104 protein-coding genes and 1 riboswitch (1 of these 105 running past the window's edge) are annotated in these 113,867 nt (G+C 57.7%); of the genes, 60 read left to right on the top strand and 44 right to left on the bottom strand.

Annotated elements, in window-relative coordinates:
- The 4 genes in view from ACR0NF_RS12895 to ACR0NF_RS12880 are tightly spaced (each overlapping or abutting the next) and all read left to right on the top strand, a layout consistent with a single transcriptional unit that may run on beyond the window.
- Window positions 1–608, top strand: the 3' portion of a protein-coding gene (locus ACR0NF_RS12895; protein ID WP_480472737.1) for a SapC family protein. 208 nt of this gene lie to the left of the window's left edge; only the last 608 of its 816 coding nucleotides appear in the window; its start codon lies beyond the left edge, outside the window; it ends in the stop codon at window positions 606–608.
- Complete coding sequence (locus ACR0NF_RS12890; RefSeq protein ID WP_480472735.1) at window positions 595–1,938, top strand: TolC family protein; 1,344 nt, start codon at window positions 595–597, stop codon at window positions 1,936–1,938. Before ACR0NF_RS12895 ends, ACR0NF_RS12890 begins: the two co-directional genes overlap by 14 nt.
- Complete coding sequence (locus ACR0NF_RS12885; RefSeq protein ID WP_480667364.1) at window positions 1,935–4,067, top strand: type I secretion system permease/ATPase; 2,133 nt, start codon at window positions 1,935–1,937, stop codon at window positions 4,065–4,067. The genes ACR0NF_RS12890 and ACR0NF_RS12885 overlap by 4 nt, the downstream gene beginning before the upstream one ends.
- Window positions 4,051–5,361 carry an HlyD family type I secretion periplasmic adaptor subunit gene (locus ACR0NF_RS12880; protein WP_480778369.1) on the top strand — a complete coding sequence of 437 codons (1,311 nt, stop codon included), beginning with the start codon at window positions 4,051–4,053 and terminating at the stop codon, window positions 5,359–5,361. Before ACR0NF_RS12885 ends, ACR0NF_RS12880 begins: the two co-directional genes overlap by 17 nt.
- 42 nt (window positions 5,362–5,403) lie before the next feature.
- On the opposite strand, the gene ACR0NF_RS12875 is transcribed toward ACR0NF_RS12880, so the two are convergent.
- The 11 genes from ACR0NF_RS12875 to ACR0NF_RS12825 all read right to left on the bottom strand — a co-directional run bounded on the left by ACR0NF_RS12875 (window position 5,404) and on the right by ACR0NF_RS12825 (window position 19,842).
- Window positions 5,404–6,105 carry a response regulator transcription factor gene (locus ACR0NF_RS12875; protein ID WP_480472729.1) on the bottom strand — a complete coding sequence of 234 codons (702 nt, stop codon included), beginning with the start codon at window positions 6,103–6,105 and terminating at the stop codon, window positions 5,404–5,406.
- Window positions 6,106–7,971 (bottom strand): PAS-domain containing protein, encoded by a 1,866-nt coding sequence (locus tag ACR0NF_RS12870; protein WP_480472914.1) that lies wholly within the window; start codon window positions 7,969–7,971, stop codon window positions 6,106–6,108.
- A gap of 89 nt (window positions 7,972–8,060) precedes the next feature.
- Window positions 8,061–9,677: a bifunctional aspartate transaminase/aspartate 4-decarboxylase gene (locus ACR0NF_RS12865; protein ID WP_480778368.1), complete on the bottom strand. Its 1,617-nt coding sequence runs from the start codon at window positions 9,675–9,677 to the stop codon at window positions 8,061–8,063.
- Window positions 9,678–9,695: 18 nt separating this feature from the next.
- Window positions 9,696–11,381, bottom strand: a complete 1,686-nt coding sequence (gene aspT, locus ACR0NF_RS12860) for an aspartate-alanine antiporter (RefSeq protein WP_480778367.1) — start codon at window positions 11,379–11,381, stop codon at window positions 9,696–9,698.
- 194 nt (window positions 11,382–11,575) lie between these two features.
- A complete protein-coding gene (locus ACR0NF_RS12855; RefSeq protein WP_480658706.1) occupies window positions 11,576–12,571 on the bottom strand; it encodes an ABC transporter ATP-binding protein in 996 nt (331 codons plus the stop codon).
- Complete coding sequence (locus ACR0NF_RS12850; RefSeq protein WP_480778366.1) at window positions 12,568–13,563, bottom strand: ABC transporter ATP-binding protein; 996 nt, start codon at window positions 13,561–13,563, stop codon at window positions 12,568–12,570. The genes ACR0NF_RS12855 and ACR0NF_RS12850 overlap by 4 nt, the downstream gene beginning before the upstream one ends.
- Window positions 13,560–14,687: an ABC transporter permease gene (locus ACR0NF_RS12845; protein ID WP_480472719.1), complete on the bottom strand. Its 1,128-nt coding sequence runs from the start codon at window positions 14,685–14,687 to the stop codon at window positions 13,560–13,562. Before ACR0NF_RS12845 ends, ACR0NF_RS12850 begins: the two co-directional genes overlap by 4 nt.
- A gap of 4 nt (window positions 14,688–14,691) precedes the next feature.
- Complete coding sequence (locus ACR0NF_RS12840) at window positions 14,692–15,696, bottom strand: ABC transporter permease (protein WP_480472717.1); 1,005 nt, start codon at window positions 15,694–15,696, stop codon at window positions 14,692–14,694.
- A 67-nt stretch (window positions 15,697–15,763) separates the two neighbouring features.
- Window positions 15,764–17,803, bottom strand: a complete 2,040-nt coding sequence (locus tag ACR0NF_RS12835; RefSeq protein WP_480778365.1) for an ABC transporter substrate-binding protein — start codon at window positions 17,801–17,803, stop codon at window positions 15,764–15,766.
- Window positions 17,800–18,027 carry a hypothetical protein gene (locus ACR0NF_RS12830; protein ID WP_480778364.1) on the bottom strand — a complete coding sequence of 76 codons (228 nt, stop codon included), beginning with the start codon at window positions 18,025–18,027 and terminating at the stop codon, window positions 17,800–17,802. Before ACR0NF_RS12830 ends, ACR0NF_RS12835 begins: the two co-directional genes overlap by 4 nt.
- 258 nt (window positions 18,028–18,285) lie before the next feature.
- The gene (locus ACR0NF_RS12825) at window positions 18,286–19,842 is read right to left on the bottom strand and encodes a sulfatase-like hydrolase/transferase (protein WP_480778363.1); all 1,557 of its coding nucleotides are present in this window, start codon (window positions 19,840–19,842) and stop codon (window positions 18,286–18,288) included.
- A gap of 164 nt (window positions 19,843–20,006) precedes the next feature.
- Between ACR0NF_RS12825 and ACR0NF_RS12820 the strand changes: the two genes are divergently transcribed.
- The 4 genes from ACR0NF_RS12820 to ACR0NF_RS12805 are packed head-to-tail and all read left to right on the top strand — an operon-like array spanning window position 20,007 to window position 23,923.
- Window positions 20,007–21,131: an ABC transporter permease gene (locus ACR0NF_RS12820; protein ID WP_480658713.1), complete on the top strand. Its 1,125-nt coding sequence runs from the start codon at window positions 20,007–20,009 to the stop codon at window positions 21,129–21,131.
- Between the two features lies 1 nt (window position 21,132).
- Window positions 21,133–21,939 carry an ABC transporter ATP-binding protein gene (locus tag ACR0NF_RS12815; protein ID WP_480778362.1) on the top strand — a complete coding sequence of 269 codons (807 nt, stop codon included), beginning with the start codon at window positions 21,133–21,135 and terminating at the stop codon, window positions 21,937–21,939.
- A 14-nt stretch (window positions 21,940–21,953) separates the two neighbouring features.
- Entirely contained in the window at window positions 21,954–23,270 is a 1,317-nt protein-coding gene (locus tag ACR0NF_RS12810; RefSeq protein ID WP_480778361.1) for an MlaD family protein, read from the top strand.
- Window positions 23,267–23,923 carry an ABC-type transport auxiliary lipoprotein family protein gene (locus tag ACR0NF_RS12805; RefSeq protein WP_480658718.1) on the top strand — a complete coding sequence of 219 codons (657 nt, stop codon included), beginning with the start codon at window positions 23,267–23,269 and terminating at the stop codon, window positions 23,921–23,923. Before ACR0NF_RS12810 ends, ACR0NF_RS12805 begins: the two co-directional genes overlap by 4 nt.
- A gap of 6 nt (window positions 23,924–23,929) precedes the next feature.
- On the opposite strand, the gene ACR0NF_RS12800 is transcribed toward ACR0NF_RS12805, so the two are convergent.
- Window positions 23,930–25,510, bottom strand: coding sequence for an FMN-binding glutamate synthase family protein (locus ACR0NF_RS12800; RefSeq protein ID WP_480778360.1), 1,581 nt, complete (start codon window positions 25,508–25,510; stop codon window positions 23,930–23,932).
- Between the two features lie 234 nt (window positions 25,511–25,744).
- Between ACR0NF_RS12800 and ACR0NF_RS12795 the strand changes: the two genes are divergently transcribed.
- Entirely contained in the window at window positions 25,745–26,113 is a 369-nt protein-coding gene (locus ACR0NF_RS12795) for a fluoride efflux transporter FluC (RefSeq protein ID WP_480472912.1), read from the top strand.
- Window positions 26,110–26,472 (top strand): fluoride efflux transporter CrcB, encoded by a 363-nt coding sequence (gene crcB / locus ACR0NF_RS12790; RefSeq protein ID WP_480472701.1) that lies wholly within the window; start codon window positions 26,110–26,112, stop codon window positions 26,470–26,472. The genes ACR0NF_RS12795 and crcB overlap by 4 nt, the downstream gene beginning before the upstream one ends.
- Here crcB and ACR0NF_RS12785 read toward each other — a convergent pair.
- From ACR0NF_RS12785 to ACR0NF_RS12760, 6 genes are read right to left on the bottom strand one after another with little or no spacing between them, the layout of a single operon-like run.
- On the bottom strand, window positions 26,469–27,986 hold the full coding sequence (locus tag ACR0NF_RS12785) for a DHA2 family efflux MFS transporter permease subunit (protein WP_480778359.1): 1,518 nt from the start codon (window positions 27,984–27,986) through the stop codon (window positions 26,469–26,471). The genes crcB and ACR0NF_RS12785 overlap by 4 nt on opposite strands.
- Window positions 27,983–28,960 carry an HlyD family secretion protein gene (locus ACR0NF_RS12780; RefSeq protein ID WP_480778358.1) on the bottom strand — a complete coding sequence of 326 codons (978 nt, stop codon included), beginning with the start codon at window positions 28,958–28,960 and terminating at the stop codon, window positions 27,983–27,985. Before ACR0NF_RS12780 ends, ACR0NF_RS12785 begins: the two co-directional genes overlap by 4 nt.
- A 20-nt stretch (window positions 28,961–28,980) precedes the next feature.
- On the bottom strand, window positions 28,981–29,301 hold the full coding sequence (locus tag ACR0NF_RS12775) for a cytochrome o ubiquinol oxidase subunit IV (protein ID WP_480658727.1): 321 nt from the start codon (window positions 29,299–29,301) through the stop codon (window positions 28,981–28,983).
- Window positions 29,294–29,926 (bottom strand): cytochrome c oxidase subunit 3, encoded by a 633-nt coding sequence (locus ACR0NF_RS12770; protein WP_480658729.1) that lies wholly within the window; start codon window positions 29,924–29,926, stop codon window positions 29,294–29,296. Before ACR0NF_RS12770 ends, ACR0NF_RS12775 begins: the two co-directional genes overlap by 8 nt.
- The gene (locus tag ACR0NF_RS12765; protein ID WP_480778357.1) at window positions 29,923–32,013 is read right to left on the bottom strand and encodes a cbb3-type cytochrome c oxidase subunit I; all 2,091 of its coding nucleotides are present in this window, start codon (window positions 32,011–32,013) and stop codon (window positions 29,923–29,925) included. The genes ACR0NF_RS12770 and ACR0NF_RS12765 overlap by 4 nt, the downstream gene beginning before the upstream one ends.
- Window positions 32,010–32,963 (bottom strand): cytochrome ubiquinol oxidase subunit II family protein, encoded by a 954-nt coding sequence (locus tag ACR0NF_RS12760; protein WP_480778356.1) that lies wholly within the window; start codon window positions 32,961–32,963, stop codon window positions 32,010–32,012. Before ACR0NF_RS12760 ends, ACR0NF_RS12765 begins: the two co-directional genes overlap by 4 nt.
- A gap of 130 nt (window positions 32,964–33,093) precedes the next feature.
- Between ACR0NF_RS12760 and ACR0NF_RS12755 the strand changes: the two genes are divergently transcribed.
- From ACR0NF_RS12755 to ACR0NF_RS12720, 8 genes are all read left to right on the top strand, one after another.
- A complete protein-coding gene (locus ACR0NF_RS12755; RefSeq protein ID WP_480658735.1) occupies window positions 33,094–34,323 on the top strand; it encodes a lytic murein transglycosylase in 1,230 nt (409 codons plus the stop codon).
- A 385-nt stretch (window positions 34,324–34,708) separates the two neighbouring features.
- The gene (locus ACR0NF_RS12750; RefSeq protein WP_480778355.1) at window positions 34,709–36,337 is read left to right on the top strand and encodes a peptide ABC transporter substrate-binding protein; all 1,629 of its coding nucleotides are present in this window, start codon (window positions 34,709–34,711) and stop codon (window positions 36,335–36,337) included.
- Between the two features lie 66 nt (window positions 36,338–36,403).
- A complete protein-coding gene (oppB, locus tag ACR0NF_RS12745) occupies window positions 36,404–37,327 on the top strand; it encodes an oligopeptide ABC transporter permease OppB (protein ID WP_480778354.1) in 924 nt (307 codons plus the stop codon).
- Between the two features lie 10 nt (window positions 37,328–37,337).
- Window positions 37,338–38,267, top strand: coding sequence for an ABC transporter permease subunit (locus ACR0NF_RS12740; protein WP_480778353.1), 930 nt, complete (start codon window positions 37,338–37,340; stop codon window positions 38,265–38,267).
- Between the two features lies 1 nt (window position 38,268).
- The gene (locus tag ACR0NF_RS12735) at window positions 38,269–40,074 is read left to right on the top strand and encodes an ABC transporter ATP-binding protein (protein ID WP_480778352.1); all 1,806 of its coding nucleotides are present in this window, start codon (window positions 38,269–38,271) and stop codon (window positions 40,072–40,074) included.
- A 213-nt stretch (window positions 40,075–40,287) separates the two neighbouring features.
- Window positions 40,288–41,181, top strand: coding sequence for a UTP--glucose-1-phosphate uridylyltransferase GalU (galU, locus tag ACR0NF_RS12730; RefSeq protein WP_480667376.1), 894 nt, complete (start codon window positions 40,288–40,290; stop codon window positions 41,179–41,181).
- Window positions 41,182–41,209: 28 nt separating this feature from the next.
- Window positions 41,210–42,646: a mannose-1-phosphate guanylyltransferase/mannose-6-phosphate isomerase gene (locus tag ACR0NF_RS12725; RefSeq protein WP_480778351.1), complete on the top strand. Its 1,437-nt coding sequence runs from the start codon at window positions 41,210–41,212 to the stop codon at window positions 42,644–42,646.
- A 119-nt stretch (window positions 42,647–42,765) separates the two neighbouring features.
- The gene (locus ACR0NF_RS12720; protein ID WP_480472672.1) at window positions 42,766–43,842 is read left to right on the top strand and encodes a DUF2793 domain-containing protein; all 1,077 of its coding nucleotides are present in this window, start codon (window positions 42,766–42,768) and stop codon (window positions 43,840–43,842) included.
- 34 nt (window positions 43,843–43,876) lie between these two features.
- On the opposite strand, the gene ACR0NF_RS12715 is transcribed toward ACR0NF_RS12720, so the two are convergent.
- From ACR0NF_RS12715 to ACR0NF_RS12705, 3 genes are read right to left on the bottom strand one after another with little or no spacing between them, the layout of a single operon-like run.
- Window positions 43,877–44,956, bottom strand: coding sequence for a helix-turn-helix domain-containing protein (locus ACR0NF_RS12715; protein ID WP_480778350.1), 1,080 nt, complete (start codon window positions 44,954–44,956; stop codon window positions 43,877–43,879).
- Between the two features lie 52 nt (window positions 44,957–45,008).
- A complete protein-coding gene (locus ACR0NF_RS12710) occupies window positions 45,009–45,746 on the bottom strand; it encodes a hypothetical protein (RefSeq protein WP_480658748.1) in 738 nt (245 codons plus the stop codon).
- Window positions 45,743–46,267 (bottom strand): RNA polymerase sigma factor, encoded by a 525-nt coding sequence (locus tag ACR0NF_RS12705; protein WP_480472666.1) that lies wholly within the window; start codon window positions 46,265–46,267, stop codon window positions 45,743–45,745. Before ACR0NF_RS12705 ends, ACR0NF_RS12710 begins: the two co-directional genes overlap by 4 nt.
- A gap of 98 nt (window positions 46,268–46,365) precedes the next feature.
- Here ACR0NF_RS12705 and ACR0NF_RS12700 point away from each other — a divergent pair, with 98 nt between their 5' ends.
- Window positions 46,366–46,947 (top strand): YceI family protein, encoded by a 582-nt coding sequence (locus tag ACR0NF_RS12700; protein WP_480472664.1) that lies wholly within the window; start codon window positions 46,366–46,368, stop codon window positions 46,945–46,947.
- On the opposite strand, the gene ACR0NF_RS12695 is transcribed toward ACR0NF_RS12700, so the two are convergent.
- From ACR0NF_RS12695 to ACR0NF_RS12665, 7 genes are all read right to left on the bottom strand, one after another.
- A complete protein-coding gene (locus tag ACR0NF_RS12695; protein WP_480472662.1) occupies window positions 46,935–47,621 on the bottom strand; it encodes a GntR family transcriptional regulator in 687 nt (228 codons plus the stop codon). The genes ACR0NF_RS12700 and ACR0NF_RS12695 overlap by 13 nt on opposite strands.
- A gap of 1 nt (window position 47,622) precedes the next feature.
- A complete protein-coding gene (locus ACR0NF_RS12690; RefSeq protein WP_480472660.1) occupies window positions 47,623–48,645 on the bottom strand; it encodes a trans-3-hydroxy-L-proline dehydratase in 1,023 nt (340 codons plus the stop codon).
- Window positions 48,646–48,655: 10 nt separating this feature from the next.
- On the bottom strand, window positions 48,656–49,891 hold the full coding sequence (locus tag ACR0NF_RS12685) for an NAD(P)/FAD-dependent oxidoreductase (RefSeq protein WP_480472658.1): 1,236 nt from the start codon (window positions 49,889–49,891) through the stop codon (window positions 48,656–48,658).
- Complete coding sequence (locus ACR0NF_RS12680) at window positions 49,888–50,817, bottom strand: 4-hydroxyproline epimerase (RefSeq protein ID WP_480667381.1); 930 nt, start codon at window positions 50,815–50,817, stop codon at window positions 49,888–49,890. The genes ACR0NF_RS12685 and ACR0NF_RS12680 overlap by 4 nt, the downstream gene beginning before the upstream one ends.
- Entirely contained in the window at window positions 50,808–51,767 is a 960-nt protein-coding gene (locus tag ACR0NF_RS12675; RefSeq protein WP_480472654.1) for a dihydrodipicolinate synthase family protein, read from the bottom strand. Before ACR0NF_RS12675 ends, ACR0NF_RS12680 begins: the two co-directional genes overlap by 10 nt.
- A gap of 162 nt (window positions 51,768–51,929) precedes the next feature.
- The gene (locus ACR0NF_RS12670; protein WP_480658760.1) at window positions 51,930–52,988 is read right to left on the bottom strand and encodes an ABC transporter ATP-binding protein; all 1,059 of its coding nucleotides are present in this window, start codon (window positions 52,986–52,988) and stop codon (window positions 51,930–51,932) included.
- The gene (locus ACR0NF_RS12665) at window positions 52,985–53,779 is read right to left on the bottom strand and encodes an IclR family transcriptional regulator (protein ID WP_480472910.1); all 795 of its coding nucleotides are present in this window, start codon (window positions 53,777–53,779) and stop codon (window positions 52,985–52,987) included. The genes ACR0NF_RS12670 and ACR0NF_RS12665 overlap by 4 nt, the downstream gene beginning before the upstream one ends.
- A 150-nt stretch (window positions 53,780–53,929) precedes the next feature.
- Between ACR0NF_RS12665 and ACR0NF_RS12660 the strand changes: the two genes are divergently transcribed.
- The 13 genes from ACR0NF_RS12660 (at window position 53,930) to ACR0NF_RS12600 (ending at window position 68,703) form a co-directional block, all read left to right on the top strand.
- On the top strand, window positions 53,930–55,189 hold the full coding sequence (locus ACR0NF_RS12660; RefSeq protein WP_480472650.1) for an ABC transporter substrate-binding protein: 1,260 nt from the start codon (window positions 53,930–53,932) through the stop codon (window positions 55,187–55,189).
- A 96-nt stretch (window positions 55,190–55,285) separates the two neighbouring features.
- A complete protein-coding gene (locus tag ACR0NF_RS12655; protein WP_480472648.1) occupies window positions 55,286–56,212 on the top strand; it encodes a carbohydrate ABC transporter permease in 927 nt (308 codons plus the stop codon).
- A 1-nt stretch (window position 56,213) separates the two neighbouring features.
- Window positions 56,214–57,062, top strand: a complete 849-nt coding sequence (locus tag ACR0NF_RS12650) for a carbohydrate ABC transporter permease (RefSeq protein WP_480472646.1) — start codon at window positions 56,214–56,216, stop codon at window positions 57,060–57,062.
- A gap of 22 nt (window positions 57,063–57,084) precedes the next feature.
- Window positions 57,085–58,425 carry an alpha-galactosidase gene (melA, locus tag ACR0NF_RS12645; protein WP_480658767.1) on the top strand — a complete coding sequence of 447 codons (1,341 nt, stop codon included), beginning with the start codon at window positions 57,085–57,087 and terminating at the stop codon, window positions 58,423–58,425.
- 11 nt (window positions 58,426–58,436) lie between these two features.
- The gene (locus ACR0NF_RS12640; protein ID WP_480778349.1) at window positions 58,437–60,146 is read left to right on the top strand and encodes an IlvD/Edd family dehydratase; all 1,710 of its coding nucleotides are present in this window, start codon (window positions 58,437–58,439) and stop codon (window positions 60,144–60,146) included.
- Window positions 60,146–60,913 (top strand): SDR family NAD(P)-dependent oxidoreductase, encoded by a 768-nt coding sequence (locus tag ACR0NF_RS12635; RefSeq protein ID WP_480658770.1) that lies wholly within the window; start codon window positions 60,146–60,148, stop codon window positions 60,911–60,913. Before ACR0NF_RS12640 ends, ACR0NF_RS12635 begins: the two co-directional genes overlap by 1 nt.
- Window positions 60,914–60,917: 4 nt before the next feature.
- Window positions 60,918–61,811 carry a 2-dehydro-3-deoxygalactonokinase gene (locus ACR0NF_RS12630; protein ID WP_480778348.1) on the top strand — a complete coding sequence of 298 codons (894 nt, stop codon included), beginning with the start codon at window positions 60,918–60,920 and terminating at the stop codon, window positions 61,809–61,811.
- Complete coding sequence (locus tag ACR0NF_RS12625) at window positions 61,808–62,413, top strand: 2-dehydro-3-deoxy-6-phosphogalactonate aldolase (protein ID WP_480485011.1); 606 nt, start codon at window positions 61,808–61,810, stop codon at window positions 62,411–62,413. Before ACR0NF_RS12630 ends, ACR0NF_RS12625 begins: the two co-directional genes overlap by 4 nt.
- Entirely contained in the window at window positions 62,410–63,270 is an 861-nt protein-coding gene (locus ACR0NF_RS12620) for an SMP-30/gluconolactonase/LRE family protein (RefSeq protein ID WP_480667385.1), read from the top strand. Before ACR0NF_RS12625 ends, ACR0NF_RS12620 begins: the two co-directional genes overlap by 4 nt.
- Window positions 63,267–65,174: a beta-galactosidase gene (locus ACR0NF_RS12615; RefSeq protein WP_480472632.1), complete on the top strand. Its 1,908-nt coding sequence runs from the start codon at window positions 63,267–63,269 to the stop codon at window positions 65,172–65,174. Before ACR0NF_RS12620 ends, ACR0NF_RS12615 begins: the two co-directional genes overlap by 4 nt.
- A 72-nt stretch (window positions 65,175–65,246) precedes the next feature.
- Entirely contained in the window at window positions 65,247–67,076 is a 1,830-nt protein-coding gene (locus tag ACR0NF_RS12610) for a family 1 glycosylhydrolase (protein WP_480667388.1), read from the top strand.
- Window positions 67,077–67,097: 21 nt separating this feature from the next.
- A complete protein-coding gene (locus ACR0NF_RS12605; protein WP_480472628.1) occupies window positions 67,098–68,024 on the top strand; it encodes a carbohydrate kinase family protein in 927 nt (308 codons plus the stop codon).
- A 13-nt stretch (window positions 68,025–68,037) separates the two neighbouring features.
- Window positions 68,038–68,703, top strand: coding sequence for a D-lyxose/D-mannose family sugar isomerase (locus ACR0NF_RS12600; protein ID WP_480472626.1), 666 nt, complete (start codon window positions 68,038–68,040; stop codon window positions 68,701–68,703).
- A gap of 49 nt (window positions 68,704–68,752) precedes the next feature.
- Here the strand turns inward: ACR0NF_RS12600 and ACR0NF_RS12595 are convergent, their stop codons facing one another.
- The 3 genes from ACR0NF_RS12595 to ACR0NF_RS12585 all read right to left on the bottom strand — a co-directional run bounded on the left by ACR0NF_RS12595 (window position 68,753) and on the right by ACR0NF_RS12585 (window position 71,891).
- The gene (locus tag ACR0NF_RS12595; RefSeq protein WP_480658782.1) at window positions 68,753–70,018 is read right to left on the bottom strand and encodes an ABC transporter permease; all 1,266 of its coding nucleotides are present in this window, start codon (window positions 70,016–70,018) and stop codon (window positions 68,753–68,755) included.
- Complete coding sequence (locus tag ACR0NF_RS12590) at window positions 70,015–70,821, bottom strand: taurine ABC transporter ATP-binding protein (protein WP_480472622.1); 807 nt, start codon at window positions 70,819–70,821, stop codon at window positions 70,015–70,017. Before ACR0NF_RS12590 ends, ACR0NF_RS12595 begins: the two co-directional genes overlap by 4 nt.
- 74 nt (window positions 70,822–70,895) lie before the next feature.
- Window positions 70,896–71,891 (bottom strand): taurine ABC transporter substrate-binding protein, encoded by a 996-nt coding sequence (locus ACR0NF_RS12585; protein WP_480472620.1) that lies wholly within the window; start codon window positions 71,889–71,891, stop codon window positions 70,896–70,898.
- A gap of 214 nt (window positions 71,892–72,105) precedes the next feature.
- Between ACR0NF_RS12585 and ACR0NF_RS12580 the strand changes: the two genes are divergently transcribed.
- The 5 genes from ACR0NF_RS12580 to ACR0NF_RS12560 all read left to right on the top strand — a co-directional run bounded on the left by ACR0NF_RS12580 (window position 72,106) and on the right by ACR0NF_RS12560 (window position 77,368).
- A complete protein-coding gene (locus ACR0NF_RS12580; RefSeq protein WP_480778347.1) occupies window positions 72,106–73,044 on the top strand; it encodes a LysR family transcriptional regulator in 939 nt (312 codons plus the stop codon).
- Window positions 73,045–73,253: 209 nt separating this feature from the next.
- Complete coding sequence (gene cuyA, locus ACR0NF_RS12575) at window positions 73,254–74,267, top strand: D-cysteate sulfo-lyase (protein WP_480472616.1); 1,014 nt, start codon at window positions 73,254–73,256, stop codon at window positions 74,265–74,267.
- 32 nt (window positions 74,268–74,299) lie between these two features.
- The gene (gene cuyB / locus ACR0NF_RS12570) at window positions 74,300–74,995 is read left to right on the top strand and encodes a cysteate racemase (protein ID WP_480472614.1); all 696 of its coding nucleotides are present in this window, start codon (window positions 74,300–74,302) and stop codon (window positions 74,993–74,995) included.
- A gap of 9 nt (window positions 74,996–75,004) precedes the next feature.
- Complete coding sequence (hisD, locus tag ACR0NF_RS12565) at window positions 75,005–76,300, top strand: histidinol dehydrogenase (RefSeq protein ID WP_480778346.1); 1,296 nt, start codon at window positions 75,005–75,007, stop codon at window positions 76,298–76,300.
- A 93-nt stretch (window positions 76,301–76,393) separates the two neighbouring features.
- Window positions 76,394–77,368, top strand: coding sequence for a LysR family transcriptional regulator (locus ACR0NF_RS12560; protein WP_480472610.1), 975 nt, complete (start codon window positions 76,394–76,396; stop codon window positions 77,366–77,368).
- Between the two features lie 11 nt (window positions 77,369–77,379).
- Here the strand turns inward: ACR0NF_RS12560 and ACR0NF_RS12555 are convergent, their stop codons facing one another.
- The gene (locus ACR0NF_RS12555) at window positions 77,380–78,897 is read right to left on the bottom strand and encodes a trimethylamine methyltransferase family protein (protein ID WP_480778345.1); all 1,518 of its coding nucleotides are present in this window, start codon (window positions 78,895–78,897) and stop codon (window positions 77,380–77,382) included.
- A gap of 186 nt (window positions 78,898–79,083) precedes the next feature.
- Between ACR0NF_RS12555 and ACR0NF_RS12550 the strand changes: the two genes are divergently transcribed.
- Window positions 79,084–81,519 carry a GcvT family protein gene (locus tag ACR0NF_RS12550; protein WP_480778344.1) on the top strand — a complete coding sequence of 812 codons (2,436 nt, stop codon included), beginning with the start codon at window positions 79,084–79,086 and terminating at the stop codon, window positions 81,517–81,519.
- On the opposite strand, the gene ACR0NF_RS12545 is transcribed toward ACR0NF_RS12550, so the two are convergent.
- On the bottom strand, window positions 81,486–82,439 hold the full coding sequence (locus ACR0NF_RS12545) for a GlxA family transcriptional regulator (RefSeq protein WP_480778343.1): 954 nt from the start codon (window positions 82,437–82,439) through the stop codon (window positions 81,486–81,488). The two genes, ACR0NF_RS12550 and ACR0NF_RS12545, sit on opposite strands and share 34 nt — an antisense overlap.
- Before the next feature lie 97 nt (window positions 82,440–82,536).
- Here ACR0NF_RS12545 and ACR0NF_RS12540 point away from each other — a divergent pair, with 97 nt between their 5' ends.
- From ACR0NF_RS12540 to ACR0NF_RS12530, 3 genes are read left to right on the top strand one after another with little or no spacing between them, the layout of a single operon-like run.
- The gene (locus ACR0NF_RS12540) at window positions 82,537–83,697 is read left to right on the top strand and encodes an acyl-CoA dehydrogenase family protein (protein WP_480667393.1); all 1,161 of its coding nucleotides are present in this window, start codon (window positions 82,537–82,539) and stop codon (window positions 83,695–83,697) included.
- Between the two features lie 2 nt (window positions 83,698–83,699).
- Window positions 83,700–85,715 carry an acetate--CoA ligase family protein gene (locus ACR0NF_RS12535; RefSeq protein ID WP_480778342.1) on the top strand — a complete coding sequence of 672 codons (2,016 nt, stop codon included), beginning with the start codon at window positions 83,700–83,702 and terminating at the stop codon, window positions 85,713–85,715.
- 3 nt (window positions 85,716–85,718) lie between these two features.
- Window positions 85,719–86,498 carry a carnitinyl-CoA dehydratase gene (locus tag ACR0NF_RS12530; RefSeq protein ID WP_480778341.1) on the top strand — a complete coding sequence of 260 codons (780 nt, stop codon included), beginning with the start codon at window positions 85,719–85,721 and terminating at the stop codon, window positions 86,496–86,498.
- Between the two features lie 6 nt (window positions 86,499–86,504).
- Here the strand turns inward: ACR0NF_RS12530 and ACR0NF_RS12525 are convergent, their stop codons facing one another.
- From ACR0NF_RS12525 to ACR0NF_RS12505, 5 genes are read right to left on the bottom strand one after another with little or no spacing between them, the layout of a single operon-like run.
- Complete coding sequence (locus tag ACR0NF_RS12525; RefSeq protein WP_480778340.1) at window positions 86,505–87,968, bottom strand: aldehyde dehydrogenase; 1,464 nt, start codon at window positions 87,966–87,968, stop codon at window positions 86,505–86,507.
- A gap of 20 nt (window positions 87,969–87,988) precedes the next feature.
- Window positions 87,989–89,026, bottom strand: a complete 1,038-nt coding sequence (locus tag ACR0NF_RS12520) for an LLM class flavin-dependent oxidoreductase (protein ID WP_480778339.1) — start codon at window positions 89,024–89,026, stop codon at window positions 87,989–87,991.
- Between the two features lie 3 nt (window positions 89,027–89,029).
- Complete coding sequence (locus ACR0NF_RS12515) at window positions 89,030–89,947, bottom strand: flavin reductase family protein (RefSeq protein WP_480778338.1); 918 nt, start codon at window positions 89,945–89,947, stop codon at window positions 89,030–89,032.
- A complete protein-coding gene (locus tag ACR0NF_RS12510; protein ID WP_480472590.1) occupies window positions 89,934–90,743 on the bottom strand; it encodes an alpha/beta fold hydrolase in 810 nt (269 codons plus the stop codon). The genes ACR0NF_RS12515 and ACR0NF_RS12510 overlap by 14 nt, the downstream gene beginning before the upstream one ends.
- Window positions 90,715–91,317, bottom strand: coding sequence for an amino acid synthesis family protein (locus ACR0NF_RS12505; protein WP_480472588.1), 603 nt, complete (start codon window positions 91,315–91,317; stop codon window positions 90,715–90,717). Before ACR0NF_RS12505 ends, ACR0NF_RS12510 begins: the two co-directional genes overlap by 29 nt.
- Before the next feature lie 103 nt (window positions 91,318–91,420).
- On the opposite strand from ACR0NF_RS12505, the gene ACR0NF_RS12500 reads away from it, so the two are divergent.
- The 4 genes from ACR0NF_RS12500 (at window position 91,421) to ACR0NF_RS12485 (ending at window position 96,392) form a co-directional block, all read left to right on the top strand.
- Window positions 91,421–92,101, top strand: a complete 681-nt coding sequence (locus tag ACR0NF_RS12500) for a GntR family transcriptional regulator (RefSeq protein ID WP_480778337.1) — start codon at window positions 91,421–91,423, stop codon at window positions 92,099–92,101.
- A gap of 57 nt (window positions 92,102–92,158) precedes the next feature.
- Window positions 92,159–93,736, top strand: coding sequence for a winged helix-turn-helix domain-containing tetratricopeptide repeat protein (locus ACR0NF_RS12495; RefSeq protein WP_480472584.1), 1,578 nt, complete (start codon window positions 92,159–92,161; stop codon window positions 93,734–93,736).
- Window positions 93,737–93,874: 138 nt separating this feature from the next.
- Entirely contained in the window at window positions 93,875–94,954 is a 1,080-nt protein-coding gene (gene cysK / locus ACR0NF_RS12490; protein WP_480778336.1) for a cysteine synthase A, read from the top strand.
- A gap of 1 nt (window position 94,955) precedes the next feature.
- Complete coding sequence (locus ACR0NF_RS12485) at window positions 94,956–96,392, top strand: pyridoxal phosphate-dependent decarboxylase family protein (RefSeq protein ID WP_480778335.1); 1,437 nt, start codon at window positions 94,956–94,958, stop codon at window positions 96,390–96,392.
- Between the two features lie 27 nt (window positions 96,393–96,419).
- On the opposite strand, the gene ACR0NF_RS12480 is transcribed toward ACR0NF_RS12485, so the two are convergent.
- Window positions 96,420–96,842: a VOC family protein gene (locus ACR0NF_RS12480; RefSeq protein WP_480778334.1), complete on the bottom strand. Its 423-nt coding sequence runs from the start codon at window positions 96,840–96,842 to the stop codon at window positions 96,420–96,422.
- Window positions 96,843–97,142: 300 nt separating this feature from the next.
- Between ACR0NF_RS12480 and ACR0NF_RS12475 the strand changes: the two genes are divergently transcribed.
- From ACR0NF_RS12475 to ACR0NF_RS12440, 8 genes are all read left to right on the top strand, one after another.
- Window positions 97,143–98,882 (top strand): ABC transporter substrate-binding protein, encoded by a 1,740-nt coding sequence (locus tag ACR0NF_RS12475; RefSeq protein WP_480778333.1) that lies wholly within the window; start codon window positions 97,143–97,145, stop codon window positions 98,880–98,882.
- 81 nt (window positions 98,883–98,963) lie between these two features.
- Window positions 98,964–100,013: an ABC transporter ATP-binding protein gene (locus ACR0NF_RS12470; protein ID WP_480658815.1), complete on the top strand. Its 1,050-nt coding sequence runs from the start codon at window positions 98,964–98,966 to the stop codon at window positions 100,011–100,013.
- A gap of 1 nt (window position 100,014) precedes the next feature.
- Window positions 100,015–101,091, top strand: coding sequence for an ABC transporter ATP-binding protein (locus tag ACR0NF_RS12465; RefSeq protein WP_480472572.1), 1,077 nt, complete (start codon window positions 100,015–100,017; stop codon window positions 101,089–101,091).
- On the top strand, window positions 101,088–101,951 hold the full coding sequence (locus ACR0NF_RS12460; RefSeq protein ID WP_480472570.1) for a carbohydrate ABC transporter permease: 864 nt from the start codon (window positions 101,088–101,090) through the stop codon (window positions 101,949–101,951). The genes ACR0NF_RS12465 and ACR0NF_RS12460 overlap by 4 nt, the downstream gene beginning before the upstream one ends.
- Window positions 101,948–102,745, top strand: coding sequence for a carbohydrate ABC transporter permease (locus ACR0NF_RS12455; protein ID WP_480778332.1), 798 nt, complete (start codon window positions 101,948–101,950; stop codon window positions 102,743–102,745). Before ACR0NF_RS12460 ends, ACR0NF_RS12455 begins: the two co-directional genes overlap by 4 nt.
- A gap of 8 nt (window positions 102,746–102,753) precedes the next feature.
- Entirely contained in the window at window positions 102,754–103,155 is a 402-nt protein-coding gene (locus ACR0NF_RS12450; RefSeq protein ID WP_480472566.1) for a DUF2160 domain-containing protein, read from the top strand.
- Window positions 103,156–103,221: 66 nt separating this feature from the next.
- Window positions 103,222–103,617, top strand: a complete 396-nt coding sequence (locus ACR0NF_RS12445; protein ID WP_480472564.1) for a BlaI/MecI/CopY family transcriptional regulator — start codon at window positions 103,222–103,224, stop codon at window positions 103,615–103,617.
- Complete coding sequence (locus tag ACR0NF_RS12440) at window positions 103,604–104,701, top strand: M56 family metallopeptidase (protein WP_480778331.1); 1,098 nt, start codon at window positions 103,604–103,606, stop codon at window positions 104,699–104,701. The genes ACR0NF_RS12445 and ACR0NF_RS12440 overlap by 14 nt, the downstream gene beginning before the upstream one ends.
- A 148-nt stretch (window positions 104,702–104,849) precedes the next feature.
- On the opposite strand, the gene ACR0NF_RS12435 is transcribed toward ACR0NF_RS12440, so the two are convergent.
- From ACR0NF_RS12435 to ACR0NF_RS12420, 4 genes are read right to left on the bottom strand one after another with little or no spacing between them, the layout of a single operon-like run.
- Window positions 104,850–105,863 (bottom strand): FecCD family ABC transporter permease, encoded by a 1,014-nt coding sequence (locus ACR0NF_RS12435; protein ID WP_480472560.1) that lies wholly within the window; start codon window positions 105,861–105,863, stop codon window positions 104,850–104,852.
- A 1-nt stretch (window position 105,864) separates the two neighbouring features.
- Window positions 105,865–106,812 carry an ABC transporter substrate-binding protein gene (locus ACR0NF_RS12430; protein WP_480658819.1) on the bottom strand — a complete coding sequence of 316 codons (948 nt, stop codon included), beginning with the start codon at window positions 106,810–106,812 and terminating at the stop codon, window positions 105,865–105,867.
- A gap of 16 nt (window positions 106,813–106,828) precedes the next feature.
- On the bottom strand, window positions 106,829–107,614 hold the full coding sequence (locus tag ACR0NF_RS12425; RefSeq protein ID WP_480658821.1) for an ABC transporter ATP-binding protein: 786 nt from the start codon (window positions 107,612–107,614) through the stop codon (window positions 106,829–106,831).
- Window positions 107,611–107,967: a DUF1636 family protein gene (locus ACR0NF_RS12420; protein WP_480658823.1), complete on the bottom strand. Its 357-nt coding sequence runs from the start codon at window positions 107,965–107,967 to the stop codon at window positions 107,611–107,613. The genes ACR0NF_RS12425 and ACR0NF_RS12420 overlap by 4 nt, the downstream gene beginning before the upstream one ends.
- 102 nt (window positions 107,968–108,069) lie before the next feature.
- Window positions 108,070–108,273: riboswitch (cobalamin riboswitch) on the bottom strand.
- A 167-nt stretch (window positions 108,274–108,440) separates the two neighbouring features.
- Here ACR0NF_RS12420 and ACR0NF_RS12415 point away from each other — a divergent pair.
- Genes ACR0NF_RS12415 through ACR0NF_RS12395 form a run of 5 tightly spaced genes read left to right on the top strand, consistent with a single transcriptional unit; the run spans window position 108,441 to window position 111,275 of the window.
- Entirely contained in the window at window positions 108,441–108,875 is a 435-nt protein-coding gene (locus tag ACR0NF_RS12415; protein ID WP_480472552.1) for a hypothetical protein, read from the top strand.
- Window positions 108,872–109,528, top strand: a complete 657-nt coding sequence (locus ACR0NF_RS12410) for a MotA/TolQ/ExbB proton channel family protein (protein WP_480472550.1) — start codon at window positions 108,872–108,874, stop codon at window positions 109,526–109,528. Before ACR0NF_RS12415 ends, ACR0NF_RS12410 begins: the two co-directional genes overlap by 4 nt.
- A gap of 31 nt (window positions 109,529–109,559) precedes the next feature.
- A complete protein-coding gene (locus ACR0NF_RS12405; RefSeq protein ID WP_480472548.1) occupies window positions 109,560–109,886 on the top strand; it encodes an ExbD/TolR family protein in 327 nt (108 codons plus the stop codon).
- A 4-nt stretch (window positions 109,887–109,890) separates the two neighbouring features.
- On the top strand, window positions 109,891–110,268 hold the full coding sequence (locus tag ACR0NF_RS12400; protein ID WP_480658824.1) for an ExbD/TolR family protein: 378 nt from the start codon (window positions 109,891–109,893) through the stop codon (window positions 110,266–110,268).
- On the top strand, window positions 110,265–111,275 hold the full coding sequence (locus ACR0NF_RS12395; RefSeq protein ID WP_480667401.1) for an energy transducer TonB family protein: 1,011 nt from the start codon (window positions 110,265–110,267) through the stop codon (window positions 111,273–111,275). Before ACR0NF_RS12400 ends, ACR0NF_RS12395 begins: the two co-directional genes overlap by 4 nt.
- A gap of 13 nt (window positions 111,276–111,288) precedes the next feature.
- Here the strand turns inward: ACR0NF_RS12395 and ACR0NF_RS12390 are convergent, their stop codons facing one another.
- Window positions 111,289–111,918 (bottom strand): LuxR C-terminal-related transcriptional regulator, encoded by a 630-nt coding sequence (locus tag ACR0NF_RS12390; RefSeq protein ID WP_480658827.1) that lies wholly within the window; start codon window positions 111,916–111,918, stop codon window positions 111,289–111,291.
- A gap of 217 nt (window positions 111,919–112,135) precedes the next feature.
- Between ACR0NF_RS12390 and ACR0NF_RS12385 the strand changes: the two genes are divergently transcribed.
- On the top strand, window positions 112,136–113,377 hold the full coding sequence (locus ACR0NF_RS12385; protein WP_480778330.1) for an aminotransferase class V-fold PLP-dependent enzyme: 1,242 nt from the start codon (window positions 112,136–112,138) through the stop codon (window positions 113,375–113,377).
- A 16-nt stretch (window positions 113,378–113,393) separates the two neighbouring features.
- The coding region (locus ACR0NF_RS12380; protein ID WP_480778329.1) for an ATP-grasp domain-containing protein at window positions 113,394–113,867 on the top strand (474 nt) is incomplete at its 3' end.

Raw genomic sequence — 113,867 nt, 5'->3', positions numbered from 1 at the left:
TCTCCATGACAGCAGGGCTCACGTCGCCGTTTGTCTCTGACGATGGTAAATGGCTCGCTTGCTACGTGCCGTCCGCCCTTCGGTGCTTTCCATTTCGAGCTGAGCGCTTGAGTGAAAAGCAATACCGACTTCTGGTCGATGAAGCATCGGGCCTTATTTCATCCGATCCAGAAGACATGCCTTTCTTCACGAGAGACGGGCGTGTTACGACCGAACTGCAGAGCGTTCTGGACTTCTTCCGAATGCGCGAAGCTGCGGTGCGAGAGACGCACAAAATATGCAAGCGAATTCAGTCTTTGGGCTTGTTTTCTCGGTTCGGGCCTGCTTCGGGGTCAAATTCTCTGCCTGAGCTGTTGATGGTCGACGAAGACGAGTTGGCTGAATACTTGGGCTCGGGTTCCAATGAACCCATCCCCGTCACCGCGTTGCGGATGATCCACGCACACCAGGTTTCGTTGTCACATTGCGAGTGGCTGTCAGAAGCACAAAGCCAGCGGCAGAAATACCGACCAAAGCCGAACTCCGGCTTATGCGGGTTCGTCTCAGCGTTGGGTCAAGACATGATCCGTTTGCAGCATGAAAATCGGGTGACCTATGCGCAGGGTTAGGTCTGGCTTGAGATGTTATTCTTCCCTCGTGTTCTTGGCTCTGACGTCGGCCTGCGCTCAAACTCCTGAATTAACGCAGGTTTCCATGTCCTTTGCCGACGGATCGACAGGCTCCGGTGCAATAAACCCTTCGACAACATTGATCCGAAGTGGGTTTGGACAACGCGTTCGCGCTGCAGTTCAAAACAGCCCTGCTCTGGCGCAGAGCGCATCACGGATGGGAATTGCAGAAGCCAATCGTGATGCCGCGAGAGGTGAATTTCTACCCCAGGTTTCACTGGGGCTCAATGCGCGTTCGGAACGAACGTATTCGGATCGGGAAGACCTCACCCCTTACGTGCGTGTATCACAGCTTGTCTATGACGGCGGAGCTGCCGCCAATTCGCTTACTGCCGCACGCGCGCGCGTGCTGGAAAGCCGTGGCGATCAACTGCAAACCGCTGCGGCGACTGCTCTGTCTGCGATAGAGGCATATGTCGTGGTTTTGGATCGCCGCAAAATCTATGACATATCGCAGCGCAATGTTGAGGTTCACCAAGAAATTGAGCAACAAATTTCTGAACGGGTGAACAGCGGCGTTGGATCTCGGGCCGATATTCTTATAGCACAATCTCGCGCCGCAGATGCGCGAACACGTTTTGCTGATGCAAGAACAAGGGTGGATCGTGCTGAGGCCCGGTTTCAGGAAGTGTTCGGAATACCTGCGGGAACTCTTCCTCCCGCAGTTCCTGCTCCTGAACTCAGTCGCAGCGACGAGCAGATCGTGCTTGATAGCCCTCAGATTAGACGTGCAGATGCCGCGTTGGTTGCTGCTCGTGCCGAGTGGGCTGCGGCTCAGGCCAGGCGTAAACCGGATGTGCGCCTCACCGCTTTTGCCAATCACGATGATTTCTCGGATACGGATTTCGGCGTCGATTTGTCGGTTAACTACGAACTCGACAGCACTGGTCAACGCCGTGCCGCAATCGCCGCAGCGCAGGAACAGGTCAAGCAGGTCGAGGCCGAGCGTGAGGTTTTGATCCGCGAAATCGGGCGTGAACTTGGGTTTATACGATCGGATCAGAAAGCGGGCGCGGATCGCTTGCGAGAAGCCCGGCTGGCGATGCAGGCCAATGCCGAAAGCGTCACTGCCGCCCGCGCACAATTTACCATCGGTCGACGCAGCCTGATCGAAATTCTGGACGCTCAACGAGACTACGTGAATGCGCAGGAAAGGTTAATCCTGGCGGAACAGAGTTACTTTCTGACCAATTACGCCGTTCTAAACCTGACCGGTGACATTCTTGATTTGCTCGAATTGAGTTTCACGAATTGGAACGGGACACCATGAGTTTTCAGGACAGCCCTATTACTGCGTTGGAAGCGTGTTTGCTGAATGTCGCCGTAACGCTCGATCGACCTGTGACGCTCGCATCAATACATGCTGCGCAATCAGGAAAGAGCGGTAATCTGACGATCCGCGACGCCATCGCTGCCGCTCAGCGGGCCGGATTGCAGGTGGGTTTTGGTTCAATGAAGTTGCCTGATTTCGATACGACCCTCTTCCCCGCCATCCTCTTGTTGGAAAACGAGCGGGCAGTGGTCTATCATGGCCGGTCTGACAACGGTGACTTTCTGATATTCGATCCCGATTTGGATGAAGGGATTGGGGAAATCCCCGAAAGCGCTCTGAAAGACAACTATACTGGTTACGCGTTGCTTTTTCGCAGAGCGTATCAGGATCGCGCGACAACGGGTCGGAACGTCCACGAAGGCCACTGGTTCTGGTCAGCGCTCGCCGCGAGCCGATGGACATATGCGCAGGTCGCGATGGCGGCTGCGTTGGCCAACATTCTCGGGTTATCTACTTCCGTTTTTATCATGGTCGTCTATGACCGCGTGCTGCCAAACGAAGCGACAGCATCCTTGGTGGCTTTGACCCTTGGTGTCGGCCTTGCGCTACTCTTCGATTTCTTACTGAAGATACTGCGTGCAGGATTTATTGATCGCGCGGGTGAGCGGGCGGATCTGGCGATGGGTCGACGCATTTTCGATCAGTTGATCAACATCGGCATGGCTGGGAAATCGGGGTCAACCGGTGCTACGAGCAATACCGTACGCGAATTTGAGACCCTTCGTGAATTTTTCACCTCGGCAACTCTGGTCGCTGTTGTCGACCTTCCCTTCATCGCTCTTTTTCTTTTTACGATCTATTTGGTTGGGGGGTCACTGGCGTTGATTCCTGCCTTGGCGATTCCAGTCGTCCTACTGACCGGTCTTGCGATACAACCGATGCTGTCCCGGTTGGCTGAGCAAAGCTTTTCGGATGGCCAATCAAAACAATCTGTTCTGGTTGAAGCCCTGACAGGCCTTGAAACGATCAAGACCACAGGAGCCTCGCGGTTGATGCGATCTCGATGGGAAGAGGCGATCAAACGGCAATCGAACCACGGATCACGCACCAGGGCGATTACACAATTCGCACTGAACCTGACCGGTTTTACGCAACAGGCGGCACAAGTCTTGGTCGTCTTCTATGGTGTATTTCTTATTACCGATGGGCAGACGAGCATGGGCGCGCTTGTCGCATCGGTGATGTTGACCGGGCGTGCTCTGGCACCGTTGGGGCAATTGGCTCAGACCTTGACGCGTGTCAATCAGGCGCGAAGCGCCTATCGCAATCTCGACACTTTGATGAATGTTGAAAGCGAAAGGCCCGATGGACGCCAATGGATAAGTCATCCCAAATTCAAAGGCCGAATTTCGTTCAACAATGTTTATTTCGCTTATCCAGACCAAGTGGATGATGCTTTGAATGGAGTATCATTTAACATTGAGCCAGGTGAAAAAGTTGCCATTCTCGGCCAGATCGGCTCAGGCAAAAGCACCATCACACGATTGATGCTGGGGCTTTATCACCCTCGGGTGGGTTCGGTGACGCTGGATGGGTTGGACATCCGTCAAATCGATCCGGGCGATCTGCGTCGCAATGTCGGGTCGGTATTGCAGGATGTCTGGCTGTTTTCAGGCACCGTGCGAGAGAACATCGCGAGTGGTGGGCTTCGGGTTCGGGATGAAGACTTGATCAGAGCGGGCCAGTTGGCTGGGGTTGAGGATTTTATCTCGCGGCATCCGCACGGATATGACCTGCGCGTGGCTGAACGTGGCGAAGGTTTGTCGGGCGGGCAGCGACAAGCAATTGCTTTGGCCCGGGCACTTGTTGGACGGCCGCCGGTTCTGCTGCTGGACGAACCCACCAGCGCGATGGACATCAAATCCGAAGCTGAGGTCATACGGCGTCTGAAATCAGCCACACAGCAGGAAACGGTAGTTGTTGTCACACATCGTTCGAGCCTGCTCGAACTTGTCGATCGGGTGATCGTGATTGAAAACGGGAAAGTTGGCATCGACGGGTCCAAGAGCCTGCTCACGCAACACGTGCGCAAGACCGGGAGGCATTTGAATGTCGCGGCATCCTGAGCTTGAAATTCTTGCCCGCGAAATGCGTGGACGCACATCGCTTCGGGGTTCGCTGCTGTTGATCATGATTTCCGTTTGCATGATCAGTGCGTTTATTTGGGCCTATTTCACGGAACTTGACGATGTGGTGCGCGCCGACGGTAGGATTGTGCCCTCGGGTGACGTGCAGGTGATTGAAGCCACCGAGGCGGGCGTATTGCGGGCTTTGCATGTCCGAGAAGGCCTGCTGGTTGATGCGGGCACCTTGCTGATGGAACTCGACACAAATCAGATTGCGCGCGAGCTGAGTCAGGAACAACAACGCGTCTATGGCTTGATGGCGCGGGCCCAGCGGCTACAAGCTGAAATCGATGGGACAGACCTGATATTCAGTGGTGAGTTGCTGAGTGGTGCTCCCGGCGTCGTCCGTTCTGAGACGGCGCTGTATCAGGGTCGACAAGCCGAACTGGCGGCTGAAATTGCCATCCTTCACAGACAGCGCGAGCAAAGACAGCGCGAATACGAAGAGGGGCTGGTCGATCAGGTGACAGCGGTCGAAACACTGAATGTTCTGGCGGAAGAACGCGCACTGATGGTGCCATTGGTAGAGCAACGTATGGAGCCCATGACGACTCTGTTGGCTTTGCGACGCAGCGAGGCGGAGTGGAAGGGGCGCAAGGTTCGTGCAGAAGCGGTAATCAGCAGATTGAAAACCGGCCTTGATGAGGTTGATGACAAAGTCCGCGCCACTCGCAACCGGTTCCGCAGTGCTGCCTTGACCGACTTGGCGCTGGTGACCGCAGAATTGGCTGCATTGCAACCCGCGCTACCCGCTTTGCGCGACCGCGTGTCGCGTGCGCAGATACGCGCGCCCATGCGGGGGGTCGTGAACCGCATCCATCGCACCACCATAGGCGGTCTGGCGCGCAGCGGTGAGGAATTGATCGAGCTTGTTCCGTTGGATGATCGATTGCTGGTTGAGGCTTATGTCAAACCTGGCGATATCGCCTTTTTGCATCCGGGCCAGCCGGTAAAGATCAAGATCACAGCCTACGATTTTTCGCGCTATGGAAGCCTGGATGGTGAAATTGTCCGCATCGGGGCCGACACGATTACGCGCTCAGAGCGCAATGACGAAGAGGTTTTTGTGGTCGAGATCCAGACCACAGGTACCATGCTGGATTCGGGTGGCTTGGCTGTTGAGATCATCCCTGGAATGATTGCGGAGGTTGATATCTTGTCGGGCAGGAAAACGGTGTTTGATTACCTCATCCAACCGGTTCTGAAGGTAAAAGATCAGGCTTTGCGTGAATAGCTTGGCCCGGTTCGGCGCCGCATCAAGCTGGCGCCGCAGTGTTCAATGCCAGCTTACATCGCCGAGGAAGATATAACCCGCACCGTATATTGTTTTGATAAGGCGTGGTTTTTTAGGGTCTTCGCCCAGCTTTGTCCGCAAGCGAGAGATACGGACATCCATCGCGCGGTCAAAACTGTCACCAGCACCTCCACCCAGCATATCCTGCATCCGCGCACGGCTGATCAGGCGTTTGGGGCTTTCCAGAAACAGACGCAGCACTTCACCTTCTGCATGACTGAACGGTGTTTCGATACCGTCGGCATCAATCAGAACATATCGATCGAACTGGGCTGTCCAACCATTGAATTCGGCCACATCCGAGCTTTGAACCGCAGGGCCAGACGACCGCAGACGGGCACGGATACGGGCAACCACTTCGGCGGGGTCAAAGGGTTTTGTGATGTAGTCATCGGCACCAAGCTCAAGTCCGGTGACACGATCCTGCACTTGCGCCCGGCCCGAGATGATGATCACCGCTGCACCTTGCTCCAGCGCCAATCGATGCACCAACGCCAAGCCGTCGGTATCGGGCAACGATAGATCCACTAGACAGACATCCGGGGTGACACGTTTGAGCGAGGCTTCAAATTCGCGGGCCCTGGCAAAGCTCTGGGTGCGAAATCCAGCCTCTTCCAGAGCATCGGTCAGAATACGCCGAATTTCGGGCTCATCATCAAGGATAGTGACCAAAGGATTTGTCATCTATGCGGCCTCGGTGCGGATCAGCGCCGACAATTGCGCCTGAGTAAACGGTTTGCGCAGGACCGGCGCACGGGTCAATGCCTGATTGTGCAGCGGATCGGAGTGAGGCAGGGATGTCATCATGATACAGGGCAGCGCACCGTTGATCTGGTCCACAAGGTCGATGCCAGTCCCCTCCCCCTCCAAACGGATGTCGGTCACGACTAGCGAGATGTCATCAATCTCTGCCGTCAACTCAAGCGCTTCATCAGCCGAGCTTGCCTCGATAACCGAGCAACCCAGCTCGACCAGCATGTCGCGAAACTGGTCACGCAGGTCATCGTTATCCTCAACCAGCAGGACAAGACCCGATCTCGCCGGCGGCGCAGGACGGTAGGGCAAGCGCATTACCACTGATGCCCCGGATGGAGTGTTGCGCAGACTCAGATCTCCTCCGGCAAGTTTTACAGTGTCGTAGACCATGGGCAGACCCAACCCCGAGCCATCGCTTCCCTTCGTCGTAAAAAACGGGTTCAGCGCCTTGTCGAGCGCCTCCGGCGAAAAGCCAGGGCCTGTGTCCGAGACCGTGACCTCGGCCCAGATCGTTCCGATCGCGTGGGCACTGATGGTTATCTGTCCCGAGCTGCCACAGGCGTCACGGGCATTGAGAACCAGATTCAGCAAAGCGTCCTGCACCATCCCCGGATCAAGCATCAAAGGCGCGTCAGGCAAAGTGTTCACGACAGACAACCCCATGCCGCGTGGCAGTGATGGAGTCGCCAGAACCCGTAAATCCTCAAGCAGCCCGCGCATATCCGTGGCTTTGGGCTGCGGCGTTCGGTTGCCGGTCATGTCGGCGATACGGTTCAGCAATTGACCACCACGGCGCGCAGTCGACTGAGTGGCCGCCACAAGTTTATCGGCCTCTTCTGGCAGCTCCATCTTGGCCAGTCGAGACTGCATCCCCAGGATAATGGTCAGAAGGTTTGAGAAGTCATGGGCCAACCCGCTTGTCATTTGCGCAGCCATGGCGCGGCGACGGGTCTGCTGCAGGGCAACGCGTGCCTGTGTTTCTTCGGTGATATCCACCGACATGACATAAACCCCGCCGACCTGATCTGGTGTAAAGGACACGCGAATGCGCCGGGCATCCTGATCTTCGGTGAATTCAAACACTGATGGTTGCCCGCCATAGGCCTGCTCCAGGTGCGGTTTGACCCGGTCATAGGCCGCCTTACCTAGAGCCTGAGATATATGGAGCCCCAGAATCTCTGACGGGCGACCCGGCATGACCGAACTGAGACGGCGGTTGGAATAGTCATACTGCTTGTTGGCATCGAGATGCGCGATATGCGCAGGCATCATCTCGGTCGTCATCCGCGTTCGGGCTTCGATCTCTGTCAACTGGCGTTTGGCCTCTTCCAACGCGGTGATGGTGGCAGCAAGTTTGCGGTTGGTGGCCGAAAGCTCTTCGGCGTGGCTCAGCAACTGCCCTGACAGTTCTTCGGACCGGGCGCGCAACAGATCCTCGACCTGTCGGGTTCGGGTGATGTCTGTATAAACGGCCACCCAGCCACCATTTGGCAGTGGTGCACCTTCGATGGAGATCACCTGACCATTGGGGCGAACACGCTCCATGTAATGAGGCTCAAAGGCCAGGGCCTGCGCGACACGGCTTTCGACCATATCCTCAACAGCGCCATCCGCGCCATATTCCCCGCGGCTGGCAAGAAAATGGATAGTGTCGCGGAACAATGCCCCCGGCTGGACGAGTTCTTCCGGCAGGTCAAACATCTCTTGAAAACGCAGATTGCTGAGCACGAGACGGAGCTTGCTGTCGTAGATCGACAGCGCCTGGCCGATGAGGTTCAAGCCAGAAGTGGTCATCGCCTTAATGCGCTGTTCGGTAATCTCCAATTCCGTCCTCCCCTGCGCCTATGGGTAACACCAGTTCGGGCGCAGGTGTAGGGCCTTGTCTAACCGTGTAGCGGTTGGTTGTTCGCAGCGCGATAGGCCTGCACATATCCTCGCGCGACCGAGCGGACTGCAGTTCCAATCTGTGAATAGGCTTCGTCCGGAAGATTGGCGAAAGAGACGCGGGCTGACCAGCTTGGGGCGTCAAACCCGCTGCCATTCAACAGGACGATGCCGTAGTCCTCGGCCAGTTTGAAGGCGATATCGAGCGGGTGGATATTCTTCTTGATCCAGGTGACCACATCCTCACCCACATACTTTCGCAGCCAGAATTCGAAGTCGATGATGCCGTAGTATGCATCATAGTGCTCGCCCGCCTGAACCTCGACCCCCAACGCCTCGGTCAGCAGTTTGAACCTGCGGTGGACCAGCTCCATGCAGGCGGTCTGATAGGCTTTTTTGGTATCTACGAGTTCACACAGTGAAAACAGCGTCATCATCACCTGTTGCGGTAGCGATAGTCCCGCCGTGTGGTTCAGCGCCACATCCCGGCTGTCGGCCACTAACCGGTCGATAAAGCGGATATCGCGCGGTGTCAGGCTGAGTGTGTCATAGCGCTTGTCCAACTTCTGTTTGATGTCTTCGGGATGCTCGGCGAGTTTCAGGTCAAATATGTTGTCTTGCGCGACGGCGATCACACCCAGACGCCAGCCGGTACAGCCGAAGTACTTTGAATAAGAATAAACTCCGATCGTATTACGCGGCAGATGGCCCATCACCGAGGTAAAGTCATGTACGAACGTGCCATAGACATCGTCGGTCAGCACGATCAGGTCGGGTCGGTGGTTTTCAACCAGATCAGCCAACTTGCGTAGTGATGCGGTGCTGAGCGCCACCGAGGAAGGATTGCCCGGATTGACCAGAAAGAACGCCTTTACCTTGGGGTCTTTCAGCTTCTCCACCGCGGCATCGGTCAGCTGAAATCCGTCTTCCTCATCCGTTTCCACATGCACGGATTCGAGGGCGTAGTCCTCAAGCTCGGGCATCTCAAGATAAGGCGTGAAGATCGGAGTGCAGAGCGCGATGGTGTCACCCGGACTCAGCAGCCGGTTCGCTTTCAGCGTTTTGAAGATATAGCACATCGCTGCTGTTCCACCTTCAACCGCGAACAGGTCGAATTGCGCGTCGGGACGGTGACCCGCACACATCGCCCACATCAGGTATTCATGCGCGATGGCTGCGTTGTGTTTCAGGATACGGTCCGGGACAGGATAATTATCACCAATGATGGAATCCGTCAGTTCATGGACAAACTCATCCGCGTTGAACGCGAAGGCCGAAATGGCGTGGGTCACAACTTCCAGCAGAATATCGACGCCCGGCATGTCGGCATTTGCCACGGCCCAGCTCTGCAACCGGTCATGGCAGCCCTTCATAGCAGGCATACCGCCCAACCCTGCCGGATGGTTCATTACGCGCTTGGACTCGGTCACTGCGAACTGACCCAGCGCAAAGAAAGCCTCGCGCGGGCGGGTGGCAACCCAATTGGGGTTGCCGCGACCTGCGTTCAGAAAGGCGCTGTTGGCCTTGCGCGCCTCGGCCGAGGCCAGTTGGATCAGCTCATCCTTGATCTGAAACGGGCTGAGCGCTTCGTAATCGTGCAGCGTGAGTCTATCCATGGATCGAACCTTTCGAAATCAGCTTAGGATCAAAACAACGACCATTCCGAAAATGGTCAGCAATGTGTTGCCAATGGCATAGGGCATCCCATAGCCAAGCGCCGGGATGCGGCTTTGGGCAGCCTCCTGGATCATGCCCAAGGCAGCCGTGGTCGTTCGCGCACCGGCACAGGCGCCGAACAAGATAGCGGGGTGGAACTTGAACACGTAGTGCCCGACATAAACCGCAAAGATCATCGGTAGCGAAGTGGCAACAATCCCCCAAAGAAGCAACGCAATCCCCGCTTGTTGCAGCCCGGCGACAAAGCCCGGCCCTGCAGTAATCCCGATCACCGCTATAAAGACATTCAGACCCAGCGTATTCATCAGCCATAGCGCAGGCCCCGGTATGCGGCCAAAGGTTGGGTGCACCGTCCGCAACCAACCCAGTACCAGACCGGCCAACAGTGCCCCTCCTGTAGTGGACAAGCTGATGGGAAATCCTCCCATCATGATCGCCAGCGTGCCGATCACACCGCCGATAAAAATACCCCAGCCGACAAACGCCAGATCGGTGGTGTCGACAGGCCGATCAGCATAGCCGATCTCGGCGATGGCGGCCTCAACGTGGCGTTTGGCACCTTGAAGGGTCAGAATGTCCCCGCGATGGACCACGGTGCCCGGCAGCAGCGGTAGATCCAGCATGTTGCGGGTCAGCTTCGAGACATAGACTCCGCGTGCAATCGACATTTTGCTGAGCTGTTCGAGGGTCTTGTTGTGGACCTCCTTACTGGTGATCAACACGTCCAGTTTTTCGGACGGGATGCTTAACAGATCGGGAGCATCAGCCTCTTTCAGATTGGTTTCCAGCAGGGTCACAAGATCGGCACGACGACCCGAGAACATGACGACATCTCCCGCCTCAAGCACAGTATTGTCGTCTACTTCGATCACCTGATCGCCGCGACGTAGTCGTTCGGCATAAATGCGTACACCCGGCATCAGATCCTTGACCGGCTGGCCCAGCAGGTCGCTACCCGCAGGGATTTCAAACGCCCGCGCTTCGATGGCGCGATAGGCCGAGACGATGCCTTCCCCGGTTTCCACCGATGCACCGCCACCCAGCTTGGCCTCGTATTCCTTACAGGCGGCGGGCAGATCAACACCGATCAGGCGCGGCCCGATCTTGGCCAGAATTATGGCCGAACCGATAGTGCCATAGATATAGGTGACCGCATACGCGACTGGGATCTGGTTGGCATAGGTCTTGGCCTGATCTGCCGAGAGGCCCAACTGGCCAATCTGATCGGTCGCAACCCCGATCGCCGCCGAGATCGTCTGCGAGCCAGCATAAAGTCCCGCTGCATACCCCAATTCCAGCCCTGCCACCTTCGCAGCCATGACAGGAATCACCAGACAGAGAGCAAGGACACTGAGCGCAAAGAAAACCTCGCGCGCGCCGTCTACCTTCAGGCCGCGCATGAACTGAGGTCCGACACCGTAACCCACAGCAAAGATAAACAGAATGAAGAAGGTCGATTTGACCGCTGAGTCGATGTCGATATGCGCCTGCCCGATCACCACCGCCGCCAGCAAGGTTGCAGTCACGGTGCCCAGACTGAACCCCATCAGCTTCCATGGGCCGACAAGGAAACCGATACCGATGGATAGAAATACCGCCAGTTCAGGATAGGTCTGAAGAATATTCACCAGCCAATCGAGCATACTCCACCTCACAATATCAGGTTCGGCAAAAGCCGGACGTGACAAAGATGGACCTCGGCACAATTCGCCAAAAATTCAGATCGGTCCGCAAACGTCCGACTAGTTGTCCGGCACGGGTGTGCCAGCGCGAGATTCTATGCGGTTACGATACTGTAAGTGCTCAGCATGTCTAGGTTTTTTACAGCCAGGACGCGTCAGGCCTCCATCAGCTCGCGCCATCGGTGGCAAAGAACCAAGTGGGTGGCGTCTTCATGTTCAAGCTGCGGCTCTTTCTGGCGGCAGATATCAATCGCATGAGGGCAGCGTGTGTTAAACTTGCACCCGGTCGGAGGGTTCGTCGGAGATGGTATTTCGCCCTCCAGCTTCTGCGCCTTGCCTTTCTCATCGGGATCAAGTGAGGGGATCGCCGAGAACAGAGCCTTTGTGTAGGGATGGCGCGGGGCTTCGAACAGCTGGCGTGTGGGGGCGCTTTCTACAATGCGGCCCAGATACATCACAGCGACATGATCGCAAGTATGGGCTACGACGCTCAGATCGTGGCTGATGAACATGAATGTCAGGCCCAGCTCTTCTTGCAGGCTTTTCAGCAGGTTCAGAATATCGGCCTGAATTGAGACATCGAGCGCGGCGACGGATTCGTCTGCCACAACAAAACTCGGCCCCGACACCAGAGCGCGCGCGATTGATATGCGCTGCCGCTGACCCCCAGAAAACGCATGTGGGAAGCGACGCAGATGCTCAAGGTTCAACCGGCATTTCGCGGCGATCTCGCGCACACGGGCGTCGGTTTCGTCGCGCGTTTTGGTCAGGCCCATGACCTCAAGCGGCTCGGCAATGATATCGCGCACGGTCATACGCGGGCTGAGCGCCGCATAAGGGTCCTGAAAGATCAGTTGCGCGCGGCGGCGATACTCTTTCAGGTCAGCGGGTTTCATCTCAGCGAGGTCGTATTGCACTTCACCATCGTCATAGGTGGCGTGGCCACCCGTGATGGGAACGGCATTCAGCAGGGCACGTCCCAGCGTTGTCTTGCCGGAACCCGATTCCCCAACGACGCCAAAGAACGTTCCCTTGGGGATATCGAGCGTGATGTGATCGACGGCCTTGAGGATCCTCTTATTGAAAATCTTACCGCCGATCTGGAACCCGACCGAAAGGTCCTGAGTGCTGATAAGGGGTTTATCGCTCATGCGGCGGATCCTTCAGTGCAGAGATGGCATGCGGCGCGGTGGTCGGGGCCGACATCGCTCCAATGTGGGGCCTGGTTTTTGCAGATGTCGCCGATGATCTTGCCGCAGCGCGTGTGGAATACGCAGCCGTCGGGCCGCTCAAGCGGCGACGGGATATCGCCAGGAACGGGCTTGAGCGGCTTGCCCAGATCGTCCAGCTGAGGCAGCGCATCGATCAGGCCCTGCGTATAAGGGTGGGTCGGCGCATGGATCACCTCGCGCACCGGACCCTGTTCGATGATGCGGCCCAGATACATCACAGCCACCTTGTCGGCGGTCTGGGCGACGACGCCCAGATCGTGAGTGATGAAGATGATCCCCATCCCAAATTCAGAAACCAGATCTTTCATCAGGTCGATGACCTGTGCCTGAATGGTGACGTCCAAAGCGGTCGTGGGTTCATCTGCAATCAGCAGCTTGGGTTTGGTCGACAACGCCATGGCGATCATCGCACGTTGGCGCATTCCCCCGGACAGCTCAAAGGCGAACTGTCCGAACCGCGTCGCAGCGTCCGATATGCCGACACGGTCCAGCATCTCGATCGAAAGCTCTTTGGCCTGTTTTTTGTTCATATCCGTGTGGATCAACAATTGCTCGACCATCTGGCTGCCAATGGTCATAGCAGGTGCAAAACTGGCCATCGGTTCCTGAAAGATCATGCTGATGGCACCGCCGCGCACAACCTCCATGTCACGCGGGCGCTTCAAGGACATCACATCCACCGGACCTGTCTCCAGATGCAGGTTAATCTTGGTCTCAGGCGCATAGACGGTGTTATTGGCATTCAGCTTCATCAGTGATTTGGCTGTCACCGACTTGCCTGATCCACTTTCACCGACCAGCCCCATCACCTCGCCGGGAGCGAGTGAAAAGGATACGTTGTCTACAGCGGTGATCAGACCCTCATCCGTCTTGAATTGAACGGTGAGGTTTTCAACATCGAGCAGGCTCATTTCTTGGACTCCGAATAGGGGTCCGCTGCATCGCGCAACCCGTCGCCTACAAATACAAATGCCATCACTAGCGCGATGAAGAACAATACCGGGATGAAATACCACTGATAATTCAGCAATACGTCGGCACTGGTCACATTCTGCAGCATCACGCCCAGACTGTTGACCGGGTCCTTCAGGCCGAGGCCAATAAAGCTGAGAGCGGTTTCGCTGAGCACCACATAAGGGAACGTGATCACCAGATCGACGATGATATAACTGGTGAAACTGGGCAGCAAGTGTTTGCGGATGATGTGACTGGGTGACGCTCCGCTGAGTTGCGCGGCCAAGACGTATTCCTGATTGCGTTCAGTCAACAGATGCGTACGCACGCGGCGGGCCAACGTGGGCCAGCCAACCAGACCCAGAATGGCTGTAATCACGAAAAATCGCGTCTCTGCCGACCACTCTGGCGGGATAAAGGCGGCGATGGCCATGAACAGTGGGATCGAGGGGATGGTACGCACCGCATCCGTGATCATCTGGATCAAACTGTCGATCATGCCACCGTAATACCCGGCGACCCCTCCGATCGCGAGGGCCAGAACAAATGAGATCAGAACCCCCAATGTCCCAACCTGAAGCGATGTCCAAACCGCGTGCAGAGTTCGGCTGAAAATATCCTTACCGGCAGCATCGGTGCCAAACAGGTGGACATAGCCGGTGTCCGTGCCAAACAAGTGGATGTCACCGGGGATGAAGCCAAACAGTTTGTAAGGGTCCCCCTTTACGAAGAACTGGACGTAACGCCGCTCGTCTTCGTTGACCTTCTCCACCCAGCGGAAATTCGTCGCCAAGGAGCGTTCACGCGTCACTTCATGCAAAAACGGGCGCAATGAACAGCCGTTCTTGTCGCAGAATTGCGGAATCTGCGGCGCGCCGTTTAGATAGTCCTTGTCACGCCCTGCGGCAGTGGGATCGTAAGGCGACAGAAATGGTGCAAAGATCCCAGACAGAATCAACACCATCAGCACCGTGGCGGCAATCATGGCCGAGCGTTGTTTCTTGAACCGCGCCCAGATCAGCTGTCGTTGAGATGCGGTGAAATAGGCTTCTTTTGCCTGTTGTTTTGTCATCGCAGTCATCGGCTTACCTCAGAATACTCTTGCGGACGCGCGGATCGAGAACCGCGAGCAGAATGTCGGTGGCAAAGTTCAGCGTCACGATGGAGGCCGTCAGTAGGAAGATGATCGCTCCTGCAAGCTGCTGGTCATTTGATCGGGCCAGCGCCTCCAGCAGCAGCGATCCCGCTTCTGTCAATGTCAGGATCAGGGCCACAATCGGCAATTCGTTGAAGATACGGTTCAGGTCAAACCCAAGCGAGTTCACAATCGGTCCCAGTGCATGACGAGCCGGATATCGCCATAGCAGGCGACGACCATAGATACCGCGTGCGGCGGCGGCAGTGACATAAAGTTTGCCGATCTCGTCAGACATCAATGCCCTTACGGTTTGCAACGCAAAGGCGGTGGCCGACCAGCCCAGGATAAACACTGGCAGCCAGGCATGCTTCATCAAGTCAACGAATTTCGCCCAGGACCAGGGCGCGTTTTTGTACTCGGGTGAAAATAGCCCCGTCAGCGTTTCACCGAAATAGATGGTCGAAAAAAGCATCACCATCAGCGCCAGCAAGAAGTTTGGCATCGCCAGACCCAGATAGCTGACGATGCGCAGCGTGTTGTTCAGAAAGGCATTGCGCGACGCGGCCGAGATGATGCCGACCGGGATGGCAATCGCGTAGGCAAGCGTCAGCGAGCCCAGGCAAATCCACAGGGACACCCAGAACTTGTCGCCCAGCAATTGTGCGATATCGACCCGAAGGATACAGCTGTCGCCAAAGTCACCGCGAAATGCTCCGGAAAGCCAGCTGACCCAGCGTTCCAGAAAGGGGCGATCCAGACCCAGACGAATACGCTCATTCTGAATATCTGTCAGCGTGATCGCCTGCCCTTGCGTGTTCTTGTAGGCAAGGTAGCGCTCGGCACAGTCACCTGGCACAAGCTCCATCAATGAGAACACGATTAGTGAAACGATCACCAACGTGATCAGTGCCATGACCGCCCGGGTCGCGGCAAATCGGGCGAACTGTAACATGGGTATCCTTCAATAAAGACGTGAAGACGGGCGTTGCCGCCCGTCCTCCGATTGTATCAATCCGCGATTATTCGCTCAGCGACCATTGATATGCGCGGTAAGGATAGGTGCGATAGAATTCATAAGATGCTGTTTTGAATTCAGGCACGTTGCTCAGCTTGTTGCTGACATATACCGGCGATGGGGCCGAGATGATGCCGATGAATGTCAGATTTCCTGTCATCGATTCAACCATGCTGTTGCCGATCTCACCTTGCTCTGCAGAGCCGGGAATTGCTGCCTGGAACGCGTTGATACCTGCAATCAGGTCTTTCGCGTATTGCGGCGGCTCAACACCGGCCGATCCATCCGAGTCGACCCATTCAGCCCAACCCATCGCAGGGCGCAAGCCGAAATAGTCCGAATACGGCGGCACCCACAGCTGATTGTCACCCAGATTTGTGCCGACAGGTGAACCCACGGTCCACGTCAGGACGTCCAAAGCGTTCGACGACTGGGCCGACCGATATTCGTCCGGCGTCACCTCTTTGATGGTGGTGTTGATCCCGATATCTTTCCAGTTCTGCGCGATCAGTTCGACCAAAGCCGCGGAAACCTCTTGCGATGAGAACTGCCAGTCCAGAACAAGCGGATCACCGTTGGGCATGTCGCGATTGCCGTCACCATCGGCATCCACCAGTCCAACCTCGTCCAGCAGAGCGCTGGCGCGATCCTGGTCGAACGAGGCTTCGTAGCTGACCCATTTCGGATCAACAAAATCCGGAACCGGAGAGAAGCCTACATATTGCTGCGGAGTACCCAGACCGAAATAGATTGTCTCGTTGATTTCGTCCCGGTTGATGGCGTTCGACATCGCGGCACGGAAGCGGAGGTCGTTGAACACCTCGCGAACTGCTTCATCTTCATGCGTCAGGTTGAAGGCAACCGCCGGCATCGCAATTGTCGGCCGCACGTCGATACGGTAATTGCCTGCTTCCTGCCCTTCCAGCAGCACCGGGGCATTTGGCAGAACAACCGATTGCGCCTTGTAATCCACCTCGCCATTCAGAAGTTTCAGCAAACGCACTTCCGAGTCACTGATGTAAACTTCGTCCTGCTCATTGATATAGGGCAATTGATTACCCGCCGTGTCGACGGCGAAGAAATATGGGTTCGCGACCAGGTGACGGCCTTCCGCAGTCTCCTCGACAAGGATGTGGCTCTCCAGTGTCGGGACCGCGTTTTTGGGCAGACCCGCCAACTTGTCCCCCGCGGTCAGCATGGGCGATGGCGTGTCGGTCCAGTCAGAGTTGCCGTAATAGGCTTTGATTGCATCATAGCCGTTTTCATAACCAAGGGCCTGCGCGTTTGCATCCGCGTCGGCATTGATTTCAGGGTGGAACTGACCCAGGAAATGCATCGGCTGATAGGGCTGTACATACTGGGACGCGAAGGTTTCGATCAGGCCAGCTTTGGGTGCTTTGAGGTTGAATTGAACGGTCTGTTCATCCAGCGCGACCACTTCAATGGGCTCACCACCGGCCAGGGCATAATCTTTGGCTTCGGGGATGACATTCGGGTCCATCATCAGGTTGTTGTACCAGAACACCACATCCGCCGACGTGAACGGTGCGCCATCCGACCACTTGTGGCCTTCGCGCAGAGTTACTGTCAACTGAGTGAAATCGTCATTCCATTCAAAAGATTTGGCGACATGAGGAACTATTGTCTGCAGATCGTCCGCATAGCGCACCAGGCTGGTATGCCGCACGGACAGGAAATCCGAAGTGCCGGATTCGGTTGCATTCGACAGTGCATCAAACTGACCGCCATACTGGCCGATCACGTCGTAGGGCACTACGATCAAAGGCTCGCTGGGAAGACGGTCTGCCACTGCGGGCAGATCGCCATTCCCTTTGATGCGGGCATTCAGATCGGCGATCGCCGGGTTTTCTGAAAAGCTCAGCTCGCAATTTGCAGCGGATTGGAATTCTGCCAGTTCGTATTGCTGCGGATGCTCACCGGCAGCGATGCCCTGCGAATCTGCCACGGTTATGGCCGGGCAGGCCGCAAACGCGGCGCCGGGCAGCACAACCGCCGCAACACCGGATAGGAGTAATCTTTTCATCTTGGAACCCTCTTGGTTTTGAGTCTTTGAAATGGCGATGCACACCAGGTGGATGACACCGGGTGTGATACTTGGGCTGAATTGTTGTGCGGATCGTTGTGTGACTGCCGGGAGATGACAGAAATGGCCCTCTGCTGCCAAAGCAGATCGGTACCGTTTAGTCGTGTCATCCCACCCAGCGCCATCGTGTTGGCAATGCTGTCATTCACATTGGTCTTCGTCATCATGCCCGCAAACTCAGGTCTTTCTTCAATTCAGCAAAAGACCATAAAGATGTGACAGTTTTTTAATGTTTTTGTCACCAAAAATATTTTTCGGTCAAAAACCCAAGCATTCGGTCATTTTCCCTACAGCTACAGACAGAACGGGCAATAGGCCCAATTATTGGGCCTGAAACACTTCTTTATACAGAACTGCTCTGCCTGAATAATAATCAATCTGAAGGCACAGCCGACCGGAAAAGCGGCCCGCCTTCCACGAATCTAGTGATACCGACGCTGAGATTTCGGACCTTCTGCGGTGATCGAATCAAGCGAAAGCGTGTGGTCGGTGTTGCGCATCCGGTGACGCAGCATCTGGCGGCACAGCCGTGCAAGATCAGTTGCGAATTCCGGTTTGCCCGCGACATTCTCATGCTCCCCGTGCCCTTGATGATCAAACAACAAAGGCGGCAGATCGGCGGCAAATTCGACCAGCGTGAAGCGCTCGTCCCGCAAGATACCCAGACAAGAGTCGCTGTTTCCTGTTTTCAGCCGGTGCTGCCACAGTGACGGATCTTCGGGCTCCGAGAAATCCAACTCGCTGAATGTGTAGCTGCGCCAATCCGCAGGTGTCTCACCCCGCACCAGAGGCAGCAAGGACCGGCCATCCATCGAATTGGGTGCCACCTGCCCGACCCAGTCCAGAATCGTGGGCGATATATCGATGGATTCGGTTGGCTCGGCAACCACCCTTCCCGCCCCTTCCCCTGGGGCACGGATCATGAGTGGCGTCTGATATGCCGCGTCATAGACCGACATCTTGCCCCATGAGAACCTGTCGCCCAGCATCTCGCCGTGATCGGCGGTGATCACCACAAGGGTTTTATCGTAAAGGCCGCTGTCTTTCAGATATTGAATGACCCGACCGATGTGATGATCAACTTCGGTCGCCAACCCAAGATAGATGGCGCGCAGGGTCTGTAGATTTTCTTCGGTTTGTTCGACCTCATCGAAACCCAGAACCGCGTTTCGAAGATCGCTTTTGTCGATCAGTGGTCCAAAAAACGGATGAATTGCCTTTTCATCATCAGCCGAAGGCAGCGTATCCGGCAGCGGCAGTTGCGCCGGATCATACATGCGATTGTAAGGTGCAGGCGCGACCAATGGCGGGTGAGGCCGGATGTAGGTCAGGTGCGCGAACCAATCGGTCTTATCGTAGGCAGCGATGCTGTTCAGGAACGTATCGGTCAGAAACGCTGTGTCGCTGTCGTCGGCGCGATAAAGCGCCGGGTCGTTCAGCTTTGGTGTACCGCCATCGGGTGATACGGGCTTATAGACATCCAAATAGTTCTCGAATTTGTATCCTTTCTTCAGCAAATGAGATCGCCACGGATAGGATTCTTCGAGCCGCATTTCGACAATCTCGTCGAAGCCGGCCATCGGGTGCTCATAGCTTTTGGCCACAGGATCATTGGGATGGAGAACCCGAGGATCGACCGATGTATCGGTGTACCCATAGAGCATCGGGCGGTAGCCGGCCTTGCGCATCTCGGTCGCGATATTCGGCGTGTCGTGACGCATCGGCGTGCCATTCCGGATCGACCGGTGGTTCATCGCATACCGTCCCGTCAACATCGAAGCCCGAGAAGGGCCACAGGGGTTCGTGACCGAAAAGTGCCGCTTGAACACCGTTGCCTCGCTCATGAATGCGCGCAGATTGGGCATGTTCACATGTTCGGAAAGCGCTCCGTTCAGGCAATCCGCGCGCAGTTGATCGATGGTGATAAAAAGAATATTCCCGGTCTGACCCACGGTGCCATTCTCCGATTGGTGTTTCACGATTTGCGGCGGACAGTGTCCGGCTTTCGTAACAGGCGCAACTGGTTTTCAGCCGATCAGAGACTGGAAGTTACTGTATCACCATCGCAATTGATGGGTGCTAAAACCCGGTCCGGTTGAACAAACCCATTGCAGCCGCACCCGGATTGACTTCACATACCGCTATGAACCGACCTGCGATCATCTCTGACACCAGCGCATCCGGCGTGTGCCTGCGGATTTCGGGTGATCTGCGCACGCAACAGCTGGATAAGGTTGAAGCCGATTTCGCGGCGATCCATCCGAGCGGACAGGATGTTGTGATGGATCTGTCACAATTGCAGGCGCTGGATACAGGCGGTGCCTGGCTGGTGGCAAACCTGTCGCGCCGATTGGGCGCCGATGGTGCGAATGTCCGTTTCGAAGGGTTAACGCCTGCCCATTCTTCGCTGATCGATACGGTGTCGCAGAACATCCCCGAAAAACTGGGCGATCAGGCGCCTCCGACAGGTTTTGTCAATTGGGTGGGCCGGATCGGTGAACATACGGCAGGGGCATGGCGGGACACGCTGTCGATCCTTGGATTCCTCGGACTGACCCTGCACCGGCTGGTGCGCACGCTGATCATGCCCTGGCGACTGCGGCGTGCGGCGCTGGTTTCGCAGATGGAACAGGTCGGTTTCAAGGCGCTGCCCATCGTGACGCTGATGGGTTTTCTGATCGGTGTGGTCTTGGCCTTTCAGGGTGCGACCCAGTTGAAACAGTTCGGAGCCGAGATTTTCGTGGTCGAGCTGATCTCGATCTCAATCCTACGCGAACTTGGCATCCTGCTGACCGCGATCATCGTGGCAGGCCGGTCGGGTTCAGCCTTTACCGCCTCGATAGGCTCAATGAAGGTGCAGGAAGAGATCGACGCGATGCGTACGTTGGGTCTTGATCCGATCGAGGTGCTGGTCGTTCCGCGCGTCGTTGCGTTGCTGATCATGCTGCCCATTCTTGGGTTCGTGGCCGATATGGCTGGTCTGATCGGCGGCGCATTGATGAGCTGGATCGATTTGGGCGTCAGCCCCGGCATGTTCCTGACGCGGCTCAAGGAAAACACCGGGGTCTGGCAATTGGCGATTGGCATGATCAAAGCCCCGTTCTTTGCGCTGGTGATCGGGACAATTGCCTGCTGGCAGGCGATGCAGGTCAAAGGATCATCCGAAAGCGTAGGTCAGCGCACGACAGCTTCGGTCGTGCAATCGATCTTCATGGTGATCGCCATCGACGCGCTGTTCTCAATCTTCTTTTCCGAGCTGGGGGTCTGACATGGACGGCACCGCCCTGCAGGACAACCCTCAGAGTGAAACGCAGCGCGAAGCTATCATTCGCGTACGAAATCTAACCAACCAGTTTGGTGAGCAGGTGGTGCATGACAACCTGAACCTCGATGTCTGGCGCGGTGAGGTTCTGGGCGTTGTCGGCGGATCAGGCACCGGAAAGTCAGTGCTGCTGCGTACGATTGTTGGACTGAACAAACCCAAGGCGGGCAGCATAGAGGTACTGGGCGTCGATGTGCTCAATGGCCCCGAAGCCGACCGTCAGCGGATTGAAAAAAGCTGGGGCGTCGCATTTCAGGACGGAGCGCTGTTTTCGTCCCTGACGGTGTTGCAGAACGTGATGGCGCCGCTGCGCGAACATACCGGCATCAGCGAAAGCCTGATGGCGGCGCTTGGGGGGCTGAAGATCAGCCTCGTAGGGCTGCCTCAGCTAAGCTGCAGCAAGTTCCCTTCGGAATTGTCGGGCGGGATGCGTAAACGGGCAGCACTGGCGCGCGCGCTCTCGCTGGACCCCGAGATCGTGTTTCTGGACGAGCCTACCGCCGGATTGGACCCTATCGGAGCTGCTGCATATGATGATCTGATCAGAGAGCTGCAGCAAGCGTTGGGCCTGACCGTGTTCATGGTTACCCACGATCTGGACAGTCTTTACGCAATTTGCGACCGCATCGCGGTACTTGCGGAAAAACGCGTGCTGGTTGAAGGTCCGATAGAGGACATGACCAAGGTCGACCATCCTTGGGTCCAGGAATATTTCACAGGCCCTCGTGCCCGCGCGGCGCAAGAGAAAGGGTAGGACAGGTAGAGGCGATGGAGACCCGAGCGAATTATATCCTGATCGGTGCGTTCACCCTTGCCGGTATTCTGGGGGCTTTCGGCTTCTTCCTGTGGCTCGCCAAGTTCGAAGTCACACGGCAATACGCGTATTATGATGTGTTATTCGACAATGTGGCAGGCCTGTCCGCGGCAGGAGGCGTCAACTATAATGGTCTGCCTGTGGGTCAGGTCATCTCATTGCAGCTGGATGACAACGACCCTTCCAAGGTCCGTGTCCGTCTTGAAGTTGACGCGGATATCCCGGTCACCAAGGAAACTATCGCGCAGTTGCAATCGCTGGGTGTGACCGGTGTCGCCTATGTCGAGCTATCCGGCGGTTCCGCCTCGGCTGAACGATTGCCGCAGAACAGCGTGATTCAAAGCAAACGTAGCTCAATCCAGTCTCTGCTGGAGGGTGCGCCGCAGGTTCTGGAAAAAGCTCTGACATTGCTTGAGGATCTGAACGCGGTTGTGGATGAGAAGAACCGTCAGGCCGTCTCCGAGATCCTGAGCAATTTGTCCGCGGCCTCGGGGCGACTGGATAAAACATTGTCGGATTTCGAAAGCCTGTCGAGCGATCTGGGCGGCGCCGCGAAAGAGATCGGGGATTTCACCAAGCGTCTGGATACGCTGGCCGATACTGCCGAAACCACACTTACGACCGGGACGGATACGCTGAACAGCATCAAAGTGGCTTCGGAATCGGCGAAGACAGCGCTGGATACCGCAAATGGCACGCTGCAGACCGCCCAGACCGTGATGACCGAGGATATACGACCCTTTATCGAACGCGGTTCAAGGCTGGCCGATCATCTGATTGTGCTTTCCGAGGAAGGCAGCATCACTTTGGGCACGGTTACCGAGACCTTCGCGAATGCGAACACCACACTCGGCTCGATCAATTCCGCCATGGATACTGCCAAGGCTGCGCTTGCTTCGGCCGAGCGTGCCTTTGACTCAGCCAATCGCGTTATGGACGAAGATATTGCGTCGGTTGCGGAAGATGTGCGCAAGGCGGCCAATCAAGTGGCTTCGACCGTTTCGAACATCACCGAGAAGATCGACAAGATTTCGGATGACATTCTCAGCGCGTCGCAATCCGCTTCGGACCTTTTGGGCACGATCGATGGCATCGTGCAGGACAACCGTCGCCAGGTCTCGGACTTCCTGCGCGTAGGACTGCCACAATTCGTCCGCTTTATTGAGGAATCACAGCGTCTGGTCATCAGTCTCGACCGCTTGGTCGACAAGGTTGAGCGCGACCCGGCCCGCTTCTTGTTAGGCACCCAAGCATCGGAGTTTCGTCAATGATACGGCCCCTAATCCTGACTCTGGTATTGGCCGCAATGGCTGGATGTACCGGCTTGGACACATTGCGTCAGGCGTCGAAACCCAATGACCTGTATCTGTTAACTCCGAAGAGCACCTTCTCGACATCGCTGCCCAGAATCCAGCAGCAAATCGTTGTTGAAGAGCCCACTGCAACGGCTGCGGTAAATACCGACCAGATCGCGGTTCAGCCCTCATTGTTGCAGGTACAGTATTTGCCCAGAGCCCGATGGGTTGACCGGGCCCCTTTGATTGTTCAGGCCCTGATGGTCGAAAGCTATGAGAACTCCGGTAAGGTCGCGGCTGTTGGCCGTTCGACGGTCGGGCTGCGCGCGGATTATGTCATTGCACCTGATTTGCGTGAATTTCAGGGCATCGTTGTCAGCGAGGCGGAGGACTCAAAAACGGTGCGTGTGGAAGTACGCATCAATATCAAGATCATTGATGAGTACGAAGATAAGATCATCGCCTCCAGTTCGTTTCAGGAAAATGTAATGGCTGCCAGCGACCAGACACCGGACCTGGTTGAGGCCTTTGATGTTGCCTTGGGCAAGACCATGCGGGACTCCGTCGAATGGAGCATCCGCAAAATTCATACTCATGCACAGAACAACCCGCGCTCGATCCCGCGCTAAACCAGTCTAAAAGTGACTGGCTGAGGCCGCTTTCCAATCAGCCGCGAACTCTTCTGGGATAGCTTCGCCTAGCAGTGCGCCATCTTCCAGAAAGCTGTACAGATCTGCGTAGGTTCGTTCCCGCTCATCCGCTGTCCGGCGGCGGATATCGGCGGGCCGCAGATCCGAGACTTTTTCCTTGCCCATTGCCCCCAGAATTTCGCGGAAACTTTCCAGCGTTGCGTCGTGATATCGGTGCACACGCTGCCGTTTCTGTGGCACATTCACGGCCCGACCCCGGATCGGATCTTGCGTCGCAACGCCCGAGGGGCAGCGGTTGGTGTTGCAATGCAGCGCCTGAATGCAGCCTACGGCAAACATCATCGCCCGCGCTGCGTTGCACATGTCGGCGCCAAGAGCGAATTTTTCGATCATGTCGAACCCGGTCGCTACCTTGCCCGAGCAGATAACGCGGATCTTGTCGCGCGCTCCAATCCCGCGCAGGCAGTTGTTCACGAAGATCAGCGCCTCATTCAGCGGCATTCCCAGCCGGTTGGTAAATTCCACGGGCGCAGCACCGGTACCCCCCTCGGCTCCGTCTATGGTAATGAAATCGGGCAGAATGCCGGTCTCCAGCATGGCTTTGCAGATTGCCATGAATTCAGTTGGATTGCCTATACAGAGCTTGAAGCCAATTGGCTTTCCCTCCGACATCTCACGCAAATGCTGCACGAAATGCATCAACCCGGTAGGTCCGTCGAAGGCCGAATGAACAGGCGGAGATATCACGTCCTGATGCACCGGCACTCCTCGGATCTCTGCTATTTCCTCATCCACTTTCGCTGCAGGCAACACGCCACCATGAGAGGGCTTTGCTCCTTGCGAGAGCTTGATCTCAATCGCTTTTACAACGTCCTTCTTGGCCCTTTTGGCAAACTTATCTTTGTTAAAACCGCCCTCAGGCGTCCGGCATCCGAAATAGCCAGTACCGATCTGCCAGATTATATCCCCACCCTCAGCCAGATGGTGCGGAGAGAGCCCGCCCTCGCCCGTGTTATGGGCAAATCCGCCATCCTTCGCACCTCCATTCAGCGCGCGGATCGCATTGGCACTGAGCGCGCCAAAGCTCATCGCGGAGACGTTCAGGCGTGAGGCGTCGTACGGTTTTTCACATTGCGGGCCGCCGAGCATCACCCTTTCTTCGCTTTCGGGAACATGCTTGGGCGCGAGTGAATGGTTGGCACGGTGATAGCCAACGGTTTGGATATCGTATTGCGTACCGAAGGCCTGCGTATCGACCTGCCCCTTGGCGCGTGAATAGACCAGACTGCGAATGATACGGTTGAAGGGCCGACCACTTTCGTTGGTTTCCACGAAATATTGGCGGATTTCAGGGCTGACAAATTCCAGCATGTATCGGAAATGTCCAAGGACAGGGTAATTGTTCAGTACGTTGTGCTTTGTCGTCAGCATATCGTAGAGGCCAATCACCGCATAAGGGATAAGGAACACCAGCAGCCAGTAGGCGGGCGGCCAGAAGAAGCCCCACAGCAGGGTCAAGGGCAGGCACACATAGCTGAGGATGTAATAAAGCCTGCGAACAATCATATCTGATCTCCCTGGGTCGCGCCAAAGCGGTTCGGCTGTTGCCTGTTCATATCCGAGACCGTGGAACAATTTGACCTTTCAGTGCAAGCCTTTGTAGCCAACGTATTCATAACGAATGCTTCATCGCCCTTGCTTGAAGCGTGTTGAAGCAATCTGTATGCCGGATGGAAACGGGTCAGAGCAGGATCAGCCGCAGTGTCACGTCCACCTTCTCGCTTCAGGCATCGCGCGCTGATGTATACGGCGGTTTTCGTTGGTGGAGCTGCAGGATCGCTGTTGCGAGAACTCTTCGCGCTGGAAATACCCGGTGCCCCGTTTTTGACAGCGACCTTCGGCATCAATGTCGTGGCTTGTTTCATCCTCGGCTGGCTCTATGCCATACGCCATCGCATTCACGCCCATTTGCTGCATTTGGGGGCAGTCGGGTTTTGTGGTGGCTTATCCACCTTCTCTTCCTTCGTGGCCGAGCTCGAGCGGATGGCTGAGGCCGGTAGCTCACTGGTGATTATAGCGATCGCGGCAGAGATCCTGTTTGGCTTGAGCGCCGCCATTCTGGGCGAAGCCTTGGGTCGCCGTTTATCGCCTTCGGAGGCTGCAGAATGAACGAGCTCTATCTGCACAGCATGTTTGCCCTGGGCGGGGGGCTGGGCGCCGTTCTGCGCCATTGGCTGGCCCTGCGTGTGACACACGATCTTCCATACTCCACGCTGATTGTGAATGTCGTGGGCAGTTTGCTGCTTGGTCTCTGGATCGGCTATCTGGGAGGCCCGGTAGACATGGGTGAAGAGGAAAAACGACTGGTGTTCGGCTTTTGTGGCGGGTTCACCACTTTCTCAAGTTTTGCTTATCAATCTCTGCAGCTGCACCGGGAAAAAACCATCGCGCTTGCTGCTGGAAACATCCTCATCAGCCTTGTTTTGTGCTGGTTTGCGCTTTGGCTCGGTCTTTTTCTGACCCGCTAGTGTACGGGCGCTGCGTTGCGCGCCTCTGGGTTCGGCGCACGACAGAAGAACAGCAGCGGAATCGTTGCCAGCGCCAGCAGACCTAAATTATTGAATACTGTCAGGTATGAGATCATCTCGGCCTGCTTTGCGATCTCCTGTCCCAGCAATGCTGCGCCCTCAGCGCTGTCTGGTGTCAAACCTAACGGCTCGAGGTAGGCCTGCGCGGCGGGGTTGTAAGGCGTCACATTCTGGCTCAGAACCGCTGTGTTCGTTTGCAGGCCTCGCACGACCCAGGTTCCTACCAGAGAAATCCCAACAGATGACCCCAACTGCCGCGTGACATTGAACAGGCCCGAAGCCTCATCCTGCCGCGTCTTGCTGATGCTCTCGAATGCCAGAATGGACATTGGAACAAAAACCAACCCCATGCCGAGGCCGCTGACGAACCCCGGCCATGCAAGCTGCCAGAAGCTCGCATTCAGATTTAACGAACCCATCATGAAATTCCCGATCGCGGTCAGCAGCATCCCGAGGCCTGCCAATACGCGCGGATCGAACCGGGTGACCAGAACGGCTCCGGTTAGGACCATGGACGCACCAGCGGCGATTCCGCGTGGGATAAACAGATGCCCCGATGCGATGACCGGATAGTCCAGCAGGTTCTGGACAAAGGTTGGCAGAATGGCGATGCCTCCGAACAATGAAATCGCAAACCCGGCGATGACGAGGTTGCACAGCGCGAAATTGCGGTCCGCGAAAAGGCGCAGATCGACGACAGGTTGCCGGGATGTAAGCCCGTGAAGGATAAACCCCAACGCACCCAGAACCGAGGCGATAACCGCAACCTGAATGATCCTGGACGACAGCCAATCCTTGGTCTCTCCCTGATCGAGCACGAATTGCAGGCAACCGATGCCAAGGGCCAGCAGCGCCAGGCCTTTCCAATCGATACGAACCTCTTCGGTTTTATCGTCAGGAAGTTCCCCGGCCAGCAACAGCAAGGCCATCGCCGCAACGGGAAGGTTGACGAAAAAGACCATCCGCCATGAGAAATACTCGGTCAGAATGGCCCCGACAGTCGGCCCCAGGACCGGAGCGACCACAACTCCCAGTCCAAACACCGCCATTGCCTGCCCTCGTTTTTCGCGTGGGAAAGCGTCAAACAGAATGGATTGTGAAAGGGGGATCAGGAAGGCGCCGAACATGCCTTGCACTAACCGGAATGCGACAATGGTCTCGAGGCTCCACGACAGACCGCACATTACCGACATGGTGGCAAAGCCCGTGACAGCCGTCAGGATCAATCGTCGTCGCCCGACCCTGCGCGCCACAAAACCGGTCAGTGGCATAACCACCACGGCCGAGACAATATAGCTGGTCAGTATCCATGTCGCCTGATCGGTTGTTGCGCCGAACGCGGCTTGAATATGAGGCAGCGCGACGTTGACGATGGTGCTGTCGAGCACCTCAAGAATGGCGCTCAGAACAACGGCCACCACAATCACGCGATTGATGTGGCCGGGATCGGTCATTGCCCTGATCCGGTTGTATCAACCGTGACCTTGCTGCTGCCCCCGACCCGCAGCGGTGCGTCCGTTGGATCAAGCTCGATCCGTACTGGAAACCGCCTTGTGACCTTGACCCAGTTACCGCTCGAGTTTTCTGACGGCAGCAGCGAAAACGTATCACCCGAGCCACGCCCGATGGAAGCTACTCTGCCTGTCAGAGCAATGCCCGGCAGCATATCGACCCGGATTTTGGCTGTTTGACCCGCTCGGATACGGGGAAGAGAGGTCTCTTTGAAGTTGGCATCGATCCACCATTCCGAGGATTCGACGATCGAGAATTGCGGTGCATTCGCGGATACCGAAGATCCGGGGCGAAGGGTCAGGTTGGCGATCCAGCCATCGGCAGATGCATAGACCTTCGTCCAGGCCAGATCGGCTTGCGCAATCTCCAGCGCCGCTTGCGAGGACAGCACGTTGTCTTGCCGGGCTGCCAAACCGCTTTGCAATGCGGCCAGTTCGGAGCGGCTTGTGGTCAATCGGGCCGAGGCTTGCGCGAACTCCGAAGTGGTTTGATCCAACGAGGCTTGTGCAAGATTGCCGTCTGAAAACAAAGCTCTGGCCCGTTCCAGATTGCTTTTTGACGTTTCATAAAAAGAACCGGCACTTTCCACCGCGGCCTGCGCTGCCGTGATCTGGTTCGAGAAGGATTCGGCCTGTTGAATGGCGCTGTCCAGATTGGCCTGCGCCTGATCCACCGAAGCCTTGAATTGCGTCTCATCAATCGTGAACAGCAAATCACCCGCTTTAACCGCTTGGTTGTCGGCTATTGCGACCTCTGCGACTTGTCCGGTCACCTGCGCCGCAACAAAGACAATGTTGGCCCCGATATAGGCATCTTGTGTCGAGGGGTATCGTTCTTCATGTCGCCAGAACAACAGCAGCCCGACAGCAATCGCGGCGAGCATGCCAACAACGGCGATGACTTTGATTGGCTTCATTCGCTACCGTCCTTCCCGGATCACATCATGTGCATCCGCACGGCCAGATTGCCCAGAATCCAAACTGTCCCGCCGATGATGATGAGCAATACGAGGGTTGAGAACAGGATCAGGTCCAGATCCTCGCGGCTACTGCGGCGACGGTCGATATGCAGGAAATAGACCAGTTGCACGACCAGTTGGGCCAGCCCAAGCAGGCCGATGGCAAAATATACTCCGGGTGTCTCGATGCCGTACCGATACGCAATGGCAAACACGATAAGCGTCAGCAACAGCGAACCACCATAGCCGATGACATAGCGCCGCCGTTCGCGCCGGTGTAGTTCGGTCCGTCTATCCATAGGCCAGCCCTCCGAAATACACGATGGTTATGATGCCGATCCAGATCAGATCGAGGAAGTGCCAGAACAGCGCCAGCCGCACCACGCGAGAGATTACCAGATCGGTCATACCCATCACGCGCAGCTGGATGCCCAACACGATCAGCCAGATGCACCCTGCCGCGACGTGCAGCCCGTGCAGTGGCACAAGGCCATAAAAAGCTGACAGAAAGCCGCTGCGTTGTGGGATACCGCCTTGCGCAGCCATGTTCATGAAATCGCGGATCTCCAGCACCAGAAAGCAGAGCCCCAGTAGTAGTGTGACGCCAAACCAAAGTACGATGCGCGCCCGTGGCAGATTGTATTTTAGTGCCAGCATCGCAAGCCCCACGGTCAGGCTGCTGGTCAATAGGATCAGCGTCTGGGCGAAGATGCTTTTCAGGTCGAACAGTTCATGCGGTCCCGGCCCTCCGGCCTGCGCATCGATCATAGTGATGTAGATTGCGAACATCAGTCCGAAATAGACCAAATCGCTCATCAAAAAGACCCAGAAACCGAAGGTTACGATCTCGGTGACCTTATGCGCGCTGGCATGATCCTCGCCAAGGTTGATCCCCGGATAGCTGTGTTCGGGTGCGCGCCTCATGTCACGGCCTCCATATCCGGGCGCGCAAGGCCTCGGTTTTCCGGCGCGCATTCATGGTCGCGGTCCACGGCTTGAGTGCTGTGGACCAGCGCCAGCCAGGCCTCGTGTTCTTTGCGCACCTCTTCGGCGGGGATGATGATTTCGGTGCTGGTGTCGAAGCTCCAGATGATAAAGGCAAGGATCATTGCGATTGTGATCAAAGCGGCCAGCCACCAGATCCACCAGACCAGGGCGAACATCCAAACACCGCTGAGCACACACAGGATGAACCCGACGCCAGTGTTGCGCGGCATTTCGATATCTTCATAGGCCTCCGGTTTGGGATAGGCCTGACCTCGCTCTTTGGCGGCGGCAAAGTCATCGCGATCGGTCACTTGCGGGATAATGGCGAAGTTATAAGGCGGAGGTGGCGACGGGATAGACCATTCCAGCGTGCGCCCGTCCCACGGATCGCCGACGGGCGCACGGGACTGATCGCGGTCTCGGATGCTGACCCAAAGCTGGATCAACACCGAGAACAAGCCGCATGTAATCACCAACGCACCGAGTACGGCAACAATCATATAAGGATGAAAGCTCGGGTCCTCCCAACTGAATGACCGGCGCGGCATTCCCATCAGGCCGACGAAATAAAGCGGCATGAAGGTTAGAAGGAAACCAACAGTCCAGCAAAAGACCGAAACGCGGCCCCAGAATTCGTTCAGACGGAATCCGAAGGCTTTTGGGAACCAGTAATTGTAGGCAGCAAGTAAGCCGAACAGCACACCGGGCAACAGCGCGTTGTGGAAATGTGCCACCAGGAACAGCGTGTTGTGGACCTGATAATCAACGGTCGGGTTTGCAAGAATCACGCCGCTGAGACCACCGATCACGAATAGCATCAGGAAAGCCAGACCATAAAGCATCGGCACCGAAAACCGGATACGTCCACGATAGAGCGTCGCCATCCAATCGTAGACTTTCACACCCGTTGGAATGGCAATCAGCATCGTGGCAATGCCGAATACAGCGTTGATCAGCGCGCTTTGACCCATGGTGAAGAAATGGTGCAGCCAGACCGTGAAAGACATGATTGCAATCGACATCGTGGCGATGACCAGCGAGTTATAGCCATACAGGCGCTTAGCCGAGAAAGTAGCGAAGACTTCGGAATAGATGCCATAGGCAGGCAGGACCAGCAGATAGACCTCGGGGTGACCAAACAGCCAGAACAGGTTGGCATAGTTCATCATGTTGCCGCCGAGATCATTGGTGAAGAAATGGAAATCCAGATACCGATCGGCTGCCAGCAATAGTGCCGCAACACCCAGCGGCGGCATGGCAAAGACGATCAGGATCGAGCTGCAGATGATTGTCCAGCAATACATCGGCAACCGCATAAACTTCATCCCCGGCGCACGGAGTTTATAGATCGTGACCGCGAAGTTGATACCCGTCAGCGTCGTACCAATGCCCGAGACGACAATGGCCCAAATCCAGTAATCTGGCCCTACACCCGGATTGAACGCGGCTCCGGTATAAGGTGGATAAGCCGTCCAACCACCGGTCGAGAACTCTCCCACCACCAGTGAAACCATCAGCATCATGCCCGCGGAAACGGTCAGCCCAAGGCCGATCTGGTTCAACACCGGAAAGGCAACGTCGCGCGCGCCGATCATCAGCGGGATCACATAGTTTGCAACGCCAAAGACGAAGGGCACAGCGACAAAGAAAACCATGATGGTTCCATGGGTGCTGAACAGCTCGGCAAAGTGTTCAGCTTCGAGAAACCCATCCCCCGGCCCAGCGGCCTGCTGGGCGCGCATCACCACACCCTCCAGCACGCCGCGCGCCAGCATGACGATGGCGAAAACGATATACATGATACCGATCTTCTTGTGATCCGTGCTGGTCAGCCAGTCACGCCATAGCGGCCCCCACAGGCGGAACCATGTCAGCACCGCCACCACCACAGCAACTCCGACGACAACGATGCCAGCAGCTGCGTTCGCCACGATCTCGTTCGCGTTGGGGTTCTGGATAAGCCCCATGATGGGCAATGCGTCCCAACTCAGACGGCCAAGGAAGCCAGTCTCGGCAGATGTCATTGCTTCGCCTCCTGCCCGAACGCGGTCGTGCCGGGTTGCTGGTTCAGGGGAAGGGATTCACCGCTGTGATAGCGATGCAGGATCGATCCGAACAGATCACCCTCTTCCAACGTGAAATAGAGCGCATTGAGGGGCATAAGCGGCGTCCCCAAAGCCGCCTGAACCTCATCCCGATCCGTTCGCATGGCGAGCGTGCGATAGGTATCCTCGGTCAAGGGGATCCCATTGGCCCGAACGCTTGTCACCCAGGCTTCAAAGTCTGTGGGCTGCATGGCCTGCGTCAGAAACTTCTGCTTGGTGAAACCACGGCCATTATATTGGGTGTTCTCTCCCTGCATGGTCTTTGGTGTATCCGCGACCAGATGCAGCTTGGTCGTCATTCCGGGCATGGCGTAAATCTGCCCTGCCAGCGCAGGGATCATGAAAGATTGCATCACCGTGTCGGTCGTCAGGGTCATCGCCACCTGCTGATTGATCGGTATGCCCAGCTCTCCCACGCTTGCGATACCCAGATCGGGATAGATGAACAGCCACTTCCAATCCAATCCGACCACTTGAACCTGCAATGCCGGTTCCTGACCGAACGGGGCTGCGTAGGGATCAAGACGGTGGGTGGCCTTCCATAAATAAAATGACAGGATCGCCACGATCACGACCGGTACACCCCACATCAAAAACTCAAGCTTTGCCGAAAAATCCCAGTGCGGTGTGTAAGCTGCTGCCCCGCCCTTGCGACGGCGATATCGCAAGGCAATCAATGGCACCAACACCAGCACAGGAATGACGGCAATCAGGATCAAGGCCGTAGCGCGGAAAAGATGCGTCTTCTGCACTGCTGCTATCGGTCCTTGAGGATCCAGAAAACTATCACTCGCCCCGGCGATCTGGGCCGACACCAGCAGCGCGAGCAAGGCGGGTACTGCCACAGCGGAGATCCGGGGGATGGTCACGCTTGCTGATCCTCTTATGACGGGGTTCCTGGCAACTATCGGCAGAGTCAGACTATTTCTCAAGACCTTTTCCGGGAGGATGCCCACGGCGTGGTTGACATGGAGGATGGGGCACGCGAGACCTGAAGACATGCGATTGACCGTTGCTCTGATCTCTCTGACCCTGCTTGCAATGCCCGCCTTTGCGCAGAATCGCGAGGCGGTCGAGAGGCAATTTCAGAGTTGGTTGCAGCAAGAGATCTGGCCCCAAGCAAAAGCCAAAGGCGTTTCACGACGCACCTTTCAGAGTGCCTTTGATGGCGTGACCCTAAACTGGGAGTTGCCGGATCTGGTGCCTCCGGGAAGCCCGAAGAAAACACCGAAGGCTCAGCGGCAGGCAGAATTTGGCTCTCCTGGGCGTTATTTCAATGCAAACTCGGTGCGAGGGGCCACGTCGGTAGGTCGCCAGATGGCACGGCGCCACGCGAAAACACTGGCGCGGGTCGAAGCAAAAACGGGTGTGCCCGCGCGCATTATTCTGGCGATCTGGGGGCGTGAGAGCGGCTATGGACAGGTTCCAATCCGCCACAACGCCTTTCAGGTCCTGGGCACTAAGGGTTTCATGAGCACACGCTCCGACTATTTCACCAGTGAATTGATCGCCGCCCTGCAGATTGCCGAGGCTGGGCACGCATCCGTGCTAAAAAGTAGTTGGGCGGGCGCGCTGGGACAACCGCAATTCATGCCAACCAGTTTTCTGACCTATGCTGCCGATGGGAACGGAGACGGCCGAGCTGATATCTGGGGGTCCGAGGCGGACACCATCGCCTCTATCGGCAACTATCTGGCACGGCATGGCTGGGTGGCAGGGCGCGATTGGGGCTTCGAAGTGACCGTGCCAAGCGATGTATCCTGTGCGCTTGAGGGGCCGGATCAGGGGCGTTCAATTCAAGACTGGGCTGCAATGGGCATCGCGCGCGTCTCGGGGCGACCGTTTCCAGCGCATGAACAGGCGGCTGAAGGTTATTTGATGATGCCCGCCGGGCGCAAAGGTCCCGCCTTTATCGTAACCCCGAACTTCTATGTCCTGAAGGATTATAACACCAGCGACCTCTACGCGCTGTTTGTGGGGCATGTCGGGGATCGCATCCAATATGGCGTCGGAGATTTCAGCGGTCGATGGGGTAACGTAGGCGGGCTCTACCGTTCTGACATTGCCCGGATGCAAGAAGCGCTGGTCCGGCAGGGGCACGATGTGGGCGGCGTCGACGGGTTGCCCGGCTATAAAACCCGCCGTTCGATCGGGCGCTGGCAGGAGGCAACCCGGCAGCCTCCCACTTGTTTCCCCGAAGCCGAAATGAAGGCCAAACTGAAGCCTTAAAGCTTCGAGTGATTCGCCGTTCAAGAGCCTATTTTCGGACGCATTCACCTTGTCAGATATATCGTGCTTCACGAAAATGTCAGGACGAGAAGATGTTTCAGAATATTCTTTCGAAGGCAGTGCCGGTTACGGTTTCATTCGATCTTTGACCTCACGATTGTTACCAATGCTCTTTACCTTTGTCGAAAAAACGGCACGCTTCCCGCAGTGAAAGTTACCTTTCGCCGTTAGATTTCTGGTATCCCCTGTCGCCGCAGGCCAGGTTTTTTGTCTCATCACGATTTAGGTCAACGCGCTGCCATCGCAGATGCCGGAAACGCATAGATAGAAGAGTCACCCCACGGCAGTGGTGCGGCTTCTGATATCAATAAATGGGAGTAAACACATGAACACACTGATCCGAACCTCGTTGGCGGGGCTATTGTCCTCAACCATTATCGCTGGTGCCGCAATCGCTGCGGGCACCCACCCGGAAACTGGTGAGGCATTGGCCGATGACCAGACCTTTACCTATCGTATCCTTGACGAACACAGCTCGGTTGACCCTCAGGTTGTCGAAGATGTCTCGGGCGCAGAGATCGTGCGCGATCTGTTCGAAGGCCTGATGAATCAAGACGAAGAAGGCAATCTGGTTCCCGGTGTCGCCACCGGTTTTGAAGCCAACGACACCAAGAACGTTTACACCTTTACCTTGCGCGACAACGCAAAATGGTCAAACGGCGATCCGGTTACGGCAGGCGATTTCGTCTATGCCTGGAAACGTGCCGTCGATCCTGAACTGTCCTCGCCTTATGCGTGGTTCATGGAGCTGATGTCGATCGAAAACGCAGCCGACATCATCGCAGGCGAAAAGCCGGTGGACGAGCTGGGCGTTAAAGCCATCGATGATAAGACGTTGGAAGTCCGCCTGAGCGCCCCCCTGCCCTATTTCCCGCAGATGACCACCCACTCGACCACATTCCCTGCCCCGCAGAAGGTCATTGAAGAGTTCGGTGATGCCTGGACGCGCCCCGAGAACATCGTTTCGAACGGTGCTTATGTCCTGACAGAGCATCTGCCGCAGGAACGCTCGGTCCGCGAGCGTAACGAGATGTATTGGGACAACGACAACACGATCATCGACAAGGTTGTGGCGCTGGTCATCAACGATGAAAACGTTGCCCTGACCCGCTATCTGGCAGGTGAACTGGATCGGACCGAAATTCCAGCAGGTCAATATCCGCGCTTGAGCCAGGAGCACCCGGAAGAAGCCATCAGCTTCCCGCGCCTGTGTAACTATTACTATACCTTCAACCTGTCCGAGGGCGGCCCGGAAGCGTTCAAAGACCCCAACGTGCGTCAGGCCCTGTCGCTCGCCGTTGATCGCGCGATCATCACCGAAAAAGTGATGGCCGGTGGTCAGCCCCAAGCCTATACATTTGCGCCGGAAGCAACCGCAGGTTTCACCGTTCCAGCGGTTGAAATGGCTTCGATGTCGCAAGCTGAGCGCGACGAACTGGCCAAGGAGCTGTTGGCCGAAGCGGGCTATGGCCCCGACAACCCACTCAGCTTCGAGATGGTCTATAACACTTCGGAAAACCACAAGAAGGTTGCAGTAGCGCTGAGCCAGATGTGGAAGCAGAAGCTCGGCGTTCAAGCCGAACTGGCCAATATGGAATGGAAAGTGTTCCTGGAAGAACGTGGCAACCAGAACTTCGATCTGGCGCGCGGCGCGTGGTGTGGCGACTATAACGAGGCCTCGACCTTCCTCGACCTGCTGCAGTCGGATTCAGGTTACAACGACGGCAAATACAACAATGCCCGCGTGGACGAGTTGCTGGCTGAAGCCAAGACTGCGGATGACGCAGCGCCGCTCTACACCGAGGTCGAGCGTATCATCGCGCAGGAAACCCCGGTGATCCCGATCTACCACTATGCCGGTGTCTATATGATGGACAGCGATGTGGGCAACTGGCCGGTGAACAATGTCGAGCAGAACTGGTATTCGAAGAACCTTTATAAGCTCGCCGAATAATCGTCTTTGACCCACGCTTTGCCCCGGTATCGCCCGGGGCAAAGCCAATAAACGCGGGGGCATGAAATGCTTGCCTATAGTTTCCGGCGGCTGATGGTCGCCATTCCGACGATCCTGTTGCTGGTCGTCGCCTGTTTTTTCCTGATGCACGTGGCGCCCGGTGGGCCCTTTACCTCGGAACGGCCTCTGCCGCCGCAGGTTCTGGCCAATATCGAAGCGCGGTACGGGCTGGACCAACCGCTGTGGAAACAGCTGTGGGACTACCTCTATAACATCGTTGTGCATTTCGACTTTGGTCCGTCCTTCAAATTCAAGGATCGGGACGTCAACGACATCATCGCACAGGGTTTTCCGATCTCTCTGACCTATGGCTCTCTGTCGTTCCTGTTTGCGACCGCCGTGGGCGTTACACTGGGGATTGCAGCTGCGATCCGGCATAACACCTGGATCGACTACTTTGCCGTTGGGCTGGGCATCGCCGCTCAAGCCCTGCCGAACTTCATCATGGGTCCGATCCTGATCCTGACTTTCACGTTGTGGCTGGGTTGGCTGCCGGGTGGGGGCTGGCATGGCGGCCAGTGGCAGTATCTGGTGATGCCCGTCATCGCGCTTGCGACGTCCTATATGGGTTCGATTGCGCGGATCACCCGGTCGTCGATGTTGGAGGTTATGAACTCGAACTTTATCCGAACCGCGCGTGCCAAAGGCTTGCCCACAAGAACTGTGATCTGGCGTCATGCGCTGAAGCCCACGCTGCTACCGGTCGTCTCATATCTGGGCCCGGTCTTTGTCTATGTGCTGACGGGCTCGGTTTTTGTCGACATCTATTTTTCGACCGGTGGTCTGGGGCAAGCCTATGTGAACTCAGCTCTCGCCCGCGACTATGCCGTGCTGCTGGGTGTCACGATCCTCTACGGTGCGCTTACCGTTATCGTGAACCTGCTGACCGACTTGGCCTATGCCTGGTTCGATCCAAAAATCCGCTACTAAGGGGGTGGCCATGCTAGGAAAATCACAAAAAGCCGCCCATCTGGCCGAAGAAATCACAGATTACACGGTCATTCAGGGGCGATCACTCTGGCAAGACGCCCGCATGCGCTTTGTCCGCAACAAAGCAGCAATGGCGAGTGTCCTAATTCTTGGGATGATCGTGTTGTTCACGATCGTTGGTCCCTATTTTGCGATCTGGGATAATGAAGAGATCGACTGGAACGTCATGGGGGACGTGCGTGGCATGGGCATGCCGTCCGTAGAGACCGGCCATTTTTTCGGTGTCGATGACCTGGGACGCGACCTTTACAGCCGCGTTATTCAGGCAACCACGACGTCTCTACTGGTAGGTTTGATTGGCGCAGCGACTGCGCTGATCGTTGGCACTTGCTATGGCATCGCCGCAGGCTATATCGGCGGACGCACCGACAGCGTGATGATGCGCTTTGTCGATATCCTTCTTGCGATCCCGGCAACGCTGGTCATCATTCTGCTGCTGGTTGTCGCGGGACGGTCATTCTTCATGTTGTTCATTGCCCTTGGGGCAGTCGGTTGGCTGACCATGGCGCGAATTGTGCGTGGGCAGACCCTGACCCTGAAGAACCGCGAGTTCATCGAGGCCGCGCGCGCCGCTGGCGTTGGCGAGTTCACGATCATGTATCGTCACATCCTGCCCAATCTTCTGGGTGTTGTGATCGTATACGCCTCGCTTCTGGTGCCCGAAATGATCCTGACCGAGAGCTTCATTTCGTTCCTCGGCCTTGGCATTTCGGAACCATACACCTCGCTCGGGCGTCTGATTGCCGAGGGGGCCGGCACCATGAGCTATGGCACCCTGTGGCAGCTGATGTACCCGCTGACTTTCTATGTCACCATTATCATCACGATGTTCTTCATCGGCGATGGCCTGCGTGACGCTCTGGACCCGAAGGATCGCTGATATGAGTTTGTTCTCCGTCAAGGACCTGAGCGTCCAATTCGACACACCAGATGGCGTGGTCGAGGCTGTGAAAGGCATCAGCTTCGACATCAACCCCGGTGAATGCCTCGGGATCGTTGGTGAAAGTGGATCGGGCAAAAGCCAGACCTTCATGGCCGCGATGGGGCTGTTGCCGCCTGCTGGGCACGCCTCGGGTTCCGCCATGTTGAACGGCAAGGAAATCCTGAACCTACCTATAAATGAGTTGAACCGCATCCGTGGCGCGGATGTGGGCATGATCTTTCAGGATCCGTTGACCGCCCTGACACCGCATCTGCGGGTAGGCCAGCAAATGCGTGAGGTTTTGCAAATCCACGAAGGCCTGCAGGGCACAGCCGCGCGTCAACGTTGCCTGGACTGGCTGAACCGGGTGCGCATCCCTGAGGCGGCACGACGTCTGGATCAGTATCCGCACGAGCTTTCGGGCGGGATGCGTCAGCGCGTGATGATCGCCATGTCGATGCTTTGTAATCCCAAACTTCTGATTGCGGATGAACCCACGACCGCTCTGGATGTTACCGTTCAGGCCGACATTCTGGACCTGATGGTGCGTCTGCAAAAGGATGAAGGGACCGCGATTGCGCTGATCACGCATGATATGGGCGTTGTGGCGCGGATGTGTGATCGGATTCAGGTCATGCGCATGGGTGAATTTGTCGAAGCAGGTGACACGCGCGAGATCTTCCGCGCGCCTCAGCACGACTACACGCGCACCCTGCTTGAGGCCATGCCGCGCATTGATGCGGGCGATGCGCCCAAGGCATTGCCTGCCGTTGAAGAACCGCTGCTCAAGGTCGATGACGTTAAGGTTCACTTCCCCATTCATGTCTCGGGCGGGCTGTTCGGTCGCAAGGTGCCGCTGAAAGCGGTTGATGGCGTCAGTTTTGACATCCGCAAGGGTGAAACCCTGGGCGTGGTGGGCGAGTCCGGATGCGGCAAATCCACGCTGGCACGGGCTGTTCTGCAATTGATCGAACCCAGTGCAGGCAATGTCAGCTGGTTGGGCAGTCCAATTGTTGGTCTGAAACGCGCCGAGTTGAACAAGTATCGCAAAGATCTGCAGATCGTGTTTCAGGACCCGCTGGCCAGCCTTGATCCACGTATGACAATCTCGGCCTCGATTGCAGAACCGTTGAAAACCTATCGCCCCGATCTAACCGAGCGCGAGCGTAAAGAGATGGTCGCGGAAATGATGGGACGGGTCGGTCTGAATGAAAACATGATCAATCGTTATCCGCACGAACTGTCCGGTGGACAGAACCAGCGTGTGGGAATCGCGCGTGCGATGATCAACAAGCCAAAACTGATCATTTGTGACGAAGCCGTTTCGGCCCTGGATGTGTCCATTCAAGCCCAAATCGTCGAATTGTTGCGTGAATTGCAACAAGAATTCGGCCTGTCGATGATCTTCATCAGCCACGATCTGTCTGTGGTGCGTGCGATCTCGAACCGGATCATGGTTTTGTATCTCGGTCGCATCGTGGAACTGGGTGATGGAGAGGTGATTTGTTCCGAGCCTATTCACCCATATACAAAGTCTCTGATCTCGGCGGTGCCGATCCCCGACCCGGATGTCGAGCGCAGCCGCCAAAGGCTTAAACTCCCGGGAGAATTGCCGTCGCCCATGGATCCGAAGGCAGCGCTGCGTTTTCTGCCCAGCCGGTTATCGGCAGGCGAGGTGGATTATGTGCCGCAACTTAGCGAAGTGGTACCCGATCACTTTGTGGCAGAACATGATCCGCTTGAGGCCATCATGGCCAAAGGCTGATACTCTACGCGCCCCTGATACCGTCATAGGCTTGGGGGCGCGGATTCGCCCCTGATCCGGTTTCGTTTTGACTCTGACCTTAGGTTAATGGCAGATTCCAACCGGTCCACGGTGTCCATGCCTGGTACGATTGATTGATACGGATTTAAGACTTATGTGGAGGCGCCGGCAATCGAAGAACCCGCCGGACGAGCATCGAATTTGAGAGGTAATATGACACGCAAGGTCACCAAGGCGATTTTCCCTGTTGCAGGAATGGGTACGCGGTTTTTGCCGGCGACCAAATCGGTGCCAAAAGAGATCATGACGTTGGTCGACCGCCCGCTGGTTCAGTATGCCATCGACGAAGCCCGTGCCGCCGGAATCAAGGAATTCATCTTCGTAACCTCGCGCGGCAAATCTGCACTTGAGGATTATTTCGACCACAATCTGGTGCTCGAACAGGATCTGAAATCCAAAGGCAAAGACGATCTGCTGGAAGTTCTGAACGAAACCAACATGGAAAGCGGCGCGATTGCCTATATCCGCCAGCACAAGGCGCTGGGTTTGGGCCACGCGGTGTGGTGCGCGCGCCGCCTGATCGGGGACGAACCCTTTGCGGTCATGCTGCCTGATGACGTGATCGCAGCTAACAAGCCGTGTCTGCAGCAGATGGTCGAGGCCTATGAGGAAACCGGCGGCAACATGGTGGCCGCGATGGAAGTTCCAAACGAGAAGACAAGTTCCTATGGGATTCTGGATACTGGCGAGAATGTCGGTACCGTCGTCCGCGCCAAGGGCATGGTCGAAAAGCCTAAACCCGAAGAAGCGCCATCGAACCTGGCTGTGATCGGTCGCTATATTTTGGGTCCGTCAGTCCTCTATAACCTGAACCAGAAGAAAGCGGGCAGCGGTGGTGAAATCCAGCTGACCGATGCGATTGCCGAAGACATCACCAACGGCGTACCCGTCTTCGGTTACAAGTTTGACGGTCGGCGCTTCGACTGCGGCTCAAAAGCAGGTTTCCTGCAGGCAACCGTGTCCTTTGCACTGGATCGCGAAGATCTGCGGGACGATCTGAGCCGCTATCTGCATGACATCGTCGCCTCGGACCAGGCCGCCCAATAAAACGATCCGGTCTGAGGGAGCAGCCATCATGAGCAAGATCTATCCGGTCATCCTGTGTGGCGGCTCTGGCACGCGGCTTTGGCCGTTGTCACGTAAAAGTTATCCCAAGCAGTTCGTACCGCTAATTGGGGAAACCAGCCTGCTGCAACAATGCGCAGAGCGTCTGCGCGGGCCGGATGATGCGCCCTATGCCAAGCCATTGATCCTGACCAACGAAGCGTTTCGCTTCGTGGTACCCGAGCAATTGATCGAGATCGGTGTCAATCCCGGCCCGATCCTGATCGAGCCTGAGGGGCGCAATACAGCACCGGCCGTGTTGGCCGCCGCGCTGCACCTTGCTTCAACTGACCCGAATGCAGTGATGCTGGTGGCCTCGTCGGATCACGTCATCCCAGACACCTCCGCCTTTCACGCGGCCGTGGCCGAAGGCGCGCGCACCATAGCCGACCGCGGCGACCTGGTGACATTCGGAATCACACCTGATCGACCCGAGACGGGGTATGGATATCTCAAGCTACGCCATTCGCCCGATGCATCTGGGTCGGCGGTTCAATTGGATCGCTTTGTCGAAAAGCCCGATCTTGAGAGCGCCAAAGCGATGGTCTCGGACGGCAGCTACCTTTGGAACTCGGGCATCTTCCTGTTCGCCGTGAAAGACATCCTGCACGCATTCGAACAACACGCCGCAGACCTTTTGGCACCGGTGCGATCGGCTGTTGAGCAAGCTCAGTCCGATTTGGGGTTCTTGCGTCTTGATCCAAAAGCATGGAGCACGGTTCAGGATATCTCGATCGACTATGCCGTGATGGAAAAGGCCCACAACCTCAGCGTGGTTCCCTATGCCGCCGGGTGGTCAGATGTGGGTAGCTGGTCCGCGGTGCAAGAACTGAGCAACCCGAACGCTGACGGTGTCGCAACCTCGGGCGAGGTCACGGCCATCGATTGCCGCAATGTGCTGGTTCGCTCGGAAGCCCCGGCTCAGGAAGTCGTTGCGATGGGACTTGAAAATGTGATCACGGTCGCGATGCCCGACGCAGTTCTTGTGGCGAGTATGGATCGGGCCCAGGACGTCAAACAGGCCGTCGCCGCATTGAAAGCCAAGGGCGCGAAACAGGCGGAATCCCTGCCTGTCGATCACCGTCCCTGGGGCTGGTTCGAAAGCCTTGTGATCGGCGACCGGTTTCAGGTCAAACGGATCCATGTTCACCCCGGCGCTTCGCTCAGTCTGCAGTCGCACCATCATCGGTCCGAACACTGGATTGTCGTGGAAGGCACGGCTGAAGTCACCATTGATGACAAGGTGCAACTGGTTTCCGAGAACCAGTCAGTCTACGTACCGCTGGGTGCGGTGCATCGGATGGTAAACCCAGGCAAGGTGCCGATGGTTTTGATCGAAGTGCAAACCGGAACCTATTTCGGTGAAGACGATATCATTCGATACGAAGATATATATGCACGCGATTAGCGGCTGGACTTTTTAACACATGATAAATCGGGCGTTCGGCCCGGTCAGGCGAGATTCACGCGGATCACGGCAGGGTGGCGCGCAATCATCGTCGGACCGACAGCCATAGGAGGACGCCCGTGCCACAAAACTCACCCCGATTGAACCTGCCCTATCTGCAACCCGCGCAGGCCCAGAAACACGTCACCCATAACGAAGCGCTGCGGGCGCTGGATCTGGTCGTGCAACTTAGCCTTGCGGCGTTGAATTCCACAGTTCCGCCGGCCGCACCGGATCAGGGTGAAATCCACGCCTTGGGGGCTTCTCCAACCGGCGACTGGAGCGGTCAGGCCGGTAAATTGGCCGCGTGGATCGACAATGCTTGGCATTTCGTGACGCCCGGCATTGGTTGGCAGGCCTGGGATCAGGGATCGGGTCAGATCAAGGTCTGGAACGGATCGGATTGGATTGACCCGCCCGTCAGTACGCAAAACCTGTCTGGTGTCGGGATCACCACAGGGTCCGACAGCACCAACCGGCTGGCGGTGCGCAGCCCGGCCACGTTGCTGACCCACGAGGGAAGCGGGCATCAGTTGAAGATCAACAAGGCGGGTGCTGGTGATACGGCCTCGTTGCTGTTCCAGTCGAACTGGACCGGCCATGCCGAAATGGGCCTGTCCGGCAGCACCGAGTTTTCGATCAAAGTTTCACCCGACGGCGGAAGCTGGACCGAGGCATTGCGGATCGATGCCAGCAATGGCACTGCAAGCGGCGCGGCGGTGCAAAGCAGCGTTGACGACACCACGCCGGGGCGCTTGATGCGTGCAGATTATGGCTATGGGCCCGGCAACGTATTGGGCGTGGTCTCGGAAACTGGCGGCACCCCCGGCGGGGCCGTTATCGAACGTGGCAGCAGCGCGAACGGCGATTATGTGCGGTTTGCCGACGGCACACAAATTTGTACAGCGACACTGGGCGCGGTTGGGTGCACCACGGCGACCGGTGCCCTTTTTGCCAGCAGCTCGGCAAACTGGGATTTCCCCATCGCTTTCGCTTCGGGTACGGCACCCGTCATCAGCGGCAATGGTGGCGGGCTCAACCGATTCCTCGGCTTCGATGCGCCGTCGGAGACGGAGGTTACCTATCAAGTGATATCTGCAACATCTGATGCAACCACTCTGTCACCGACACTTATCGCGATTGGCCGCTGGTTCTGAGCCTTCTGATCGCCCGAGCCTATGGTCCGGGCGATCACAAATCTGCTGTCCAGACGCGGTACCGCCCTTGCCCGGTAACCTCTCGGATCAGGCCTCTTCGGGTGAATTTGTCCAGATTTCGCTGAACGGCGGCACGAGAGGATTGGGTCAGTTCTTCGGCCAGCGGGGCCGAGACCATTGGCCAGGCCGTTAGTGCATCGATCAAAACGGGCGGTGTGCGCCCACTCAAGTCTGACGTTGCATCGCGCGCGCGCGTTTCCCATGCGCTGATCCGGTCCAAATGCAGCAAGGCGGCAAGTGCGGCCTGCCCCGCCCCACGCACCCAGGCCGCCAGTTTTTCCTCAACTGTTCCGGAGCCGCGTAAAGCGCCTGGTCCAGACAAGGCCAGCGGCATAAACAACGCCCCGCCGCGCCCCATCGTTGCGGCGTGCCGGTTCGCGACGATTGCGGCTTCGGTGTCCTGTCCGATTCCGGGGGAAAACGCCCTCCATGCATGAAAGCCAACAGCGGCCAGCGTGACCGGATGCAATCCGTCCGCGCTGCGCATCACCTCGGCCAGATCGGCGACCGCTTCGGGCGTATCTTCAATCCCTTGCGCCTGACGGTCGAGAAATGCGGTGAGACCTGTCTCCCATCCGCCGTCCGATGGGCCAGCGCCCGAGGTCAGCCTGCGCACAGCCCAGCCTGCGCGATAGAGGGCCTGAACATCATCACTCGTCGCCCCGATCCGCAACCCCGTCCAAAGCGCCAGGCGATCGACCCCGATCCGGTCACCGGTCCACCAGCCCAGGTCCGAGACCTCCATCAATGCCAACCGATGCCCCCAGCCCGACGGGCCTGCCCTCAACCGCTCATCCAACGCACCGAAGGTCAGAGCAAGATCCGCAAGATCGGCGGAAAGTTCGGACTGCGCCGCGCGCCAGTCTCGGGGATCGAACAAAAGTGTCTGCTCGGGCCGCGGCCCCGGTGTCAGCAGATCTTCGGGGCTTTCGTCATCAGGCGGAGGAAGAAACCACAGATCTTCATCTTCCGGCGGATCGGGGTCGTATATGCTGCGGGGCCCCTCTTCGGTGGCCTCGTCATCCAGATCCGATGTCAGAGGTTTAGGCGTCATGGCCGATATTCTTCGACCATTTACAGCAGTTCACAAGGGGTATTCGAACTGATCAGCCGGTAAAGGTCTCGGTCAGGATGCTAAGCTCGTTACCCAGATCGGTCTGCGGGTCGCTGCCCAAAAGCATATAGCCATAGCCATCGCCCGCCCAGGTGGCTGTTGCCAGCCCGCTGAGCACAGCCAGGTTCACATCCTTCGCTGGCGCACCCTCACCCTGTCGGATAATGCAGAACGCAAAGGGCTGACCCTGTGCGTCCGCAAAAACGATCTGGATCAGCGGTTTGCCTTTGAACGACAGCACCTGCGCCCGCCTCAGATCAAGCCCGGGCAACGCCTCAAGCACATCCCGGTTCAGCGAACGGCCCAACTCTGCTTCGGCGCGGGCAAACTGTGCGTCCAGCGCCTCGGGCGAATTATTCAGCGAGGCGATGGTTTCCGGCACATAGAGCGACTGGTAAATCGCCGCCTGCGCGGCCCAGCCCAGTTCCGCAGGGCGTGTGGCCCAGAATGTGGCTGAAACCGCTATGACTGCAACCGAAGCCGCAACTGCCAAAAGGCGCATAGGCCCAGCAGAGCTTTGCGTCGCGACAGGTTGGGGCAGATCGACCTGCGGCGTCTTGGCGGGCACATCCTCAAAGGCCTGCTGAACCGCAGCAGCGAACGGATCGAGTGCCATCAGGCGCGATTCCAGCGCCGGTTCATCGGCCACTGCGTCCTCGATGGCGCGGGCCTCCGACTCCTCAAGACTGCCTTCCAGATAGGCCAGAAGCGTCTCATCTGAAAACTTCATTTGCCACTCCGTCGCACGATGTCAGCCCCGTCGTGCTGCATCACGGATTTCAGTTTCTGCCGGGCATTGGACAACCGGCTCATGATCGTACCGATGGGAACGTCCAGCATAGCAGCAGCTTCGCGGTAACTGTATCCTTCGACAAATACAAGCATCACCGTCTCGCGCTGCGCTTCTGGCAGTTGCATCACTTGTGTAAACACCTGAGCGGCGAAAATATTCGTTTCTGAATCGGGTCCGGATGCAATTAATTCAGATTCGGGCGTCACGGACAGCGCCTGCGCCTTTCGAACCGAACGTGCGCGGATTTCGTTCAACCAGATCGAGCGGCAGATCGTCATCAGCCAGCTGTCCAGACGGTCATAAGAAGTGACCTGATGGTGTCTCTCCAACGCCCGCAACGCAGTCGCCTGCATTAAATCGTCTGCAATATCCGAAGCGCCCGACAGAGCCAGCCCAAAACGCCAGACCCGTTTGGAGTGGGTCTGGATCGCGCCGCGTACGGCTTGTTCGGAACTCATTTCAACACTCATCGAATAAATCGCGACCTGTGTGTGTTTGGTTTGACATGGGACCGGGCCCGCTTGGTTTGAACTGACATAGACTCTGGAGGAAAGAAATGAAACTTCTGCTGAAAACATTCACGATTGCGTCGGCAATTGTTGCAATGCCCGCATTTGCGGCCAACTGGACATTGGATTCTGACGCCTCGCATCTGGCCTATGGCACAGTCAAAATCGAGGATGTGGGAGAGGTTAACTCCTTTTCAAATCTCTCGGGTCACGTAAGCGAAGACGGGAAGGTCGAGATCGATATCGACTTGTCTTCGGTTGAGACCAATATCGACATTCGCAACGAACGCATGATCGAGCATGTCTTCCGCAAGGCCGCCACTGCAACGTTGACGGCCCAGATCGATATGGATGCTGTCTCGAAGTTGGCCGTAGGGGAAACCACCGTGATGGAAGTGGACGCCAAACTGTCGCTGGTAGGCACCGAGGTCGATTTCTACACCGATATGTTCATCCTGCGGGTCGGCGAGGATGCAGTCATGGTATCGACCAATGACATGGTCTTTATCAGCGCCGAGGATGCAGGGGTTACCCCCGGTGTCGACAAGCTGATGGAACTGGCGCAACTGCCCAGCATCACCCGCACCGTCCCCGTCACAGCACGCCTGATGTTCACTCAGGAGGGCTGAGACTCTGTGGCGCGACGGGCTGTCATCAGTGTAATGAGTTCTTCTTTGGTTCGCCCGATATGCGTCGCAAGCAGAGCGCAGGCCGCGTCAGTCTGACCGGCCTGCGCCAGCTGCAACAGCTCTCGATGTTCTTTGCGGGCAGGCCCGCGCTGCTGCATCACGCTCAGATGCATGCGGATGTAGCGATCGGATTGCAGCGATACCCGATGCAGCAGTTCATTGGTCAAGCCGCGCCCCGCCGCAGCGTAAAGAGCTGTATGAAAACGATGGTTCAGCGCACCCCATTGGCCAACATCGTTTGCGTCGTATGATGCCTCCATCTGTTTCAGGATATCCTTGCATTCTGCAAACTCTACAGTGGTCATCGCAGGGATGGCGCGCCGGAACAGGTCAACTTCAAGCAAAACCCGCAGGTCGAATATCTCGGCTATCTCGTCCAGCGAATGCTCGGTGACCGTCGCGCCTCGGTTTGTGGTCAAGACGACCAGCCCCTCGGCATCCAATTGTTTAAGGGCTTCGCGTATTGGCATACGGGACACATCATATTCTTCCGCAAGCGCTTCTTGCCGGATGGTTTCGCCCTCGGCCAGTTCACCGCTCAGGATACGTTCACGCAGATCGCTGGCGATCACATCAGGCAGGCTTCGGCGGGCAATGGCGCGTTTGGATCCCATGTTACGCACCCCAGGTGTCGCTCAGACGGTAGCCGCCCGGCCACGGGTCATCCGGGTCCAGCATTTGCTGATGCGTGCCGGTGATCCAGCCCCGGCCCGATATTTCCGGGGTAATCGCATTACGACCGTTCAGATCGTGCTGATTCACGATTCGGCAGCGGAACTCGCTGTCGATTACCGAGCGTGCATGATACCGGTCGGTCGCTGACATCTGCCCCTTTGCCAACAGCACCGCCATCCGCGCCGAGGCCCCCGTGCCACAAGGCGAACGATCCAGCTTGCCCGGTTTGATGGCAACCGTATTGCGGCCGGTCAGGATTTCACCTTCTCTTCGCAAGGGCCCAGCAATCTGACAGAACGAGATGTGATTCCAATCCTTGGTGGGATGGTTGAAACCCAACTGCTCATTTGCAGCGTCGGTGATCCCGGCACCAGTGCGGGCCAAGTCTGCACCTTCATCCGGCGTCAATGCAAAGCCAAGATCCGCGGCATCCACAATGACAAAACTGTCGCCACCAAAGGCGGTGTCGACGCGCAAGCTACCAATCCCTTCAACCTCAATCCGGGCGTCTAGCTTGTCCGCAAAGCTTGAGACATTCTGAACATAAATACGCTCGGCCTTGCCATTGCGGCACTTGGCCCGCACGCGGACCAACCCTCCGGGTGCTTCGAGCGTCATGTGTGTCTCGGGCTCCTGCATCGGGATGATCCCGCTATCGAGCAACACGGTTGAAACGCAAATTGAGTTTGAGCCCGACATAGGCGGCGTGTCTTCGGGCTCCATGATGATGAACCCAGCATCCGCGTCAGGATGCTTGGGCGGGACCAGCAGATTGACGTGCCGAAACACGCCCCCGCGCGGTTCATTCAATACAAAACGGCGCAAGGTCTGGTCCGAGGCGATGAAGTTGCGCTGATCCCAGATCGTGTCGCCGGGTGGAGGTGCGACACCTCCGACAATCACGTCACCGACCTCTCCTTCGGCATGGGCCGATACGACGTGAATGGTCTTTGTGCTGCGCATGAGATCCCCTTCAGAAACGGTTGGCAGAGTATGGATGCAACGAGATCGGAGGTTCCTGGCCATCGATCAGTGCGCCGATCAATTCGGCTGTTCCAGCCGATTGAGTCAGCCCTAGATGACCGTGACCGAAAGCATAAAAGACGTTCGCGGACCTGGCCGACGGCCCGATGACTGGAATGCTATCAGGTAATGATGGCCGGAAACCCATCCATTGCGTGCCGCCTTCGGTTTTGAGGCCCGGCAGAAATTGCGCGGCCTTTTGCAACAGAATGTCCGCTCGTTTGTAATTCGGCGGCAATTTCAGGCCACCAAGCTCAACCGCACCTCCGATGCGAACACCACCATTGATACGGCTCGCGACGAAACCATGACGCGAAAAGGTCAGATGCATCCGAAGATCGAAAGCACCTTTGGGCAGCGTCGTATTATACCCGCGTTCAGTCTCCAGCGGGATATGATCACCGAGAGTTCGCGCAAGGTGGTGCGACCACGCCCCGGCTGCGACGACCACATGCGGAGCTGCAATCCTGCCCTCGGCGTGGATGATTTCAACACCGGCATCGCGCGGTTCCAGCGCCCGGATTTCGCACTGTTCGATCGTTCCTCCCCGTTCACGAAATACCCGCGCCAGATGCTCGACCCAGGCTTTGGGGTCGACCGTATTGAGCCAGCCGGGCGTGAACCCCGCATGCGTGAAACGGGGGCTGAGGCCCGGTTGCTTTTCGGCAATCGCCGATGGGCTTTCCAACAGCTCGAACTCTATCCCATGGCGGCGACGCAACTCCCATGTGGGCAGGCTGGCACGGAATTCAGCCTCACTTTCGTAAAGCTGCATCTGCCCGTCGCGCTGCATCCTCTCTTCGCCGTCGACCGAAGGGATCAATCGCCCCAGCGCGGTTGAGGACAAGTCCATCAACTTGGTCTGAGCGTCCAGAAGGCTCTCATATCGGTCCAGCCTGCTGGCGCGCCAGAACCGGTACATCCATGGCGCGATCTGCAGTGCATAGGCGGGTGGGATCGACAATGGGCCAAGCGGATCAAACAGCCATTTCGGGGCCTTGCGCATAATTCCGGGCGTTGCCAAGGGTTCCACTTCGGGGAAGGCGAAGGCCCCGGCATTCCCGGCCGAGGTCTCGGACGCGACGCCCTTTCGATCCAGCACGCGGACTTTATGCCCTCTGCGCTGCAACTCCAGTGCGGTGGTGATGCCAATGACACCGGCCCCTATGATGACCAATTCGGTCACGCCTCAATGCCTGTGCGGAAGGGATCCTGTCTGTCGAAGATCAATGTGGCTTCGGCCATGACATAGGCTTGCCCGGTGATACGTGGGATCACCCCGCCATTTGGGCCCGGCTGATAAGATAGGCGATAAGAACTGCCGATGACACTTTCCTGCACAATCTCCTCTCCGGCAGCCAACAGATTATCCGCAGCCAAACATGCCAACCGCGCGGAACTGCCAGTACCGCAGGGTGAGCGGTCATAGTTGTCATCCGGGCAAAGCACAAAATTTCGACTATGCGCCCCGCTGGGCGAGTGTCCCTGCAGGATCACATGATCCACAGGCTCACCATTTTCGCCCCCCTCCCCCGCGTCAATCGAGGCTTCACGGATCGCGATAGTCAACGCGGTCAACGCGCCGATATTTTCAGCCGTCACGGGGATCGGGCTGGGATCGACGATAAAGAACCAATTGCCGCCATAAGCGATATCGCCCGCTATCGACGCATGTCCGGGCACATCCAACGACACGTTCTTCCGGACCCGGCGGCTTGCGATATTGGTCACGGTGACGGTGTTGGCATCATGAAGCTCAACCGTCACCACCCCCGCTGGGGTTTCAATACGGTGCGTGCCGACATCAATCCGCCCTAAGTGCGCCAAGGTAACGGCCAGTCCTATTGTGCCGTGCCCACACATGCCCAGCACCGCGTCCACATCGAAATAGATCACGCCGGTCACGCAGGAGGTATCCACCGGCTCAACCAACAAAGCGCCGACCATGGCCGGCTGTCCGCGGGGTTCAAGCATGATCGAGCGATAGAAGGCTTCATGTTCGGTCGCCAACCGACGCGCTCGCTCGGCGAGAGGCCCGGTGCCAAGATCGGGGGCGCCGTCCAGAATGACCCGCGTAGGCTCACCTCCGGTATGGCTGTCGATCACATGCATTCGGCAATCACTCCGCCCTGCCTCGACCAATCGGCGAACCAGCCGCGGAACAGCGCATATTGCTGCTCGCAGTAGTTACGCTGCGCGTCTGTCAGCGCATCGCCTTCGTTGAAATGCAGTTGGTATTCGTCTTCTCCGTTCAGCACCAGAAGGTGCTTGTAGTAAAGCACCAGATCAGGGCCTTCATCGAAGCTCGACAATACATGGATCGCCTCGGTCAGTTCTTGCGCGCGTTGGCGCGCCTCGGCATGGCCTGCAGCTGCTTTCTGAGACAGTGCAGCCAGCAAAAGCGCCTCACGCGGCAGAGCGGTGCCGATTCCGGTGATCGAGCCAGTTGCACCGCAATTGACGAAGCCATGGTAGACCTCGGTATCGACGCCGACCATCAGCGTGACCTGATCATCCTGGCTGGTAATATTCTCGGCGGCATAGCGCAGATCATCCTTGCCACCAAATTCTTTGAACCCAACCAGATTGGAATGCTCGGCGCGCAGGGCAAAGAACAGATCGGCCCGTGTGGCAAAGCCATAATACGGGCTGTTGTAGATGATTGCGGGCACATCCGGTGCGGCTTCGAGGATCGCCTTAAAGTGATTTTTCTGCGCTGCAGGCGAGCTGCCCCGCGACAACACCCGCGGGATCACCATCAGCCCCGCCGCGCCCATCTTCTGCGCATGGGCCGCATGGGCAACCGCTGATTTCGTGTTGATCGCCCCGGTACCGACCACAACTGGCAACCCGGCATCGATCAGACGCTCAACCCCTTCCATCCGCTGGGCGTCAGTCAGCAAGGGCCAATCCCCCATCGAGCCGCAATAGACCACGGCTGACATCCCGGCTGCGATCATCTCTTGTCCTTTGCGGACAAGCGCGTCGAAATCCGGTTGGCGAGCGGAGGTGCAGGGGGTCATCAAGGCGGGCATCGTGCCGGTGAATACGGTGTTTGGCATTCCAGGGTCTCCATTCGCTGAGCGCACGAATCTTCAGTATCGGATATTGGATACAAAATCCATAAATAGATTTGTGCCTCTTTTCAGCGGCACACAACGCAACGGGCCAGAAGCTTTGAAAGCTAATGACCCGCGTAAGTTCATGGCATACAGATTGGATGCTCAGCGCAACCTCTGCCCGGTCTCCGGATCGAACATCATGGCGCGTTCCGGGCGGAACGAGATACCGATCCGCTCTCCATTCTTGCTGCGCTGATCTTCGCGTTCTTCAACGATCAGTTTATCACCATTTGGGGTTAGCAAATAGGAATACGACACACCGCCAAGCGCTTCGGTCAGGTCCACAGTGCAGGACTCTCCGTTGCGATCGACCTGAATATGCTCGGGGCGAATGCCCAATGTTACCTTCGTGGCACCGGACGGCACACCATTCGTCACCGGGATGGATTCAGACAAGGCCGGATGGCGCACGGTTCCATCGACCACATCACATTCAAGGAAATTCATCGCTGGCGAACCGATGAAACCAGCGACAAATTTGTTGTCAGGATCGCGGTACAGATCCATCGGAGCTCCGACCTGTTCGATTCGCCCATCCCGCAGCACGACGATCTTGTCGGCCATGGTCATCGCCTCGACCTGATCGTGCGTCACGTAGATCATTGTCGCACCGATTTCCTGGTGCAGACGCGCAATCTCAACCCGCATCTCCACCCGCAATTCTGCGTCGAGGTTGGACAGGGGCTCGTCGAACAGGAATACCTCGGGGCCACGCACAATAGCGCGACCGATGGCTACTCGTTGACGCTGACCACCCGACAGAGCCTTGGGCTTGCGTTTCAAATACTGGTCGAGCTTGAGAATACCCGAGGCTTCCTGAACCTTCTGATCAATTTCGGCCTTCGCCACACCGTTCATCCGCAGGCCAAAACCCATATTCTCGGCCACGGTCATATGTGGATAGAGCGCATAGGTCTGGAATACCATCGCCACACCACGCTTCGCCGGATCCATATGCGTGACATCGCGTGCGCCGATATGAATCTCTCCGTCCGAGGTCTCCTCCAACCCGGCTATCATCCGCAGCAATGTGGATTTGCCGCAGCCTGAAGGGCCAACGAAGACACAGAATTCACCATCTTCAATCTGCAAATCGATCCCGTGGATGACCTGAGTCTGGCCATAGCGCTTGATCGCGTTCTTCAGGGTTACACCTGTCATGTCGCTTGTATCCTGTTCTTCTGGCTCTCGGGGAACCGCCACGCTTGTGCTTCGGTTCCGATTTGTTCGGCTACACGCCGAACGCGGGGAACCCATGATTCCAATTGTTCGAAATTCATCCGCCCGGTCGATCCGGTGATCGAAAGCGCACCCAACACGCGCCCACCAGGCGTCAGAATAGGACAGGCCACGCAGATAATGCCGGGTTCGTGCTCTTCATCGTCAACGGCGTAGCCCCTATTGCGGATCAGCTCCAAATTTGCGCGCAAGGCCTCTTCTGAGGTCAGCGTCTTGTCGGTGAACCGATGAAAGCTCTGCTGCGAAATCGTTTTCTGCAGCAGGACCTCATCCAAATAGGCCATCATCGCCTTTCCGACACCGGTACAATAAGCCGGGCCGACTTTTCCGGCCTCTGAATACATCTCGACCGGTCGCTGCGCGTTTCGCTTGTCTACATATAGAACCTGGCCAGAATCGAGCTGCGCCAGATGCACCGTCTCGCCGGTTTCCTGGCTGAGCACATCCAGGAACGGCCGCGCGATCGGCGCCAGTGAGCTTTGAGTCCAAGCCGAATGCGCCAGACGCACGAGGCGCATGCCCGGGGAGTAGGTCTGCCGGTCAGGATCGTAATACAACATCCCCTGATTGGTCAGTGATTGCAGAAACCGATAGAGGGTTGCCTTGGGAAACTCGCTGCTTTCCAGCAGTTCCGCAAATCGAACAGGGCGATCGAACGACGCCACCTGCTCCAGCACATCACATGCTTTTCCGATTGTACCGTCACCTGCCACGGGTGCCAATTCTCCTCCACTTTCCCTGCGGCCAGGCCACGAGGGTCTTGACAAGACTAGCCGAGTCGATGTGTAGTTTTCAATATATAAAACACGGTTTCATTATTTGGAACTTAAAAACACCAGAATGGAAGCAAAAGGGAGGAAACCATGCATTCCATCTTCAAGCGCACCACGGCTGCGCTGGCCATGAGCGTCGCAATCGCGGCTCCGGCCGCTGCCGAGCTCTCGGGCGAGCTGCGCATTTTCCTCGACACATCGAACCCTGCGCCCCGCGCGACAATGGAAGCGATGATCGAGCGCTTTGCGGCAGAGCACCCCGGTCTGGAAATCGAAACCACGGTGATCGACCGCGAAGCCTATAAGACCCAAATCCGCAACTTCCTGACGGCGGACACGCCTGATGTCGCCACATGGTATGCTGCGAACCGGATGAAACCTTATGTGGAGGCGGGTCTTTTCGAAGATGTATCCGATCTCTGGGCCGAGCCTGAGATTGCAGACAACCTGGCCTCGACCAAAGGTGCGATGACCATCGACGGCAAACAGTGGGGCGTACCCTACACCTACTATCAGTGGGGCGTTTACTATCGTAAAGACATCTTCGATGAGCTGGGCCTGAGCGAGCCAACCACCTGGGAAGAAGAGCTGGCAAACTGCCAGAAGATCGTCGATTCGGGGCGCGCTTGCTACACCATCGGGACCAAGTTCCTGTGGACCGCTGGCGGCTGGTTCGACTATCTGAATATGCGCACCAACGGCTACGACTTCCACAACCAGCTCGCCAATGGCGAAATCAGCTGGGAGGATGATCGGGTCAAGCAGACCTTCGCCAACTGGAAGCAGCTGATCGATATGGGCGCGTTTATCGACAACCACCAGACATATAGCTGGCAAGAGGCCCTACCCTTCATGGTCAACGGCGAAGCCACGGCCTATCTGATGGGTAACTTCGCCGTGGCCCCGCTGCGCGAGGCTGGTCTGTCCGATGATCAGTTGGATTTCTACCAGTTCGTCGCCATCAACCCCGATGTAGAACTAGCCGAAGACGCGCCGACCGACACGTTCCACATCCCGGCCAATGCTTCCAACAAGGAAGCCGCGCGCGAGTTCTTGCGCTTTGTGGTTTCCGCGGATGAGCAATCCGAAATCAACAACGGCGCAAATCTCGGCCAGCTTCCGGTAAACGCGCAGTCTTCGGTGGATGACGATAAGTTCCTGCTGCAAGGTTTCGAGATGCTGTCGTCGAACAGCCCCGGCGGCGTTGCCCAGTTCTGGGATCGCGACGCGCCTGCTGAAATGGCCAAAGTGTCGATGGAAGGCTTTCAGGAATTCATGGTCAAGCCCGACAATGTTGACCGTATTCTGGCCAAGCTGGAACGTGCACGCGGGCGCATCTACGACAACTGATTTGGAATGTAGGCCGGGCTGAAGCCTGGCCTATGCCAAGCACAATCGTAGGGCGGGCTTCAGCCCGCCTTCACCCCACCAGACCCGAGAGTCCTCATGACAGCTGCAGTAGACGTCCCCGAACAGGAAAGCTGGTTCCACAGAAACCAACAACGCATCGCGCCGTGGCTGTTTCTGGCCCCCGGCCTGCTGTTCTTCATGGTCTATGTGATCATCCCGGTTTTCCAATCCTTCAACCTTTCTCTCTACGAATGGGACGGGCTGGGTGCGGCGGAATACGTTGGCTTTCGGAATTACGAGGACCTCTACTGGGAGTGGGTCGACCGGGACGCATTCTACATTTCGCTCAAGAACAACCTGATCTGGTTGATCCTGTACCTGGCGGCGATCCCAGCGGGTCTTTTCATCGCACTGTTTCTAAATCAGACAGTTTGGGGCATCCGCCTTTATAAATCGCTGTTTTTCTTCCCATTCGTTATTTCTCAAGTCGTCGTCGGCCTTGTGTTCACTTGGTTTTATGACCCGACCTTCGGGCTTTTGAACGAATTCCTCGGCTTGTTTGGCATGGGACCGTTGAACGTATTGGGCGACGAGCGCTTCGTGACTTACGGCATCATCTTTGCCGGCCTCTGGCCGCAGACAGCCTACTGCATGATCCTCTACCTCACCGGCCTCAACGCCGTGGATCCCGAACAGATCGAGGCCGGGCGTCTGGACGGTGCAAAAGGCTGGCGGATGCTCTGGCACATCATTCTGCCGCAGCTGCGCCCTGCCACCTTCATCGCCTTTGTCGTGACCATCATCGGCGCGCTGCGCAGCTTCGACCTAATCTCGATCATGACTCAGGGCGGTCCGTTCGGGTCGTCTCGCGTTCTGGCCTACTACATGTTCGAGGTCGCGCTGTCCGAATACGGCTTCCGCATGGGATATGGCGCGGCCATCGCCGTGATCCTGTTCCTGATCATGCTCTGCTTCATCGCCTATTTCCTGTGGTCGATGTATCGTGAAGAGAAGGGGCACTGAGATGTTTCCCAAACCCATCGAAAAACAACCCCGCGCGGCACAAATTACCTATCAGGCCATGCTACCTCTGGCCTTGCTGCTATGGCTCGGCCCCCTGCTGGCGGTTGCCCTGTTCTCAGTCAAACCGGCAGCAGACTTCACCAACGCGAATTACTGGGGCCTGCCGTCCAGCTTTGAGGGTGCAGTCAACTACGGGCAAGTCTTCTTCAACTCGGACATGCCGCGCTATCTGATGAACTCGTTTCTTATCACCGTTCCGACGGTGATTGGCGCGGTCGCACTCAGCTGCATGACCGGGTTCGCCTTGGGTATCTACAAATTCAGATCAAATCTCTGGATCTTCTTCATGTTCGTGGCAGGTAATTTTGTACCCTTCCAGATTCTCATGGTCCCGGTGCGCGACCTGACGCTGGAACTAGGTCTTTACAACACCAAAACCGGTCTGGTCTTGTTTCACATCGCGTTCCAGACCGGCTTCTGCACGCTCTTCATGCGCAACTTTATCCGCGCCCTGCCCTTTGAGCTGATTGAGGCGGCGCGAGTCGAGGGCATCAGCGAATGGCGTATCTTTTGGTACGTCGTCCTGCCGCTGATGAAACCGGCGATTGCAGCGCTCAGCGTGCTGATTTTCACCTTCATCTGGAACGATTATTTCTGGGCGGTTGTTCTGACCCAGGGCGCAGAAAGCCAGCCTGTTACGGCAGGGATCACCAGCTTCAATGCGCAATTCCGCGCCGCCTATCAATTGATGAGTGCCGGTTCTATCGTCGCGGCGCTGCCGCCGGTGGCCATGTTCTTCCTGATGCAGAAACACTTCATCGCGGGTTTGACCCTCGGTGCCGTAAAATAACGCCAAACCAAAGGTTTGCCCGATGACCAAGATCACCTTTATCGGAGCGGGGTCCACGATCTTCATGCAGAACATCGTGGGCGATGCCCTGCTGACCCCGGCATTGGCCGACAGCCATTTTGCGTTGATGGACATCGACCCTCAACGTCTGACCGAGAGCGAAACAGTAGCGCGCGCCATGATCCGCTCAGTCGGGACAGGCGCTACGGTATCGACCCATACCGACCGCCGCGCAGCGCTTGAAGGGGCCGATTTCGTCATAACCGCCTTCCAGATCGGAGGGTACAAACCTTGCACCGTCACGGATTTCGAAATCCCCAAACAGTACGGGCTGCGCCAAACCATCGCTGACACGCTTGGCGTCGGAGGCATAATGCGCGGGCTGCGTACGGTCCCGGTCCTGTGGGATGTGGCAAGAGATATGATGCAGCTCTGTCCCGACGCGACGCTGCTGCAATACGTCAATCCGATGGCGATCAACACCTGGGCGCTGGCCGAGCAATTCCCAACGCTTAAACATGTCGGGCTCTGCCATTCGGTCCAGAACACGGTCGAGGAACTGGCCCATGACCTCGACCTGCCCAAAGACGAGTTCCGCTATAAGGTCGCTGGCGTTAATCACGTCGCCTTCTTCCTGCGCCTCGAACATCAGGGTCGCGATCTCTACCCCGCCCTCCGCCAGGGCTATGCGCAGGGTGCACTGCCCAAACCCCCGTTGCTGATGCCACGTTGCCCGAACAAGGTGCGGTATGAGGTGATGGACCATCTGGGTTATTTCTGCACCGAAAGCTCGGAACATCTGGCCGAATATGTGCCGTGGTTCATCAAAGACGGGCGGCATGATCTGATCGAGCAATTCTCGATCCCGCTGGATGAATACCCTACCCGCTGCGTTGAGCAGGTTGCGAATTGGAAAGAACAGGCCAAAACCCTGACCGATGGCCGCGATATCCAAGTCACCCGCAGCCACGAATTCGCGGCTGATCTGATGAACGCTATCGTAACCGACACCCCCTACACGGCCTATGGCAACCTGCCCAACACCGGCCAAATCCCGCAACTGCCCCTTGGTGCTGCGGTCGAAACCCCTTGTCTGGTGGACAGCAATGGCGTGCAACCTTCCGTCGTCACTGACATTCCATCGCAACTGATCGCGCTCATGCGGACCCAGATCAACGTTCAGGAACTCACCGTCCGTGCGCTGGTTGAACAGAACTCCGAGCACATTTATCACGCTGCGATGATGGACCCGCACACAGCGGCCGAGCTGGACCTGCGCCAGATTCGCAATCTGGTAACAGATCTTCTGACTGCTCATTCAGACTGGCTGCCCGACTGGTGCCAGCCCGCCAAAGCCGCTTGAAGGGGCAATCAATGACCAAGAAACGCCGCTCGGAACACTGGTACGGGAAGCTCGACAAAGACGGGTTCATCCATCGGTCCTGGATGAAAAATCAGGGTTTTCCTGACCACGCATTTGACGGACGCCCAATTATCGGCATCTGCAACACATGGTCGGAACTGACACCCTGCAATTCGGGCCTGCGCGACCTGGCCGAAGGTGTCAAACGTGGCGTGTGGGAGGCCGGCGGCTTCCCCCTCGAATTCCCCGTTATGTCGCTGGGCGAAACCCAGATGAAACCCACGGCCATGCTGTTCCGAAACCTGCTGGCGATGGATGTCGAGGAATCGATCCGCGCCTATGGCATTGACGGCGTTGTCCTGCTGGGCGGATGTGACAAGACCACGCCGGGGCAGCTGATGGGTGCAGCCTCAGTCGATCTGCCCTCCATCGTAGTCAGCTCCGGCCCGATGCTGAATGGGAAATTCAAGGGCAAGGATATCGGCTCGGGCACGGATGTCTGGAAGTTCTCGGAAGAGGTCCGTGCAGGAGAGATGACCCTGCAGGATTTCATGAACGCCGAGTCGGGCATGTCGCGTAGCGCCGGGGTTTGCATGACCATGGGCACAGCTTCCACCATGGCCTCACTGGTCGAGGCAATGGGTATGAGCCTGCCCACCAATGCGGCCCTGCCCGCCGTCGATGCCCGCCGTATGGCGCTGGCGCATCTGACCGGCAAGCGGATTGTCGAGATGGTGGACGAAGACCTCAAACCTTCGGACATCCTGACCAAAGAGGCGTTCGAGAACGCCATTCTGACCAATGCTGCAGTCGGAGGCTCAACCAACGCGGTCGTGCATTTACTGGCGCTTGCAGGACGCGTCGGCGTTGACCTGACGCTCAAGGATTTCGAACTCGGAACCGAAATCCCGCTGCTGGTGAACTGCATGCCCTCAGGCAAGTACCTGATGGAAGATTTCTGCTATGCTGGTGGTGTGCCAGCCGTGTTGAACGAACTCAAATCCTTCTTACGCCCGGCCAAAACTGTCCTGAACAAGGATATATCGGCCCATTATGAAGGAGCCGAGTGCTATAACACCGATGTCATCCGCCCCTTCGCTGATCCGGTCAAACCCGCTGCTGGCCTGCGTGTTTTGCGCGGCAATCTTGCGCCCAACGGGGCCATCGTGAAACCATCGGCAGCCACTGACGCGCTGCTGGAAACCGAAGCAGAAGCTTACGTTTTTGAAAACATCGAAGACCTGAAGGCGAACATTGACCGCGACGACCTGCCAGTGACGGCTGAAACCATTCTGGTGCTCAAGGGCTGCGGGCCCAAGGGCTATCCCGGCATGCCCGAGGTTGGCAATATGCCGATCCCCGCCAAGCTGGTGAGGGAAGGTGTGCGCGACATGATCCGCATCTCGGATGCGCGCATGTCAGGCACTGCTTATGGAACCGTCATCCTGCATGTCAGCCCCGAGGCACAGGCAGGCGGCACATTGGCGCTGGTTAAAACCGGTGATCGCATCCGCGTGTCGGTCAGCAAGGGCGAGATGGAACTTCTGGTCGATGAGGCAGAACTGGACGCCCGCCGCGCCACCTGGCAACCGGACGATCCGCATTACACCCGCGGCTACGCGAAACTCTATATCGACCATGTGCTGCAAGCGGATCAGGGTGCCGACCTTGATTTCCTTGTTGGAAAAGACACCCGCCTTGTGACCAGAGAGAGCCATTGATGACCCAACCCGCCACTTTCCATGACCTGAACGGAGCGTCGGTTTACATTACCGGCGGCGGCTCTGGGCTTGGGGCCGCGCTGACGGACGGCTTCATGGCACAAGGTGCTCAGGTCGCCTTCATCGGCCGCTCTGACGCCAGTGCCTTTGTTGATGAAATGCGTGAAAAGCACGGGCGAGCACCTCTGTTCCTGCAGGGCGATATGACCGACACCGAGCTTTTGCACGCCACCATGCAACAAGCGGCTGAGGCGCATGGCCCGCTTGACGTGTTAGTCAACAATGCGGCCAACGATAAGCGCCACGGGCTTGAAGACACCACGCCCGAGTTCTGGGACTGGATGATCGAGGTCAATCTCAAGGCCTATTACTTTGCCTGTCAGGAAGCTGCGCGTCAGATGAAGGATAAAGGTGGGGCGATCGTCAATTTCAGCTCGATCAGCTATCTGATGGGCAATTCCGGTTATCCGATATACACGACTTCGAATGCGGGGATCACTGGCATGACCCGTTCATTGGCGCGCGAATTGGGGCCGCAGGACATCCGGGTCAATGCGCTGGCTCCGGGCTGGGTGCTGACCCAGAAGCAGCTGGATATGTGGGCAACGCCCGAAGATCTGGTCGCGCATCTGGAGCGGCAATGCCTGAAAGAACACCTCAAACCCGAAGATATGGTTGCGCCGACACTGTTTCTTGCGTCAAAGGCCAGCCATGCGATGACCGGCCAATGCATGGTGGTTGATGGCGGTGTGGTGACAACAGGATGATGAAATGAACACGGACTGGATCGCAGTTGATTGGGGAACATCCCGCCTGAGGGCTTGGGCCATGCAGGGTGACACTGTGCTGGAACACTCTCAGTCACAGGATGGCATGTCCAAAACAGCCGGCGGAGATTTTCAGGCCGCGCTAATGGCACTGATTGAGCCCTGGTTGCCCGCAGAAACCGTTGATGTCATCGCTTGCGGCATGGTCGGTGCGCGGCAAGGCTGGGTCGAAGCACCCTATGTCGCCGTCCCCTCGGCCCCTGTGCCGAATGCTCCGATCCGGGTCCCGGATACTGACCCACGTATCCGCGCATTTGTCGTGCCGGGTTTGAAGCAGTCCGATCCTGCCGACGTTATGCGTGGCGAAGAAACCCAGATCGCAGGTTATCTGGCAACGCGCCCGCACTGGGACGGCGTCATATGCCTGCCCGGCACGCATACCAAATGGGTGCAAATCAGCGCCGGAGAAGTCATCAGTTTCAGAACATTCATGACCGGCGAATTGTTCGATCTGCTACGCGGGCAATCGGTACTCCGACACTCGGTAGAGGACGGATGGGACGACGCAAGTTTCAGCGACGCGGTCACGGATGCGCTGTCCAAGCCGGAACAATTGGCCGTTCGGTTGTTTGGTTTGCGCGCCGCTGACCTGCTGCACGGTCAAAGCAAGTCCGTAGCCAATGCACGGTTGTCCGGCATGCTGATTGGGGCTGAGCTTGCCGCGACGCGGCCCTTTTGGCTGGGTCAGCAACTGGCAATCATCGGACCGGAAGGTCTGTCAAATGCCTATGCTGCAGCGCTCGGACAACAGGGCGCGATGATTGAGATCGTGGACGCCACAACTGCAACGCTTGCAGGTTTGTTGCAGGCTCGATCCCTGACGAAAGAAACCGCATGAGCCGCCCTGTCATTGCCATCCTGCGCGGATTGACCCCATCCGAGGCCGCCGCTGTCGGGCGCGCGCTGATCGACGCTGGAATTGATCGGATCGAAGTTCCACTAAACTCGCCCAACCCATTGGAGAGCATCGGGATTCTGGCACGCGAATTTGGCGATGATGCTCTGATCGGTGCAGGCACCGTTCTGACCCTGGATGAGGTCGACTCGGTGGCCAATGTTGGAGGCCGCTTGATTGTCTCGCCCAATTGTGACGTCGACGTCATCTCGCATACCCATAAGCTGGGTCTCGAAAGCTGGCCGGGCGTGTTTACTCCGTCCGAAGCATTCTCGGCACTCAAGGCGGGTGCGAGCGGGTTGAAGCTGTTTCCGGGATCCATGGCCGGACCCTCAGGGCTTGCCGCGATGCGGGCAATTCTTCCTGCCGGGACTCAGGTTTTTGCCGTCGGCGGCGCAGGGCCTGAAAACTTCAAGGAATGGATCGAGGCCAGCGCAGACGGGTTTGGCATCGGATCCGCGCTGTTCAAACCGGGCTTGCCTGTCGCGGACATCGCTGAACGAGCCCGCAAGATCGTTACAGCTTATGACGAGGCCATCGCATGAGTCAGATCTATGACGACCGCCCTTGCGAATTGGGCGAAGGACCGTTGTGGCATCCGGAACGGCAGCAATTGTTCTGGTTCGATATCATCGGCAAGCGCTTGATGTCGCGTGACGGAGACGCGGCACAGATCTGGCAGTTTGATGAGCATGTCTCGGCCGCAGGGTGGATCAATCACGACACTCTGCTGATCGCCTCAGAAACCGGGCTCTGGCGGTTTGGGTTGGAGACTGATGCGAAAGACCTCATCGTAGCGCTCGAGGCGGACAACGCAGTTACGCGCTCGAACGACGGTCGCGCAGACCCATTTGGTGGGTTCTGGATCGGCACCATGGGTAAACAGGCCGAGGCCGGTGCCGGATCGATCTACCGCTATTGGCAGGGAGAGCTGAGGCATTTGGTCGGGGATATCACCATCTCGAACGCTATCTGCTTTGCGCCTGATCGATCCTGTGCTTATTTCTGCGATACAGCGACCAAACAAGTCATGCGTTGGCAATTGAATGCGCAAACGGGATGGCCCGAGGGAGAGGCAGCCGTCTTCCTCGACCTCACCCAAGAAGGATTGAACCCGGACGGTGCGGTCGTCGACGCGCAAGGCAACATCTGGATCGCCCAATGGGGTGCCAGCCGGGTGGCCGCTTATGACGCAGATGCGCATTTTCTGCGTGCAGTCGATTTTGACGCCCGCCATACTTCCTGCCCCGCATTCGGAGGCAACGATTTGACGACCCTGTTCTGCACCACGGCCCGCCAGGGGCTGGATGCAGATACATTGAACTCAAACCCAACCAACGGCATGACCCTTTTTGCGCCAGACGTCGCGCATGGGCAGATGGAACACAGAGTCATCTTATGAAACCCGAACTTGGCGTATGCTATTACCCGGAACACTGGCCTGAAACGCAGTGGTCCGAAGACGCGGAACGTATGATCCATGCAGGTCTGAAATGGGTCCGTATCGGCGAATTCGCCTGGAGCCGGTTAGAGCCAATCCCCGGCGATCTGCAATTCGGCTGGCTCGACCGTGCCGTCGAGACGCTTGGTGCTGCGGGGTTGAAGGTGGTGATGGGCACGCCCACGGCAACACCACCCCGGTGGATGCTGGACAAGCATCCCGACATGCTGGCCGTTGACGCCAATGGTAACCCACGCAAGTTCGGGTCGCGCAGGCATTATTGCTTCAGCCATCTGGGCTATGTCGAAGAGAGCGTGCGCATTGCGCGGATCATGGGCGAGCGCTATGGGCGCAACCCTAATGTCGCCGCGTGGCAGATCGACAATGAATATGGTTGTCACGACACAACGCTCAGCTACAGCCCGGTTGCATTGCAGGCATTCCGGCTCTGGCTAAAGAACCGCTACGGAACCGTTCAAGCCCTGAACGAGGCGTGGGGCAATGTGTTCTGGTCGATGGAATACGGCAGTTTTGACCAGATCGACCTACCCAATCTGACCGTGACAGAACCCAACCCGGCGCATGTTCTGGCCTTCCGCAGATTCAGCTCGGATCAGGTTGTGGCCTTCAACAAAGCTCAGGTCGACGCGCTGCGCCCTCTGACAGATGCACCGCTGCTACATAATTATATGGGGCGTGTATTGGAATTCGATCACTTCGAGGTCGGCAAAGACCTCGACATCGCCACTTGGGACAGTTATCCGATCGGCTTTCTGTCGGACCGGCTTGAGGCTGATGACACACATAAGGCAGCGTTCCTGCAACAAGGCGATCCGGATATGCAGGCGTTTCACCACGACCTCTATCGCGCGGTTGGCCACGGGCGTTGGTGGGTGATGGAGCAACAGCCCGGTCCGGTGAACTGGGCACCTTACAACCCGGCCCCGCTGCCCGGCATGGTGCGGCTCTGGTCGTTGGAGGCTGTGGCGCATGGTGCTGAAGTTGTCAGCTATTTCCGCTGGCGCCAGGCCCCGTTCGGGCAAGAACAGATGCATGCAGGTCTTCTGAGCCCTTGGGGAGACGACGCCCCCGCTCTGGCCGAGGCGCGCCAGACAGCCGACGAATTGGCCGAGCTTGGAGAGATCAAGCCCGCACGTGCCAAGGTCGCTATCCTGTTCGACTATGCGTCGGATTGGGCGTGGCAGACGCAGCGTCAGGGGGCGGACTTTGGGTATTTCCGTTTGGTCTTCTCGGCCTATCGTGCGTTACGGCGGGCTGGGCTATCGGTAGATATTCTCTCTGCGGCCGATCTGCTTCCCGAGGGCTATGACCTGATCCTGGCACCGGGTCTCGCAAGTGTGGACGAGGATCTGCAAAAGTCGTTGTCCAAGGCCAAACTCGCGATCCTCGGACCGCGCACAGGCGCCATCACGCCCGAGTTTCGCATCCCCGACCACGGACGCCCCGGCCTGTCGGCGCTGGATTGCTCGGTCGATGTGATCGAGACATTGCCCCCCGGCACCGAACGCCCGGTAGAGGGCGGCGGCGCAATCATCCACTGGGCCGAACATCTGTCCGGCGACGCGCCCGACCTACTGAGCTTTGACAATGGCAACGCGGCACTGAAGGGAAATGATAGCCTGTGGTATCTGGGTGGTTTTCCGGATGAGCCTCTTTGGGACAGGATCATCGCCATGGCGGCGCAACAAACGGGCCTGCCCGTCGTTTCGATGCCAAACGGCTTGCGACGGCGCGAGACAGCCTCTTACGAGGTTCTGATCAATTACAACGCAGACCCGATCGTCTGGGGAGATACCCGGGTCAACGGTTGTGATGTCGTGTTCCGCACACGCGTGCAGCCATAATAATAAGGGTAGATAACGCTAACATAACCTGCTAGGTCGCAGAGCTAAGGTCACGCCCAGCAGGTTGCAACGATGAAATACACCCGTTCAAACTTTCCCGACGATTTCCTGTTTGGTGCGGTCGAGCCTGCCAAGATTGCGGGCGGGTTTGATAGTTATCGTTTGCACATCCACTGGGATCAGATCCTTCAGGATGGATGCAAATCGGTGCCCGAAGCTGTGGATCACCTTGCGCGACGAGTTGATCAAATACTGGAACTGGGATTGCGGCCCTGCGCGATACTTGACCATAAAACTCTGCCAGCTGCTCTGGTGGATCAAGGCGGATGGCGCAACCGGGATATCGCTGCGCGATTTGCCGATTTCGCCGAGATAATCGTAGCACGGATTGGTGAGCTTTTGTTCAGCATCGCAACCCGTGGTCCCCTGCCCGCCCAACAGAACGACAAACGCGGCACCGCGCGGAGCCTGCACCACCAGCTGCTGGCGCAAGGCATGGCCGTCCAAGCGATGCGCGGCTATGGCATGACGAATGTTGGTGCGGAGCTGAGTCACGGGCTAGAGGCCGTCATCGACAGGTCCTATCCAACATCTATACTGAAACCGTTAGGTGCCGATCTGCCCGAAAACTGGCAGCAGGACCTTGGCACAATTGCGGAGCCTGTCGACTGGTATGGCCTTTCGCTCGAGATCTTGCCAAAGCTCCTTGAGGTACAAGGCTACTCCAAGGACGTACCGCTCTTTGTCACGCTGGACGGCGGCACACTATCTAAATTGGAACTTGGGTTGGAAGCGGTTCAAGATGTGCTTCGGCAGAATGTACCTATACAGGGTGTTTTCCTGAAGTCGTCGAGTGCAGAGCTGCTGACATTTCTGTCCGATCAACCACACCCGGCGCCATGGGTCAAGCCAGAAAGCCATGTGCATGCGCATTGGAACCTTGTCGCGGATATCGGCGGCACCAACACCCGGTTGGGGGTCGTCACCAACGGAGAATTGACCGACCTGCGAAAATACCCGACCGGCACTCTGACCGATCTGCGCGATGCGCTGCACAGCTTGCGGGACGAGATCGGCACCGATCCGCGTGCCGTAGTAGCCGCAGGGGCCGGGCCGGTACGGAATGGCTCTATCCGCCTGACCAATGCCAATCTTGATCTATCCGAAGATGAACTCGCCCGTGCCACTGGCGCGCAACATACCTTCGTGATCAATGATTTCACCGCAGCTGCGTGGTCAGTCGCGAAGATTACCGAAGATCATGTTGAAGTGCTGCAAGGCGAAAGCGCCCCCCCGATTGGCACCCGTCTGGTTGTGGGACCCGGTACCGGGCTGGGCGTCGGTGCCCTGCTCTGGTCCGAAGGTCATTTCCATACAGCATCGGGTGAAGGCGGGCACATGGGTCTGTCACCCCGGCACCTCGATGAAGTTGAGGTCTTCGACGCCGCCCGACGCATAGCGCCCGAGTGTTTCTTCGACGATAGTCTGGTGATCGAAGCGGAGATGTTTCTGAGCGGAACAGGCTTGCCGATCCTGTATCAGGCTGTGGGGATGGCGAGCGGCCGGACTGAAACAGCAATACGATCCGCCAAGGATATCTTGCAGGACGCGCGGGATGGGAATGATCCCTGCGCCGTTAAGACCGCGCGTATGTTCACCGAACATCTCGGCGCGATCATGGGTGATCTGGCAATGGCCCTGGTTCCAACAGGCGGTGTTTTCTTGGTGGGTGGCGTCGCCGAAAAGAACCGCTGGCTTTTCGGTCAAGATTTCCTGAGGGCCTTCAATGCGGGCGGACGGTTCGATACGCTGCGTCAGGGAATGAACCTTTATGTCTCGGAACAAGATGAGTTCGGCATTGTTGGCGCTAACAATTTCTGCCAGAATGCGCTCGCGCGCTGAGCAAGGGAAGAGGACAGCGGAATGATCCTGTGCTGCGGAGAAGCCCTGATCGACATGATTGCCGCGCCCACTGTTTCGGGTGAACAGGGGTTTGTACCGCATTCCGGCGGGGCCATCTTCAACACGGCAATTGCACTGGGACGGTTGGGCGTTCAGACCGGGCTGTTGACCGGCCTCTCGACGGATATGTTCGGCGAGCAACTGACTGCCGCACTGCAGATCAGCCATGTCTCGACCAATCACATCATTCGCTCGGATCGCCCCACGACATTGGCCTTTGTGCAGCTGCAGGACGGCCACGCGAGCTATAGTTTTGTTGACGAAAACTCAGCCGGTCGGATGCTACGTCCCGACGACATGCCGGACCAGCTAACGGGGGTCTCAGCGCTGTATTTTGGAGGGATCAGCCTTGCCTGTGAACCCTGCGCTGATGCTTATGCCGCGCTTCTAGAGCGTCACGGCTCGGATCGCGCGGTGATGCTGGACCCAAACATCCGACCGGGATTCATCAAAGATCAGACGCGATACCGCACCCGTCTGAACCGGATGATCGCTCTGGCCGATATCGTCAAGGTTTCGGATGAAGACCTCGACTGGATCATCCCAGGCCCGGAAACTCATGCCGAGAAAATCCCGCTGCTGCTGCAAGCCGGACCGGCGGTTGTGATCGTCACCCGAGGCGGTGACGGCGCGACGGGTTATCTTGCCGACGGTTCCGAGGTCTCGGTCCCGGTGCAAAAGGTCGACGTCGTCGATACCGTTGGTGCCGGCGATACTTTCAACGCAGGCGTTCTCGCTCAGCTTGAGCAAACCGGCCACCTGAACAAACCGGCGCTACGGACCCTTTCGGCAGACAGCATGAAGGCCGCACTTGAACTGGGCGCGCAGGTAGCCGCTGTAACTGTCTCCCGCGCCGGGGCAAACCCGCCCTGGGCGCATGAACTTTGATAGGCATACGACCATGAAACGATCCGATATCAACAACATCAAGGCCGATGCACAACGCTTTATCCAGTCATTCGGGGCGGTGTTGCCACCTTTTTCCGATTGGTCACCCGATGAGATGCGCAGCGACAAGGCTGCAGGCATTCGCAACCGAGGGCTGGGCTGGGATATCACCGACTATGGACAAGGTCGGTTCGATGAGCTTGGGCTGTTCCTCTTCACCCTGCGCAACGGAGACGTAGACGACTTGAGCCAAGGGCGCGGCATGCTTTATGCCGAGAAACTTCTGATTTCGCGCGATAAACAACTGTCGCCCATGCACCGCCACATCCTGAAAGCCGAAGACATCATCAACCGTGGGGGCGGTGATCTCGTGATGGAGATCTACGCCTCAGATCCCGACGGTGGCATCGATCGTGAAACGCCTGTTGTTGTCCCGAGCGACGGTTGCCCGGTCATCATTCAGCCTGGAGAGCTATTGCGCCTGAAACCTGGTCAAAGCGTCACCCTGATGCCCGGCATCTGGCATGCGTTCTGGGCCGAACAGGGCGATTGCCTGATTGGTGAGGTCTCGACTGTCAACGACGATCGTACAGACAATGTGTTCGAAGATCCGATCCCGCGATTTGCGACCATTGAGGAAGACGCGACTCCGGATTTTCTGCTGGTATCCGATTACTGAACGACCCCCGAAATATTCGGGAGCCGTTTCTATGCCATGATCCGACAGATCAGCTGCGGCCTTTCCACGGCACCAGCCAGTTTTCAGCCTTGCGCATCAGGATATCGATGCCGTAGCCGATGATACCGATCATCACGATGCCCATGATCACGATGTCGGTCAGCTGGAATTTCGACGCGGCGATGATCATCATCCCGGCGCCTTTCTGGGCTGCCACCAGTTCAGCAGCAACAACCGTGCCCCAGCAAACGCCCATCGCGACCCGTGCGCCCGTGAATATCTCGGGCAGAGAGTTGGGTACGATCACATAACGCATGATCTGCCACTTAGAAGCGCCCAGCGAATAGGCGGCGTGGATTTTCGAGATGTTCACCCCGGAAACCCCTGCCCGCGCAGCGATGGTCATGATCCAAAGCGCCGCCAGGAACAGCAGAACGATCTTTCCTGTTTCCCAGATGCCGAACCAGATGATAACCAGCGGGATCAGCGCCAAAGGCGGAACCGGACGCATGAATTCGACGATCGGGTCGAACCAGCCGCGGAACCAGCCGGACAGGCCCATTGCATAGCCCAGCGGGATGCCCACCAGTGCACCTGCTACAAAGCCTGCGATCACGCGGAGCAGTGACCAGCCCAGGTGCTGCCACAGCGAGAAGTTCTGGTAGCCCTCGCTGGCAATTTCAAAGAAACGCGCAACGACGGTTTCCGGTGCAGGCAGCCAGATCGGGTTCATCTGCAGGCCCTGATCGGGCGTAAAGCTGATCGCGCCTTTCCCGGTCAGAGTAACAGTACCATCACCTGTATCCACCGCATCATCCGGGCCAATGGGCGTGCCATTGATGGCGATGATTTTCGCGCCATCCGCGCGTTTGGCGTCGTCGTTTTTGTCGAACAGAATGGTCGAAGACCGGCCCGCAGGTGCCGCAAAGGCATCATCCTTGGCAAAACCGCTTCCGGGCTCAACCTCGAACTTCTCAGCCTCTTCACCAAATGAGGGGACGCGGACAAAGACGGTCGCCTCGTCCGTGGTGCCATCCGCATTCTCCAAAGTGTAGGTGAATTGCGTTTCGCCTACAAAGGGGCCCGGCACATGGATCGGGAACAGTTTTGACCCCGTGAACGCGGCCCAGATCACAAAGATCACGAGGACCGAGATGATTGACGCCGCCCGATCTGCACGAACCGCGCTTTCATCGCCAAAAGTTACTGTTTTCAGGCTGGTGAAGTCCTGACGTGACTGCAATCCCCGACGCATCGCGTAGACGATGAAGAACGCGCCGCCAAACAGGCCAATATAAAACAGAAGTACAATCATGATGCCTGCTCCGTCCGACCCATAATTTCTTCTTCCATCTCCCAGATCATCGAGAGAATCTCATCGCGTTTTTCTGCGAACCCTTCGGATTTCTTCACGTCCCGCAGATCCGCGTTCACGCCGCGCTCGGCGAACGGCAGGTTGTATTCGCGGTGAATTCGTCCGGGTCTGGGCGCCATCACGATCAGACGCTCGCCCAGCAAAAGGGCCTCTTCGACCGAGTGGGTGATCAGAATGATCGTCTTGCCGGTTTCTTTCCAGAGTTTCAGAACAAGGCCCTGCATCTTTTCGCGCGTCAGCGCGTCCAGAGCGCCCAGAGGTTCGTCCATCAGGATAACGTCCGGCTCGTTGGCCAAACACCGCGCCAGCGCCACGCGCTGTTGCATACCGCCAGACAATTCGTAGACCGCCTTGTCCTTGAAATCCTGCAAACCCACGACTTCGAGCAGATGATCCGAGATCTGGTCGCGTTCGGCCTTAGGCATCCCTTTCATACGGGGACCGAAATCGACATTCTCGCGCACGTTCATCCATTCGAACAAGGCGCCTTTCTGGAAAACCATTCCACGTTCAGCGTCCGGTCCTTCGACGAGGTGACCGTTCAGTTCGATTTTACCCGATGTAGGGGCCAAAAATCCCGCGACGATATTGAGAAGCGTGGTCTTGCCGCAGCCCGATGGGCCAAGCACCGACATCAGCTCGCCTTCTTTCAGGCTGAGCGAAACATCCTGTAGTGCCTGTACCGATGAGCCGTTGGGTAGGTCGAAACGCATGGACAAATCGACAATGTCCAGTTCAGGCATCCTGTATCCTTCCTGCGTGCATATCTGTTGACCGGCCCTCTGTGGGGCCGGTCTTAAATGGCGACTTGTGAGTTTTAGTTACCTGCCGCCGCAAGTGGTGCTGCATTCACGGCACCATCATACGAGTCCAGCGCGGACTCGATGCTGCCTGCCGAAACGAAAACGTTGGCCACACCCTTCATGAAGTCCTGCGCGCCGCCGCCCAGCCATTTCTCGGACAACTGCTCTTCGACCGATGGGAAGGAGAAGGTGGCGATGGTTGCCTCGGCATCCGCCGGGTCCATACCAGCATCCTTGGCGATCACCGGCAGCATTTCGTCCTTGCTGTCACCTGCATTCCATTTCGCATTGGCGTCTGCGGTGACTTTCAGGAACTTGGACAGAAGCTCGGGCTCTTCCTCGATAAAGCCTGACGGGGCGCTGGTCACGTCGAAGACCAGGATGCCAAGCTCTTCTTTTTCAGCGCCGGTCAGCAGGATATTGCCATGTTCGACCATGCGACGCAGCGCGCCGCCCCAGCCGCAGACCATGTCCAGGTTGCCCTGCGCAAAGGCCGCCGCGCCATCCGCGGGTGCCATATCAACGATCTCCATCGAGCCAACATCCACGCCGAAATGACCCATCTGGGAGAGGAAACCGTAATGCGCCGCCGTACCGATCGGAACACCAACTTTCTTGCCGTTCAACTCGCCCGCGTTGCCTTTGTCGATCTCCAACGCTTCTGCAACGACGCAGTTGTCGTTGTCCGAATAGCTGACCGCGACATCGACGATCTGAATATCCTGTCCTGCCGATGTGGTGACCACGAAGGGCGGTACGCCCTGGCTGACCGCGATCTGTACGTCGCCCGACGCCATCGCTGCGGACATCGCCGTACCAGTGTCGAAGGACACCCAGTTGATCTTTACACCAAGCTCTTCTTCATAGGTTCCGTTGGCCTTGGCATATTGGAACGGCATCGGCCATTCCAGGAAATACGCAACCGTAATCTCATCCAGCGCCGCCGCTTGCGAAGCGGTTAGTGCAGCAATGCCGGCAAAGGTGGTTGTGAGCAGTTTTCTCTTGATCATTTTGACTACTTTCTCCCTGCTGGTTTCGTCAGCCCGATTATTGCGAAACTTCGACCTGCGAAACAGTGGGAAAACCATAGTCGCAGGCGGGCGGAATCGTGAAATAAAAATCTTGTTGCGGAAAAAGCGAAACTTTGTTTCGCTTTAGCCTAATCAGTCGCAGATCAGGAGCGCTTGGATGCCACAAAAATCACTCAGTCTCAGATGGCTGGAGGTGTTTCAACTTATTTCCAAGCTTGGATCAATCCAGAAGGTTTCGGCCGAAACCGGTTTGTCGATCAGCACCGTGTCGAACCATCTGCGCAGCTTAGAGAAGGCGCTGGATGTCGAACTGGTTGATCACAGCCGTCGCCCCATGGGTCTGACCCCTGCCGGAACCGTGTTCTCGCGCCATGTTCGGGAGGGGTTGATGGCCCTGAAACGTGGCGAGGCTGAACTACGCTCGGGTACTTGGCAACACGCAACTGATCTGCGGCTGGGTCTGATCGACGACTTCGACAGCCGGGTCGCACCCGAGCTTTTCCGGCATCTGTCAGCTTCGTTGCCGAGGTGCAGTTTCCGCCATTTCACTCGCCCCAGCCACGAAATCATAGACAAGTTGCAATCCCAGAAACTGGATGCAGGTGTGGCCACGCGCCCCTCAGGTCATGCTGAGGGGTTGATGGAATTTCCACTGCTCAGAGACCCGTTCATTGTGATTTTGCCACCCTCGTTCAAAGGCCCGGTTGAAGAGCTGCTTGATTCAGAGACCTCCTTGCCATTGTTGCGGTATTCTCGGGACCACACCATTGGAAAACTGATCGAAAGCCAGCTGACCCGCAGCAAGATCAGCCTGCCGAACCGGTTCGAGCTTGAGTGTAATCAGTCCATCATTGGGCTTGTCGCCGAAGGCAGTGGCTGGGCGGTCACGACCGCTGCTAGTTATTATCGCGCGCGCAGATTCCACGAGGACACGCGCGCCGTGCCCTTTCCCGGGAAAAGCTTCGCACGGACCGTGTCGCTGTTTACCACCAGCGTCTATCCACCAACCACAACACGATTGCTGCACAACACTTTGTATAATCTGATCCGCCAGCACGTAACCGAGCCAATGACGGCGAAGTTCTCGTGGCTGAAGAACGATTTTCGCACCCTCCCGATGACATCTGAATGAACGACCCTCAATCAATCGCGGAATATCGAAGTTATCTTCCGGGTTTTTCGAAACCGGAAACGCGATGCTTGACCGACGGGCGCTGTAAGCTCTGATAAACTTCGAACATGCGGCCCATAGTCTGGCTGCAGCCGAACCCGAAATCCAACCTATGACCCATTCGCCCGTTGACCCCACAACCGGCTCAGGGTTCAGATCAGGACAGCTTGATGCACCTTTCTCGTTTCCCACGCGTTTTTCTTGCCCATCTGCCGACTCCGCTGGAGCCGATGAAACGTCTTTCCGACGCATTGGGGGTCGAGATCTGGATCAAGCGCGACGACTGCACCGGGATGTCGACCGGGGGCAACAAGACCCGCAAGCTTGAATTCCTGTTTGGTGAGGCTCTGGAACAGGGCGCGGGTATGGTGATGACGCAGGGTGCAACCCAGTCCAACCATGCGCGCCAGACGGCAGCTTTTGCTGCCCGATTGGGTTTGAAATGTCATATCCTGCTGGAGGACCGCACCAGCTATAACAACGCCAATTACAACAATAACGGCAACGTGCTGCTGGATCATCTGCATGGTGCCACGACCGAGAAATTTCCCGGTGGCCACGATATGCCCGCCGAGATGGAGCGCGCCGCAGAAAAGAATCGCGCCGAGGGGCACAAGGTCTATGTGATCCCTGGCGGCGGTTCGAACCCGACGGGTGCACTGGGGTACGTCAATTGTGCGTTGGAAATGGTTAGTCAGGCCAATGATGCTGACTTGCAGATTGACCGCGTGGTGCATGCCACCGGCTCTTCTGGCACGCAGGCCGGACTGGTAACCGGGCTTTGCGCCATGAACACCGGCATCCCCGTGCTGGGCATCGGCACCCGTGCACCGCAACCCAAGCAAGAACATATGGTCTATGATCTGGCCTGCAAGACAGCTGAAAAACTGGGCTGCTCAGGCGTCGTGAGCCGCGAAGATGTGATGGCCAATACGGACTATGTGGGTGAAGGCTACGGTCTGCCGACCGAAAGCGGGATTGAGGCGATCCGGATGTTTGCGGAGCTTGAAGGTATTCTGCTGGACCCGGTCTATTCCGCCAAAGGTGCCGCAGGTTTGATCGATCTGGCCCGGAAGGGCACGTTCAAAGGCGAGCGTCTGGTGTTCCTCCATACCGGAGGTTCTGTTGGTCTGTTCGGTTATGATTTCGCTTTCGATCACTCGGATCGTTGGGTCAATCTGTAAATGCTGGCGAGTGTCTTCTACCAGGTTCCCGCATGACCCGCCGGGTCGTGGGCATATTGGGCGGCATGGGCCCCGAGGCGACAATCCTATTGCAACAACGCCTGCTGGGCACGGTGCAAGCGCAGGATGATGCGGATCATTTGCCCTTGCTGATCGACATGAACCCGCAGGTCCCCTCACGCATCGCCCATCTGATCGAAGGGACCGGCGCTGATCCCGGCCCGGTTCTGGCCAACATGGCGCGGGGGCTGGAACGATCGGGCGCGACGGCACTGGCCATGCCCTGCAATACCGCGCATCATTATGCGGGGCAGATCGAACAGGCGATCTCGATCCCATTTCTGCACATGGTCGATCTGTCGATTGAACAGGCGGCTCAGGCGCTGCCAGACGGCGGATGCCTCGGCATCCTGGCCTCGCCGGCGATGCGTAAAGCCGGAGTGTTCGACGCTTCATTGGAGCGGGTAGGTCTTTCGGCGCTCTGGCCGAAAAACGAAGACCAGATGCTGAATGCAATCCGGCAAATCAAGGCAGACGGGGCGATCCCGGCAACACACGAAACGCTCTCTGCCGCCACGGCAGACCTGACCGGGCATGGTGCCCAATTGCTGCTCGTGGCTTGTTCCGAGTTTTCGCTCCTCACGCGTACGCTTTCTTCGGAAGTGCCCGTCCTTGATACCGTCGACGTTCTGGCCAACGCCATTCACGCCCATTACCTGCCCAGTTGAGGTACCCTCATGGCCGTCACCTATCTGAAAACCGCCGAACCCCGCCCGGAAACAGAGAACACCGATATCCACGACATCGTGTCGATCATGCTGTCAAACATCGAACGCGAGGGTGAAGAGGCGGTGCGGCGCTATGCCGAAAAGCTCGACGGCTGGACCGGAGATTTCGTCCTGTCCGAGACGGCGCGCAAAGCTGCCTGCGACCGCGTACCCGATACGGTCAAAGAAGATATTCGCTTTGCCCACGCCAACATCCGTCGCTTTGCCGAGGCACAAATGACCACGGTACAAGAGTGCGAGATCGAGGTGATGCCGGGCCTGATCGCTGGGCAAAAGCAAATCCCGATCTCGAGCGCGGGCTGCTATGTGCCCGGTGGAAGATATAGCCATATTGCCAGCGCTCTGATGACCATCACAACGGCCAAGGTCGCCGGGGTGCCTCATATCACCGCGGTCTCTCCGCCCCGCCCCGAGGCGGGTATTCCCGATGCAATCGTCTATGCGATGGACCTCGCCGGGGCCGACCTGATCCTGAACCTTGGCGGCGTTCAGGGGATTGCCGCCATGGCGCATGGACTGTTCAGAGCGCGACCTGCGGACATTCTGGTCGGCCCCGGAAACGCCTATGTGGCCGAGGCGAAGCGGATGCTGTTCGGCAAGGTGGGTATCGATATGTTCGCCGGGCCTACGGATTCTCTGGTGATCGCGGATCACACCGCATCCGTCGAAACTGTTGCGTGGGATCTGGTTAGTCAAGCCGAGCATGGCATGGACAGCCCGGTCTGGCTCGTCAGCACCGACAAGGCGCTGGCACACGGGGTGATTGCGCGCGTGGATGCGTTGATCCACAGCCTGCCTGAATCCAATGCCTTAGCCGCGCGGTTGGCATGGCGGGATCGGGCCGAAGTGATCCTATGTGACACGCGAGAGGAGGCGGCCCGAGTGGCAGATGACTACGCGCCGGAACACCTGCAGGTCATGGCCGAGGATCTGGACTGGTGGCTGGATCAGCTGTCGGCCTATGGCTCGTTGTTTCTTGGGGCCGAGACGACCGTATCATTCGGCGATAAAACTTCGGGTCCGAACCACGTGCTGCCGACCAGCGGCGCCGCGCGCTATACCGGAGGCCTGTCCGTCCACAAATTTACCAAGACGGTGACGTGGCAACGTTGCACGCCTATGGCCTCGCACGAGCTGGCCCGACGCACTGCCCGGATCAGCCGAATGGAGGGTATGGAGGGCCATGCGCGCGCCGCTGAGATGCGTTTGTCCAAACACGAGGCCGTCACTCCTGTTACGACATAGGGGCAGTCGTCATGCGATCTGATTTGAGAAATTTTGATAGCAAGACTCTCATAGTTTGATCATAGTTAACCAAACTCCAACGAGACGACTCGGATGCCACGCCAGACTGCTCCCAAGGACCTCAGCCTCAAGTGGCTGGAATTGTTTCAGATCTGCGCGCAGAAAGGCTCGCTGCAGGCGGCAGCGAAGGAAACCGGACTGACCATCAGCACAATCTCGCACCACTTGCGCAATCTCGAGGATCATCTTGGCGTCGAGTTGTTCAATCATGCGCGCCGCCCAATGGTGCTGACGCCAAAGGGCCATGTCTTCCTGCGCAATATCGATGACGCGCTGCATCTGATCCGCAAGGCCAAGGCCGAAGCCTCGGCAGGCAGCATTGCCGAGGCCAGCTATCTGCGCTTTGGCACAATCGAGGATTTTGACAGCGACATTATTCCCGAGCTGGCCGTATACCTGTCGGCCAACATGCCCGCCTGCGATTTTCTATATCACACAGACTCCAGCCACGCGATCATCGAGATGTTGCGCGACCGGCAATTGGATGTGGGAATCTCAACCACACCCACCGAAAAGATGCGAGATCTTCGGGACCGCCCCCTTTTACGCGATCCGTTTGTCATCGTTCTGCCAAAGGTGAATGACGAGTCGTTGACCGATATCGTCGAAGGGCGCACGAAATTGCCGTTCCTGCGGTTTTCCAATTCGCTCATCATTGCGCGGCAGATTGAATCGCAATTGCGCCGGATGGGGTTTTCCCCGCCCCACAGGTTTGAGTGCAGCAACAATCAGACCCTGATGTCCATGGTTTCGGCCGGGGCCGGCTGGACCATCACGACACCACTCTTGTATTCGCGCGCCAAACGGTTTCAGCCAAAGCTGAAAATGCACCCCTTCCCGGGAAAGAGCTTTTCACGCACGCTTGCCCTGGTTGCGACACCGGATTGTTCCCGCTCGGTGATTGAGCTGGTCGACACCAAAACCCGCGCGCTGATCCGGGATCGCATCCTTGCGCCCCTTCATGCGGATAACCCTTGGCTCACTGATCGTTTCGATCTGGTTGAGTAATCCGGCCGTGCTCAAAGGATATTGAAGCGCGCTCGGATCAGGCGGTCCTGCTTGGGCGTCAGATAGTTGGGGCGGTGATCCCGCAAGATTTCCTGCGCCTTCAGGCGCGCACGGGACCAGGCATCAAGCGCACCATTTTCGGCCCATGTCCGGGGCTCGTCCCGGTCGGCTAATGACGGGTAAAAATAATCCCGTTCCATCGCAGCGAAGGTGTGCTGCCCACCCAAAAAATGTCCCTCGCCCAAAACCGCCTCGCAAATAGCGTCAAAGCCCAGATTGTCGTCGGTCACCTCGATGCCCCTCAGGGCGCGATAGGTGTTCGAATGCATTTCGTCATCAAGCACAAAGCCCTCGAAGCTCGCCCCCAACAGGGACGCCGTCATGCCCGAACTTTCGTAGATCAGATTACCGCCCGCCAGCGCTGCGGCCATCGAGGTCAGCCCCTTCTCCATCCCGTATTGCGCATCTATGGCTTTCGCGTCTGTCATCGAACAGGCCACGCCCGAAGGCAGCCCCAACCAGTTCGACAATTGAGCAGAGGCAGCGTTCAGCACCGCGGTTTCACCACTCCCACCCGAAAACGCGCCGGTACGCAGGTCGATCACCAAAGGCCAGTTAGAGAACACCATCGGAAATCCGGGTTGGATTGCGTGAACCATCACCAGGCTGGCCAAGGTCTCGGCCAGAGATTGGGCCAGAAACCCAGCCAAAGTCGCAGGTGCCGTGGCCCCCGCCTGCGCGGCGGTGATACAAGACATTGGGATATTGTGTTCGACACAGGCATAGACGACATCTACCGCATCTTCACCATAGCGCATCGGCGAGATCACGGGGCTGATATGCGCCTTCATGAAAGGGCGTTTCGAGAATTCGCCCGGGCCACCTGCGGCGATGTCCAACATCTCGACGATGGGGGCGACATGCGCGGCCAATGTGAAGGAAGTTGCCGTAGGCTTGGTGGTGTTCTTTATCAGCGCATAAGCGGTGTTTACGTCCAGATCGAAGGTCTCAGGTACGTCAGTGGCAACGCAGCAGCGGGTAAACCAGCTGACATTGGCCAACACATCCTGAAGCCGTGTGAAATCATGCAAATCCTGCAGGGTCGACGGGCGATAGAGGCCCGTGTCCGGATCAAGCGTCTGAACCGCCGCCCCACCGGTTCCGAAATGCACGCGATTGCCGCCCACCTCGATCGAACGCGTCTCATCCCGCCCGTGAAGCACAAAGGTTTTGGCGGCCTGATCGATGGCTTGCTCTACAAGCTGCGGCGAGAAGGTCACCCTACCCTCGCCAGTGTCGCGCGCACCGATCGCCAAAAGATCTGCGTGCAGCCGCGGCGGCACCTCGCCCATTCCCAACCTGTCGAGCAGATCGAGCGCGGTGGAATAAATACGCTGCAGCTCAGCGTCGGTCAGGGGTTTATAACTGCCGCCGGGCTGTCCCGGTGGGCACGGATCAAGCGCAGGCTTTTCCGCCCGTTGTGCAAGACGGCCCTTTCGCCCTGCCCGCTTTCCCTGCCGCGCTTCCATCGCAGTCCTTTCAACATGATGTAATGACTTTATTCAAAGGATCTCGACTGTCCGGATTCAACGGGAATTACCTTTCTACGATTATCTCAAGATCAATCTTCGATATTCTGCGTAAAAACGCCCAATCGCTTGAAAACCCACACATGCGCCGGACTAATTCCGGAAAACCAGCCGGAGGGTTCTTGCATGAAATCGCGTACCAAGGTGGTTGTCATCGGAGGCGGCATCGCCGGATGCTCAACGCTCTATCACCTGACCCGTGAAGGATGGAGCGATGTTGTACTGGTTGAGCGCAACGAGCTGACCAGCGGCACAACCTGGCATTCTGCTGCGCAAGTGACCAATTTCGGCATGAATCAGACCATGGTCGGGCTCAAGACCCATTCGATCAACCTGTACAAGGAACTGGCCGAGGACCCGGATTATCCGATCAACTACCATCACGGCGACGGTGGTATCCGGCTGGCCAATACGCCGGAGCAGATGCAGGGATATCGACATTTCGCGTCCATGGCGCGCGGGATGAATGTTCATTTCGAGGTGATCGACGCCGAAGAATGCGCCCGCCGTCATCCGTTGATCTCAACCGAGAACCTGCTGGGCGGGCTCTGGGATCCGCTGGATGGCGACATAGACCCGGCGCAGTTGTGTCAGGCCTTGGCCCGCCGCGCACGCAAAGCCGGGGCCGAGGTATATCGGAACACGCCGGTCACTGCGCTGACCCAGCATAAGGACGACACATGGACCGTGCACACCGAACATGGTGACATTGACTGCGATATCGTGGTGAACGCCTGCGGGTATCGTGTGAACGAGGTCGGTGCCATGATGGGCGTGCACCACCCTGTCGCATCGATGGAGCATCAGTATTTTCTGACCGAAGAAATCCCGACTATCCGCGAAGCGGGGCACCGGATGCCCCTGCTGCGCTGTCCGATCAGCGATTACTACTGCCGTCAGGAAAAGAACGGATTGCTGGTCGGGTTCTATGAACAGGATTGCAAAACCTGGGGCATGGACGGGATTGATCCAAACTTCGTCAACGCCTTGTGTCCGGATGATCTGGACCGGGTCACCGATGTGCTGGAAGGCGCCTTTGCCCGTATGCCCGCGCTGATGGAGGTGGGAATTCACACCGTCGTCAACGGCCCCATCACTTACACGATTGACGGCGCGCCGCTGGTCGGCCCGATCCCCGGCAAACGCAACGCCTTCTGCATCATTGGTCTGCGCGCAGGGTTGGGCGAAGGTGGCGGCCATGGCTGGCTGCTGGCGCAGCAGATCGTGCATGGTGAGGCCTGCTATGACACATGGTGCCTCGACCCGCGCCGTTTCACAGGTCACACGAATGTGGAACTAACCGCGCTGAAAGCCATCGAGGACTACCAGAACGAATTCCGCTTTCACTTCCCCTATGAACACCGCCCCGCGGGCCGCCCGGCCAAGACTACACCGTTGATGCCTGTTTTCGCAGCCGAAGGGGCAGAATTCACTGTTGTGAACGGGTGGGAACGGGTTGATTACGTCAAGCCGTCACCCGAGTTTCATCCCTCGCTGAGTTTCAATTTCGATGAGGCCTTTGATCTGGTTGCAGCCGAGGTTCAGAACATTCAAACCAATGTCGGCCTGACCGAAGTCAACGGCTTCAACCGTATCGAGATCACGGGCGCGGATCGTCACAAGTTTCTCGACCGGATGCTCTGCGGTGCGGTGACAAAGCGCGAAGGGCGCGTGGGGCTAGGCTATCTGCTCAACCACCATGGCATGGTCAAGGCTGAGGCCACCATCGCCAACCTGCCCGCCAGTGATCGTGGCCCGGCGCGGGTTTGGTACGGCTCGGCCGCGGCCAGTGAATATCACGATATGGACTGGTTGCAGGCACATCTGTCTGACGAAGAGGATGTGCAGCTGAAAGCACTGACCAATGATCAGACCATTCTGGTGCTCGCGGGCCCCAAAGCACGTGATGTCTTGTCAGCCTGCGCGCGCGGCGACTGGTCCCGCGACAGCTTCCCCTGGCTGTCCGTGCGCGAGTGTTTTGTCGGCATCGCTCCGGCTACGGTGCTGAACATCAGCTTCTCAGGCGAATTGGCATATGAAATCCACGTCCCCAATGGTTCACTTTATGCGGCCTACCTCGCCCTGCGGCAGGCCGGGAACGCGCATGGGTTGAAGCTGTTCGGAGCGCGAGCGGTGGATTCGATGCGGATGGAAAAGGGCTTTTTGCACTGGAAAGCCGATCTGCTGACCGAATTTGATCCATTCGAGACCGGTTTGGACCGATTTATCAGGCTGAACAAAGGTGACTTCATTGGCCGGGACGCATTGATGAAACGTCAAGCGGAGGGCGCACGCAAGAAGCTGGTCAATCTGCAGATCGACGCAACCCACGCGCCTGCGCATGGCGGCGCATCTTTGATCTCGTCAGGCAAAGTCGTGGGCACGATCACGTCAGGTGATTGGGGTCACCGTACCGGATTGAACCTTGCCTATGGCTTCGTTGAGCCGGATTTCGCGGCCCCCGGCAGCCGAATGCAACTCGACCTGTGCGGCGAGATTGTCGAGGCAGAGGTCATTACGCCCTCACCCTACGACCCGGAATTCTCGCGAATGCGCGCCTGACCTTGCCCACTATTCCGATAGGCCGTCGGCGTCAGCCCGAATTCAGACCGAAACGCCCGTGTCATAGCGCTCGCGTTTTCATATCCGCATCGGCTGGCGATCTCGGCCACCGATTGCTGCGTCTCGGTCGCCAGGTTACGTGCCAGGTTCAGACGCAGGCGACGGTAGAGCGCCTGCGGCGTTGTTCCCAGCTCAGCTTGTACCCGGCTTTCGATCTTCTTCTGCGAACAACCCAGCTGCCGTGCGATCTCCTTGATCTGCACTGGCGTCTCGAGTGATTTCTGCATGATGTTCAGAACGCGGTTCACCAAACTATCTCCGGACTTCATCGGCGGTGCAGCGGCGCCCGGTTCACCGCGGTTCATCAACAGATGTGCGACCTCCATCGATAAAAGCGGGCCGTGGTCCGCAAGGATCAGTGCCGTTGCCAAATCATAAGCCGCCATCGCGCCGGAACAGGTGATCCGGTTGCGATCGATCACATAGCGTTCCTGCACGGCATCGACCTCAGGAAAGGCCTCTTCGAACCGCGAAAGCTCATCCCAGTGAATGGTCGCGCGGTGACCTTCCAATAGGCCAGCACGGGCGAGCAGCCAGCTACCCGTATCCAAACCCGCCAGGTTAACATGCCGGGTCGCCGCTCGCCGCAGAGCCCGCAACGTCTCGGGCATTGCAAGGTCGAGATATCCGTAAGAAGGCATGACGACCAGCGTATTGCCGGTCTCAATCCCCAGCGCGCCATCCGGCGTCACCCGCAATCCGCTAGAGCTTTGGACCGATGCGCCATCCGGCGAATAGAATCGCCACGCATAAAGCTTCTGCCCCGCCAGAGTATTTGCCGCGCGCAGCGGTTCAACCAAACTGGCCAGACAGTGGTTCGAAAACCCGTCAAACAGCAGAATGTTATATCTCTGCGTCAACTTTTTCTATTCCCGCATGATATTTGACGAATACTGCATGTCATCGAGTCAGACAATCTCGTTTCATCGGCAACCAGATATCAAGGGAACACGCACCATGCAGTTTGGTTTGTCCGAAGAACAGGAAATGATCGTCTCGACTGTTCGCAGCTTTGTCGAGAACGAAATCTACCCGCATGAGGCCGAGGTTGAACGAACCGGCCAGGTCCCGAACGAGCTGGGCGAACAGATCAAACAAAAGTGCATCGATCTGGGGTTCTACGCCTGCAACTTCCCGGAAGAGGTTGGCGGCGCGGGTTTGTCGCATCTCGATTTCACGCTGGTCGAACGCGAGCTGGGTCGCGGCTCGATGGCGCTGACCCATTTCTTTGGCCGCCCGCAGAACATCCTGATGGCGTGTAACGATGAACAGCGCGAGCGTTACCTTCTGCCCGCCGTGCGCGGCGAAAAGATGGACGCGCTAGCGATGACCGAACCGGATGCGGGATCGGACGTGCGGGGGATGAAATGTCAGGCCGTGCGCGACGGCGGGGACTGGGTTGTCAACGGCTCAAAACACTTCATCTCGGGCGCGGAACACGCGGATTTCTTCATCGTCTTCATCGCCACCGGCGTCGACGAGACGCCGAAGGGGCCGAAAAAGCGGATCACTACGTTCCTTGTAGATCGCGGCACACCCGGCTTCGAGGTGCGCGAGGGATACAACTCGGTCAGTCATAAGGGTTACAAGAACTACATTCTGTATTTCGACAATTGCCGCCTGCCTGACGCGCAGGTGCTGGGCGAGGTGGATGGCGGCTTTGCCGTGATGAACGAATGGCTTTACGCAACCCGACTGACGGTTGCGGCCTTTTCGGTCGGGCGCGCGCGTCGCTGCTTTGACTATGCGCTGAACTACGCTGCCGAGCGCAAGCAATTCGGCCAGCCGATCGGCAAGTTTCAGGGTGTAGGCTTCCAGATCGCCGACATGATCACCGAGATCGATGCCGCCGATTGGCTGACCCTCTCTGCAGCGTGGCGTCTGGATGAAAATCTGCCCTCGAACCGAGAAATCGCGTCGGCCAAGCTCTACGCCTCGGAAATGCTGGCACGTGTCACCGACACAACGTTGCAGATATTTGGCGGTATGGGCCTGATGGATGACTTCCCCATCGAGCGTTTTTGGCGCGACGCGCGGGTCGAGCGCATCTGGGATGGCACCAGCGAAATTCAACGCCACATCATCAGCCGCGATCTTCTGCGTCCACTGGGCGCCTGACGATGAGCAAAGATCTCACCCGGCTGCTGCGGCCCAAATCCATCGCTGTGATTGGCGGTGGCGCGTGGTGTCAGCAAGTCATTCAGCAATCTGAACGCATGGGCTATGCGGGCCACATCTGGCCTGTGCATCCCAAGGCTGCTGATGTTGCGGGTCACAAGGTCTATGGCCGTCTGGAAGACCTGCCCGAGGCACCGGATGCGGTTTTCATCGGCATCAACCGGCACGCCACGATTGAGGCGGTTCAGCTATTGGCCAGCATGGGGGCCGGCGGTGCGGTGTGTTTCGCATCTGGCTTCTCGGAAGCAGCCGCAGAGGATGAAACCGGTGGCGACCTGCAACAGCAACTGATTTCCGCTGCAGGTGACATGCCTATTCTGGGGCCGAACTGCTATGGCTTCATCAATGCACTGGACGGAGCCTTGCTGTGGCCGGACCAGCATGGGGCTACGCCTGTCGATAAGGGCGTTGCGATCCTGACGCAAAGCTCGAACATCTCGATCAACCTGACCATGCAAAAACGTGCGCTGCCAATTGCTTATATGGTGGCCTGCGGGAACATGGCACAGACCAGTCAGGCCCGGATCGCTTCGGCTCTGTTAGACGACCCACGCGTCACTGCAGTTGGGCTGCATGTCGAAGGTTTCAAGGACATTCGTGAGTGGGAAGCTCTGGCTGCCAAAGCATACCGCAAAGGCATTCCGCTGGTAGCCCTCAAAGTCGGTGCGTCCGAGCAGGCACAGGCCGCAACCGTATCGCACACGGCTTCTTTGGCAGGCAGCGATGCAGGCGCGCAAGCCCTGCTTGAACGTCTCGGCATCCCGCGCCTGTCCGCCCTGCCCGATTTCCTTGAAACGCTAAAACTGCTGCATTGCTATGGCCCGCTGTCAGGCCGCAACATCGCCTCGATCAGTTGTTCTGGCGGTGAGGCCAGTCTGATCGCCGACATGGCCGTTGGTACAGGTCTGACTTTCCCATGTCTGTCCGATAAAAAGAAAACCCATCTGCGCGATGCGCTTGGCCCCATGGTCGCGCTGAACAATCCGCTGGATTACCATACCTATATCTGGCGTGACGAAGAGGCGATGGCGAAGGCCTGGTCCGGCATGACCGGCGACGACATTGACCTGACGGTCTCGATTGTCGACTACCCGAACACCGACGCGACCGATTGGATCTGCGCCACGCGGGCGGCCCTGAGGGTGCGCGCTGAAACCGGCGCTCGGTTCGCCATCGCAGCTACGCTGCCCGAGCTTTTGCCCGAAGACGTCGCGCAAGAGCTCGTGGACGGAGGTGTCGTGCCTTTCATGGGGCTGGCCGAAGCGCTCTCCGCCATCCGCGCGGCAGGGCAGATCGCAGCACCCTCGGCAATCCCCGTTTGGCTGCCGGGCATAACCGAGGCCAACCGGACGCTCACCGAAGGTGAATCCAAAAAGGCTCTGGCCCAATGCGGTCTGCGCATCCCGCAGAACCGCACGATCGGTGGGCCAGACGAGGCACGTGCAGCGGCGCAGGAAATGGATGCACCTTTCGCGGTCAAAGGCGTTGGTCTTGCACATAAGTCCGAGCATGCCGCCGTTCGGCTGGGCGTTCAGGCCGAGGACGTCGCTGAGGTTGCAGCCGAGATCGGAACGAGCGAGATACTGATCGAAGAAATGATTGCCGGAACGGTCGCCGAACTGCTTATCGGGGTGGTCCGCGATCCGGCGCATGGATTTGTGCTGACTCTGGGTGCTGGTGGCGTCCTGACCGAAGTGCTGCGTGATACCGCATCGCTGCTGCTGCCCTGTACCTCCGATGAAATCCGAACCGCCCTTGGCAAACTGAAGATCGCGCCGCTGCTGGCGGGCTATCGCGGCCAACCGGCGGCTGATATGGATGCGATCATCACCGCGATTGAGGCCGTTCAGGTCTATGTCATGCAAAATGCCGACACGCTTGGCGAGGTCGAGATTAACCCGCTCCTCTGCACGCCCGACAAGGCGGTAGCCGTGGACGCCCTTATCAGAAAGGCCTGAGAAATGGACCCGATCAAAACCCGCCGCGAAGGGGCGATCCTTGAGGTGACGTTGGACCGGCCCAAGGCCAATGCGATCGACCTGGTCACCAGCCGGATCATGGGCGATGTCTTTGCCGAATTCCGTGACGATCCTGAGTTGCGCGTGGCCATCCTGACAGGTGCAGGTGAGAAGTTCTTCTGCCCGGGATGGGACCTGAAAGCCGCCGCCGAAGGCGATGCGGTCGATGGGGACTATGGTGTTGGCGGCTTTGGCGGCCTGCAGGAACTGCGTGACCTGAACAAACCGGTCATCGCGGCCGTTAATGGCATCGCCTGCGGTGGCGGGTTGGAACTTGCTCTATCCGCAGACATGATCCTGGCCGCTGATCACGCCACTTTTGCGTTACCCGAGATCCGTTCAGGCACGGTGGCCGATGCGGCGAGTGTCAAGCTGCCCAAGCGCATTCCCTATCACATCGCGATGGAGTTGCTGCTGACTGGCCGCTGGTTCGATGCCGAAGAGGCCAATCGTTGGGGGCTGGTGAATGAGATCATCGCGGCCGATCAATTGATGGATCGCGCCTGGGAACTAGCGCGCCTGCTCGCCTCGGGGCCGCCACTTGTCTATGCGGCGATCAAAGAGATCGTGCGTGACGCTGAAGATGCCAAGTTCCAAGACACCATGAACCGCATCACCAAGCGCCAGTTGCGTACGGTTGATGTGCTTTATGCAAGCGAAGACCAGTTGGAAGGCGCGAAGGCCTTTGCCGAAAAGCGCGACCCGGTCTGGAAGGGCAAGTAGCCCGCTCTAGCGCATGACAAACGGATCCGGGATCGGCTCATCGCTGGTCCGAAGCCAAACGGCTTTGACGGTTGTATAGTCCAGCGCGGCTTCGATCCCACCTTCGCGCCCGTGACCTGACAGCCCATGGCCCCCAAACGGCGCGATCGGGCTAACCGCACGATAGGTGTTCACCCAGACGATCCCCGCCCGAATGGCCCGGATCATGCGATGGGCGCGGGTGAGGTCTCGGGTAAACAGCCCGGAGGCCAGACCATATTGCGTGTCATTGGCAATGGCGATGGCCTCGGCCTCATCTTCGAAACTGATGACTGAAAGCACGGGGCCAAAGAACTCATTGCTCAGGCAGGCCGCGTTTGGGGCGGCGTCACAATCCAGAATGGTTGGCGCGAAGTAATACCCATCGCGATCCAGAGCCTGCCCCCCGGTCACCAGTTTCGCGCCCTGCTCAATTGATTGAGCAATCAACGCTTCGGCCCAGTCTCGTTGACGCGCGGTGCAAAGCGGTCCGACCTCGGTCTCCATCTTGTCAGGCGCGCCGATGACAATCGCTTCGGCCTTTTCTTTCAGGCGCGCCAGAAAGGCGTCCTTGATCCCGGCCTGTATCACAAGACGAGATCCTGAAACGCAGCTTTGCCCGGTCGCTGCAAACACCCCCGAGACCTGAGCGTTCGCCGCACTTTCCAGATCGGCATCGTCAAATACGATGAATGGGGATTTGCCACCCAGTTCCAACGACGTCGAGGCCAGATTCTCTGCTGAATTGCGCACGATATGACGGGCCGTCTCAGGCCCGCCTGTAAACGCCACATGCGCCACTTTGGGATGGCTTGTCAGCGTGGCGCCCACTTCGGGGCCGCCCGTGATGACACTCAGGACACCCTTGGGGAATCCGGCCTGATCGAAGATACGCGCAAATCCCAGCATCGGCGCAGGACCATCTTCGCTGGCCTTGAGGACCACTGTACAACCTGCAGCCAATGCAGGCCCAATTTTGACCGCCGACAGAAACAGCTGAGAATTCCATGGCACGACTGCCGCAACAACACCCACGGGTTCGCGCCGCAGCCAGACCTCCATATCCGGTTTGTCGATGGGCAGGTGTGCGCCTTCGATCTTATCGGCAAGCCCAGCATAATACCGATAATATTCAGCCACATAAGCGATCTGCGCGGTTGTTTCGCGGATGATCTTTCCGGTGTCGCGCGTTTCCAGTTCCGCCAGTCGCGGCGCGTTCTCAGCAATCAGATCGGCGAGGCGCATCAGAAGCTTACCCCGCGCGCTGGCAGTCATTTGGGCCCATTCAACCGAGACAAATGCTCGCTCAGCCGCATCCACCGCGCGGTTTGCATCGTCAACGGTGGCGTCGGGCATCCGGGCCCACGGGTTGCCTGTCGCCGGGTCGATGCTATCGAAATGCTGGGTCGCGTCTTCGAACTGACCACCGATATAGTGCTGGAAGCTTTGCATATGTCTTTCCCTTAAGGTGATCAGGCAAACGCGGGCATCACATCATTGATAAACCGCTCAAGCGAGGCTTTTTTTCGCTCAAACGACATCGAGCTGTCGATCCAAAACGCATATTCATCATAGCCCAATGCCTCATACCCTTTCAGCCGTTCGATGACCTTATCAGGGGTACCGATCACGAGGTCCCGTGCCATGGCCTCGGGGCTGTAGAACGGATGGGCGGCGATCTCTTCGTCGGTAAGTGGCTCGATTAGTCCATGAGAGATTTCGCGCTGATTCATGAACCACGCCCCGAAATAACAGTAGAACCGGTTCAGCTCGACAGCCCCTAATTGGGCGTCCTCATCGCTGTCTGCCACATAGGTGTGCTGCAGCAACATGATCTTCGGGCGTGGTTGGTCTGAATGTTTTACACAAGCCGCGTTGAACTTTTCCATCAGGTCCGAGATTTCAGCATCACCCTTCCACAACGGCGTCACCTGTACATTGCATCCCTGCGCGACTGCAAATTCGTGGCTGTTCGGATCACGAGCCGCAATCCAGATCGGAGGGCCTTCGAGCCTCAATGGAAGCGGTGCCGAGGTGGTTTTGGGAAACTGATAGAACTCTCCTTCATGCTCGTAATCGCCCTCCCAAAGCGCCTTCACAGCAGGCACAAGCTCGCGCATGCGCTGACCGGCTTCCCAGGCATCCATACCCGGCATCAGGCGCTCGTATTCAAAGGAATACGCCCCGCGCGCGATACCCACCTCAAGCCGTCCATCAGTGATGATGTCGGTCATCGCCGCCTCACCGGCCAGTCGGATCGGGTGCCAGAATGGTGCGATCACGGTCCCCGTCCCCAGCCGCACATTGTTGGTGTGACGCGCGACGTCCACCAAACTCAGAAACGGGTTTGGCGCGATGGTGAAATTCATACCATGATGTTCACCCGTCCAGATTGCATGCATCCCGCCCTGATCGGCGATCCTGCACAGCTCAATGAACTCATCATAGATCTTCTTCTGATCTTCATCCGCAGAAATGCGCTCCATATGAGCAAATAACGAAAACTTCATCGCTCAACCCTCTGATGAGACAGGTCGGATGGTACCGCTGTCCTGATTACCAAAATACACCCCGAAATTCCCCATTCGGCTTTCAACTGCAAAACGCTGCAACATCGTGCGCACCACCGGGTCGGCCAAAGCAGCAAGCGTCTGTGCATCGAGGTCATGGAACGCGCCCTGCTCCGCAGCTTCCCCACTGGCCTGACACAAGAATGAGATATGCTGGGTTTCGCGCGTCTCGTCTTCGTAAACGGAATAGATGAACCCTGCCTCAGCCTCGACCCCATTGGTGTCGATCAATCGCCGAAGGGCTGCTGATGCACCGTCTTTGCCGACTTTGACTTCGGGCAAAGCGAACGAACCGCCTTCGGTCTCGACCAACAAGACCCTTCCCTGATGCGCAATCAGGGCCGAGACCATCAGGTTGGCGCGATTGTTCAACGCCTCGGCTTCTGCCGCTGGCGTGACATAAGCGCCCCGCGCATAGCCGAGGCCCGGATGGGTATTGTTCGCATAGGCTTCGACCTTGCCCATCAGGATCAGATGATCGCCTGCCTCAACGGTTTTGAACATCGAACAGTCAAACCAGGCCGAGACACCGTCAAAAATCGGTGCACCATGCGGTCCGGGCCGCCAATCAACCGCTGAAAAACGATCCTCGACCGGTCGGGCGAATGTGTTTGAAACCTCTTTTTGCGCCTCGGACAACACGTTGACGGCAAAGCCTCCCGCACCGGCAAAGGCGTGGTAGTTGCGTGATGTATTCGCAAGGCAGACCAGAACCAAAGGCGGATCAAGCGAGACCGAGGTGAACGAGTTCGCCGTGAACCCCAGCGGTCTGCCATCGGGGTCGTGTGTCGTAACCACGGTCACGCCCGTCATGAAAGCGCCAAACGCATTGCGCAGGTCGCGTGGATCAATCTCTGTCATCGTTTGCCTCCCACCTAAGCCAGTCTTTCAGGGCCGCATTCACCTGCTCCGGAGCGGTTAGGTTGACCAGATGCCGATGTCCTTCGATGACCACTGATTGCCCCATGGGGGCGGCTGCGGCCATGTTATCAGACATTTCAAGCGTCGAATTCAGGTCTCCATCCCCGGTGATCGCAAGAAATGGGCAAGCGATGTCGCCCAAACGGTCGGCATAGGTCCGATCCCCGCGCGCAAATGCGCTGTAGGCCGTTGCATAACCAACTGGATCGACTTTAACCAACCAGCCTTCCACGTCCTTCCGCGCAGCCTGTTCTATCGGACTATTACCAAACCAGCGGTTCAGAGGTGTCTCAAGATCGAAACACCCGCTGCCAATCTGATCCGCGCGCGTTTCCACCGCTGCACGCGCCTCGGGGGATCGGAGATATACACCGTTCAACAGCGCCACCCGCTCGACAGCATCAGGATAGCTAACTGCGTAGCCTGCGGCGACAAGCGCACCCATGGAGTGACCGGCGAGACTTACGCGTCCAAGGTTCAAAGCTGCCAGAGCCGCCCAGAGCCATTCGACGAAGGCAGGCAGTTGCGCGCCCTCAGGCAATCGGGACGATCCTCCATGCCCCGGCATGTCCACAGCAATCACACGATGCGTTTCCGACAGCACATCAACCTGCGGCCCCCAGGCCGCGGATTGCATCCCGACCCCGTGGATCAACACCACCGGTTTTCCGCACCCCGCTTCACGATAGCTTAGCGTTCCGTAGGGTTCAGACAGCTGCAGGGTTGTCAACGTCATGGCCCAACTCTTTCAGGTCTTGATAGCGATCACCGATCCGGTGATGCGGACGCCCACCGACCGAGGCACCAAGCGCCACCACGATCTCATCCGGTGCCGGCGCGTCCGCAACAGACAACTGAATAGTCAGATAGTGACTGCGCCGACCGCCATCGTTCTTGTCCATCAGCGGTATCTGCAGCGGCGCATTGGCCGGACCGCGTGTGTTGGTGAACGCAAGATAGGATTTAGCGCCTACCGCCTCGCGATAATGGTTCCCGAACCGAAGCGTATGGATCAACGCCGAGGCATGCTCAACTTCACCATTCACACCAACTATGGCGGATTTTCCGTAGCCCTCAACCTTGTCGCCCCCTCCGGCGGCGTCCAACACCATCTCAGTCAGCAGCTTGCCCAGTCCCGGCGCGCAATCGCTGATCTCAGGCCTCAGATTCTCGACGAAACCCCGACCTGCCCACGGATTTCGGATAACCGAGACGGCTGCGATCATCTTCAAGGGGCGCTCAGCCACCCTGCCCCCTTCGATCAGAGTGTTTTCAACATGAAGAAGCGTTTTTCGGATTTCGGCTGGCATGGCTGCACCCTATGGTTCGATTCTCGATTTGATTTATGGTATACCATAATACCATCAGTCAATCCCATTGCGCCGAAACACCCTCATTGATATCACCGCAGCTATGACCACACCCGCGCTTTCCAGAATAGAACAACCGCCCTTGACCCTGCGGGACATCGTGCAGGAACGTATGCGGGACGCGATCATCGAAGGGCATTTCAAACCGGGAGAGCGGCTAGTCGAACGACCATTGTGCGATCAGCTTGGTGTCAGCCGCACCGTTGTGCGCGAAACGATCCGCTATCTCGAAGCCGAAGGTCTGGTTGAAATCCTGCCCGGGCGCGGACCAATCGTGGCGCTTATGAACTGGAATGATGCGCAGCAAATCTACGAGATCCGACGGATGCTGGAGACGGCGGCAGCTCGAAAATGCGCCAAAAACATAACTGGCGAGCGCGCGATGCGCCTTCGGAGTGCGCTCGACCAGCTCAAGCATCAGTTTACCGACAAAACACCCGGTGGGCTATTTCGCGCCACGGCGGGATTTTACGCCGAGATATTTCAGGGCGCGGGCGACTATATCGCGTGGGAGATCGTGCAACGCCTCAACGGCCGCATCAGCCGGTTGCGCATGATGACCCTCTCTTCGACTGAACGCAGCCGCCCGGGGCCCGAGCATATGCAGGCGATTTGCGATGCGATTATCTCAGGCGATGCGGAAAAAGCCGCAGCGGCGGTTGAGAGACATCTGGATGACACCACCGCGATTGCCGAAAGACTACTGGCCGAACACGCCGATTAATCGCCTCTCATTTCAGATCTTATGTCCAGATCTGTCGTTTCTTGGTAATGTCTCACAATGATCTGTGAGTTTGGTGAGTTCAGAATCGATCTTCTGCGTCAGGAACTTCTGCGCGACGGATCGGTTGTCGATGTAGAACCGCTGGCGTTCCAGCTCATCGCCCTTTTGGCCAAGAACCAAGACCGCCTCGTAACAAAAGACGAGCTGTTTGCCACCTTGTGGGGCAATCGGATCGTGTCCGAGGCTGCCTTGTCCACTTGCATCAAATCGGCGCGGCGCGCTGTCGAAGATACCGGGGATCGGCAAGCAGTTATCAAAACAGTTCATGGCAAAGGGCTGCGGTGGACGGCCCCGCTGCAGATCATTGATTGCGAGGCAACGCCCGCATCCGTAGTGCCGCAGGATCTGGACGTGCAGGACACCGAATGGATCGAAGCCGCGACACGGCCCACAATCGCCATTCTTCCCTTCGATAACATCGGTGCGGACGGCACGGCCAAAACGCTCAGCGCCGCGATACCACACGAACTCATCGCATCCATTTCTCGGTTGCGCTGGATTGCCGTGATCGCGCGCGGGTCATCGTTTCGCTTCCATTCAAAGTCCGGTGAGATCGGAGAAATCCGCAAGAGTCTCGGGGCCCGATATTGCCTGACCGGCAGTGTCGAAGTGATGGGCCCTCGGGTCGCTATCAGCGTCATGCTGTCCAGTACCGCAGATGGCGAAGTGATTTGGGCCGACCGTTTCAATTCCCGCCTCGATGATGTGCACGAGGTGCGCGAGCAGATCATTTCTCATGTCGTCTTCGCCATCGAGGTTCAGATCCCGCTGAGCGAGGCGTCAAAGGCACGCCTCCGATCGCCCGAAAATATCGATGCCTGGGCAACCTATCATCTGGGCTTGCAATCCCTCTATCGCTTTGACGCCAATGAAAATGACCGGGCGATTGCCTTATTCGAAAAGGCGATCGCATTGGAACCCGAATTTGCTCGGGCGCACGGGGCGTTGTCTTTCGCTCATTTCAAAACAGCCTTCATGCACTATTCAGACAGTCGCGCCGAACCGATGAAGCTCGCGCGGGCCGAAGCCGAACGTGCCGTCGACCTGGACCCGATGGACCCGTTTGCAAATTTCAACATGGGCCGCGCCCTCTGGTTGGTGGGTGATCTGGACAGCGCCAAAATCTGGCTGGACCGCTCCACCGCGCTCAGCCCGAATTTTGCGCAAGGCATCTACGCCCGCGCCTGGACCGAAACGGTATCCGGCGCCAGTGGCATCGGTCGGCGTCTATCGGACGACGCCCGCGCGCTCAGCCCGCTTGATCCACTACTCTATGCGATGCTGGGAACACGCGCGATGAGCCTGGCGATGGAAGGTCGCGATAGCGAAGCCGCGGATTGGGCAGTACGGGCTGCAAATGCGCCGGGAGCGCATGATCTGATCAGCCTGATTGCGACGTTTACAAACGAACTGGCGGGCAACCAAACCGAGGCTGCCCAATGGGCAGATCGCGTGCGTGCCTCGCGCCAACGCATCACACAGGATCATTTCTTCCGGTCGTTCCCCTTTACCGACCCGGATACGCGTTCACGGTTTTCAGGCGCGTTGTCCCGGCAAGGTATTCCCCAAATCTGAGCCGAAAGAACCAATTTCACGCCGATTTACAGGGTTTCCTCAGAAACTCCTCAGGACTCGCGCCACCCATTGCGTCTAGTCTTGCGGCATTAGGGGCCCCTGATCCGGCCAAACCAACACTTCATGTAGGATAATACAATGACCGATCAAAAGCTTAGAACGACGCAAGGAAACGGGTGCGTTTTTGACAGCGTTCTGGATACCATCGGGAACACTCCCGTCATCCGCATCAACAATCTGGGCCCCGAAGGCGTCAATCTGTTTGTGAAATTCGAAGCATTCAATCCCGCCGGGTCGGTCAAGGATCGTCTGGCCGTTAACATCATCGAGGCTGCCGAACGCAGTGGCGCCCTGAAGCCGGGCCAGACCGTGGTCGAGGCCACAAGTGGCAATACCGGCATCGGGCTTGCCATGGTTTGCGCGCAAAAGGGTTATCCTCTGGTGGTGACTATGGCCGATAGTTTCTCTGTCGAGCGTCGTCGCCTGATGCGGATGCTGGGGGCGAAGGTGGTGCTGACCCCACGCGCCGAAAAGGGATTTGGCATGTACCGCAAAGCCGCCGAACTCGCCGAGGCGCATGGCTGGCTACTGGCGCGGCAGTTCGAGACGGAGGCCAATGCCGAGATTCACGCCGCAACCACCGCGCAGGAGATTCTGAGCGATTTCAACGGTCAACGACTGGACTACCTCGTGACCGGCTACGGGACTGGCGGTACAGTTACCGGCGTCGCCCGGGTGCTGCGCAAGGAACGGCCCGAGACCAAGATCATCCTCTCTGAGCCTGCCAATGCGCAACTGATTGGCAGCGGTATTGCCACTGACCGTGGGCAAGATGGTGATCCTCTGTCCAGCCACCCGGCTTTTGAGCCGCACCCGATCCAAGGCTGGACACCGGATTTCATACCGGCCGTTTTGCAGGAATCGATCGACAACAACTTCTTCGACGAATTGATTCCCGTCCCCGGCCCGACAGGCGTGGAATGGGCCCGGAAACTGGCCAGCCAAGAGGGCATTCTGACGGGCATCTCAGGTGGGGCCACCTTCGCAATCGCCGTCGGCATTGCTGAAAAAGCCGATCCGGGCGCGAACATCCTGTGCATGCTGCCCGATACTGGCGAGCGTTACCTGAGCACACCGCTCTTTGAAGGAATAGCCGAAGAGATGACCGAGGAAGAGATCGCGATCTCGAACTCCACTCCCGGCTATCAGATGTCCTGAGATGGCAGATCCGTTTTCAGCACTGAGCGTAGCTTGCAACCGTGCCCTGGCCTACCGGCGATCTGTGCCAACGCGCCCTTGCCCGCCTGAGAAGAGCTTTGACGAGATGCTGGCCATCTTTGACGAACCTCTTCCCGAGCATGGCAAAGACGCCGAAGCCGTGATCAACGATCTCGCGGATCGCGGCGAACAGGGGCTTACTCAAATGGTCCACCCCAGGTTCTTTGGGTGGGTGTTGGGAGGCTCGACTCCAGTGGGTGTTGCCGCAGACTGGCTGGTAAGCGCCTGGGGACAAAACTCGGCGTTCCATCGCTCTTCCCCCACCACTGCGGCGGTGGAACAGATCGCAGCTGGGTGGCTGTTGGACATTCTCGATCTGCCCCGAGACGCCGCTGTTGGATTTGTCACGGGCGGAACGGTTGGCAACTTCACGGCACTTGCCGCAGCGCGCGGAGCGGTTTTGCGCGCCCATGGCTGGGACCCGGATGAGGATGGGCTGTTCGGAGCACCTCCGATCACAGTGTATCTGGGTGATGATGCACATACATCGGTCATATCGGCACTCGGATATCTCGGTCTTGGTCGGAACCGTGTCAAACGCATAAAGACCGACGCTGAGGGACGGATGGTCGCCGCTGACCTGGCGCAGCAAATGAGCGCGCAGACGGGGCCAGCGATCATCGTCACACAGGCCGGGCAGATCAACACCGGCGCGTTCGATCCGTTCGACCAGTTCGCAGACATTGCAGAACGATCAGGCGCATGGATCCATGTGGATGGCGCATTCGGCCTCTGGGCGCGCGCGCATCCCGAATATCGCGCGTTGACCGACGGCCTCGACCGCGCGAATTCCTGGAGCGTCGATGGTCATAAATGGCTGCAAACCCCATTTGACAGCGGCTATGCAATTGTTCGGGACAAAGACGCCTTGCAAAAGGCGATGCGGATCAGCGCAAGCTATCTGCCGCCCCAGGCTGAACATGAGCGCATCCCGTGTTTCCTGACCCCTGAACTGTCACGCCGCGCGCGCGGCCTGCCAACCTGGGCAGTGCTCAAATCGCTTGGCCGCGAAGGGGTTCAAGAGATGGTCGGGCGTCATTGCAAAACCGCCAAGCGCATTGCAGACCGTTTGCGATCGGTCGAAGGTGTACACATCTTGAACGAGGTCGTCCTGAACCAGATCATCATCAGCTTTGGCAACGAAGAGGCGGAGTCGGAGACCCGCCGCAAAACGACTGAAGCCGTCATCGCAGGCATCTTGGAAAAAGGCAAAATCTTCGTCGGCGGCAGCCAATGGCGTGGGGATTGGGTAATGCGCCTATCGGTGATTTCCAACGCAACCGAGTTTGAAGCGGCAGATCAGATTGCTGATCATATTCTGGCCGTTTGGGCGGAAGTTCAACGCACTCTGGCGACATATTCAAGCCCCGCCATTTAGCATAGAGCCACTTGTTTCACACTGGATTTAACCGGTGTGAACGGCTTGATGCACCTCAACGATGTTACCTTCTGGATCGTGAAAAAAGATCTGGTGCCATTCTTTGGCGAAGGCCGTCCCATAATCTGAATAGAGAATATTGTTAGCCTCAAGCACCGCTTTGAAGGCTTCGATATCGTCGGTTCGAAACGCGATGTGGCCGCGTTCTACGGGGTTGATCGTCTCACCATGTTTGAAAGCCACATCCAGATTGCGCTCGGCCAGATGCATCTGCATTGCACCATCTGTCGCAAACCGGATTTTACCATCATATCCCTTATCGTCCGTTGCCACCGGCCGCGGAAAATTCTCAATCGGGAGGTCTTCAAGACCCAGCACATCGGTATAGAACTTGTGCAAACGTTCAACATCGTCGGAAACATAGTTGATGTGATGGAATTCGAGCTTCATGGGCATAAACTTCTATTCGTAGCCCGAGGCAAGAAACCTCATGAACCTCTTGCTTGCAAGCCTGCATCGGCCCAAATGCCCAGAATTCGACACGTGATTTCGACTATACCGAAAGCAGCCTTCTCGTTAAGTCAGTTGGCCGGGATTTAAGTTGGATATTCGCGCATACTGAAATTAGCATTCAAAAACAATATTCTATGCAATTACTAAAAAATTAGTTTGACACCGTAGCAAAAAATCGCTGATGGTTGTGGGCATCCGGTTAGCGCCGGACAAGCAAAATATCTTGGGAGGAGACAGATGCGGAGACATCTACTTTCCGCAGTGGCGGCGGCTGCCGTCATTGCGGGGCACGGTCCCGTGTGGGCCGACGAAGCCGCAGCACAACGTTGGATCGACGACGAGTTCCAGCCATCGACGCTGTCGAAAGACGAGCAGATGGGTGAGATGAAGTGGTTCATTGAAGCTGCACAACCCTATTCGGGCATGGAAATCAACGTCCTGTCCGAAGGCATCCCGACGCATTCCTATGAATCCGAGGTCCTCGCCAAAGCGTTCGAAGAGATCACCGGCATCAAGGTCAATCACCAGATCCTCGGCGAAGGCGAAGTGGTTCAGGCGGTTCAGACTCAGATGCAGACCGGCCGGAACCTGTATGATGGCTATGTCAACGACAGTGACCTCATCGGCACACATTCGCGTCTGCAACTGGCCTATCCTCTGACTGACATGATGGGGGGCGACTGGGCGGCAACAACATCGCCAACGCTGGATTTGGATGACTTCATGGGCATCCAGTTCACCACCGGTCCTGACGGCAAGCTGTATCAGCTGCCGGACCAGCAGTTTGCGAACCTATACTGGTTCCGCAAGGACTGGTTCGATGACGAAGCCAACAAAGCCGCGTTCAAAGAGAAATACGGCTATGATCTGGGCGTTCCGGTCAACTGGTCGGCCTATGAAGACATCGCCGAGTTCTTCACCAATGATGTGAAAGAAGTCGATGGCGTTGCGATCTACGGCCACATGGACTACGGCAAGCGCGCACCTGACCTTGGCTGGCGCATGACGGACGCCTGGCTGTCGATGGCCGGTGCTGGTGACGTGGGCGAGCCGAACGGTGTTCCGGTCGACGAATGGGGCATCCGCATGGAAGCGGGCACCTGTAACCCTGTTGGTGCGTCCGTATCGCGCGGCGGTGCTGCAAACGGCCCGGCTGCGGTTTATGCGATCCGCAAGTGGGACGAATGGCTGCGGAACTATGCGCCTCCGGGTGCGGCGTCTTATGACTTCTACCAGTCGCTGCCGGCGCTCAGCCAGGGCAACGTGGCCCAGCAGATCTTCTGGTACACCGCCTTTACCGCCGACATGGTGAAGCCGAAGTCCGAAGGCAACAACACCGTGGATGACGAAGGCACGCCGCTGTGGCGAATGGCACCCAGCCCGCACGGCCCCTACTGGGAAGAAGGCCAGAAGGTCGGTTACCAGGACGTGGGCTCTTGGACGTTCCTGAAATCGACCCCCTCGGATCGTGCCCAGGCAGCTTGGCTCTATGCCCAATTCGTGACGTCCAAAACTGTTGATGTGAAGAAGTCCCATGTAGGTCTGACCTTCATTCGCGACAGCTCGGTCAACCACGAGTCGTTCACCGAACGCGCACCCAAGCTGGGTGGTCTGGTCGAGTTCTATCGCTCGCCTGACCGCGTGGCATGGTCGCCGACCGGCATCAACGTGCCGGACTATCCGAAGCTGGCCCAGATCTGGTGGCAGCAGATCGGTGACGTGAACTCGGGCGCCTTCACGCCGCAAGAGGCAATGGACCGTCTAGCCGAAGAGATGGACATCACCATGTCTCGCATGCAGGCTGCAGATGAAAGCGCCGGTGTCTATGGTGGCTGTGGCCCGCGCCTGAACGAACCGCAGGATCCTGCCTTCTGGCTGGAGAAAGAGGGTTCGCCCAAGGCCAAGCTTGAGAACGAAAAGCCGCAGGGCCAGACCGTCAACTATGACGAACTGGTAGCGCGCTGGCAGTCTCAGTAAACCGATGCAACCGGGGGTGCCGTCTGCGGCACCCCCACCCCAAGACCAGTGCCGCGCACTGAAGGACCGGAACTCACGGACATGATAGAACTTCAAGACGCGACCAAACGGGTCGGCAACGTCATCCATATCAAGCCCACCAACCTGAAGCTGCAGACCGGCCATTTCAATGTGCTGCTGGGGGCGACCGGATCGGGCAAGACCTCTCTGATCAAGATGATGGCCGGGCTGGACCCGATTGCTTCGGGCAAGGTCCTCATGGATGGGCAGGACGTCACAAGGCTGAACACTCAGAAACGGCAGATCAGCCTGGTGCACCAGTTCTTCGTGAACTACCCGCATATGACCGTTTTTGACAACATCGCCTCGCCGCTGCGCGTGGCAGGCATGGCCCAATCCGAGATCGAAGGCCGCGTCGAAGAAGCAGCCGACCTGCTGCAACTGCGCCCGATGCTGCAACGCCGCCCGCATGAGCTGTCGGGTGGGCAACAGCAACGGACCGCACTGGCCCGCGCCATCGCGAAAGAAAGCCGCGCGGTGTTTCTGGACGAGCCACTGGCAAACCTCGATTACAAGCTGCGCGAGGAACTGCGTGAGCAGCTGCCCGACCTGTTTGCCGGGCGTGGCGCCGTGGTTGTCTACGCGACCTCGGAACCGGAAGAAGCGCTGCTGCTGGGCGGCTATACCGCGCTAATGGAAGATGGCCGCGTCACGCAGTTCGGCCCCACGGCAGACATCTATCGCAACCCGGAAAACATCGCTGCAGCACGCGTGTTTTCGGACCCTCCGATTAACGTGGCGCACATCACCGTATCCGGTGCGCAGGCGCAACTGGCAGGCGGCGGTGGCTGGGCCGTCTCTGATATGGCCGATGGAGACTACATGGTCGCAGTGCGCCCGCATCGGGTCACGCCATTCCGTACCTCGGACGCTGACGTTGAGCTGACAGGCCGCGTGATCGTGACCGAGCTTTCGGGTTCAGATTCCAGCGCGCATTTCCGACACGGGTCGGATGACTGGGTATCCCTGGCCGCTGGCGTGCATCCCTACCAGGTTGGCGAAGATCACAGTTTCTATATGAACCCGGCACATTGCCGGTATTTCGGCCAAGACGGCCAAAGGGTCGCGTGACATGGCACAGATCAAGCTTTCAAACCTGCGACACAGCTACATGCCCGCGCCGAAAGGCCCCGAGGATTATGCGCTGAAAGAAGTTGACGTAACGTGGCGCGATGGCGGGGCCTATGCGTTGCTTGGCCCATCCGGCTGCGGCAAGTCGACGTTGCTGAACATCATCTCGGGGCTTCTGACCCCGTCCGAAGGGCAGATTCTGTTCGATGGTCAGGATGTGACCGCCCTCCCCCCCGATCAGCGCAACATCGCACAGGTGTTCCAGTTCCCGGTGATCTACGACACAATGACTGTGGGCGAGAACCTGGCTTTTCCGTTGAAGAATCGAGGTGTTGACGCAGCGCGGATAAAACAACGGGTCGATGAGATCGCCGAGATGCTGGACGTCACGGATATGCTGAATACCCGTGCCTCGGGTCTGAGCCCAGACAACAAGCAAAAGATCTCGATGGGTCGCGGACTGGTCCGCGACGATGTGAACGCGGTGATGTTTGACGAGCCGCTGACAGTGATCGACCCGCATCTGAAGTGGAAGCTGCGATCGAAGCTGAAAGAGCTGCACCAGCGCGTCAAAGCTACGATGATCTACGTGACTCACGACCAGACCGAGGCGCTGACATTTGCGGACGAAGTGGTCGTGATGCAGGAGGGCGAAGTGGTTCAGATCGGCACCCCAGTCGAGCTGTTCGAGCGGCCTCAGCACACATTCGTCGGACACTTCATTGGCTCGCCCGGCATGAACGTTCTGCCCTGTGAGACCCGAGGTGACCGAGCGGTGTTCGAAGGCCATGAGGTTATGCTGGAAGGCCCCACTCATGGCGACGGAGGCCGCACCGATCTGGGCATCCGCCCCGAATATGTGGGCTTTGGCGATACCGGCATCCCGGCGCATGTGACCAAAGTCTCGGACATTGGCCGTCATTTCGTAGTCAGCGCGATGGTCGGCAACACGGCTCTCAAAGCCGTGACCGAACACAGCGTGCCCGAGCCCGGATCACAGGTCTTCCTGCAATTCAAACCTGAACAATCCCGCGTCTATCGCGACGGCTGGATCGCAACCGAGGAGCGGGCGCAATGAGAACAGAAAACCAAAAGGCGTGGTTCTTTGTCCTGCCAGTGCTGGCACTGGTCGCGTTCAACGCGCTGGTGCCGATGATGACAGTGGTCAACTACTCGGTGCAGGAAACCTTCGGCAACAACCAGTTCTTCTGGGAAGGGCTAGGCTGGTTCGAACAAATCCTGCGTTCCGACCGGTTTCAGGCCGCATTGGGACGGCAATTCCTGTTTACTTTCCTCATCTTGCTGATCGAAGTTCCACTTGGCATCATCGTGGCCCTATCCATGCCCCGCAAAGGCTTCTGGGTGCCGGTCTGTCTGGTGCTGATGGCCCTTCCGATGCTGATCCCATGGAACGTGGTCGGTTCGATGTGGAACATCTTCACCCTGCCGAAAATCGGCCTGATGGGATATTTCCTGAATGACGTTATGGGCATCAACTATGACATGACGCAACAGCCTCTGTCCGCCTGGATCACGGTCATCGTCATGGATGTCTGGCACTGGACCTCGCTGGTTGTGCTGCTGTGCTATGCGGGTCTCGTGTCGATCCCGGATGCCTATTATCAGGCCGCCAAGATCGACGGTGCCAGCCCATGGTCGGTGTTCCGTTATATCCAGTTGCCCAAGATGAAAACCGTTCTGACCATCGCCGTTCTGCTGCGCTTCATGGACAGTTTCAATATCTATACCGAGCCCTTCGTTCTGACCGGCGGTGGCCCCGGCAACTCAACGACCTTGCTGTCGATCGACCTGGTGAAGATCGCGCTGGGACAGTTCGACCTTGGCCCTGCGGCCGCGATGAGCCTGATCTATTTCGCCATCACGCTGCTTGTGTCGTGGGTCTTCTACACTCTGATGACAAAGGATGACGCGCAATGAAGAAGCGGTCCCTTATCCCGATCCTCTATATCGCGTTCCTGATGCTGCCGATCTATTGGCTGGTGGCGATGTCCTTCAAGACCACGAACGAGATCCTGTCGGGCTTTTCCCTGTTTCCCCAGACCTTTACGCTGGTGAATTACATCACCATCTTCACTGATCCAACGTGGTACTGGGGTTACATCAACTCCATCCTCTATGTGACGCTGAACACGGTGCTTTCGGTCTGTGTCGCCCTGCCTGCGGCCTATGCGTTCTCGCGCTATCGGTTTCTGGGCGACAAACAACTGTTCTTCTGGCTGCTGACCAACCGGATGGCCCCGGCTGCGGTGTTCGCCTTGCCGTTCTTCCAGCTTTATTCCTCCATCGGGTTGTTCGACACCCATCTGGCGGTAGCACTGGCGCATACGCTGTTCAACGTGCCGCTGGCGGTGTGGATTTTGGAAGGCTTCATGCGCGGCATCCCGAAGGAGCTGGATGAAACAGCCTATGTGGACGGCTATTCCTTCCCGCGCTTCTTTGTGACGATCTTCCTGCCCAACATCAAAGCGGGCGTCGGCGTCGCGGCCTTCTTCTGCTTCATGTTCTCGTGGGTAGAAATGCTGCTGGCCAAAACCCTCACGGCGGTCGAGGCCAAACCCATCGCCGCCGTGATGACCCGGACGGCCTCTAGCGCTGGGTATGAGCTGGGCCTGTTGGCAGCCGCCGGTACGCTGACCATCATCCCCGGAGCCATCGTCATCTGGTTTGTCCGCAACTACATCGCGCGCGGTTTCGCGATGGGACGTGTGTGAGGTTCGATATGCGTAAACTCCTTCTCACCCTTCCTTTCCTGCCGACCATGGCTATGGCCCAACAGGCCGGATGGGGCAGTGTCGGCCAGCAAGAGGAAAAAGGCTTCTCGTGGACCGACCCCTTGTGGCCCGATTTCTGGATGGCCTGGACACCGGCTACGTTGGCTCTGTTCGTTGGCATCTTCTCGGCCATCGCGTTGATCGGCCTACTAGAGGGGTTCAAGTACCGCGACGGGATCGAACGGCGCGGGGTTCTGGGCCTGACGACCACGCTGGGCGACCGGCTATTCATCACCTTACTCGGTTCCGCTTACATCTTCCTCGCCTGGCTCGGCCTGGTCGGCCAACCTGTCTGGACACCCCTATTCTTGTCCATCGGTTGGGGGATTTTCGTTTTCTGGAAAGTTTAGGCTTTGCGAAACAACGAAAGGATGCTTGTCTGGCAGGCATACTAAGAAATGGCGAAACCGAGACCGATGCGAAAGAAAAAGACATCCAATCTGCTGACCGAAGTGGAACTGGAGTTCATGAATGAACTCTGGGCACTTGGTGAGGGCTCGGTCCGTGACGTTCTTGACCGCCTGCCGCCAGAACGTAATCTGGCTTATACATCCGGCGCGACCATCCTGCGTATTCTCGACGAAAAAGGCTTTGTCGAAAGTCGCAAGGACGGCAAGACGCTGATCTATAAACCGCTTCTGGAAAAAGACAGGTATCAGACACGGTCGCTACAGAATCTGTCCCGTACATTGTTCGACGACACGCCCGCCACGTTGGTCGCGCGTCTTGTCGACGATGCCGGGCTGACAGAGACGGATCTTGAGGACATTCGGGCACTGGTAGAGAGGAGACTGCAAAATGACAGCAGTTAAGCCCGTACTCGACTTCTATCTCGAGCTGAATCTGGTGATGGTTCTGGCATTGTTGATTTGGTTGACGTCGCGCTTCGCTTTGAAACGGACGTCCCTTCAATTCGCGTATTTTGCGCAGCTTCGCGTGTTCAAGATACTGCTTGTCTGCGTCGTGCTCAGCCCGCTGCTGGCGATCAGCCTGGCCGAGTTGTTGCGCATGGCCTTGCCTAACAGTCCTATCGCCCTTGGTGACATCGCGGTCGCGGCGTATCTGCGGGGTGACATCGCCCTGCCAGCCACCCAATTCGAGAGCTTGCTCAACATACGGGAACGTTGGGCGGATAACGTACTAAGTGGCGATTCTGTCTTATCCTTGATTGCGTTTGCTGCAATTGCCACCGGGGCAATTTTTCTCGCAGCGCGCGTGGTACATGCTGCATATCGAATTCGCGGAACCATAAACGCCAGTTTCCTCTGGCGGCGTTCGTCGAAAGTCGACATTCGGCTGTCTGACCGTATATCGGTCCCTTTCGCAGTGCGCGGATTGCGCCGGAGGCACGTTGTCTTGCCTACGCACTTGCTCGACACGCCGGATGAGCTGCGATTTGCCATCGCGCATGAATTCCAGCACGTCCGCGCCGGTGATGTAGAATGGCAACTGATGCTTGAGCTTTTGCGTCCGCTGATGTTCTGGAACCCCGCCTACATAGCGCTGAAGTATGAATTTGAGCGTCTGCGTGAACTGGGTTGTGATCAATCCATTGTGGCAAGACGGCGCTTGAATGCTTCGCACTACGCCAATTGTCTGTTGAACTATTGCGGTCGCATCGTGGCGCGTGATCGATCCTACGTTCTGGACGTCGCATTGGTCAGTGGTGGCCGCGCCAAGCGCGTGTTGCGCCAGCGGGTACTGGCGCTGTCAGATGCGCCTCTTCTGCTTCGCCCGACCAACACTCTGGTATTTGGCAGCACGCTGATATTCGCCGGGATACTGGCTTTCGGCTCAGTTTCAATGCGCCAGACCGACGACTGGAGCCATGACAGACTCATGCTATCGACCGTCGTCAATCTTGAGCGATTGGCCGAAAGAAATCAGGGCAATTAGGCCTGTCCATATTTGCGCCGTCTCAGAAAGCGGCGCAAAACCATGTTTGTGAGCAGGAAAAGAAGCGCAAGTCTGGAACATCATGCGCGCGCAAGACCTGGTCGAAGCGTGTGATATGGCTTGAAACAAGCCAGAACCAGCTTCAATCCTAATGCACCTTTCGCGCTGTACGAAACAGCAACAGGAATACGAATACGGACCCGATTGAGGTGGTCACGATCCCAACAGGCAATTCCTGCGGAGCAAGTAACAGCCTGCTGAGGATATCCGAGCCAGTCAAAAGCGCAGCACCAACCAAGGCCGCCGTGGGCAGTAAATGGCGGTGCAGCGGGCCGGCAATTCCTCGGGCGATATGCGGCACCATCAAGCCGACAAAGCCGATCACGCCAGCCACCGAAACAAAGACGGCGGTCGCGAGGGCCGCGGTGAAGAACATGCTGAACCGCAAGCCCTGCACAGGCACGCCCAAAGTGGTTGCGGTCAGATCTCCTGTCAGCAAAGCATCCAGCCAGCGACTGCGGTAGAGTGAGTAGCTCAGGATCAGTATCAAGCCCGCGCAGACAAGCGGAAAAGTCTCCCAACGAGCGAGGCCCAACCCGCCTAGCATCCAGAAAATCACTGAGTGTGCGGCACGACTATCGCCCGCGAAGATCAGATAGTTTGTAATGGCAGAGAACAGGAAAGACACCGCCAGCCCGGCCAGTATCAGCTTTTCGGGCGCGCTTGTCCGCAGCCCATGCACCAGCGCGAGCACGATACCCGACGCCACCAACCCTCCGCAGAACGCAGCCAATGGCAACGTCCAGAAGCCCAGAATATCTCCGGTTACAGTGATGACGAATACGGCCCCCGCTGCAGCACCTGAAGACAGGCCAAACAGAAATGGATCCGCCAGATCGTTGCGTGTGGTGGTCTGCAGTACGACGCCAACGATACCCAGGCCCGCGCCGATCACCGCTGCAAACAATGCGCGTGGCAGGCGCAGGTCGAAGACGATCCGATGCATCGGAGACATCTCTCCTCCGGTCAGGCCGGTGCCCAGAAGGATCGCCTCGAATGTGTCCGTGATCGGAATCGAGGTGGTTCCATAGATAGTCGAGATCAGCAAAAGGGCAGCCAGAACGACCGCCCCCAGCAAGAGTATCAGGCCCAATCGGCCCATATCAGTTGAGATCCGGATGCATGGCCTTGGCCATTTTCGAGATCGCAGCAATATTCGCCGGTCCCGGAGTGAGCTCTTCATAGCGCAGGCCGATCCAGCGTTCGTTCTTGACGGCATCTGTCTGCGACATCACAGGGTGTTCCTGCAGGAACTTGAAGGTATCTGCCGCGCCATTGCCGGTCTGATAATCCAGTAGCACCAGAAATTCAGGGTTGGCTGCGGCAACCGCTTCCCAAGAGGTACGGCCCCAGCTTGTATCCATGTCGTGCGTAACGCTTTCTCCTCCAGCCGCTGCGATCATGGCGTCAGGAATGGCGAACTTACCCGCCGTAAAGGGCGCATCAGCAGGGCCGTCCAACAGGAACACGCGTGGTTTGGCCAGATCAGCGGTCCGAGCTTCGATTGCTGTCAACTCGTCTTTCCAGCCCGACACAAGCGCTTCGGCCTTGTCCTCGACATGCATGACCTTGCCCAGACGCAAAACATCGTCGAACAGCAGGTTCATGCTGGCTTCGGGGCGATCCTTGTCCAGATGGACGCAGCTTTCGGTCAGGATCATAGTCCTGATGCCGAATGGCTCCAGTGTGCCGGGGGTCACATCTCCGCCCGGCTTCATACCGTAATACCAACCGGCAAAGAACAGGTCAGGTTCGACCGCAACAAGATTTTCGACAGTCGGGTATTTCGGCGCGAGTTCAGGGATATCGCCGCGCAGCGTGTCGAACTCGGGGCTGGTCTTATACCATCCGGTGATGCCGGTCAGACCGACGATCTTGTCCTGCAGACCCAGCGCAAAGGCCATGTCGGTCATATTCATATCATGCACGACCAGACGTTCTGGCGCGGCATCAAAGACAAGCGGCTCACCGCAATTGTCAACCGTCACCTCTTGCGCAGCGGCGCCGCTTGCCATGGCAGTGACCAGCGCCACGGACCAGATTTGCTTCATTGATAGTCTCCTGAGTTTATGTGGAAAGCGTTGTTCTTCGGATGTCCAGAACGGGGATCATGCGGCCTTCGTGATGAAAGCGCAGGTAATCGACACCGAAGGTTTCGCGCACACGTTCCGATGTCAGTACCTCGTCGACCGAACCAAACCCGGTCAGGCGCGTGGATTTCATCAGAGCAACGTGGGTGGCGAATTCAGGGATCATGACCAAATCATGCACGATCATGACGACAGTAATACCCAGATCAGCGACCAGAGACAGCATCCGCCCCTTCGCATCGGGATCCAAATGATTGGTCGGCTCGTCAAGAAACAGCAAAGTCGGGTTCTGTGCCAGCGCCCGAGCGATATGCGCGCGCTGACGCTCACCACCCGACAGTTGGGCCATCTTCTTGTCAGCCAGCGCGCCAAGGCCCGTAATCTCCAATATACGGCTGAGTTCCTGCGCGTGTTCACCTGCAGATCGGTCCGCGCGGATCGGAATCTGTCCGAGCGCCACATAATCCCGCAGCGACAAGCGCCCGTCAGGCATCTCTTGCTGACTGACCACCGCGATCATCCGAGCACGCTCTTTTGCCGAGAGTTGCTTGAGGCTGCGCCCCTTGAGCAAAACATCCCCTAGTGCCAGCCCTTCCGCCCCACACAGCAAATTCAGCAGTGTGGTTTTACCTGCACCGTTGGGGCCCGCGATTGCCAGTATTGACCCTTCGGACAGCTCAAAGGATACGCCTTGCAGCAGTATGTCCCCATTCAAGGCATAATATTCGAGATCCGAAGCCACCAGAAACGGCTGGACGGTCATATCGAAACCTCCTGACTGATCGGGGGCATGCGAGACAAGGTTTTGGTGTAAAGGGCACGCGGACGCTCGCTGGCCTTGGTCCAGCCATCCGGGCTCTGTTGATATTGATGGGCAAACTCGGCCAGGGCTTCGACGTCAATCAATGTCTGGATATCACCAAATAGATACTGCGCCTTGCCGACCGCTTGAAAGCCTACGGTCACGGGATGCGCGCATCCTGCCATGCAATCGACAGCCCGGATCGCAAAATGCTCGGGCAGCTTCGATTGAAGCGTATCATGCACTCCATCCACTGATTGCGCGGCCGCACAGGTCGAACAGATCAGAACAAAATGATCAGGTGCGCCAGGCATATAACCCTCCGCCTCTGCCCAAACGCAGTGCGAAGGTGCTGATTACAGAAACACGTGTATCACGTGCCATCAAAGCCTCCTTCCAGGACGCCCCGCCCCGGCTTGGTTGAACAACTGATGGCAGGTCTCCTGACTCGCGGGTCGGTGCTTGGCCATCCTTCCCGACCCTTGGGGCCAGTGGCTGTTTGGCTTCGCTCGCCGCTTACAGTTGCGGGGGCAGTTACGGGTTTGGCCAGTGTAGACCGCACCGTATTCCCTTTTCATCCCACGGGCGCACCCTTGGGAACCATCACCGGATTCAGTGCCTGAGATCGATGAATGCGTCAATACGAAAGTTATCACGCGTTACCGGTCGGCCGGACACAATCGCGCCACCCGCTCTTTCACGTCTCGGTTGGATTGGATAAGAGGGATCAACCCCTGCAAAGATGCGCGGGACAAACCCTCAGCGCTAAACAATCAGGAGCCCGCTCATGCCGTATCACCGCCTCGCTCTGGTAGCTGTGCTGGCAATTTCATCAACAAATTCGGCGCTGGCGCAATCTGCTGACGACAACCCCTCGGAACTGTTGCTGGAGCTCAATACCGTGCAAAAGGTGAACGGCGCCTGCCGCTTGACCTTTCTGGTTCAGAACGAAACCGGAAGCGATATCGAGAAGGCAGCTTTTGAGACCGTCATTTTCGACAGCTCGGGCCGTGTCGTTACGCTTTCTCTGTTCGATTTTCGGGATCTGCCGGCAGACCGTCCGCGCGTGCGTCAGTTCGGCCTGCCCGATCTCAACTGCGACTCGATCGGGCGCGTTCTGATCAATGGCGCAAACAGCTGCGTTGTCGACGGCTCAGAAAGCGATATCTGTGCAACAGGACTGAACCTTACCAGCCGGATAGATGTGGAGCTTTTGGGATGAACGCGCTTGAAGCATTGCGCCAGATCGTGGCTCTGGGCGGGCCAGTGGTGGCCATTCTGATCGTGATGTCAGTGCTGGCTCTGGCCGTCACGCTTTACAAACTGTGGCAATTCACCGTGACCGGAGTTGGACGACATCGGGTGCTGTCCCAGGCCCTGACGGCATGGGATGCCGGGGATCATCAGACTGCACGCGCGCGATTGGCGAAAAGCCACAGTTATCTGGCCCCATTGGTCGGTGCAGCCATGGATGCGCCCGATCTACCCGGTCTCGATGATCGTCTGGATGCTGAAGCCGGATTGGCCCTGGCAGGGCTGGAGCGCGGTTTTCGCCTTCTTGACACCGTTGCCCAACTCGCGCCTTTGCTGGGGCTGTTCGGGACCGTTCTGGGTATGATCGAAGCGTTCCAAAGCCTGCAACAGGCAGGCAGCTCCATTGACCCGTCGCTGCTTGCGGGTGGCATCTGGGTGGCGCTGATCACCACCGCCGTGGGGCTGGCGGTTGCGATGCCGACCTCAATGGTTCTGTCATGGTTCGAAAGCCGCACCGCGCGCGAGCGGGTCTTTGCAGACAAAGCACTGCGGACCGTGTTGGTACCAGGTCAGCTCGCCAAAGAGGCCGAGGCCATTTCAGCCGTGCCGGAACATGCGTAACCGGGCGCCATTTGTCCGGCGGACCCTGTCGATGACGCCACTCATCGATGTGATCTTTCTGCTTTTGCTGTTCTTCATGCTGACCTCGACCTTCTCAAAATTCGGCGAGATCGAGCTGAGCAGCACGACTGGCGGAACCGCGCAAACCAGCGAACCGTCTGAGCGGGTCTTTCTACAGCTCGGTGCGGAACGTCTTGTGTTGAACGGCACGGCGATAACCTTGGACGATCTCGCGACCGAGATCGAAACCGGGCAGGTGCTCGTCAGCCTCGATACCGATGTCACGGCCCAACGCCTGACGGATCTGTTGGTTCGGCTGCGCGGGCGCGAGGGGCTCAGCGTTCTGGTGCTGGAGTGAGCCGATGATCCGCCAGACCGCCCCCCGCCGAAAACGCGATTCAACCATAGCTCTGATCAACGTCGTCTTTCTGATGCTGATCTTCTTTCTGATCACCGGTACCATCGCACCACCACTGGACCCTGACCTCGACCTTGTGGACACGTCAGAGCTCGAAGGGCGCGAACCGCCCGACGCGCTGGTTCTGCACAAGGATGGAACGCTGAGCTTTCGCGGAACACCTACCGATGCCGAGACCTTCATGGCCGATCATGATGAAGGGCCGGTACGGATCGTTCCGGATCGTGACGCTCCGGGTGCGCGCCTGATCGAAGTCACGGGCCTGTTGCGCCGCAATGGTGCGCCTTCCGTGTTTCTGGTCACAAAACGGACACTGGAATGATCCGGGGATCGATCATAGTTGCCGCGCTGGCCATTCTGGTGTCGCTGATCTTGCACATTCTTGGACTCAGCATGACTGCATCTGTTGAACCGGGTGAACCTGCCGCACAAGGCAATTCCGACGTGGTGGACCTGAGCAACAGCTTCGAAGATCTTGCGGAGGCGTCCAGCGATCCAGTGGAACCCGAACCTGCCGAAACCCCAGAACCGGAAGCAGCCGAAACCCCCACCAGCGAAGCACTGGTTGCGTCCGACGATCCGCAACGCGTTTTTGCCCCCGATTTCGGCGAGGCTGAAACGGTTCAGCCAGAGGTGATCGAACCGCAGGACGCCGAACCGGCTGATCCTTCAGACAGCGAAGAACCTGCGCGCGCTGATGCCGAGACTGCAGAGCCGACTTCCGTTGATGAGGTTGCTGAAATCCCGCAAGGCGAACCGGCCACGGAACCAGAGCCGGCAGAAGCCGAAGCGCCCGCCCCCCCGGTCATCGCTGCGCTGGAGCCGGAGGAGGAGGCGGATATTGCCGCTTCAGAGCAGGCGGTAACCGAGTCAATCCGTCCACGCCTACCTGATCGCACACCCAGCGAAGCGCCCGAAGGCGCGGCCGACAGCTCGGACCAATTCGCCGAATTGCGCTTTCCGCAACAGCTCATCGAGTCGCCACTAACGACCTTTCAACGCCAGGGCACCGATGCCTTTACCCGCGGCGATCGTCAGCGTCAGTCGGGCGGGCGCGGGCCGGGTAATTCCAACACCACCAACTATGCAGGGCTGGTACTGGTGCATTTGAACCGGACCCCTGCAGTCTTTGTGTCCGAGCGCGGATTTGCGCGGGTTTTCTTCCAGATCGACCCGGATGGCTCACTCGCTTGGGTCGAGATAACCGACAGTTCCGGTTCAACCCAGATCGACCGCGCCGCAAAAGAGCAAATCCGCAGAGCAGCCCCTTTCCCGCCGCCTCCGGGTGGAGTGAGTCGAAAACTCTCTTTCTACTATCAGAATGGCTGACCTTCAGGTCTCATTAACCATTGTCGGCTTTTGAAGAATAATAAAACGCGATCGCCTGCGCGCGGTTCTTGATCGATAGCTTCTCATAGATGTTCGACAGGTGGAACTTCACTGTATTGGTCGAAATTTGCAGCTCTTTCGATAACTCCCGGTTGGACATGCCGGTCGCCAAAGCTTCAAGGATCGCCAGTTCCTTGCGCGACAGCGTCTGCAACGGGTTTTGTTGCATCTTGCGCACGTCGATGAACGGAAAAACCATCTTGCCTTTGGCCACATCTACGCAGGTTTCAAGCAGGCCTTCGACGTCACCAGAGCGCGGTGCGAACCCGGCAGCCCCCGCCTGCATGGCCTGACGCGGCACATCCCCGGCTTCATCCCCATAGACCACAAACCGCGGGGCGTTGGCCTGTTCACGCAAAACCTCGATCAGTTTGGCTGCGCCCAACGCGGGCAGTTCCCAAGATACTATCCCCACTGCAACCGGGATGCGCATGACCGTACCAAGGAAGCCTTCGGCCGTAGCCGAGGTCGCCACGAGCGAGAATCGCGGATCACGCTCAAAGATTTCGGACATAGCCGAGAGGACCAGAGGGTTGTTGTTGGCCAGCATGACATCGATGGGGCGCTGTAACGTCTCGGTCATTGATTTCCTGTCCAATTTCGCAAGAACCCATCCATATGGGTAGGTACTATGTTGGTATACATCAGCATATTTACCTATTTGGGTAGTAATTTACCCATCCAAATAGGTATCCCAAAGCAGTAGTAAGTTACGTTGCGCAATGACGCAAGTTTCGGTTCTCCTCCAAGGAAAGGCGATCAGCGGGGCGAAACTTGTCCCTGCCGCCGCGGAGGAACATATGACTTTTCAAATCTACCCCAGCCTCGAAATCCCGGAAACCCTGGCCGCAGGTCCCGGACCGGGAAACACCGATGCCCGCGTTCTGCAGGCCTTTGCCCGTGCCGGTATCGCTGATCACATGCACGGTGATGTTCTGCGCGGGATGATCGAATGCAAGCACATGCTGCGCGAGATCTGGGGCACATCAAACGCTTATACATTTGCCGTCGCAGGTACGGGGTGGAGCGGCCTCGACACCATGTTCTCGGCCGTCATGCCAGGCGACAAGGTCGTGGCCTTCACGAACGGCACTTTCTCGGGCATCGATGCATTGACCCTGCGCATCAAGGCCGCGACCCCGGCTGAACACGCGGCCAACCCGCTGGACCCGCAAGCCGCCAGTGTCACCGTGATCGAAGTTCCCCACGGCCAGCCCGTCACCGGCGAGATGATCGAAGAGGCTCTGGCCCGGCACAAACCGAAATGGGCCTTCATGGCGCATTGGGAAACCGGTTCGGGCCGTGTGAACGACATCCAGGGCTTTTCGGATGCTTGTGAACGCCACGGAGCGATGGGCCTGATCGACGCTGTGTCGTCGCTGGGCGTCGCGGACTTCCGCATCGATGATTATCCGGGTGTCGTTGGCTGGGCTTCATGCCCGCAGAAAGGCCTGTGCTGCCTGCCATTGACCTATGCGCCGGTCAGCTTCACCGACGCTTACATCGACGCGCTTAAAACCACCGGCGCCTACACCTACGTCCACAACCCCATTTTCGAGGCCCGTCACTGGGGCATCGTCGACGGTCAGGACGTAGAAAAAGGTACTTATCACCGCACCCATTCGGGTTACGCCGTTGTCGCCTTCCATGAATCCCTGCGCCTGACTTTGCAGGAGGGGCTGGCCAAACGCGCGCATTCCTACAAGACGCATGAGGCCGTTCTGCGCGATGCCGTCAAGGCACTGGGTTGCGAGGTGACCTCGGACATGCCCAGCCTAGTGGTACTGAACTTGCCAGCCGAGCTTGCGGGCCGCGAGATGGAATTGGTGCAGAACTGCCGCGCCCGTGGTTTTGGCATCTGGCCAACGCTCAGCGCTCCGGTACAGGTCCGCATCGGCATCCTGAACCAGCTAAACCACCAGTCGATCAGCCGCATCGTAAAACTCTTTGCCGAGGCTATCCGCGAGATGGGCGGCTCGGTGGATTTTGAAGCTATCGAAGCGCTTCTGGAAAGCCGCTACGGCACATCTATCGCTGCATAAACGGGAGGAAATGCAGATGGATATCCACGAATATCAGGCAAAAGAGCTTCTGTCGAAGTTCGGCGTCGAAACACCTTCGGGGGCTCTGGCCTACAGCCCGGAACAAGCCGCGTATCGCGCGCGCGAATTGGGGGGCGATAAATGGATCGTGAAGGCTCAGGTGCACGCTGGCGGGCGTGGCAAGGCCGGGGGCGTGAAGCTGTGCAATTCGGAAAATGAAATCCACGAAGCCTGCGACGAGATGTTTGGCCGTAAGTTGGTGACACATCAGACCGGACCCGAAGGCAAGGGCATCTACCGCGTCTATGTAGAATCTGCGGTGGCGATTGATCACGAGATCTATCTGGGCTTCGTCCTGGACCGCTCCAGCCAGCGGGTGATGATCGTCGCCTCGTCGGAAGGTGGAATGGAAATTGAAGAGATTTCCGCCGAACGCCCTGACAGCATCGTGCGCTCGATCGTGGAGCCCGCCGTTGGGTTGCAGGAATTC

The organism is Ruegeria sp. CF4 (assembly GCF_056537345.1).
Note: the sequence above shows the minus strand (reverse complement) of the source record. Positions and strands in the feature narration are given on the sequence as shown.

What these genes read in the sequence shown, in the direction of transcription:
- ACR0NF_RS12795 (WP_480472912.1), top strand. Translation starts at nt 25,745, where the DNA reads ATGTATACGGCGGTTTTCGTTGGTGGAGCTGCAGGATCGCTGTTGCGA.
- ACR0NF_RS12650 (WP_480472646.1), top strand. Translation starts at nt 56,214, where the DNA reads ATGTTTCCCAAACCCATCGAAAAACAACCCCGCGCGGCACAAATTACC.
- ACR0NF_RS12600 (WP_480472626.1), top strand. Translation starts at nt 68,038, where the DNA reads ATGAAACGATCCGATATCAACAACATCAAGGCCGATGCACAACGCTTT.
- ACR0NF_RS12735 (WP_480778352.1), top strand. Translation starts at nt 38,269, where the DNA reads ATGAGTTTGTTCTCCGTCAAGGACCTGAGCGTCCAATTCGACACACCA.
- ACR0NF_RS12725 (WP_480778351.1), top strand. Translation starts at nt 41,210, where the DNA reads ATGAGCAAGATCTATCCGGTCATCCTGTGTGGCGGCTCTGGCACGCGG.
- ACR0NF_RS12585 (WP_480472620.1), bottom strand. Translation starts at nt 71,891, where the DNA reads ATGATCAAGAGAAAACTGCTCACAACCACCTTTGCCGGCATTGCTGCA.
- ACR0NF_RS12430 (WP_480658819.1), bottom strand. Translation starts at nt 106,812, where the DNA reads ATGAAGCAAATCTGGTCCGTGGCGCTGGTCACTGCCATGGCAAGCGGC.
- ACR0NF_RS12450 (WP_480472566.1), top strand. Translation starts at nt 102,754, where the DNA reads ATGCGTAAACTCCTTCTCACCCTTCCTTTCCTGCCGACCATGGCTATG.
- ACR0NF_RS12710 (WP_480658748.1), bottom strand. Translation starts at nt 45,746, where the DNA reads ATGAAGTTTTCAGATGAGACGCTTCTGGCCTATCTGGAAGGCAGTCTT.
- ACR0NF_RS12695 (WP_480472662.1), bottom strand. Translation starts at nt 47,621, where the DNA reads ATGGGATCCAAACGCGCCATTGCCCGCCGAAGCCTGCCTGATGTGATC.
- ACR0NF_RS12660 (WP_480472650.1), top strand. Translation starts at nt 53,930, where the DNA reads ATGCATTCCATCTTCAAGCGCACCACGGCTGCGCTGGCCATGAGCGTC.
- ACR0NF_RS12835 (WP_480778365.1), bottom strand. Translation starts at nt 17,803, where the DNA reads ATGAAAAGATTACTCCTATCCGGTGTTGCGGCGGTTGTGCTGCCCGGC.
- ACR0NF_RS12715 (WP_480778350.1), bottom strand. Translation starts at nt 44,956, where the DNA reads ATGACGCCTAAACCTCTGACATCGGATCTGGATGACGAGGCCACCGAA.
- ACR0NF_RS12780 (WP_480778358.1), bottom strand. Translation starts at nt 28,960, where the DNA reads ATGAAGCCAATCAAAGTCATCGCCGTTGTTGGCATGCTCGCCGCGATT.
- ACR0NF_RS12820 (WP_480658713.1), top strand. Translation starts at nt 20,007, where the DNA reads ATGAACCGACCTGCGATCATCTCTGACACCAGCGCATCCGGCGTGTGC.
- ACR0NF_RS12755 (WP_480658735.1), top strand. Translation starts at nt 33,094, where the DNA reads ATGCGATTGACCGTTGCTCTGATCTCTCTGACCCTGCTTGCAATGCCC.
- ACR0NF_RS12415 (WP_480472552.1), top strand. Translation starts at nt 108,441, where the DNA reads ATGCCGTATCACCGCCTCGCTCTGGTAGCTGTGCTGGCAATTTCATCA.
- ACR0NF_RS12500 (WP_480778337.1), top strand. Translation starts at nt 91,421, where the DNA reads ATGACCACACCCGCGCTTTCCAGAATAGAACAACCGCCCTTGACCCTG.
- ACR0NF_RS12805 (WP_480658718.1), top strand. Translation starts at nt 23,267, where the DNA reads ATGATACGGCCCCTAATCCTGACTCTGGTATTGGCCGCAATGGCTGGA.
- oppB (WP_480778354.1), top strand. Translation starts at nt 36,404, where the DNA reads ATGCTTGCCTATAGTTTCCGGCGGCTGATGGTCGCCATTCCGACGATC.
- galU (WP_480667376.1), top strand. Translation starts at nt 40,288, where the DNA reads ATGACACGCAAGGTCACCAAGGCGATTTTCCCTGTTGCAGGAATGGGT.
- ACR0NF_RS12810 (WP_480778361.1), top strand. Translation starts at nt 21,954, where the DNA reads ATGGAGACCCGAGCGAATTATATCCTGATCGGTGCGTTCACCCTTGCC.
- ACR0NF_RS12700 (WP_480472664.1), top strand. Translation starts at nt 46,366, where the DNA reads ATGAAACTTCTGCTGAAAACATTCACGATTGCGTCGGCAATTGTTGCA.
- ACR0NF_RS12530 (WP_480778341.1), top strand. Translation starts at nt 85,719, where the DNA reads ATGGACCCGATCAAAACCCGCCGCGAAGGGGCGATCCTTGAGGTGACG.
- ACR0NF_RS12460 (WP_480472570.1), top strand. Translation starts at nt 101,088, where the DNA reads ATGAGAACAGAAAACCAAAAGGCGTGGTTCTTTGTCCTGCCAGTGCTG.
- ACR0NF_RS12630 (WP_480778348.1), top strand. Translation starts at nt 60,918, where the DNA reads ATGAACACGGACTGGATCGCAGTTGATTGGGGAACATCCCGCCTGAGG.
- cuyA (WP_480472616.1), top strand. Translation starts at nt 73,254, where the DNA reads ATGCACCTTTCTCGTTTCCCACGCGTTTTTCTTGCCCATCTGCCGACT.
- hisD (WP_480778346.1), top strand. Translation starts at nt 75,005, where the DNA reads ATGGCCGTCACCTATCTGAAAACCGCCGAACCCCGCCCGGAAACAGAG.
- ACR0NF_RS12610 (WP_480667388.1), top strand. Translation starts at nt 65,247, where the DNA reads ATGAAATACACCCGTTCAAACTTTCCCGACGATTTCCTGTTTGGTGCG.
- ACR0NF_RS12555 (WP_480778345.1), bottom strand. Translation starts at nt 78,897, where the DNA reads ATGGAAGCGCGGCAGGGAAAGCGGGCAGGGCGAAAGGGCCGTCTTGCA.
- ACR0NF_RS12620 (WP_480667385.1), top strand. Translation starts at nt 62,410, where the DNA reads ATGAGTCAGATCTATGACGACCGCCCTTGCGAATTGGGCGAAGGACCG.
- ACR0NF_RS12535 (WP_480778342.1), top strand. Translation starts at nt 83,700, where the DNA reads ATGAGCAAAGATCTCACCCGGCTGCTGCGGCCCAAATCCATCGCTGTG.
- ACR0NF_RS12830 (WP_480778364.1), bottom strand. Translation starts at nt 18,027, where the DNA reads ATGACGAAGACCAATGTGAATGACAGCATTGCCAACACGATGGCGCTG.
- ACR0NF_RS12465 (WP_480472572.1), top strand. Translation starts at nt 100,015, where the DNA reads ATGGCACAGATCAAGCTTTCAAACCTGCGACACAGCTACATGCCCGCG.
- ACR0NF_RS12540 (WP_480667393.1), top strand. Translation starts at nt 82,537, where the DNA reads ATGCAGTTTGGTTTGTCCGAAGAACAGGAAATGATCGTCTCGACTGTT.
- ACR0NF_RS12770 (WP_480658729.1), bottom strand. Translation starts at nt 29,926, where the DNA reads ATGAGGCGCGCACCCGAACACAGCTATCCGGGGATCAACCTTGGCGAG.
- ACR0NF_RS12520 (WP_480778339.1), bottom strand. Translation starts at nt 89,026, where the DNA reads ATGAAGTTTTCGTTATTTGCTCATATGGAGCGCATTTCTGCGGATGAA.
- melA (WP_480658767.1), top strand. Translation starts at nt 57,085, where the DNA reads ATGACCAAGATCACCTTTATCGGAGCGGGGTCCACGATCTTCATGCAG.
- ACR0NF_RS12470 (WP_480658815.1), top strand. Translation starts at nt 98,964, where the DNA reads ATGATAGAACTTCAAGACGCGACCAAACGGGTCGGCAACGTCATCCAT.
- ACR0NF_RS12870 (WP_480472914.1), bottom strand. Translation starts at nt 7,971, where the DNA reads ATGACCACTTCTGGCTTGAACCTCATCGGCCAGGCGCTGTCGATCTAC.
- ACR0NF_RS12495 (WP_480472584.1), top strand. Translation starts at nt 92,159, where the DNA reads ATGATCTGTGAGTTTGGTGAGTTCAGAATCGATCTTCTGCGTCAGGAA.
- ACR0NF_RS12785 (WP_480778359.1), bottom strand. Translation starts at nt 27,986, where the DNA reads ATGACCGATCCCGGCCACATCAATCGCGTGATTGTGGTGGCCGTTGTT.
- ACR0NF_RS12815 (WP_480778362.1), top strand. Translation starts at nt 21,133, where the DNA reads ATGGACGGCACCGCCCTGCAGGACAACCCTCAGAGTGAAACGCAGCGC.
- ACR0NF_RS12505 (WP_480472588.1), bottom strand. Translation starts at nt 91,317, where the DNA reads ATGCCAGCCGAAATCCGAAAAACGCTTCTTCATGTTGAAAACACTCTG.
- ACR0NF_RS12480 (WP_480778334.1), bottom strand. Translation starts at nt 96,842, where the DNA reads ATGAAGCTCGAATTCCATCACATCAACTATGTTTCCGACGATGTTGAA.
- ACR0NF_RS12775 (WP_480658727.1), bottom strand. Translation starts at nt 29,301, where the DNA reads ATGGATAGACGGACCGAACTACACCGGCGCGAACGGCGGCGCTATGTC.
- ACR0NF_RS12680 (WP_480667381.1), bottom strand. Translation starts at nt 50,817, where the DNA reads ATGCATGTGATCGACAGCCATACCGGAGGTGAGCCTACGCGGGTCATT.
- ACR0NF_RS12560 (WP_480472610.1), top strand. Translation starts at nt 76,394, where the DNA reads ATGCCACGCCAGACTGCTCCCAAGGACCTCAGCCTCAAGTGGCTGGAA.
- ACR0NF_RS12440 (WP_480778331.1), top strand. Translation starts at nt 103,604, where the DNA reads ATGACAGCAGTTAAGCCCGTACTCGACTTCTATCTCGAGCTGAATCTG.
- ACR0NF_RS12425 (WP_480658821.1), bottom strand. Translation starts at nt 107,614, where the DNA reads ATGACCGTCCAGCCGTTTCTGGTGGCTTCGGATCTCGAATATTATGCC.
- ACR0NF_RS12655 (WP_480472648.1), top strand. Translation starts at nt 55,286, where the DNA reads ATGACAGCTGCAGTAGACGTCCCCGAACAGGAAAGCTGGTTCCACAGA.
- ACR0NF_RS12410 (WP_480472550.1), top strand. Translation starts at nt 108,872, where the DNA reads ATGAACGCGCTTGAAGCATTGCGCCAGATCGTGGCTCTGGGCGGGCCA.
- ACR0NF_RS12400 (WP_480658824.1), top strand. Translation starts at nt 109,891, where the DNA reads ATGATCCGCCAGACCGCCCCCCGCCGAAAACGCGATTCAACCATAGCT.
- ACR0NF_RS12890 (WP_480472735.1), top strand. Translation starts at nt 595, where the DNA reads ATGCGCAGGGTTAGGTCTGGCTTGAGATGTTATTCTTCCCTCGTGTTC.
- ACR0NF_RS12635 (WP_480658770.1), top strand. Translation starts at nt 60,146, where the DNA reads ATGACCCAACCCGCCACTTTCCATGACCTGAACGGAGCGTCGGTTTAC.
- ACR0NF_RS12705 (WP_480472666.1), bottom strand. Translation starts at nt 46,267, where the DNA reads ATGAGTTCCGAACAAGCCGTACGCGGCGCGATCCAGACCCACTCCAAA.
- ACR0NF_RS12435 (WP_480472560.1), bottom strand. Translation starts at nt 105,863, where the DNA reads ATGGGCCGATTGGGCCTGATACTCTTGCTGGGGGCGGTCGTTCTGGCT.
- ACR0NF_RS12865 (WP_480778368.1), bottom strand. Translation starts at nt 9,677, where the DNA reads ATGGATAGACTCACGCTGCACGATTACGAAGCGCTCAGCCCGTTTCAG.
- crcB (WP_480472701.1), top strand. Translation starts at nt 26,110, where the DNA reads ATGAACGAGCTCTATCTGCACAGCATGTTTGCCCTGGGCGGGGGGCTG.
- ACR0NF_RS12840 (WP_480472717.1), bottom strand. Translation starts at nt 15,696, where the DNA reads ATGTTACAGTTCGCCCGATTTGCCGCGACCCGGGCGGTCATGGCACTG.
- ACR0NF_RS12885 (WP_480667364.1), top strand. Translation starts at nt 1,935, where the DNA reads ATGAGTTTTCAGGACAGCCCTATTACTGCGTTGGAAGCGTGTTTGCTG.
- ACR0NF_RS12390 (WP_480658827.1), bottom strand. Translation starts at nt 111,918, where the DNA reads ATGACCGAGACGTTACAGCGCCCCATCGATGTCATGCTGGCCAACAAC.
- cuyB (WP_480472614.1), top strand. Translation starts at nt 74,300, where the DNA reads ATGACCCGCCGGGTCGTGGGCATATTGGGCGGCATGGGCCCCGAGGCG.
- ACR0NF_RS12550 (WP_480778344.1), top strand. Translation starts at nt 79,084, where the DNA reads ATGAAATCGCGTACCAAGGTGGTTGTCATCGGAGGCGGCATCGCCGGA.
- ACR0NF_RS12590 (WP_480472622.1), bottom strand. Translation starts at nt 70,821, where the DNA reads ATGCCTGAACTGGACATTGTCGATTTGTCCATGCGTTTCGACCTACCC.
- ACR0NF_RS12625 (WP_480485011.1), top strand. Translation starts at nt 61,808, where the DNA reads ATGAGCCGCCCTGTCATTGCCATCCTGCGCGGATTGACCCCATCCGAG.
- ACR0NF_RS12740 (WP_480778353.1), top strand. Translation starts at nt 37,338, where the DNA reads ATGCTAGGAAAATCACAAAAAGCCGCCCATCTGGCCGAAGAAATCACA.
- ACR0NF_RS12845 (WP_480472719.1), bottom strand. Translation starts at nt 14,687, where the DNA reads ATGACTGCGATGACAAAACAACAGGCAAAAGAAGCCTATTTCACCGCA.
- ACR0NF_RS12595 (WP_480658782.1), bottom strand. Translation starts at nt 70,018, where the DNA reads ATGATTGTACTTCTGTTTTATATTGGCCTGTTTGGCGGCGCGTTCTTC.
- ACR0NF_RS12395 (WP_480667401.1), top strand. Translation starts at nt 110,265, where the DNA reads ATGATCCGGGGATCGATCATAGTTGCCGCGCTGGCCATTCTGGTGTCG.
- ACR0NF_RS12690 (WP_480472660.1), bottom strand. Translation starts at nt 48,645, where the DNA reads ATGCGCAGCACAAAGACCATTCACGTCGTATCGGCCCATGCCGAAGGA.
- ACR0NF_RS12750 (WP_480778355.1), top strand. Translation starts at nt 34,709, where the DNA reads ATGAACACACTGATCCGAACCTCGTTGGCGGGGCTATTGTCCTCAACC.
- ACR0NF_RS12880 (WP_480778369.1), top strand. Translation starts at nt 4,051, where the DNA reads ATGTCGCGGCATCCTGAGCTTGAAATTCTTGCCCGCGAAATGCGTGGA.
- ACR0NF_RS12675 (WP_480472654.1), bottom strand. Translation starts at nt 51,767, where the DNA reads ATGCCAAACACCGTATTCACCGGCACGATGCCCGCCTTGATGACCCCC.
- ACR0NF_RS12605 (WP_480472628.1), top strand. Translation starts at nt 67,098, where the DNA reads ATGATCCTGTGCTGCGGAGAAGCCCTGATCGACATGATTGCCGCGCCC.
- ACR0NF_RS12850 (WP_480778366.1), bottom strand. Translation starts at nt 13,563, where the DNA reads ATGAGCCTGCTCGATGTTGAAAACCTCACCGTTCAATTCAAGACGGAT.
- ACR0NF_RS12445 (WP_480472564.1), top strand. Translation starts at nt 103,222, where the DNA reads ATGCGAAAGAAAAAGACATCCAATCTGCTGACCGAAGTGGAACTGGAG.
- ACR0NF_RS12525 (WP_480778340.1), bottom strand. Translation starts at nt 87,968, where the DNA reads ATGCAAAGCTTCCAGCACTATATCGGTGGTCAGTTCGAAGACGCGACC.
- ACR0NF_RS12385 (WP_480778330.1), top strand. Translation starts at nt 112,136, where the DNA reads ATGACTTTTCAAATCTACCCCAGCCTCGAAATCCCGGAAACCCTGGCC.
- ACR0NF_RS12515 (WP_480778338.1), bottom strand. Translation starts at nt 89,947, where the DNA reads ATGACAGAGATTGATCCACGCGACCTGCGCAATGCGTTTGGCGCTTTC.
- ACR0NF_RS12640 (WP_480778349.1), top strand. Translation starts at nt 58,437, where the DNA reads ATGACCAAGAAACGCCGCTCGGAACACTGGTACGGGAAGCTCGACAAA.
- ACR0NF_RS12420 (WP_480658823.1), bottom strand. Translation starts at nt 107,967, where the DNA reads ATGCCTGGCGCACCTGATCATTTTGTTCTGATCTGTTCGACCTGTGCG.
- ACR0NF_RS12800 (WP_480778360.1), bottom strand. Translation starts at nt 25,510, where the DNA reads ATGATTGTTCGCAGGCTTTATTACATCCTCAGCTATGTGTGCCTGCCC.
- ACR0NF_RS12405 (WP_480472548.1), top strand. Translation starts at nt 109,560, where the DNA reads ATGACGCCACTCATCGATGTGATCTTTCTGCTTTTGCTGTTCTTCATG.
- ACR0NF_RS12765 (WP_480778357.1), bottom strand. Translation starts at nt 32,013, where the DNA reads ATGACATCTGCCGAGACTGGCTTCCTTGGCCGTCTGAGTTGGGACGCA.
- ACR0NF_RS12615 (WP_480472632.1), top strand. Translation starts at nt 63,267, where the DNA reads ATGAAACCCGAACTTGGCGTATGCTATTACCCGGAACACTGGCCTGAA.
- ACR0NF_RS12855 (WP_480658706.1), bottom strand. Translation starts at nt 12,571, where the DNA reads ATGAGCGATAAACCCCTTATCAGCACTCAGGACCTTTCGGTCGGGTTC.
- cysK (WP_480778336.1), top strand. Translation starts at nt 93,875, where the DNA reads ATGACCGATCAAAAGCTTAGAACGACGCAAGGAAACGGGTGCGTTTTT.
- ACR0NF_RS12455 (WP_480778332.1), top strand. Translation starts at nt 101,948, where the DNA reads ATGAAGAAGCGGTCCCTTATCCCGATCCTCTATATCGCGTTCCTGATG.
- ACR0NF_RS12510 (WP_480472590.1), bottom strand. Translation starts at nt 90,743, where the DNA reads ATGACGTTGACAACCCTGCAGCTGTCTGAACCCTACGGAACGCTAAGC.
- ACR0NF_RS12485 (WP_480778335.1), top strand. Translation starts at nt 94,956, where the DNA reads ATGGCAGATCCGTTTTCAGCACTGAGCGTAGCTTGCAACCGTGCCCTG.
- ACR0NF_RS12875 (WP_480472729.1), bottom strand. Translation starts at nt 6,105, where the DNA reads ATGACAAATCCTTTGGTCACTATCCTTGATGATGAGCCCGAAATTCGG.
- ACR0NF_RS12670 (WP_480658760.1), bottom strand. Translation starts at nt 52,988, where the DNA reads ATGACAGGTGTAACCCTGAAGAACGCGATCAAGCGCTATGGCCAGACT.
- aspT (WP_480778367.1), bottom strand. Translation starts at nt 11,381, where the DNA reads ATGCTCGATTGGCTGGTGAATATTCTTCAGACCTATCCTGAACTGGCG.
- ACR0NF_RS12475 (WP_480778333.1), top strand. Translation starts at nt 97,143, where the DNA reads ATGCGGAGACATCTACTTTCCGCAGTGGCGGCGGCTGCCGTCATTGCG.